This is a genomic window from Ancylobacter oerskovii, assembly GCF_018390555.1.
GTDB classification, from domain to species: domain Bacteria; phylum Pseudomonadota; class Alphaproteobacteria; order Rhizobiales; family Xanthobacteraceae; genus Ancylobacter; species Ancylobacter oerskovii.
Genome location: NZ_JAHBGB010000033.1, coordinates 1 through 111,900, shown reverse-complemented (window position 1 = coordinate 111,900; position 111,900 = coordinate 1). Strand labels below are relative to the sequence as shown.

107 protein-coding genes, 2 tRNA genes and 2 pseudogenes (1 of these 111 only partly in view) are annotated in these 111,900 nt (G+C 67.5%); 52 read left to right on the top strand and 59 right to left on the bottom strand.

The features are described from left to right. The 5 genes in view from hutU to hutI are tightly spaced (at most 10 nt apart) and all read right to left on the bottom strand, a layout consistent with a single transcriptional unit that may run on beyond the window. Window positions 1-598, bottom strand: the 5' end (the start) of a protein-coding gene (gene hutU / locus KHC19_RS15085; RefSeq protein WP_213353203.1) for a urocanate hydratase. It extends 1,070 nt beyond the left edge of the window; only the first 598 of its 1,668 coding nucleotides appear in the window; its start codon is at window positions 596-598; the stop codon falls past the left edge of the window. Window positions 599-608: 10 nt separating this feature from the next. After that, on the bottom strand, window positions 609-1,436 hold the full coding sequence (gene hutG, locus KHC19_RS15080) for an N-formylglutamate deformylase (RefSeq protein WP_213353202.1): 828 nt from the start codon (window positions 1,434-1,436) through the stop codon (window positions 609-611). After that, window positions 1,433-1,582: a hypothetical protein gene (locus tag KHC19_RS15075; RefSeq protein WP_213353201.1), complete on the bottom strand. Its 150-nt coding sequence runs from the start codon at window positions 1,580-1,582 to the stop codon at window positions 1,433-1,435. The genes hutG and KHC19_RS15075 overlap by 4 nt, the downstream gene beginning before the upstream one ends. Before the next feature lie 4 nt (window positions 1,583-1,586). Next, entirely contained in the window at window positions 1,587-3,122 is a 1,536-nt protein-coding gene (gene hutH / locus KHC19_RS15070; RefSeq protein WP_213353200.1) for a histidine ammonia-lyase, read from the bottom strand. Continuing rightward, entirely contained in the window at window positions 3,119-4,321 is a 1,203-nt protein-coding gene (gene hutI, locus KHC19_RS15065; RefSeq protein ID WP_213353199.1) for an imidazolonepropionase, read from the bottom strand. The genes hutH and hutI overlap by 4 nt, the downstream gene beginning before the upstream one ends. A gap of 101 nt (window positions 4,322-4,422) precedes the next feature. On the opposite strand from hutI, the gene KHC19_RS15060 reads away from it, so the two are divergent. From KHC19_RS15060 to KHC19_RS15005, 12 genes are all read left to right on the top strand, one after another. Beyond that, window positions 4,423-5,775 carry a formimidoylglutamate deiminase gene (locus KHC19_RS15060; RefSeq protein ID WP_213353198.1) on the top strand — a complete coding sequence of 451 codons (1,353 nt, stop codon included), beginning with the start codon at window positions 4,423-4,425 and terminating at the stop codon, window positions 5,773-5,775. A gap of 83 nt (window positions 5,776-5,858) precedes the next feature. Beyond that, the gene (locus KHC19_RS26365) at window positions 5,859-7,154 is read left to right on the top strand and encodes a PAS domain S-box protein (RefSeq protein ID WP_213353197.1); all 1,296 of its coding nucleotides are present in this window, start codon (window positions 5,859-5,861) and stop codon (window positions 7,152-7,154) included. 108 nt (window positions 7,155-7,262) lie between these two features. Continuing rightward, window positions 7,263-7,853, top strand: coding sequence for an ANTAR domain-containing response regulator (locus KHC19_RS15050; RefSeq protein WP_213353196.1), 591 nt, complete (start codon window positions 7,263-7,265; stop codon window positions 7,851-7,853). Between the two features lie 10 nt (window positions 7,854-7,863). Further along, window positions 7,864-9,030 (top strand): CmpA/NrtA family ABC transporter substrate-binding protein, encoded by a 1,167-nt coding sequence (locus KHC19_RS15045; protein WP_213353195.1) that lies wholly within the window; start codon window positions 7,864-7,866, stop codon window positions 9,028-9,030. 378 nt (window positions 9,031-9,408) lie between these two features. Then, a complete protein-coding gene (locus KHC19_RS15040) occupies window positions 9,409-10,746 on the top strand; it encodes a CmpA/NrtA family ABC transporter substrate-binding protein (protein ID WP_213353194.1) in 1,338 nt (445 codons plus the stop codon). Between the two features lie 71 nt (window positions 10,747-10,817). Continuing rightward, window positions 10,818-11,720, top strand: a complete 903-nt coding sequence (gene ntrB, locus KHC19_RS15035; RefSeq protein WP_213353193.1) for a nitrate ABC transporter permease — start codon at window positions 10,818-10,820, stop codon at window positions 11,718-11,720. Window positions 11,721-11,731: 11 nt separating this feature from the next. Beyond that, complete coding sequence (locus tag KHC19_RS15030; RefSeq protein ID WP_213353192.1) at window positions 11,732-12,526, top strand: ABC transporter ATP-binding protein; 795 nt, start codon at window positions 11,732-11,734, stop codon at window positions 12,524-12,526. 10 nt (window positions 12,527-12,536) lie between these two features. Continuing rightward, window positions 12,537-12,995: a globin family protein gene (locus tag KHC19_RS15025; RefSeq protein ID WP_213353191.1), complete on the top strand. Its 459-nt coding sequence runs from the start codon at window positions 12,537-12,539 to the stop codon at window positions 12,993-12,995. After that, complete coding sequence (locus tag KHC19_RS15020) at window positions 12,992-14,257, top strand: NAD(P)/FAD-dependent oxidoreductase (protein WP_213353190.1); 1,266 nt, start codon at window positions 12,992-12,994, stop codon at window positions 14,255-14,257. The genes KHC19_RS15025 and KHC19_RS15020 overlap by 4 nt, the downstream gene beginning before the upstream one ends. Next, window positions 14,257-16,029: a NirA family protein gene (locus tag KHC19_RS15015; protein ID WP_213353189.1), complete on the top strand. Its 1,773-nt coding sequence runs from the start codon at window positions 14,257-14,259 to the stop codon at window positions 16,027-16,029. The genes KHC19_RS15020 and KHC19_RS15015 overlap by 1 nt, the downstream gene beginning before the upstream one ends. Then, window positions 16,029-17,657: a sulfite reductase subunit alpha gene (locus tag KHC19_RS15010; RefSeq protein ID WP_213353188.1), complete on the top strand. Its 1,629-nt coding sequence runs from the start codon at window positions 16,029-16,031 to the stop codon at window positions 17,655-17,657. Before KHC19_RS15015 ends, KHC19_RS15010 begins: the two co-directional genes overlap by 1 nt. Further along, a complete protein-coding gene (locus tag KHC19_RS15005; protein WP_213353187.1) occupies window positions 17,657-20,374 on the top strand; it encodes a nitrate reductase in 2,718 nt (905 codons plus the stop codon). The genes KHC19_RS15010 and KHC19_RS15005 overlap by 1 nt, the downstream gene beginning before the upstream one ends. Window positions 20,375-20,385: 11 nt before the next feature. Here the strand turns inward: KHC19_RS15005 and KHC19_RS15000 are convergent, their stop codons facing one another. Further along, on the bottom strand, window positions 20,386-21,315 hold the full coding sequence (locus KHC19_RS15000; protein ID WP_213353186.1) for a glutaminase: 930 nt from the start codon (window positions 21,313-21,315) through the stop codon (window positions 20,386-20,388). A 24-nt stretch (window positions 21,316-21,339) separates the two neighbouring features. Continuing rightward, a complete protein-coding gene (locus tag KHC19_RS14995; RefSeq protein ID WP_213353185.1) occupies window positions 21,340-21,966 on the bottom strand; it encodes a 2-dehydro-3-deoxy-6-phosphogalactonate aldolase in 627 nt (208 codons plus the stop codon). Window positions 21,967-22,108: 142 nt separating this feature from the next. Here KHC19_RS14995 and KHC19_RS14990 point away from each other — a divergent pair, with 142 nt between their 5' ends. Further along, the gene (locus KHC19_RS14990) at window positions 22,109-22,423 is read left to right on the top strand and encodes a plasmid stabilization protein (RefSeq protein WP_213353184.1); all 315 of its coding nucleotides are present in this window, start codon (window positions 22,109-22,111) and stop codon (window positions 22,421-22,423) included. 32 nt (window positions 22,424-22,455) lie between these two features. Next, window positions 22,456-22,890: a CBS domain-containing protein gene (locus tag KHC19_RS14985; RefSeq protein WP_213353183.1), complete on the top strand. Its 435-nt coding sequence runs from the start codon at window positions 22,456-22,458 to the stop codon at window positions 22,888-22,890. Between the two features lie 7 nt (window positions 22,891-22,897). Here the strand turns inward: KHC19_RS14985 and KHC19_RS14980 are convergent, their stop codons facing one another. After that, window positions 22,898-23,854 carry an Lnb N-terminal periplasmic domain-containing protein gene (locus KHC19_RS14980; protein ID WP_213353182.1) on the bottom strand — a complete coding sequence of 319 codons (957 nt, stop codon included), beginning with the start codon at window positions 23,852-23,854 and terminating at the stop codon, window positions 22,898-22,900. Between the two features lie 222 nt (window positions 23,855-24,076). Here KHC19_RS14980 and KHC19_RS14975 point away from each other — a divergent pair, with 222 nt between their 5' ends. The 11 genes from KHC19_RS14975 (at window position 24,077) to glpK (ending at window position 36,992) form a co-directional block, all read left to right on the top strand. Continuing rightward, entirely contained in the window at window positions 24,077-24,691 is a 615-nt protein-coding gene (locus KHC19_RS14975) for a LemA family protein (RefSeq protein WP_378295890.1), read from the top strand. Between the two features lie 25 nt (window positions 24,692-24,716). Then, window positions 24,717-25,523 carry a TPM domain-containing protein gene (locus tag KHC19_RS14970; RefSeq protein ID WP_213353181.1) on the top strand — a complete coding sequence of 269 codons (807 nt, stop codon included), beginning with the start codon at window positions 24,717-24,719 and terminating at the stop codon, window positions 25,521-25,523. Next, entirely contained in the window at window positions 25,523-26,155 is a 633-nt protein-coding gene (locus KHC19_RS14965) for a TPM domain-containing protein (protein ID WP_213353180.1), read from the top strand. Before KHC19_RS14970 ends, KHC19_RS14965 begins: the two co-directional genes overlap by 1 nt. A 225-nt stretch (window positions 26,156-26,380) precedes the next feature. Then, window positions 26,381-27,928 carry a glycerol-3-phosphate dehydrogenase gene (glpD, locus tag KHC19_RS14960; protein WP_213353179.1) on the top strand — a complete coding sequence of 516 codons (1,548 nt, stop codon included), beginning with the start codon at window positions 26,381-26,383 and terminating at the stop codon, window positions 27,926-27,928. Beyond that, on the top strand, window positions 27,925-29,034 hold the full coding sequence (locus KHC19_RS14955) for an ABC transporter ATP-binding protein (protein ID WP_213353178.1): 1,110 nt from the start codon (window positions 27,925-27,927) through the stop codon (window positions 29,032-29,034). Before glpD ends, KHC19_RS14955 begins: the two co-directional genes overlap by 4 nt. A gap of 11 nt (window positions 29,035-29,045) precedes the next feature. Further along, entirely contained in the window at window positions 29,046-30,137 is a 1,092-nt protein-coding gene (locus tag KHC19_RS14950) for an ABC transporter ATP-binding protein (RefSeq protein ID WP_213353177.1), read from the top strand. Between the two features lie 244 nt (window positions 30,138-30,381). Continuing rightward, complete coding sequence (locus tag KHC19_RS14945; RefSeq protein WP_213353176.1) at window positions 30,382-31,284, top strand: carbohydrate ABC transporter permease; 903 nt, start codon at window positions 30,382-30,384, stop codon at window positions 31,282-31,284. Window positions 31,285-32,232: 948 nt separating this feature from the next. Continuing rightward, entirely contained in the window at window positions 32,233-33,054 is an 822-nt protein-coding gene (locus KHC19_RS14940; protein ID WP_213353175.1) for a carbohydrate ABC transporter permease, read from the top strand. Window positions 33,055-33,064: 10 nt separating this feature from the next. Then, the gene (locus KHC19_RS14935; RefSeq protein ID WP_213353174.1) at window positions 33,065-33,370 is read left to right on the top strand and encodes a DUF2160 domain-containing protein; all 306 of its coding nucleotides are present in this window, start codon (window positions 33,065-33,067) and stop codon (window positions 33,368-33,370) included. 60 nt (window positions 33,371-33,430) lie between these two features. Further along, window positions 33,431-35,185, top strand: coding sequence for an ABC transporter substrate-binding protein (locus KHC19_RS14930; RefSeq protein ID WP_213353173.1), 1,755 nt, complete (start codon window positions 33,431-33,433; stop codon window positions 35,183-35,185). A 307-nt stretch (window positions 35,186-35,492) separates the two neighbouring features. Next, window positions 35,493-36,992 carry a glycerol kinase GlpK gene (gene glpK / locus KHC19_RS14925; protein WP_213353172.1) on the top strand — a complete coding sequence of 500 codons (1,500 nt, stop codon included), beginning with the start codon at window positions 35,493-35,495 and terminating at the stop codon, window positions 36,990-36,992. A gap of 1,129 nt (window positions 36,993-38,121) precedes the next feature. Here the strand turns inward: glpK and KHC19_RS14920 are convergent. Together KHC19_RS14920 and KHC19_RS14915 are read right to left on the bottom strand one after the other, a co-directional pair. After that, a complete protein-coding gene (locus KHC19_RS14920) occupies window positions 38,122-39,003 on the bottom strand; it encodes a methylated-DNA--[protein]-cysteine S-methyltransferase (RefSeq protein ID WP_343207731.1) in 882 nt (293 codons plus the stop codon). A 74-nt stretch (window positions 39,004-39,077) separates the two neighbouring features. Next, a complete protein-coding gene (locus tag KHC19_RS14915) occupies window positions 39,078-39,608 on the bottom strand; it encodes a DUF2244 domain-containing protein (RefSeq protein ID WP_213353171.1) in 531 nt (176 codons plus the stop codon). Here KHC19_RS14915 and nth point away from each other — a divergent pair. Then, window positions 39,607-40,503 carry an endonuclease III gene (gene nth / locus KHC19_RS14910; RefSeq protein ID WP_246548929.1) on the top strand — a complete coding sequence of 299 codons (897 nt, stop codon included), beginning with the start codon at window positions 39,607-39,609 and terminating at the stop codon, window positions 40,501-40,503. The genes KHC19_RS14915 and nth overlap by 2 nt on opposite strands. On the opposite strand, the gene KHC19_RS14905 is transcribed toward nth, so the two are convergent. Next, the gene (locus tag KHC19_RS14905) at window positions 40,478-41,149 is read right to left on the bottom strand and encodes a sulfate transporter family protein (RefSeq protein WP_213353170.1); all 672 of its coding nucleotides are present in this window, start codon (window positions 41,147-41,149) and stop codon (window positions 40,478-40,480) included. The two genes, nth and KHC19_RS14905, sit on opposite strands and share 26 nt — an antisense overlap. A 250-nt stretch (window positions 41,150-41,399) precedes the next feature. Here KHC19_RS14905 and KHC19_RS14900 point away from each other — a divergent pair, with 250 nt between their 5' ends. Then, window positions 41,400-42,722 (top strand): flavin monoamine oxidase family protein, encoded by a 1,323-nt coding sequence (locus KHC19_RS14900; protein WP_213353169.1) that lies wholly within the window; start codon window positions 41,400-41,402, stop codon window positions 42,720-42,722. 484 nt (window positions 42,723-43,206) lie between these two features. Here KHC19_RS14900 and pheT read toward each other — a convergent pair whose 3' ends face one another. The 5 genes from pheT to KHC19_RS14875 all read right to left on the bottom strand — a co-directional run bounded on the left by pheT (window position 43,207) and on the right by KHC19_RS14875 (window position 48,733). Further along, the gene (gene pheT, locus KHC19_RS14895; RefSeq protein ID WP_213353168.1) at window positions 43,207-45,612 is read right to left on the bottom strand and encodes a phenylalanine--tRNA ligase subunit beta; all 2,406 of its coding nucleotides are present in this window, start codon (window positions 45,610-45,612) and stop codon (window positions 43,207-43,209) included. Window positions 45,613-45,631: 19 nt separating this feature from the next. Further along, window positions 45,632-46,732, bottom strand: a complete 1,101-nt coding sequence (gene pheS, locus KHC19_RS14890) for a phenylalanine--tRNA ligase subunit alpha (protein WP_213353167.1) — start codon at window positions 46,730-46,732, stop codon at window positions 45,632-45,634. Between the two features lie 274 nt (window positions 46,733-47,006). Next, on the bottom strand, window positions 47,007-47,375 hold the full coding sequence (gene rplT, locus KHC19_RS14885) for a 50S ribosomal protein L20 (protein WP_213353166.1): 369 nt from the start codon (window positions 47,373-47,375) through the stop codon (window positions 47,007-47,009). Window positions 47,376-47,409: 34 nt separating this feature from the next. After that, the gene (gene rpmI / locus KHC19_RS14880; RefSeq protein WP_213353165.1) at window positions 47,410-47,610 is read right to left on the bottom strand and encodes a 50S ribosomal protein L35; all 201 of its coding nucleotides are present in this window, start codon (window positions 47,608-47,610) and stop codon (window positions 47,410-47,412) included. A gap of 286 nt (window positions 47,611-47,896) precedes the next feature. Beyond that, window positions 47,897-48,733, bottom strand: a complete 837-nt coding sequence (locus KHC19_RS14875) for an SH3 domain-containing protein (protein ID WP_213353164.1) — start codon at window positions 48,731-48,733, stop codon at window positions 47,897-47,899. A gap of 236 nt (window positions 48,734-48,969) precedes the next feature. On the opposite strand from KHC19_RS14875, the gene KHC19_RS14870 reads away from it, so the two are divergent. Continuing rightward, complete coding sequence (locus KHC19_RS14870; protein WP_213353163.1) at window positions 48,970-49,776, top strand: undecaprenyl-diphosphate phosphatase; 807 nt, start codon at window positions 48,970-48,972, stop codon at window positions 49,774-49,776. A gap of 65 nt (window positions 49,777-49,841) precedes the next feature. On the opposite strand, the gene KHC19_RS14865 is transcribed toward KHC19_RS14870, so the two are convergent. Further along, the gene (locus KHC19_RS14865; protein ID WP_213353162.1) at window positions 49,842-50,864 is read right to left on the bottom strand and encodes a complex I NDUFA9 subunit family protein; all 1,023 of its coding nucleotides are present in this window, start codon (window positions 50,862-50,864) and stop codon (window positions 49,842-49,844) included. Window positions 50,865-51,147: 283 nt separating this feature from the next. Between KHC19_RS14865 and KHC19_RS14860 the strand changes: the two genes are divergently transcribed. Next, window positions 51,148-51,232 (top strand) — tRNA-Leu (locus tag KHC19_RS14860). A 142-nt stretch (window positions 51,233-51,374) separates the two neighbouring features. Here the strand turns inward: KHC19_RS14860 and KHC19_RS25960 are convergent. The 10 genes and pseudogenes from KHC19_RS25960 to KHC19_RS14810 all read right to left on the bottom strand — a co-directional run. Continuing rightward, window positions 51,375-51,962, bottom strand: a pseudogene (locus KHC19_RS25960) (tyrosine-type recombinase/integrase); the annotation flags it as partial. A 433-nt stretch (window positions 51,963-52,395) separates the two neighbouring features. Beyond that, window positions 52,396-52,596 (bottom strand): hypothetical protein, encoded by a 201-nt coding sequence (locus KHC19_RS14850; RefSeq protein ID WP_213353161.1) that lies wholly within the window; start codon window positions 52,594-52,596, stop codon window positions 52,396-52,398. Between the two features lie 4 nt (window positions 52,597-52,600). Continuing rightward, window positions 52,601-52,810: a phage head-tail joining protein gene (locus tag KHC19_RS14845; RefSeq protein ID WP_213353160.1), complete on the bottom strand. Its 210-nt coding sequence runs from the start codon at window positions 52,808-52,810 to the stop codon at window positions 52,601-52,603. Further along, entirely contained in the window at window positions 52,810-54,642 is a 1,833-nt protein-coding gene (locus KHC19_RS14840) for a prohead protease/major capsid protein fusion protein (RefSeq protein WP_213353159.1), read from the bottom strand. The genes KHC19_RS14845 and KHC19_RS14840 overlap by 1 nt, the downstream gene beginning before the upstream one ends. Continuing rightward, entirely contained in the window at window positions 54,639-54,824 is a 186-nt protein-coding gene (locus KHC19_RS14835) for a hypothetical protein (RefSeq protein ID WP_213353158.1), read from the bottom strand. The genes KHC19_RS14840 and KHC19_RS14835 overlap by 4 nt, the downstream gene beginning before the upstream one ends. Then, a complete protein-coding gene (locus KHC19_RS14830) occupies window positions 54,821-56,203 on the bottom strand; it encodes a phage portal protein (RefSeq protein WP_213353157.1) in 1,383 nt (460 codons plus the stop codon). Before KHC19_RS14830 ends, KHC19_RS14835 begins: the two co-directional genes overlap by 4 nt. Then, entirely contained in the window at window positions 56,203-56,715 is a 513-nt protein-coding gene (locus KHC19_RS14825) for a MerR family transcriptional regulator (RefSeq protein WP_213353156.1), read from the bottom strand. Before KHC19_RS14825 ends, KHC19_RS14830 begins: the two co-directional genes overlap by 1 nt. A gap of 105 nt (window positions 56,716-56,820) precedes the next feature. After that, window positions 56,821-57,006: a hypothetical protein gene (locus KHC19_RS14820; RefSeq protein WP_213353155.1), complete on the bottom strand. Its 186-nt coding sequence runs from the start codon at window positions 57,004-57,006 to the stop codon at window positions 56,821-56,823. 140 nt (window positions 57,007-57,146) lie between these two features. Further along, entirely contained in the window at window positions 57,147-57,488 is a 342-nt protein-coding gene (locus KHC19_RS14815) for a hypothetical protein (protein ID WP_213353154.1), read from the bottom strand. Continuing rightward, window positions 57,485-57,907 (bottom strand): hypothetical protein, encoded by a 423-nt coding sequence (locus tag KHC19_RS14810; RefSeq protein WP_213353153.1) that lies wholly within the window; start codon window positions 57,905-57,907, stop codon window positions 57,485-57,487. Before KHC19_RS14810 ends, KHC19_RS14815 begins: the two co-directional genes overlap by 4 nt. Before the next feature lie 47 nt (window positions 57,908-57,954). Between KHC19_RS14810 and KHC19_RS14805 the strand changes: the two genes are divergently transcribed. Beyond that, complete coding sequence (locus KHC19_RS14805) at window positions 57,955-58,230, top strand: helix-turn-helix domain-containing protein (RefSeq protein ID WP_343207730.1); 276 nt, start codon at window positions 57,955-57,957, stop codon at window positions 58,228-58,230. 44 nt (window positions 58,231-58,274) lie between these two features. Here KHC19_RS14805 and KHC19_RS14800 read toward each other — a convergent pair whose 3' ends face one another. The 9 genes from KHC19_RS14800 to KHC19_RS14760 all read right to left on the bottom strand — a co-directional run bounded on the left by KHC19_RS14800 (window position 58,275) and on the right by KHC19_RS14760 (window position 72,295). Then, the gene (locus KHC19_RS14800; protein ID WP_213353151.1) at window positions 58,275-61,733 is read right to left on the bottom strand and encodes a class I SAM-dependent DNA methyltransferase; all 3,459 of its coding nucleotides are present in this window, start codon (window positions 61,731-61,733) and stop codon (window positions 58,275-58,277) included. A 297-nt stretch (window positions 61,734-62,030) separates the two neighbouring features. Continuing rightward, on the bottom strand, window positions 62,031-62,711 hold the full coding sequence (locus KHC19_RS14795) for a Fic family protein (RefSeq protein ID WP_343207729.1): 681 nt from the start codon (window positions 62,709-62,711) through the stop codon (window positions 62,031-62,033). Beyond that, window positions 62,698-62,883 carry a hypothetical protein gene (locus KHC19_RS14790; protein ID WP_213353149.1) on the bottom strand — a complete coding sequence of 62 codons (186 nt, stop codon included), beginning with the start codon at window positions 62,881-62,883 and terminating at the stop codon, window positions 62,698-62,700. Before KHC19_RS14790 ends, KHC19_RS14795 begins: the two co-directional genes overlap by 14 nt. 166 nt (window positions 62,884-63,049) lie before the next feature. Beyond that, window positions 63,050-64,936: a phage terminase large subunit family protein gene (locus KHC19_RS14785; RefSeq protein WP_246548927.1), complete on the bottom strand. Its 1,887-nt coding sequence runs from the start codon at window positions 64,934-64,936 to the stop codon at window positions 63,050-63,052. Next, window positions 64,929-65,534, bottom strand: a complete 606-nt coding sequence (locus KHC19_RS14780; protein WP_213353148.1) for a hypothetical protein — start codon at window positions 65,532-65,534, stop codon at window positions 64,929-64,931. Before KHC19_RS14780 ends, KHC19_RS14785 begins: the two co-directional genes overlap by 8 nt. A gap of 331 nt (window positions 65,535-65,865) precedes the next feature. After that, window positions 65,866-67,734 carry an AAA family ATPase gene (locus KHC19_RS14775; RefSeq protein WP_213353147.1) on the bottom strand — a complete coding sequence of 623 codons (1,869 nt, stop codon included), beginning with the start codon at window positions 67,732-67,734 and terminating at the stop codon, window positions 65,866-65,868. A 292-nt stretch (window positions 67,735-68,026) separates the two neighbouring features. Next, window positions 68,027-68,809 carry a Bax inhibitor-1/YccA family protein gene (locus tag KHC19_RS14770; RefSeq protein ID WP_213353146.1) on the bottom strand — a complete coding sequence of 261 codons (783 nt, stop codon included), beginning with the start codon at window positions 68,807-68,809 and terminating at the stop codon, window positions 68,027-68,029. A 148-nt stretch (window positions 68,810-68,957) separates the two neighbouring features. Further along, on the bottom strand, window positions 68,958-71,576 hold the full coding sequence (locus KHC19_RS14765; protein WP_213353145.1) for an ABC transporter permease: 2,619 nt from the start codon (window positions 71,574-71,576) through the stop codon (window positions 68,958-68,960). Further along, window positions 71,573-72,295 (bottom strand): ABC transporter ATP-binding protein, encoded by a 723-nt coding sequence (locus KHC19_RS14760; RefSeq protein WP_213353144.1) that lies wholly within the window; start codon window positions 72,293-72,295, stop codon window positions 71,573-71,575. Before KHC19_RS14760 ends, KHC19_RS14765 begins: the two co-directional genes overlap by 4 nt. Before the next feature lie 64 nt (window positions 72,296-72,359). On the opposite strand from KHC19_RS14760, the gene KHC19_RS14755 reads away from it, so the two are divergent. Together KHC19_RS14755 and KHC19_RS14750 are read left to right on the top strand one after the other, a co-directional pair. Beyond that, complete coding sequence (locus KHC19_RS14755) at window positions 72,360-73,043, top strand: arylesterase (RefSeq protein ID WP_378295908.1); 684 nt, start codon at window positions 72,360-72,362, stop codon at window positions 73,041-73,043. A gap of 118 nt (window positions 73,044-73,161) precedes the next feature. Next, on the top strand, window positions 73,162-74,220 hold the full coding sequence (locus KHC19_RS14750; protein WP_213353142.1) for an NADP(H)-dependent aldo-keto reductase: 1,059 nt from the start codon (window positions 73,162-73,164) through the stop codon (window positions 74,218-74,220). A gap of 249 nt (window positions 74,221-74,469) precedes the next feature. Here KHC19_RS14750 and KHC19_RS14745 read toward each other — a convergent pair whose 3' ends face one another. The 4 genes and pseudogenes from KHC19_RS14745 to dapF all read right to left on the bottom strand — a co-directional run bounded on the left by KHC19_RS14745 (window position 74,470) and on the right by dapF (window position 78,362). Next, a complete protein-coding gene (locus KHC19_RS14745) occupies window positions 74,470-75,072 on the bottom strand; it encodes a septation protein A (protein WP_213353141.1) in 603 nt (200 codons plus the stop codon). Window positions 75,073-75,209: 137 nt separating this feature from the next. Continuing rightward, a pseudogene (gene ftsY / locus KHC19_RS14740) lies at window positions 75,210-76,124 on the bottom strand (signal recognition particle-docking protein FtsY); the annotation flags it as partial. A gap of 40 nt (window positions 76,125-76,164) precedes the next feature. Next, window positions 76,165-77,472 (bottom strand): tRNA (N(6)-L-threonylcarbamoyladenosine(37)-C(2))-methylthiotransferase MtaB, encoded by a 1,308-nt coding sequence (gene mtaB, locus KHC19_RS14735; RefSeq protein ID WP_213353139.1) that lies wholly within the window; start codon window positions 77,470-77,472, stop codon window positions 76,165-76,167. Between the two features lie 23 nt (window positions 77,473-77,495). Next, a complete protein-coding gene (gene dapF / locus KHC19_RS14730; RefSeq protein ID WP_213353138.1) occupies window positions 77,496-78,362 on the bottom strand; it encodes a diaminopimelate epimerase in 867 nt (288 codons plus the stop codon). A 638-nt stretch (window positions 78,363-79,000) separates the two neighbouring features. Here dapF and KHC19_RS14725 point away from each other — a divergent pair. The 5 genes from KHC19_RS14725 (at window position 79,001) to KHC19_RS14705 (ending at window position 83,768) form a co-directional block, all read left to right on the top strand. Then, on the top strand, window positions 79,001-79,783 hold the full coding sequence (locus KHC19_RS14725; RefSeq protein WP_213353137.1) for a GyrI-like domain-containing protein: 783 nt from the start codon (window positions 79,001-79,003) through the stop codon (window positions 79,781-79,783). 73 nt (window positions 79,784-79,856) lie between these two features. Then, complete coding sequence (locus KHC19_RS14720; RefSeq protein ID WP_213353136.1) at window positions 79,857-80,534, top strand: methyltransferase family protein; 678 nt, start codon at window positions 79,857-79,859, stop codon at window positions 80,532-80,534. A 96-nt stretch (window positions 80,535-80,630) separates the two neighbouring features. Next, window positions 80,631-81,860, top strand: coding sequence for a dual-specificity RNA methyltransferase RlmN (gene rlmN / locus KHC19_RS14715; RefSeq protein ID WP_213353135.1), 1,230 nt, complete (start codon window positions 80,631-80,633; stop codon window positions 81,858-81,860). A 4-nt stretch (window positions 81,861-81,864) separates the two neighbouring features. Continuing rightward, entirely contained in the window at window positions 81,865-82,443 is a 579-nt protein-coding gene (locus KHC19_RS14710) for a hypothetical protein (RefSeq protein WP_213353134.1), read from the top strand. A 98-nt stretch (window positions 82,444-82,541) separates the two neighbouring features. After that, window positions 82,542-83,768, top strand: coding sequence for an argininosuccinate synthase (locus tag KHC19_RS14705; protein WP_213353133.1), 1,227 nt, complete (start codon window positions 82,542-82,544; stop codon window positions 83,766-83,768). Window positions 83,769-84,518: 750 nt separating this feature from the next. Here KHC19_RS14705 and KHC19_RS14700 read toward each other — a convergent pair. Continuing rightward, window positions 84,519-85,022 carry a pyridoxamine 5'-phosphate oxidase family protein gene (locus KHC19_RS14700; protein WP_213353132.1) on the bottom strand — a complete coding sequence of 168 codons (504 nt, stop codon included), beginning with the start codon at window positions 85,020-85,022 and terminating at the stop codon, window positions 84,519-84,521. Between the two features lie 204 nt (window positions 85,023-85,226). Between KHC19_RS14700 and KHC19_RS14695 the strand changes: the two genes are divergently transcribed. After that, window positions 85,227-86,369 (top strand): site-2 protease family protein, encoded by a 1,143-nt coding sequence (locus KHC19_RS14695; RefSeq protein WP_213353131.1) that lies wholly within the window; start codon window positions 85,227-85,229, stop codon window positions 86,367-86,369. 123 nt (window positions 86,370-86,492) lie between these two features. Then, window positions 86,493-86,783: a hypothetical protein gene (locus tag KHC19_RS14690; RefSeq protein WP_213353130.1), complete on the top strand. Its 291-nt coding sequence runs from the start codon at window positions 86,493-86,495 to the stop codon at window positions 86,781-86,783. Window positions 86,784-86,804: 21 nt separating this feature from the next. Here KHC19_RS14690 and KHC19_RS14685 read toward each other — a convergent pair whose 3' ends face one another. Further along, window positions 86,805-87,047: a hypothetical protein gene (locus tag KHC19_RS14685; protein WP_246548925.1), complete on the bottom strand. Its 243-nt coding sequence runs from the start codon at window positions 87,045-87,047 to the stop codon at window positions 86,805-86,807. 230 nt (window positions 87,048-87,277) lie between these two features. Between KHC19_RS14685 and KHC19_RS14680 the strand changes: the two genes are divergently transcribed. From KHC19_RS14680 to KHC19_RS14670, 3 genes are all read left to right on the top strand, one after another. After that, on the top strand, window positions 87,278-87,532 hold the full coding sequence (locus KHC19_RS14680) for a hypothetical protein (protein WP_213353128.1): 255 nt from the start codon (window positions 87,278-87,280) through the stop codon (window positions 87,530-87,532). Between the two features lie 149 nt (window positions 87,533-87,681). Then, window positions 87,682-89,508 (top strand): translational GTPase TypA, encoded by a 1,827-nt coding sequence (gene typA, locus KHC19_RS14675; RefSeq protein ID WP_213353127.1) that lies wholly within the window; start codon window positions 87,682-87,684, stop codon window positions 89,506-89,508. Window positions 89,509-89,667: 159 nt separating this feature from the next. Continuing rightward, window positions 89,668-90,177, top strand: a complete 510-nt coding sequence (locus KHC19_RS14670; RefSeq protein ID WP_213353126.1) for a GNAT family N-acetyltransferase — start codon at window positions 89,668-89,670, stop codon at window positions 90,175-90,177. Window positions 90,178-90,219: 42 nt separating this feature from the next. Here the strand turns inward: KHC19_RS14670 and KHC19_RS14665 are convergent, their stop codons facing one another. Together KHC19_RS14665 and KHC19_RS14660 are read right to left on the bottom strand one after the other, a co-directional pair. Beyond that, on the bottom strand, window positions 90,220-90,534 hold the full coding sequence (locus KHC19_RS14665) for a DUF167 family protein (protein WP_213353125.1): 315 nt from the start codon (window positions 90,532-90,534) through the stop codon (window positions 90,220-90,222). Window positions 90,535-90,544: 10 nt separating this feature from the next. Beyond that, window positions 90,545-90,823: a YggT family protein gene (locus tag KHC19_RS14660; protein WP_213353124.1), complete on the bottom strand. Its 279-nt coding sequence runs from the start codon at window positions 90,821-90,823 to the stop codon at window positions 90,545-90,547. A 264-nt stretch (window positions 90,824-91,087) separates the two neighbouring features. Between KHC19_RS14660 and KHC19_RS14655 the strand changes: the two genes are divergently transcribed. Together KHC19_RS14655 and KHC19_RS14650 are read left to right on the top strand one after the other, a co-directional pair. Continuing rightward, window positions 91,088-91,163, top strand: a tRNA-Ala gene (locus tag KHC19_RS14655). 204 nt (window positions 91,164-91,367) lie between these two features. Beyond that, a complete protein-coding gene (locus KHC19_RS14650; protein ID WP_213353123.1) occupies window positions 91,368-91,934 on the top strand; it encodes a hypothetical protein in 567 nt (188 codons plus the stop codon). A 36-nt stretch (window positions 91,935-91,970) separates the two neighbouring features. Here the strand turns inward: KHC19_RS14650 and KHC19_RS14645 are convergent, their stop codons facing one another. Next, window positions 91,971-92,255 carry a hypothetical protein gene (locus KHC19_RS14645; RefSeq protein WP_213353122.1) on the bottom strand — a complete coding sequence of 95 codons (285 nt, stop codon included), beginning with the start codon at window positions 92,253-92,255 and terminating at the stop codon, window positions 91,971-91,973. A gap of 296 nt (window positions 92,256-92,551) precedes the next feature. Between KHC19_RS14645 and KHC19_RS14640 the strand changes: the two genes are divergently transcribed. Both KHC19_RS14640 and KHC19_RS14635 read left to right on the top strand, forming a co-directional pair. Beyond that, window positions 92,552-92,800: a BrnA antitoxin family protein gene (locus KHC19_RS14640; protein WP_213353121.1), complete on the top strand. Its 249-nt coding sequence runs from the start codon at window positions 92,552-92,554 to the stop codon at window positions 92,798-92,800. 365 nt (window positions 92,801-93,165) lie between these two features. Then, on the top strand, window positions 93,166-93,441 hold the full coding sequence (locus tag KHC19_RS14635) for an HNH endonuclease (protein ID WP_213353120.1): 276 nt from the start codon (window positions 93,166-93,168) through the stop codon (window positions 93,439-93,441). A gap of 105 nt (window positions 93,442-93,546) precedes the next feature. Here the strand turns inward: KHC19_RS14635 and KHC19_RS14630 are convergent, their stop codons facing one another. Beyond that, a complete protein-coding gene (locus KHC19_RS14630) occupies window positions 93,547-94,461 on the bottom strand; it encodes an MBL fold metallo-hydrolase (RefSeq protein WP_246548923.1) in 915 nt (304 codons plus the stop codon). 238 nt (window positions 94,462-94,699) lie between these two features. Here KHC19_RS14630 and KHC19_RS14625 point away from each other — a divergent pair, with 238 nt between their 5' ends. The 4 genes from KHC19_RS14625 (at window position 94,700) to KHC19_RS14610 (ending at window position 97,045) form a co-directional block, all read left to right on the top strand. Beyond that, window positions 94,700-94,945, top strand: coding sequence for a hypothetical protein (locus KHC19_RS14625; protein ID WP_213353118.1), 246 nt, complete (start codon window positions 94,700-94,702; stop codon window positions 94,943-94,945). 380 nt (window positions 94,946-95,325) lie between these two features. Next, window positions 95,326-95,814, top strand: a complete 489-nt coding sequence (locus KHC19_RS14620; protein ID WP_213353117.1) for an Hsp20 family protein — start codon at window positions 95,326-95,328, stop codon at window positions 95,812-95,814. Window positions 95,815-96,563: 749 nt separating this feature from the next. Next, window positions 96,564-96,767, top strand: coding sequence for a hypothetical protein (locus tag KHC19_RS14615; RefSeq protein ID WP_213353116.1), 204 nt, complete (start codon window positions 96,564-96,566; stop codon window positions 96,765-96,767). A 62-nt stretch (window positions 96,768-96,829) separates the two neighbouring features. Continuing rightward, window positions 96,830-97,045 (top strand): hypothetical protein, encoded by a 216-nt coding sequence (locus KHC19_RS14610; protein ID WP_213353115.1) that lies wholly within the window; start codon window positions 96,830-96,832, stop codon window positions 97,043-97,045. A 55-nt stretch (window positions 97,046-97,100) separates the two neighbouring features. Here the strand turns inward: KHC19_RS14610 and KHC19_RS14605 are convergent, their stop codons facing one another. After that, window positions 97,101-97,397 carry a hypothetical protein gene (locus KHC19_RS14605; RefSeq protein ID WP_213353114.1) on the bottom strand — a complete coding sequence of 99 codons (297 nt, stop codon included), beginning with the start codon at window positions 97,395-97,397 and terminating at the stop codon, window positions 97,101-97,103. Between the two features lie 245 nt (window positions 97,398-97,642). Here KHC19_RS14605 and KHC19_RS14600 point away from each other — a divergent pair, with 245 nt between their 5' ends. Together KHC19_RS14600 and KHC19_RS14595 are read left to right on the top strand one after the other, a co-directional pair. Continuing rightward, complete coding sequence (locus KHC19_RS14600) at window positions 97,643-97,918, top strand: hypothetical protein (RefSeq protein ID WP_213353113.1); 276 nt, start codon at window positions 97,643-97,645, stop codon at window positions 97,916-97,918. Between the two features lie 276 nt (window positions 97,919-98,194). Continuing rightward, a complete protein-coding gene (locus KHC19_RS14595; RefSeq protein ID WP_213353112.1) occupies window positions 98,195-98,425 on the top strand; it encodes a hypothetical protein in 231 nt (76 codons plus the stop codon). 103 nt (window positions 98,426-98,528) lie between these two features. On the opposite strand, the gene KHC19_RS14590 is transcribed toward KHC19_RS14595, so the two are convergent. From KHC19_RS14590 to KHC19_RS14540, 12 genes are all read right to left on the bottom strand, one after another. Continuing rightward, entirely contained in the window at window positions 98,529-98,717 is a 189-nt protein-coding gene (locus KHC19_RS14590) for a hypothetical protein (RefSeq protein ID WP_213353111.1), read from the bottom strand. Window positions 98,718-98,981: 264 nt separating this feature from the next. After that, a complete protein-coding gene (locus KHC19_RS14585) occupies window positions 98,982-99,179 on the bottom strand; it encodes a hypothetical protein (RefSeq protein WP_213353110.1) in 198 nt (65 codons plus the stop codon). A gap of 253 nt (window positions 99,180-99,432) precedes the next feature. Then, on the bottom strand, window positions 99,433-101,655 hold the full coding sequence (locus KHC19_RS14580) for an amylo-alpha-1,6-glucosidase (protein ID WP_213353109.1): 2,223 nt from the start codon (window positions 101,653-101,655) through the stop codon (window positions 99,433-99,435). Window positions 101,656-101,669: 14 nt separating this feature from the next. Beyond that, a complete protein-coding gene (locus KHC19_RS14575; RefSeq protein WP_213353108.1) occupies window positions 101,670-102,767 on the bottom strand; it encodes a glycosyltransferase family 4 protein in 1,098 nt (365 codons plus the stop codon). An 898-nt stretch (window positions 102,768-103,665) separates the two neighbouring features. Beyond that, on the bottom strand, window positions 103,666-104,529 hold the full coding sequence (locus KHC19_RS14570) for a Hint domain-containing protein (protein WP_246548920.1): 864 nt from the start codon (window positions 104,527-104,529) through the stop codon (window positions 103,666-103,668). Window positions 104,530-104,961: 432 nt separating this feature from the next. Further along, entirely contained in the window at window positions 104,962-106,221 is a 1,260-nt protein-coding gene (locus KHC19_RS14565; RefSeq protein ID WP_246548919.1) for an ABC transporter substrate-binding protein, read from the bottom strand. A 202-nt stretch (window positions 106,222-106,423) separates the two neighbouring features. After that, window positions 106,424-106,555 (bottom strand): hypothetical protein, encoded by a 132-nt coding sequence (locus tag KHC19_RS26230; RefSeq protein ID WP_281418574.1) that lies wholly within the window; start codon window positions 106,553-106,555, stop codon window positions 106,424-106,426. A 478-nt stretch (window positions 106,556-107,033) separates the two neighbouring features. Further along, complete coding sequence (locus tag KHC19_RS14560; protein WP_213353106.1) at window positions 107,034-107,456, bottom strand: hypothetical protein; 423 nt, start codon at window positions 107,454-107,456, stop codon at window positions 107,034-107,036. Between the two features lie 318 nt (window positions 107,457-107,774). Beyond that, entirely contained in the window at window positions 107,775-107,987 is a 213-nt protein-coding gene (locus tag KHC19_RS14555; protein ID WP_213353105.1) for a hypothetical protein, read from the bottom strand. Window positions 107,988-108,051: 64 nt separating this feature from the next. Beyond that, window positions 108,052-108,498 (bottom strand): DUF5681 domain-containing protein, encoded by a 447-nt coding sequence (locus tag KHC19_RS14550; RefSeq protein WP_213353104.1) that lies wholly within the window; start codon window positions 108,496-108,498, stop codon window positions 108,052-108,054. Beyond that, window positions 108,495-108,815 (bottom strand): hypothetical protein, encoded by a 321-nt coding sequence (locus KHC19_RS14545; protein WP_213353103.1) that lies wholly within the window; start codon window positions 108,813-108,815, stop codon window positions 108,495-108,497. The genes KHC19_RS14550 and KHC19_RS14545 overlap by 4 nt, the downstream gene beginning before the upstream one ends. Next, entirely contained in the window at window positions 108,812-111,826 is a 3,015-nt protein-coding gene (locus KHC19_RS14540) for a hypothetical protein (protein WP_213353102.1), read from the bottom strand. Before KHC19_RS14540 ends, KHC19_RS14545 begins: the two co-directional genes overlap by 4 nt. Between the last annotated feature and the right edge of the window lie 74 nt (window positions 111,827-111,900).

The window sequence follows — 111,900 nt, the reverse complement described above, 5'->3', positions numbered from 1 at the left end:
AGGAGGGGCGGCACTCGATGGCGAGGCAGCTCGCTCCGGCCATGGTGGCGGCGAGCGGCTGGGCGCCGCCCATCCCGCCGAGGCCGCCGGTGAGGATCCACTTGCCCTTCAGCGAGCCACCGAAATGCTGGCGGCCCATCTCGACGAAGGTCTCGTAGGTGCCCTGCACGATGCCCTGGGCGCCGATATAGATCCAGGAGCCGGCCGTCATCTGGCCGTACATCATGAGCCCCTTCCTATCGAGCTCGTTGAAGTGCTCCCAGGTGGCCCAGCGCGGCACCAGGTTGGAATTGGCGATCAGCACCCGCGGCGCGTCCTTGTGGGTGCGGAACACCCCGACCGGCTTGCCGGACTGCACCAGCAGCGTTTGATCCGCGTCGAGCTTCCTCAGCGAGGCGACGATGCGGTCGAAGCTCTCCCAATCGCGGGCGGCGCGGCCGATGCCGCCATAGACCACCAGCTCGCCGGGCTTTTCGGCGACGTCGGGGTCGAGATTGTTCATCAGCATGCGCAGCGGCGCCTCGGTGAGCCAGCTTTTCGCCGTGAGCTCGGTGCCGTGGGCGGCGCGGATGGTGCGGTTATTGTCGATACGGGTCATGGATGGCTCCTCAGGCGCGCGAGCGGGCGAAGGCGAGGCACGCCTCGAAAATGGCAGCGAGAGCGGAACGGACGGAGGCGGCATGGGCGGGATCATAGGGCGCCGGCCAGTTGTCCGGGCCGACGGGTCCGGCCGGGTCCGGCATGTAGGTGCGGCAGGCGAGCTCCATCTGCACCGCATGCACGCCGCGTTCCGGTGTGCCGTAGTGCCGGGTGATGTAGCCGCCCTTGAAGCGGCCATTGCTGACGCGCGAGAAGGCGGTGGCGTCGCAGATCGCCTCGACGGCGGCCTGCAGTTCGGGTGCGCAGCTGGCGCCGGAATTGGTGCCGATGTTGAAGTTCGGCAGTGTGCCCTCGAACAGGCGCGGGATCACCGAGCGGATCGAGTGGCAGTCATACAGCACCACGGTGCCGTGGGCGGCGCGGGCATGCTCGATCTCCGCCGCCAGGGCGGCGTGATAGGGGTCGAAATAGGCCGCGCGGCGGGTGGCGACGTCCGGGCCCTTGCCGGGCTGGTAGAGCGGCTCGCCGTCGAAGCTGGTGGTCGGGCACAGTTCGGTGGTCGCCTGCCCCGGATAGAGCGAGACGCCGGAGGGATCGCGGTTGACGTCGATGGCGGTGCGGGAGACCGACGTGCGCACCACGCTGGCGCCCATGCCGGCGGCGAAGTCGTAGAGACGCTCGATCCACCAGTCGCAATCCTTGCGGGCGAGCCAGGGCGAGACGAGGTTGCCGGCGATGTCGTCCGGGATGTCGGTGCCGGTGTGCGGCAGCGAGACGACGAGCGGGGCGGTGCCGCGGATAACGGTGAGGAAGGCTGGGTGCGCATTGTGGGTCACGGGACTTCTCCCGCACTCACGCCGTCATGCCCGGCCTTGGGCCGGGCATCCACGACTTTGCAGCCGATGAAGGCGTGGATGGCCGGGCCAAGCCCGGCCATGACGTCGTATGGCTGGTTGCCGAGGCGGAAGAACTGGGAGTGCATTCCCTCACGCCTCCGAGATCGCCGGAAGCATCCCGCTCGCCAGCGCGGCGATGGCGCCGGAGCGGATGAGCGCGTTTGCTGCCTCCATGTCGGGGGCGAAATAGCGGTCGTCGTCGAGATGCGGCACCTGTGCCCGCAGCGTCGACCGCACCGTCTCCAGCACCGGCGAGGAGGCGAGCGGTTGATGGAAATCGCAGCCCTGCGCGCCGGCCAGCAACTCGATGCCGATCACCGCCACCGCGTTCTCCACCATGGTGAGGAGCCGGCGGGCGCCGTGCGCGGCCATGGAGACATGGTCCTCCTGGTTCGCCGAGGTGGGGATGGAATCGACGCTGGCTGGATAGGCCTTCTGCTTGTTCTCCGAGACCAGGGCGGCCGCCGTCACCTGCGGGATCATGAAGCCGGAGTTGAGGCCGGGCTTGGGCGTCAGGAAGGCCGGCATGCCCGACAGCGCCGGGTCGACCAGCATGGCGATGCGCCGCTCGGCGAGCGAGCCGATCTCGCACACGGCCAGCGCGATCATGTCGGCGGTGAAGGCCACCGGCTCGGCGTGGAAATTGCCGCCGGAGAGCGCCACGCCGTCCTCGGCGAAGATCAGCGGGTTGTCGGAGACGCCGTTGGCCTCGGTCTCCAGCGTGGTGGCCGCCTGCCTGAGCACGTCGAGCGCCGCGCCCATCACCTGCGGCTGGCAGCGCAGGCAATAGGGGTCCTGCACCCGCTCGTCGCCGACGAGATGCGAGGCGCGGATCGCCGAGCCGGCCATCAGGCGGCGCAGCGCCTCGGCGGTCTCGATCTGGCCCCTGTGCCGGCGCAGCGCGTGGATGCGCGGATCGAACGGTGCGTCGGAGCCGCGCGCGGCATCGGTGGAGAGCGCGCCGGTGACCAGCGCCGAGCGGTAAAGGTTCTCTGCCTCGAACAGGCCGGCCAGCGCGTTGGCGGTGGAGAACTGCGTGCCGTTGAGGAGGGCGAGGCCTTCCTTCGGCCCGAGCTCGACCGGCACGAGGCCGGCATCGGCCAGCGCGACGGCGGCCGGCAGACGGGTGCCGTCGACGAAGATCTCGCCGACGCCGATCAGCGTGGTGGTCATGTGCGACAGCGGGGCGAGATCGCCGGAGGCGCCGACCGAACCCTGGCAGGGCACAACCGGGGTGAGGCCCTTCGCCAGCATGGCTTCCAGCAGCTTGAGCGTCGCCGGCTGGATGCCGGAGGCGCCCTGGGCGAGGCTGGCGAGCTTCAGCGCCATCATCAGCCGGGCGACCGGCACCGGCATCGGCTCGCCGACGCCGGCGGCGTGCGAGAGCACGATGTTGCGCTGGAGGGTGGCGAGGTCGGCATCGCCGATGCGCACGGTGGCGAGCTTTCCGAAGCCGGTATTGATGCCGTAGACCGGCTCGCCCTTGGCCAGGATGTCGGCCACCGCCTTGGCGGAACGCCCCACTGCCGGCAGGCAGGCGGCATCGAGCCGGGCGCTGGCGCCGCGATAGATGGCGCGCCATTCGGCCAGCGACACGGCGCCGGGTTTCAGGACGATCTCGCTCATTTTCCCCTCCACACCCGCGCATGCAGCGGGTTGAAACCCATGCGGTAGACCAGTTCGGCCGGCCGCTCGATGTCCCAGATCGCGAGATCGCAGGACTTGCCGGCCTCCAGCGTGCCGATGCTGTCGAGCCGCCCCAGCGCGCGGGCGGCCTCGCGCGTCACCCCGGCGAGGCACTCGTCCACGGTGAGGCGAAACAGCGTCGCCCCCATGTTCATCGTCAGCAGCAGCGAGGTGAGCGGCGAGGTGCCGGGATTGCAGTCGGTGGCCAGTGCGATCTTGGTGCCGTGCGCGCGGAAGAGATCGACCGGCGGCAGCTTGGTCTCGCGGATGAAGTAGAAGGCGCCGGGCAGCAGCACCGCCACCGTGCCGGCCTTCGCCATGGCGGCCGCGCCGTCGGCGTCGGTATGTTCGAGATGGTCGGCGGAGAGGGCGCCGAACTCGGCGGCCAATTTGGCGCCGTGCAGGTTAGACAGCTGGTCGGCGTGCAGCTTCACCGGCAGGCCGAGATCGCGGGCGGCCGCGAACAGCCGGGCCACCTCGTCGGGCGAGAAGGCGATGCCCTCGCAGAAGGCGTCGACCGCGTCGGCGAGCTTTTCCGCGGCGATGCGCGGCAGGAGGGCGATGACCTGATCGATATAGGCGGCCTTGTCGCCCCCGGCTTCCGGCGGCAGCGCGTGGGCACCGAGATAGGTGGTCGTCACCGAAACCGGGCGGGCCCGCCCGAGCGCGCGGGCGGCCCGCAGGCTCTTCAGCTCGGCCTCGTCGGACAGGCCATAGCCGGACTTCACCTCGACGGTGGTGACGCCCTCGGCGATCAGCGCGTCCAGCCGGCGAAGCGCGGAGGTGACAAGTTCGGTTTCGCTCGCGTCCCGCGTGGCCTTCATGGTGGAGACGATGCCGCCGCCGGCGCGGGCGATCTCCTCATAGGAGGCGCCGGCGAGGCGCAGCTCGAATTCATGCGCACGGTCGCCACCGAAGACGAGATGGGTGTGGCAGTCGATCAGCCCCGGCGTGATCCAGCGGCCTTCGACGTCGATCGTCTCTTCCGCCTCGAAGGCCGGGGCCTCGGCGGCCGGGCCGGCATAGAGGATGCGGCCGTCCTGCGCCGCCACGATGCCGTCATCGACAATGCCGAGGCCGGGGCGGGCCTCGTCGAGGGTGGCGAGGCGGGCGCCGCGCCAGATACGCTCGCATCTCATGTCCGGGTCCTCGCAAACTCGTTGGCAAGGGCGTTAATATGTATATACATAAATGCAGCAAGGGCGGCTTGTCCATATCGAATCGGCGAAAGGCGACGGCAATGACGGTGTTGTGGTGCGCAAACGTGCTTCTCCCCGGCGGCTGGGAGAGAAATGTCCGCCTCACCCTCGCCGGCGGGCGCATTGCGGGCATCGCCGTCGGGGAGGCGCCGCAGGCGGGCGACGAGCGCCATGCGGTGGTGGTTCCCGGCCTGCCGAACCTGCACAGCCACGCCTTCCAGCGGGCGATGGCCGGGCTCACCGAGGTGCGCGGCCCGGCGGGCGACAGCTTCTGGACCTGGCGCGAGCAGATGTACCGCGCCGTCGACCGCCTCGATCCCGAGGACGTGGAGGCCATCGCCGCCCTCGCCTATGTCGAGATGCTGGAGGCCGGCTTCACGCGGGTAGGCGAGTTCCACTATCTGCATCACGGCCTCGACGGGCATGCCTATGACGACATCGGCGAGCTTTCCGCCCGCATCGCCGCCGCGGCGTCGTCGACCGGCATCGCCCTGACCCTGCTGCCGGTCTTCTATGCCCATGGCGGCTTCGGCGGCGCGGCGCCGGGGCATGGGCAGCGGCGCTTCATCAATGATGTCGACGGCTTCGCCCGGCTGATGCAATCCGCCGGCCGGGCGATCCGCGACCTGCCCGACGCGGTGCTGGGCCTGGCGCCGCACAGCCTGCGCGCCGCGACGGCACCGGAGATCGCCGCCATCCTGCCGCTCACCGGCGGGCCGGTCCATATCCATGTGGCGGAGCAGGTGAAGGAAGTGGAGGATTGCCTCGCCTTCGCCGGCGCGCGGCCGGTCGATTATCTCTACGACCATGCCCCGGTGGATGAGCGCTGGTGCCTGATCCACGCCACCCACATGACCGAGGCCGAGACCGCGCGGCTGGCGGGAAGCGGCGCCGTGGCCGGGCTCTGCCCGATCACCGAGGCCAATCTCGGCGACGGCATATTCCCCGGCAGGCGCTTCGCCGAATTGGGCGGGCGCTACGGCGTCGGCTCGGATTCCAATGTGCGGATCGACGCGGCGGAAGAGCTGCGGCTCTTGGAATATTCGCAGCGGCTGGGCGGGCGGGCGCGCAACGTCATGGCGCTGGAAGCCGGCGTCTCGACCGGGCGCCGGCTGTTCGACGCGGCGCTGGCCGGCGGCGCGCAGGCGCTGGGCGCCGAGGCGGGGATCGCTGTCGGCCGGCCGGCCGATCTGGTCGGTCTCGATGCCGGCACGCCCTCGCTTCACGGCAAGAGCGGGGATGCGCTGATCGACGGCTGGGTGTTCGCCGGCGGGCGCGCCCCGGTGGAGGCGGTGTGGCGGGGCGGCGAGAAGCTGGTCGAGGCGGGGCGCCACCGGGCGCGCGCGGCGGTGGAGCGGGGCTACCGGCGGGTGCTCGACAAGCTGGCGGGATAATTCGCCGGCCGGGGTCGTCTAAACCCTGTATTTAGTATACATCAATTCGGAGTGCCCGCTTCCTTCGCGACGAGGACGCCCCGATGAGTGACAGCCGACCGGCGGCAAGCGCCGCCTCCCCCACCGAAGCCGGCGGCACGCGCGCCTATCGCATCAGCGCGCGCCATCCCGAAAGCGAGGTCATCACCTCCTTCGAGCTGACGCCGCTGGACGGCGCGCCGCCGCCCGCCCATGTCGCCGGGCAGTATCTGACGCTGTTCGCCGATATTCCCGGCCTCGGCGAGGCCAAGCGCAACTACACCATCTCCACGGCGCCGAACGGCGATCACCTGCGCATCTCGGTCAAGCGCGAGCCGCAGGGGCAGGTCTCGCGCTGGCTGCATGACGCCGCGCCGCTCGGCACGGCGCTGACGATCGCCCCGCCGGCCGGCGCCTTCGTGCTGCCGGCGGACCGGACGCGGCCGATCGTGATGGTGAGCGGCGGCGTCGGGCTGACGCCGATGGTCGCCATGCTGGAGGCGCTGGCGGCGGAAAAGGCGGGCCTGCCGGTGCAGTTCGTCCATTGCACCCGCGACGGGGCGGTGCACGCCTTCGCCGCGCATGTCCGCGAGCTGGTGGCGGCGCTGCCGAAGGCCCGTGCCACCTTCTTCTACAGCCAGCCGCGGCCGCAGGACCGGCAGGGCGCCGATTTCGACCTTGCCGGCCGGCCGACCGTGGATTGGCTGAAGGCGGAGACCCCGCTCGCCGACGCCGATTATTATGTGTGCGGCCCCGTGGGCTTCCTGCGGGCGCTGGTGCCGGCGCTCGCCAAGGCCGGCGTGCCGGCGGAGCGGCTGCATTACGAGTTCTTCGGTCCGGTGGAGGACCTGTTCGACGAGGAAGGCGGCGCCTCCGCGCCGGTCCCGGCGGCAGGCGGGGCGGCGAGTGACTACGAGGCGAAGGCGCAAGGCGGCTTCACCCGCGAGGAGATCGGCGACGGGCTGATCGACAGCGCCGCCGACGCGGTGGTGGCGAGCGACCGCGACGGGCGGATCATCATGTGGAACGCCGGGGCGGCGCGCATCTTCGGCTTTGCCGAGGACGAGGCGCTCGGCCAGTCGCTCGACATCATCATCCCCGAGCCGTTCCGCGCCCGCCACTGGGAGGGCTATGCCGAGACGGTGGCGAGCGGCAAGAGCCGCTACGGCGCCGGCGACCTGCTCGCCGTGCCCGGCCTGACCAAAGACGGGCGGCGCATCTCGCTCGAATTCACCATCGTGCTGCTCAAGGATGCGGCAGGCCGGGTGCGCGGCATGGCCTCGATCCTGCGCGACGTGACCCGCCGATTCGAGGAAACGCGGGCGCTCAAGAAGGAACTGGCGGCGCTGAAGGGCGGCTGAGCGCCGCACCTTCCGGCTTCGGCCCGCGGCTTGCTTTCGGGCATGGCATGTTCCAGTGCGTAGGTCCGATGCCCCAGAGCCGCCCGCCTCATCCGATGACGCCTCGCCATGCCGGCTGATCCCGGCCTGAAGATCGTCATCGTCGACGAGAGCCCGCTGCGCGCCGCCATCCTCGACGAGGGGCTGCGCGAGGCGGGCTATGTCAACGTGATCTGCCTGAAGGAGCGGCACAACCTGCTGGCGCGGCTGCACGCCATCGACCCGGACGTGATCGTGATCGATCTGGAGACCCCCTCGCGCGACGTGGTGGAGCAGATGTTCCAGGTCAGCCGCGAGGTGAAGCGGCCGGTGGCCATGTTCGTCGACCAGTCGGACAGTTCCACCATCGAGGCGGCCATCGAGGCCGGCGTATCCGCCTATATCGTCGACGGGCTGAAGAAGGAGCGGGTGAAGCCGATCCTCGACATGACCATCAGCCGCTTCCGCGCCTTCGCCAGATTGCGGGCCGAGCTGGAGCAGACCCGCACCCAGCTCGAGGAGCGCAAGACCATCGACCGCGCCAAGGGCCTGCTGATGCGGCTCAAGGATCTCGACGAGGCCACCGCCTATGCGCTGATGCGGCGCACCGCCATGAACGAGAAGAAGCGGCTCGTCGACATCGCCCAGTCCATCATCACCGCGGCGGAGCTGCTGAAATGAGACGGCGATCATGAGACGACTCGCGATAGGCTTCATCCCGCTGACCGACGCCGCGACGCTGATCGCCTGTGCCGAGCGCGGCTTCGCCACCGCCGAGGGGCTGGAGATCGACCTGCACAAGGAAGTCTCCTGGGCGAACATCCGCGACCGGCTGAATGTCGGCCTGCTCGACGGCGCCCACATGCTGGCGCCGCTCGCCATCGCTTCCTCGCTCGGGCTCGGTCATGTGCGGGTGCCGCTGGTGGCGGCCTTCGCGCTCAACCTCAATGGCGGCGCCATCACTGTGGCGCCGGAGCTGCACGCCGCCATGGCGGCGACCGGCGAGGACCTGTCGACCGGCGCAGGCACCGCCCGCGCCCTCGGCACGGTGGTGCGGGCGCGGGCGAGCGCGGGGCAGGAGCAGCTGACCTTCTCCTCGGTCTATTCGTTCTCCACCCACACCTATGCGCTACGCCACTTGATGGAGGCGGGCGGCCTCGATCCCGACCGCGACGTGCGCCTCGTGGTGGTGCCGCCGTCCTACACGGTGGAGAATCTCCGCTCCGGCCTCATCCACGGCTTCTGCGTCGGCTCGCCGTGGAACAGCGTCGCGGTGGAGGCCGGGGTGGGGCGCATCGCCCTGCTCGGCACCGAGCTCTTCGCCCGCGCACCGGAAAAGGTGCTCGGCGTGCATGCGCGCTTCGCCAATGCCGAGCCGGACGTGCTGCGCCGGCTGATCCGCGCCCTGGAAGCCGCGGCCCGCTGGTGCGAGGCGGAGGAAAATCGCGCCGATCTCGTGCGTCTGCTGGCCGAGCCGCGTTTCCTCGGCGTGCGCGCCGACCTCATCGAGCGCACGCTGACCGGCCGGCCGGATGTTGGGCCGGGCGGCGCCGCCCGCTCGGACGCGGACTTCCTGGTGCTGCACCGCGGCGGCGCGACCCGGCCGGACCCGCGCCATGCCCTGTGGATCTATGCCCAGATGGTGCGGGCCGGGCAGGCCGGCTACACGGCGGATGCCGCGCGGGAGGCCCAGGCGGTCTACCGGCCGGATCTCTACGATGTCGCGCTCGACGCTCCGGCACCGGGAAATCCCCCGCCCGCGCCGGCCATGGAGGCCGATCCGGTCGGCACCCGTTTCGGCGCGCCTTTCGACGCCGAGGATCTCGAGGCCTATCTCGCCGGCCTGGGCCGCCGCTGAGGCGGCGCGACGCTTTCTTGCGCGAATGCGAGAAATATCCTCACGAAATGGCGCCTCCTGCTTACAATTTGAGCGCGTAAAAATCAGCGGAAAAGGGCCTCTGCCGGCGCGATTTCATGCCGTAACCATTTGAAATAATTCCAGATTACTCGTGCCTATCCCGGCTTTTGCGAAATTGGCACGATTTGTGTATGTTTAGTGTCGCCGTTCGGTCAACGATGATCGCGGCTCCCCGATTTCCGCCCAGCGATGGGCTGCAGCAAAGCCGCTGCCTGCAAGACGGATCGTCTCCGTCACTGCCGTGGCTTGCCTGCGTTTCATCGCCGCGCTCGGAAATGGGCGCGGCTTCTCAGAAAAAGCTTTCCGAGGGGCTCGTTCATGACCGATCGCATTGTTTCCGGCCGTCCGGCTTCGCCCGTTGCGGGCGTTTCCCGCCGGTCGTTTCTCAAATCCGGCGCCGCCGTGCTCGGCACCGCCGCGCTTCTCGACAGCGTGCGGCTGGCCTTTCCCGGCGGCGTGCCCTTCGCCCATGCCGCCGCGCCCGAGACCACCAAGGCGGTGCTCGGCTATATTGCGCTCACCGACGCCGCGCCGCTGATCATCGCCAGGGAAAAGGGCCTGTTCGCCAAATACGGCATGCCCGATGTCGAGGTGGCGAAGCAGGCCTCCTGGGGCGCCACCCGCGACAATCTGGTGCTCGGCGGCGAGGCCAACGGCATCGACGGCGCGCACATCCTCACCCCGATGCCGTATCTGATCTCCACCGGCAAGGTGACGCAGAACAACGTGCCGACGCCGATGTACATCCTGGCGCGGCTCAATCTCGACAGCCAGGGCATCTCGGTCGCGCAGGAATATGCCGGGCTGAAGGTGACCGCCGACGCCGCGCCGCTCAAGGAGGCGTTCGCCGCCAAGAAGGCGGCCGGCAAGGAAGTGAAGGTCGCCATGACCTTCCCGGGCGGCACCCACGATCTGTGGATCCGCTATTGGCTGGCCTCCGCCGGCATCGATCCCGACAAGGACGTCTCCACCATCGTGGTGCCGCCGCCGCAGATGGTGGCGAACATGAAGGTCGGCAACATGGACGCCTTCTGCGTCGGCGAGCCGTGGAACGAGCAGCTGGTCAACCAGGGCATCGGCTTCACCGCCTGCACCACCGGCGAGATCTGGAAGCACCACCCGGAAAAGGCGCTCGGCATGCGCGCCGCCTTCGTCGACAAGAACCCCAATGCCGCGCAGGCGATCCTGATGGCGGTGATGGAAGCCCAGCAATGGTGCGACGCCATGGCCAACAAGGAGGAGATGGCGCAGATCCTCGGCCGCCGGCAATGGTTCAACGTGCCGCCCAAGGACGTGCTCGGCCGGCTGAAGGGCGACATCAATTACGGCGACGGCCGCGTCGTCACCGGCAGCGACCTCTACATGAAGTTCTGGCAGGACCACGCTTCCTACCCCTTCAAGAGCCATGACGCCTGGTTCCTCACCGAGGACATACGCTGGGGCAAGTTCGAGCCCGGCCTCGACGTCAAGGCGCTGGTCGACAAGGTGAACCGCGAGGACATCTGGCGCGCGGCGGCCAAGCAGCTCGGCGTGGCGGCGGCGGATATCCCGGCCTCGACCTCGCGCGGCAAGGAGACCTTCTTCGACGGCAAGGTCTTCGATCCCGACAACCCGTCGGCCTATCTCGCCAGCCTCGGCATCAAGCGCATCGCCTGAGCCCTTCCGCCACGGCGGAGGCCCCGCCAGATCCCATCCGGCGCCACGCCCTCTCGATCCGGGAGCTTCGCATGTCCCTTACCGCCTTGAAGAACGAGGCCATCGCCTCGCCCGTCGCTGCAAAGACCCGGAGCGCCGAGATCGTTAGGCTGGCGCCGGCCCGGCCGGCGGTTCGGTCCAACCGTTTCGCCGGCTATGCGCATCGCGCCGCGGTGGTGGTGGTGCCGCCCTTCATCGTGCTGGTGGCGCTGCTCGGCCTGTGGGAGCTCCTGTGCTCCGGCCCCGGCGCCACCCTGCCGCCGCCCTCCACCATCTGGCAGGACTCCTACGACCTGATCGTCAGCCCGTTCTTCGAGAACGGCTCGCAGGATATCGGGCTGGGCTGGCGGGTGCTGGTGTCGCTGCAGCGCGTCGCCATCGGCTTCGGCCTCGCGGCGGTGGCCGGCATCCTGCTCGGGGTGATCGTCGGCCAGTCGGTCTGGGCGATGCGCGGGCTCGACCCGATCTTCCAGGTGCTGCGCACCGTGCCGCCGCTGGCCTGGCTGCCGATCGCGCTGGCCGCCTTCCGGGATTCCAACCCCTCGGCGATCTTCGTCATCTTCATCACCGCCATCTGGCCGGTGATCATCAACACCGCGGTCGGCGTGCGCAACATCCCGCAGGACTATCGCAACGTCGCCCAGGTGCTGCGGCTCAACCCGCTGGAATTCTTCGCCAAGATCATGCTGCCCTCGGCGGCGCCCTACATCTTCACCGGCCTGCGCATCGGCGTCGGCCTCTCCTGGCTCGCCATCGTGGCGGCGGAGATGCTGACCGGCGGGGTGGGCATCGGCTTCTTCATCTGGGACGCGTGGAACTCCTCGCGCCTGTCCGACATCATCGTGGCGCTGGTCTATATCGGCGTGGTCGGCTTCGTGCTCGACCGCCTCGTCGCCGGCATCGGCGCCTTCGTCACCCGCGGCACTGCGGCCTGAAGGAGGATCCGATGACCGCCTATCTCAAGCTCGATCACATCGACAAGTCCTTCGCCCGCGGCGGCGCCGTCACCGAGGTGCTGAAGGAGGTCTCGCTCGACATCGCCAAGGGCGAGTACATCTCGATCATCGGCCATTCCGGCTGCGGCAAGTCCACCCTGCTCAACATCGTGGCCGGCCTCACCCAGGCCTCCACCGGCGGGGTGATCCTCGAAGGGCGGGAGGTGAACGCCCCCGGGCCCGATCGTGCGGTGGTGTTTCAGAACCATTCGCTGCTGCCCTGGCTGTCGGTCTACGACAATGTGCGCCTGGCGGTGGACAAGGTGTTCGCCGGCGTGAAGAGCCGCGCCGAGCGGCACGACTGGACGCTGCACAATCTCGACCTGGTGCAGATGGGCCATGCGCGGAGCCGGCGGCCCTCGGAGATTTCCGGCGGCATGAAGCAGCGCGTCGGCATCGCCCGCGCGCTCGCCATGGAGCCGAAGGTGCTGCTGCTCGACGAGCCCTTCGGCGCGCTCGACGCACTGACCCGCGCGCATCTGCAGGACAGCGTGATGCAGATCCACGCCGCGCTCGGCAACACGGTGATCATGATCACCCATGACGTCGACGAGGCGGTGCTGCTCTCCGACCGCATCGTGATGATGACCAACGGCCCCTCCGCCCGCATCGGCGAGGTGCTCGAGGTGCGGCTGCCGCGCCCGCGCCGGCGGCTGGAGCTGGTCACAGACCCCTCTTATCTCGCCTGCCGCGAGGCGGTGCTGAAGTTCCTCTACGAGCGCCACCGCTTCGTCGAAGCCGCGTGAGGAGGCGAGCATGACCCCCGATCGCATCGCGCTGCTGCGCGACAGCTTCGCCAAGGTGCGCCCGATCTCGGAAGCGGCCGCCGCGCTGTTCTATGGCCGGCTGTTCGAGATCGCCCCCGAGGTGCGCCCGCTGTTCACGGGCGACATGGCCGAGCAGGGCCGCAAGCTGATGACCACGCTCGGCGTGGTGGTGAACGGCATGCATGATCTGCCGGCGCTGCTGCCGGCGGTGCAGCGGCTCGGCGCCGGCCATGCCGGCATGGGCGTGACCGCCGCGCATTTCGCGCCGGTCGGCGCGGCGCTGCTCTGGACGCTGGAACAGGGCCTCGGCGCGGATTTCACCCCGCCGGTCCGCGAAGCCTGGACCGAGGCCTATGGGCTGCTGTCCGGGGTGATGATCGAGGCGCTGGAAGCGGCGCCGGCGGCGGAAGCCCCGTTCGGCCGCGGCGTCGGGGTGGCCGCATCATGAGCACGAGCCCGCTTTGCGAACAGGTGGTGATTGTCGGCAACGGCATGGCGGCGGCGAAGTTCTGCGAGGAGCTTGCCGCGCAGGCGCCGGACCGCTTCGCCCTCACCGTGATCGGCGCCGAGCCGCACCTCGCCTATAACCGGGTGCTGCTCTCCTCCCTGCTGGCCGGCGAGGTGGGTGCCGACGATCTGGTGCTGAAGGACGCCGGCTGGTGGGCGTCGCGCGGCATCGAGCTGAAGCTCGGCACGCCGGTCGCCGCCATCGACACCGCGGCGCGGCAGGTGCGCCTCGCCGATGGATCGGTGCTGCCCTATGGCAAGCTGGTGCTGGCCACCGGCTCCAGCGCCATCCGCCTGCCGCTGCCGGGCATGGAATTGCCCGGCGTCATGACCTTCCGCGACATGGCGGATGTCGAGGCTCTGCTCGCGGCAGCCCGCCCGGGCACCCGCGCCGTCGTCATCGGCGGCGGGCTGCTCGGGCTGGAGGCCGCCACCGGCCTTGCCGGCGCCGGGGCGCAGACCGCCATCATCCATCTTGCCGACCGGCTGATGGAGCGCCAGCTCGATGCGCCGGCCGCCGCTCTGCTGCGCCAGGCGGTGGAAGCGCGCGGCATCGCCGTGCATCTCGAGGCCGCGACGCTGGCGATCGAGGGCGACGGGCGGGTCGAGGGGCTGCGCCTTGCCGACGGGCGGCTGCTGCCGGCCGACCTCGTGGTCGTCGCCTGCGGCGTGCGGCCCAATGCCGAGCTCGCCCGCGCCGCCGGCATCGGCTGCGGCCGCGGCATCCTGATCGACGATCATCTCGCCACCGACGCGCCCGACATCTTCGCCATCGGCGAATGTGCCGAGCATCGCGGCCAGGTCTACGGCCTCGTCGAGCCGGCCTATGAGCAGGCGCGGGTGCTGGCCCGCCGCCTCGCGGGCAAGGGCGCCGCCTATGCCGGCAGCGTGCTCGCCACCAATCTCAAGGTGTCCGGCGTGCATGTGTTTTCGGCCGGCGATTTTCTCGGTGCCGAGGGCACGCAGGAAATGGTGCTCGCCGATCCCGGCCTCGGCCTCTACCGGCGGCTGGTGCTGCGCAGGGATGGCGACGCGACCCGTCTCGTCGGCGCGGTGCTGTTCGGGGATACCGCCGACGGGCTGTTCTATCTCGACCTGATGCGGTCCGGCCGCGACATCGGCGCCACCCGCGCCGCGCTCGCCTTCGGGCGGGCCTATCTGGCGCCGGACGCCTTCCTCGATTCCCTGCCGGAGGCCGCGTGATGGGCACCGATTTCGCTCCCGAACAGAAACGCTATCTGGAAGGCTTCGTCGCCGGCCTCGCCGCGACCCGCGCCGCCGGCGCCGGTGCCGCGCCCGCCGCCGCGAAGCCTGCGGCTGCCGAGCCGACCGGGCCGGACGCCGCCGCGCATCGCGCCATGGCCCGCTTCGAGGCCGAGGGCCGCAAGCTCGCCAATGAGGAGAAGGCCAAGCGCGAGGAATTCGGCCTCGACAGCTATGGCCGCATGAAGCAGCACGCGCGCGAGGGGGCCTTCCCCAAGGGCGTCGACGTGTTCCGCTGGAAGTTCCACGGCCTGTTCTATGTCGCGCCGACGCAGGACAGCTATATGTGCCGGCTGCGCATCCCCAACGGCATCCTGAAATACTGGCAGTTCGCCGGCGTCGCCGACCTCGCGGAAAGGCATGGCGGCGGCTATTCGCACATCACCACCCGCGCCAATCTGCAGATCCGCGAGATCCCGGCCAGCGACGGGCCGGCGCTGCTGGAGGGGCTGATCGGCCTCGGCCTGACCGCGCGCGGCTCGGGGGCGGACAACATCCGCAACGTCACCGGCGGCCCGACCGCCGGCATCGACCCGCAGGAGCTGGTCGACACCCGCCCCTATGCGCTCGACTGGCACTACCACATCCTCGCCGACCGCTCGCTCTACGGCCTGCCGCGCAAGTTCAACGTCGCCTTCGACGGCGGCGGGCGCATCGGCGCGCTGGAGGACACCAACGATATCGGCTTTCAGGCGGTGGAGGTGGCTGACGGCCACGGCATCGCGCCGGGCGTATGGTTCCGCGTCGTGCTCGGCGGCATCACCGGCCATATGGACTTCGCCCGCGACACCGGCGTGGTGGTGAAGCCGGATCAGGCCAGCGACGTCGCCGACGCCATGGTGCGGGTGTTCATCGACCATGGCGACCGCACCGACCGCAAGAAGGCGCGGCTGAAATACGTGCTCGACGCCTTCGGCTTCGAGAAGTTCCTGGCGCTGACCGAGGAGAAGCTCGGCTGGAGCCTGCCGCGCGTGCCCGCGATCGCCGTGGCTGCGCGTCCCGAGCCGGACCGGCTCGCCCATATCGGCGTGCACAAGCAGAAGCAGGCCGGCCTCAACTGGGTCGGCGTGGTGCTGCCGACGGGCAAGATGACCGCCCCGCAAATGCACGGTCTCGCCCGGCTCGCCCGCGACCTCGGCGATGGCGAGATCCGTCTCACCGTCTGGCAGAACCTGATCCTGTCCGGCGTGCCGGACGACAAGGTGGCGCTGGTCGAGGCCGCCGTCGAGGTGCTCGGCCTCTCCACCCGCGCGACCAATATCCGCGCCGGCCTCGTCGCCTGCACCGGCTCGATCGGCTGCCGCTTCGCCAATGCCGACACCAAGGGCGCGGCGGAAGCGATCGCCCGCCATTGCGAGGAGCGGGTCACTCTCGATCTGCCGGTCAACATCCACGTCACCGGCTGCCCGCACAGCTGCGCCCAGCATTATATCGGCGATATCGGCCTCGTCGGCGCCCGCGTGCCGGTGAACGAGGACGGCGACACGGTGGATGGCTTCCATCTCGTGGTCGGCGGCGGCTTCGGCTCCGACGCCGCCATCGCCCGCGAGCTCTATCGCGACGTGAAGGCGACCGAGGCGCCGGTGGTGGTGGAAAGCCTGTTGCGCGCCTGGCTCGCCCACCGCGCCGATGCCGCCGAGACGCTCGCCCGCTTCACCCGCCGCCATGAGCCGGACGCCCTCAGGGCGCTGGTCGAGGAGGAGACGCGCTGATGAACGCCGCCACCCCGCTTTCCACGGCCGGCTCGGCGCCGCCGGTGCCGGTGCCGCCGGTCATCGCCTTCTTCCCGGAAACCGCGCCGTTCAGCGAAGAGCAGCGCGCCTGGCTGAACGGCTTCTTCGCGGCAGTGCTGTCGCCGCAGGGGCTGGCGAGCGGGGCGCCCGCGTCGCCGGCCGAGGGTGCCGCCCCGGCGCCCGCCACTGAAGCGGATGACGGCGCTCCCTGGCACGACGCCTCCATGCCGCTCGACGAACGCATGAAGCTCGCCGAGGGCCGTCCGCTGCCCCGCCGCATGATGGCGGCGATGGCGCAGCAGGATTGCGGCCAGTGCGGCTATCTCTGCGAGAGCTACGGCGCCGCGCTCGCCTCGGGCAAGGAGACTAAGCTCAATCTCTGCGCTCCCGGCGGCAAGGAGACAATGCGCATGCTGAAGAGCCTCGCCGCCGAGCTGGGCGAGGCGCCGGCCGCGGCTCCGGCCGAGACGGTGCCCGCGGCTCCGGTGGGCGCGCCCGGCTCCTCGCGCGACAACCCGGCTTCCGTCACCTTCCTCTCCCGCCGGCGGCTCAACAAGGGCGCCTCGGAGAAGGAGACCTGGCATGTGGAGTTCGACCTCGCGGCGGCCGGCCTCGACTACACGGTCGGCGACAGCTTCGGCATCTTCCCGACCAACGATCCCGCCTTGGTCGACGCCGTGCTCGAGGCCATCGGTGCCAGCTGCGAGGAGATGATCGGCGACAGGCTCGCCCGCGACGTGCTCGGCGAAGCGGTCTCGCTCGGCGCCGCGCCGGACGGGCTGTTCCAGCTGCTCACCTATCATTCGGGCGGCGAGATGCGCCGCAAGGCCCGCGCGCTCGCCGCCGGCGAGGACCCGGACGGCGATGCCGCCTCGCTCGACGTGCTGGCCGCGCTGGAGAAGTTCGGCCGCCCGCGCCTCGCGCCGGAGGTGCTGGCGGAGGCGCTGGAGCCCTTGCAGCCGCGCCTCTACTCGATCTCCTCCAGCCCCGCGGCGACGCCGGGCAAGCTGTCGCTCACCGTCGACGCGGTGCGCTACCGGGTCGGCGCCCGCACGCGGCTCGGCGTCGGCTCGACCTTCCTCGCCGCGCGGGTGCCGGAGGGCGGCAGCTTCCGCGCCTATGTGCAGAAGGCGCACGGCTTCGCCCTGCCGGCCGATCCGGCGGTGCCGGTGATCATGGTCGGGCCCGGCACCGGCATCGCGCCGTTCCGCGCCTTCCTGTGGGAGCGCATGGCGGTGAAGGCGCCCGGCCGCAACTGGCTGTTCTTCGGCCACCAGCGCAGCGACTGCGACTTCTTCTACGAGGACGAGCTCGCCGGCATGAAGGCCAATGGCCACCTGTCCCGCCTGACGCTGGCCTGGTCGCGCGACGGGTCGGAGAAGGTCTATGTGCAGGACCGCATGCGGCAGGTCGGCGAGGAGCTCTATCGCTGGCTGGAGGAGGGCGCGCATTTCTACATCTGCGGCGACGCCAAGCGCATGGCGCGGGATGTCGAGCATGCGCTGGTCGACGTCATCGCCGCGCATGGCGGCAAATCCACCGACGCGGCGCTCGCCTATGTCGCGGCGCTGAAGAAGGCCGGCCGCTACCAGGCGGACGTCTACTGATGAACGCGCCGGTGCCGCATCCCCTCGCCGATGCCGCAGCGCTGCCGGCGACGCCAGCGCCGGTGAAGACGACCTGCCCCTATTGCGGGGTCGGTTGCGGCGTGCTGGCGCGCCCGGACGGCACCGGCGGCGCCGGCATTGCGGGGGATCCCGCGCATCCGGCCAATCGCGGCCGGCTATGCTCCAAGGGCTCGGCGCTGGGCGAGACGCTGGGCCTGTCGACCCGGCTGCTCGAACCGATGCTGCGCCTTGATGGCGAGCTGGTGCCGGCCAGCTGGGATGCGGCGCTCGGCGCTATCGCCGATGCCTTCCGGCGGACCATCGAGGCGCATGGGCCGGATTCGGTGGCGCTCTACCTCTCCGGCCAATTGCTGACCGAAGATTATTACGCGGCTAACAAGCTCGCCAAGGGCTTCCTCGGCACCGCCAATGTCGACACCAATTCGCGGCTGTGCATGGCCTCCTCGGTGGCCGGCCACAAGCGCGCCTTCGGCTCCGATACCGTGCCGGGCGTCTATGCCGATCTCGATGAGGCCGACCTCGTGGTGCTGGTCGGCTCCAATGCCGCCTGGTGCCATCCCATCCTGTTCCGTCACCTGGAGGCGGCGCGGGAACGGCGGGGCACGAAGCTCGTGGTCATCGACCCGCGCCGCACCGCCAGCGCCGAGGAGGCGGACCTGTTCCTGCCGGTGGCGCCGGGCATGGACAGCGTGCTGTTCGCCGGGCTGCTGGCGCATCTCGCCGAGGCCGGCGCGCTGGACGAGGGATATGTCGCCGCCCACACCTCCGGCTTCGAGGCGGCGCTGGCCGGCGCCCGGGCGCTGGCGCCCGATGTCGCGACGGTGGCGGCGAGGACCGGCGTGCCCGCGGCCGACATCGCCCGCTTCTACGCGCTGTTCGCCGCGACCGAGCGCAGCGTCACCTGCTATTCGCAAGGGGTGAACCAGTCGGCGCAGGGCACCGACAAGGTCGGCGCCATCATCAACTGCCACCTCGCCACCGGCCGCATCGGCCGGCCCGGCATGGGGCCGTTCTCGCTCACCGGCCAGCCCAACGCCATGGGCGGGCGCGAGGTCGGCGGCCTCGCCAACCAGCTCGCCGCCCATATGGGATTCTCGCCCGAGGAGGTCGATCGCGTCCGCCGCTTCTGGGGCGCGCCGAACATGGCGACGCGGGAGGGCCTGAAGGCCGTCGACATGATGGCGGCGGTGGGCGAGGGGCGCATCAAGGCGCTGTGGGTGCTGGGCACCAATCCGGCGGTGAGCCTGCCGCGGGCGGACGAGGTGCGCGAGGCGCTCTCCCGGCTCGATTTCCTCGCCGTCTCCGATAATGTGCGGGCCAACGACACGCTGGCCTGCCGTCCGCATGTACTGCTCCCGGCGCTCGCCTGGGGCGAGAAGGACGGCACGGTGACCAATTCCGAGCGTCGCATCTCCCGCCAGCGCGCCTTCCTCGATCCGCCCGGCGAGGCGAGGCCGGACTGGTGGGCGCTGGCGCAGCTGGGGCGGCGGCTCGGCCATGCGGACGCTTTCCATTGGCGCTCCGCCGCCGAGATCTTCCGCGAGCATGCCGCGCTTTCCGCCTTCGAGAATGACGGCACCCGCGATTTCGACATTGGCGGCCTCGCCGGGCTGGACGATGCCGCCTTCGATGCCATGGCGCCGCAGCAATGGCCGGTGCGGATGCCGGGCGACGGCGGCGAGACGCGCTTCTTCGCCGAGGGCGGCTTCTTCACGCCGGACCGGCGCGCCCGTTTCATCGTCCCGGCCGACCCGGCGCCGGCGGCTGGCGTGGATGACGCGTTCCCGCTCGTCCTCAATACCGGCCGCATCCGCGACCAGTGGCACACCATGACCCGCACCGGCCTGTCGCCGCGCCTCGGCGGGCACCTGCCGGCGCCGTTCGTGGAGATGCATCCCGCGGATGCGCGGGCGCTCGGCATTGCGGCGGGCGATCTGGTGCGCCTCGCCTCGCCGCAGGGCGCCGCCGTGCTGGAGGCGCGGATCGGCGACGGCCCGCGGCCGGGGGAGGTGTTCGCCCCGATCCACTGGTCCGATGCCAATGCCGCCGGGGCGCGCGTGAATGCGCTGGTCGCCGGTGCGACCGATCCCTTTTCCGGCCAGCCGGAATCGAAGGCGACGCCGGTGCGGGCGGAAAAGGTCGCGGCGCGGTTCCGCGGCTTCCTGCTGGCGCGGGAGAGCCAGTCGCCGCCGGCCGCCCTGTGGTGGGCGCGGGTCGCCGTCGAGGGCGGCGAAGGCTGGCTGATCGCCGACGATGCCGGCCCGCTGGCCTGGCGCGCGCGGATGGCGTCGCTGTTCGCGCCGTTCGAGCGGTCGGAGTTCCTCGATGTCGAGGGCGGCACCTACCGCGCCGCCGCCTATGACGGCGAGGGCCGGCTCGCGGCGCTGCTCTCCATCGGTCCGGCGGCAAGCGCGCCGGACTGGGCGGCGGTGAAGGATCTCCTCAATGCCGGCGGGCTGGGTGCCGCCGAGCGCCGGGCCGTGCTGGCCGGGCGCATGGCGGGCGCCGCTTCCGGCTGCGGCGCGCTGGTGTGTTCCTGCTTCGGCGTGCCGGCGGATCCCATCCGCGCGCTGATCGAGGCCGAGCCGGGCGCGGATGTCGCCCGCATCGGCGCGGTGCTGAAGGCGGGCACCAATTGCGGCTCCTGCGTGCCGGAGCTGAAGCGGCTGCTGGCCGCGGCGCCGCTGCCGGCCTGAGCGCCCGCCGGTTAGTCGCCGAAGATCGACCAGCCCATGCGCTTGGTCAGCCTCTCCAGCGCGATGCGGCCGAGATGCGAGTTGCCGACCGAATCGAGGCCGGGCGCCCACACGGCGATCGAGGCGATCCCCGGCGCGATGGCGAGGATGCCGCCGCCCACCCCGCTCTTGCCCGGCAGGCCGACGCGATAGGCGAACTCTCCCGAGCCGTCATAATGGCCGCAGGTGAGCATGATGGCGTTGATGCGCCGCGCCCGTTCCGGGCTCACCACCGAATGGCCGGTGGTCGGGTTCTTGCCGCGCCAGGCGAGGAAACGCCCGGCCATGGCGAGCTGGCGGCAGCTCATGGCGATGGAGCAATGGTGGAAATAGACGCCGAGCGTGTAGTCGACCGGGTTCTGCAGCACGCCGAACGACTTCATGTAGTTGGCGAGCGCCACGTTGCGGAAGCCGGTGCGCCGTTCGGAGGCCGCCACCTTCTCGTCGATGGTGATCGACGGGTCGTCGGCGATGAAATGCATGAAGCGCAGGATCTCGCCCAGCGCCTCGCGCGGCTCGTGGCCGGCGAGGATCTGGTCGGTCACCGCGATGGCGCCGGCATTGATGAACGGGTTGCGCGGTATGCCCTGCTCATATTCCAGCTGCACGATGGAATTGAAGGCGCTGCCGGACGGCTCGCGCCCGACATGGCGCCACAGCCGGTCGCCGATCTTGCCGAGGGCCAGGGTCAGCGTGAACACCTTCGACACGCTCTGGATGGAGAAGGGCACGTCGGCGTCGCCGCCGGCCGTCACCGCGCCGTCGGCATCGATCACCGCGATGCCGAACTGGCCGGCATCGACGCCGGCGAGCTCGGGAATATAGGTCGCCACCTCGCCGCGGTCGGTGCGCTGGCGCATCTCCTCGGCGATCTCGGCGACGACGGCGTTCAGGTCGGGCAAGGCGTGTTCCTCGGTAGGAGACGGTCAGGCGGCCTTGAGCCCGGCCACGGCGGCGAGGAAGCCTTGCGCGTTTCGTGCCACCTCGGCCGCCGCCAGCCCCGGCGCGTAGAGCGCCGAGCCGAGGCCGAAGCCGCGCGCGCCGGCGTCCCAATAGGGCTTCAGCCGCTCCGGCGTCACTCCGCCCACCGGCATCAGCACGGTGGAAGCCGGGATGACCGCGCGCCACGCCTTCACCACCGGCGGCGGCAGCATCTCGGCCGGGAACATCTTCAGCGCGTCGGCGCCGGCCTTCAGCGCCGCGAAGGCCTCGGTCGGCGTCGTCACCCCCGGCACGCAGCTCATGCCCAGCGTCTTGGCGCGGGCGATCACGGCGGGATCGCTGTGCGGCATCAGCACCAGCTCGCCGCCGGCTTCCTTCACCCGGTCGGCGTCGGCGGGGTCGAGCACGGTGCCGGCGCCGATCAGCGCATCGGGAAACGCCCGGGCCAGCGCCTCGATGCTCTTCATCGGCTGCGGCGAATTCAGCGGCACCTCGATGATGCGGAAGCCGGCCTCCACCAGCGCCCCGCCAATGGCGACCGCCTCGTCGGGCGTCACCCCGCGCAGGATGGCGATGAGGGGAAAGTCGGCGAGCCGGGCGAGCACGGTCATGGGCGGTACCTTTCTGATGTCCCGCGCAAGGCATGCCGGCGGCGCGCTTCTGTCAAGCCCGAAACGCCGGACGGGGGGAACGCTTCCGGCCGCTTGTCGTTGGCTAGGCGGGGCGGGGGGCCGGATGCAGGAGGAGAAGGCCATGCCCCGTGGCGACAAGTCGGCCTACACCGACAAGCAGAAGCGCAAGGCCGAGCATATCGAGGAAGGCTACGAGGAACGCGGCGTCTCGCATGAGGAGGCGGAGCGCCGTGCCTGGGCGACGGTGAACAAGGACGATGGCGGCGGCAAGAAGTCCGGTTCCGGCCGCGGCAAGCAGACCGACCATCCCGCCTCGCACCGCGGCGGCAAGATCGGCGGCCGTGCCGCCGCCGAGCGTCCCAAGGCCGATCGTTCCGCGGCGGCGCGCAAGGCCGCCGCCACCCGCAAGCGCAATGCCGAGAAGCGCGCCGGCTGAGCCGGCCGCCTGAAGCTGACAGGAGGACACTGATGAAGGTAAGCGATGTGATGACCCGCGAAGTGCAGGTGGTCGCCCCCGACGAGACGCTGGAGCAGGCGGCGCGGGCCATGGCGCTGCTCGATGCCGGCATCCTGCCGGTGGGCGACGACAACCGGCTGGTCGGCATGATCAGCGACCGCGACATCGCCGTGCGCGGCGTCGCCTTCGGCAAGGGGCCGACGACGCCGGTGCGCGAGATCATGAGCAGCGAGGTGAAATACTGCTTCGAGGACCAGGAGCTCGACGAGATCGGCCGCAACATGGCCGAGCAGCAGCTGCGGCGCCTGCCGGTAGTGGATCGCGGCAAGCGGCTGGTCGGCATCCTGTCGCTGGGCGACATCGCCCTGGCCGGCCGCGAGGCGATCGCCGGCGACGCGCTGGGCGGCATTTCCCGGCCCGGCGGCGCCCACACCCAGGCGATGTAGGCCGTCGTCAGCGGCGGCGGATGCGCTCGGAATAGTCGGGCGCGTCGCCGGCCGCCTGCCCGAGCGGCGTGATCGCCGCCCGGCGCTCCACCTCGGCGAGCGGCGCATCGGTCGCGATCAGCTCCTGCTCGTAGAGATAGCCGGGCAGGTAGCCGGACAGCAGGATGCGCCAGTCGAAGGCGACGCCCGGCTCGATGAGGCGGGCGAGCCGGAAGATGACGGTCGTGCAATTGGTGGTGACGGTCTGGTAGAAGCGCGGCGCGCGCGCCAGCTCGTTGCCGAGCCCGGCGAAGGACAGGAACAGCGCCCGTCGCTGTTCCGGCGTCAGCTCCAGCGGGAACAGCGAGACGCTCTCGCGCCGCTCATTGGTGCGCAGGCGGATGATGTCGCGCTCGTCGGCGGCGATCAGCACCAGCTCGAACTGCTTGAAGAAGCCGCCGATCTCGGAGAAGGCCTCGCCCTTCTCGCGGCGGATCTCGGCGGAGAACACCACGCGCTGCCCGTCGGCGAAGCTGAAGCCGATCAGCGTGTGGGCGATGGCCGGGTTGCTCCAGACCGAGGAGAACAGGTCGACGCCGGTGATCTGGTCGAGCCGGTAGCGCCGGTCCTCCCAGCGCTCGGTCGCCTCGTCTTCCGAATGCCAGTCGAAATTGCGCACATGGTGCAGCGTGACGTCGTCGCCGGCGATCGTCGCGGTGACGCCATGGGCGACGTCCGCCGCCCAGATGCGCTCGTTGGACGGCCGGATGGTGGCCCACCAGGCGGCCACCAGGCCGATGGTGGCGAGGGCGACCAGCCAGCCGGCGCCCGGCTGGCCGCGCAGGACGAGGGTGAGCGTGGCCAGCACGGCGGCGGCCAGTGCCGCCAGCGCGACGACGCGGACGAGGCCGGTCGTCTGGAACCAGACCGCCAGCGCCGCGAGCGGCATCGCCAGCACGAGCGTCGCGAGCAGAAGGACGAGCATGGATCTCCGGGCGGCGAAGGAAGCGGACACGGTCAACCTCGCGGTATCGCCGCGACTTTGCACGCCGCCGCACGGCTTGTCGCGTGGGTTCCCGGTTTCATCCACGCTTGTCGGAAACGCAGCGGCACGCGGCGAAACTCCCTCTTCGAGACTGGAGGGACCGGCCGTCTGCCCTATAATGACCGGGGCGGTATCATGCCGCGCGTTGCAGGGGGCTGTTCCATGCCGATGATCCTCGCCGTCGCCCGCCGCCGGCTGCTGTTGCCGTTCGCGCTTCTCGCGCTCGCGTTCGGCCTCGCCGGCTGCGGGGTGAACAACATCCCGACCAATGAGGAGAAGGCCAAGGCCGCCTGGAGCGACGTGCTGAACCAGTACCAGCGCCGCGCCGAGCTGATCCCCAACCTCGTGGAGACGGTGAAGGGCTACGCCCAGCAGGAAAAGGACGTGCTGACGCAGGTGACGGAAGCGCGCGCCAACGCCACCTCGATCAAGGTCGACGCGTCCACCGTCACCGATCCCGAGGCCTTCCAGAAATTCCAGAACGCCCAGGCGCAGCTTTCCGGCGCGCTCGGCCGGCTGATCGCGGTGTCGGAAGCCTATCCCGACCTCAAGTCGAACCAGAACTTCCTCGCCCTGCAGGCGCAGATCGAGGGCACGGAAAACCGCATCGCCGTGGCGCGGCGCGATTATATCGAGGCGGTCCGGGTCTATAACACCGAGCTGCGGACCTTCCCCGGCGTGCTCTGGGCCTCGACGCTCTATCGCGGCAACCAGCCGATGCAGACCTTCACCATCTCCGAGGAGCAGATGAAGGTGCCGCAGGTGAAGTTCAACTGATCACGCGCATACGGGACCGGCCGCCATGCTGCGCCGAGCCGCCTTCCTCCCCGTCCTCGCCTTGGTCGCGCTCGCGGCCGTCATGCTTGCCGCCGTCGCGGCGCGGGCCGAGCTCTCCTTCCCGCCGCTTTCCGGGCGGGTGGTGGATGCCGCCGGCATCCTGTCGCCGCAGATGCGCGCGGCGCTGGAGGCCAGGCTCGCCGCGCAGGAGGCGAAGACCAGCGACCAGTTCGTGGTCGCCACCGTGCCCTCGCTGCAGGGCACCTCGGTGGAGGATTACGCCAACCGGCTGTTCCGCGCGTGGAAGCTCGGCCAGGCCGACAAGGACAATGGCGTGCTGCTCATGGTGGCGCCCGCCGAGCGGCGGGTGCGCATCGAGGTCGGCTACGGGCTCGAAGGGGTGCTGCCCGACGCCGTGGCCTCCACCATCATCCAGACCGCCATCCTGCCGGCCTTCCGCGCCGGCGATTTTCCCGACGGTATCGAGAAGGGCACCGAGGCGGTGATCGAGATCCTCAATCTCGATCCCGCCGAGGCGGAGGCGCGGGCCAGGCGCGCGGCCGAGCCGGCGATGACGGTGGACGATCTGGTGCCGTTGCTCATCTTCGCCGCCATGGTCGCGTTCTGGATCTTCCTGCTCTACCAGCAGGCGCGGCGACGCCAATATGCCCGCCGGCACGGCGGCGTGGTGCTGCCGGGCGGGATTTCCGGCTGGGAATGGTCGCGCGGGTCCTCGCGCGGCGGCTGGTCGGGCGGGGGATCGTCGGGCGGCGGCGGCTTCTCTGGCGGCGGCGGATCATCGGGTGGCGGCGGCGCCTCGGGGAGCTGGTGATGGACAGGCAGGCTGACGCCCCCCTCACGGCCGACGAGCATGCGGCGCTCGCCGAGGCGGTCCGCCACGCCGAGGCCGGCACCCGCGGCGAGATCCGGCTCATCGTGGTCACGCATCCGCTGGTGCACCCGTCGTTCCATTCCCTGATGTGGGCGGCGCTGCTGGCGCTGGTGCTGCCCTGGCCGCTGGCCTTTTTCACCACGCTGGACACGCCGGTGCTGCTGGCGGCGCAGGCCGCGAGCTTCGCGCTGGCCGGCCTGCTGACGCTGGCGACCCCGCTCGGGCGCCGGCTGGTGCCGCGCGCGGCGGTGGAGGAGGCGGCGCGCGCCGCCGCGCTCGACCATTTCCTCGCGCTCGGCATGCACGGCACCCGCGGGCGCACCGGGGTGCTGATCCTGGTGGCGCCGGCCGACCGCATCGTCGAGGTGGTGGCCGACGAGGCGATCCATGCCCGGGTCGGCGTCGAGGCCTGGGGCGGCGTCTGCGCGGCGGTGCTGGAAGGTGCGCGGGAAGGCCGGCTGGCGGCGGGTCTGGCCGCTGGCATCGACGTCGCAGGGCGGTTGCTGGGCGCGCATCTGCCGGCAACCGGCGAGCCCGTCAACGAATTGCCGGACCGCGTGCTCGTCATTTGACCCTGCCGTTCCGGCAGGCACGACGCGCTGCAGCACGACCCAACCTCGCCAGATCTCAGGCACGGAAACGGCAAAGTGGTGCGATTTTATTGCATTGCACCGTATCGAAAGTTAGAATCTTTCGTTTTTGGCCGAGTTGCGCGCGATTTCGGTTTCATATAGCGTCAATACGAAGATAATAACGAAATCGCCTCCACGTCGGGGCGGTTCATCGGGAGGCTGTGAGTGACCACGCGCGCACTCGATTCGATCTACGACCTCGCCGTCATCGGCGGCGGCGTGAACGGCTGCGGCATCGCCCGCGATGCCGCCGGGCGCGGTGCCTCCGTGGTGCTGTTCGAGCAGGGCGATTTTGCCGGCGCCACCTCTTCCGCCTCCACCAAGCTGATCCATGGCGGGCTGCGCTATCTCGAGCATTACGAGTTCCGGCTGGTGCGCGAGGCGCTGATGGAGCGCGAGGTGCTGTGGGCGATGGCGCCGCACATCATCCGCCCGCTGCGTTTCGTGCTGCCGCATCACGACGGCCTGCGCCCCGCCTGGCTCCTGCGCCTCGGCCTGTTCCTCTACGACCATCTCGGCGGCCGCAAGCTGCTGCCGGCGACGCGGACGCTCGACCTCACCCGCGACGAGACCGGCAAGCCGCTGCGCGCCGGCTATACGCGCGGCTTCGAATATTCCGATTGCTGGGTCGAGGATTCCCGCCTCGTGGTGCTGAACGCGCTCGATGCCGCCGAGCGCGGCGCCGATATCCGCCCGCGCTGCCGGGTGGTCTCCGCCGAGCGCGCCGGCGACCACTGGCGCATCGAGGTGGAGGAGGACGGCGCCCGCGAGACCATCCGCGCCCGCGTGCTGGTGAACGCCGCCGGCCCCTGGGTGCACGAGGTGCTGGCCAAGGTGGTGCGGGTGAACTCGCCGGCCAATGTCCGCCTCGTGCAGGGCAGCCACATCGTGGTGAAGAAGCTCTATGACCACGACCGCGCCTATATCTTCCAGAACGCCGACGGCCGCATCATCTTCGCCATCCCCTACGAGCACGACTTCACGCTGATCGGCACCACCGACCGCGACTACAAGGGCGCGCCGCATGCGGTGAAGGCGAGCGAGGAGGAGATCGCCTATCTCTGCGCCGCCGCCAGCGAGTATTTCAAGGCGCCGGTGACGCCCGAGCAGGTGGTGTGGACCTATTCCGGCGTGCGACCGCTCTATGACGACGGCGCCTCCAAGGCGCAGGAAGCCACCCGCGATTACGTGCTGGAGCTGGAGGACCGCGAGGGCGACCGGGCGAATCTGCCGCCGCTGCTCTCGGTGTTCGGCGGCAAGATCACCACCTATCGCCGCCTCGCCGAGCACGCGATGGAGAAGCTCGCCCCGCATCTCGCCACCCTGGCCAAGCCGGGCTGGACCCGCGGCGCACCGCTGCCGGGCGGCGATTTCGGCGTGAAGGACCAGCCACGGGTGGTGGCGCAGCTCAAGCGCGCCCATCCCTGGATCGACGACGCGCTGGCCCGCCGGCTGGTGGTGGCCTACGGCACCCGCGCCCTGCGGCTGCTCGACGGGCTGCGCAGCCGCGCCGATCTCGGCCGGGTGTTCGGCGCCGATCTCACCGAGGCGGAGGTCCGCTACCTGATGCGCGAGGAATGGGCGCGCTCGGCCGACGACGTGCTGTGGCGCCGCTCCAAGCTCGGCCTGCGGCTGAGCGCCGGCGAGGCCGCCGCGCTCGATGCCTTCATGGCCGAGGCGCAGCGGCCGGTAACCCGGAGGGCGGCGCAATGACGCTGGAGCTGCAGAACGTCCGCCGCGAGGTGAAGGGCGCGGTGCACATCCGGGACGTCTCGCTCACGCTGGAGCGCGGCAGCCTCAACGTGCTGCTCGGGGCGACGCTGGCGGGCAAGACCAGCCTGATGCGGCTGATGGCCGGGCTGGATGCGCCGACTTCCGGCCGGGTGATCGCCAACGGGCAGGACGTCACCGGCCTGTCGGTAAAGAAGCGCTCGGTGGCGATGGTCTACCAGCAATTCATCAACTACCCGGCGCTGAGCGTCTACGAGAATATCGCCTCGCCCTTGCGCGTGCAGGGTCTGCCGAAGGCGGAGATCGACGCCCGCGTCGCCTCCGCCGCCAGGCTGCTGAAGCTGGAGCCCTATCTCCAGCGCACGCCGCTCGCCTTGTCCGGCGGCCAGCAGCAGCGCACCGCCATCGCGCGGGCGCTGGTGAAGCAGGCCGATCTGGTGCTGCTCGACGAGCCGCTCGCCAATCTCGACTACAAGCTGCGCGAGGAACTGCGTGAGGAACTGCCGCGCATCTTCGCCTCCACCGGCGCCGTGTTCGTCTATGCGACCACCGAGCCGACCGAGGCGCTGCTGCTCGGCGGCAGCACCGCGACGCTGATGGAAGGCGCCGTCACCCAGTTCGGCCCCACCGCCGCCGTCTATCGTCGTCCGGCGGACCTCGCCACCGCGAAGGTGTTCTCCGATCCGCCGCTCAACACGCTGCGCGTCACCAAGTCCGGCGGCACGGTGCAACTGGCGAACGGCACCACGGTGGCCGCTACCGGCGCCTTCGCCGGGGTGGCGGACGGCGCCTACACCGTCGGCGTCAGGGCGCACCATCTCGCGGTGGAGGACCGCATCCATGGCGAGGCGTCGCGCCCGGATGGCGGCCTCATCCGCCTCGCCGCCAGCGTCGCCGTCACCGAGGTGACCGGCTCGGAGAGCTTCCTGCACATGGACATGGGCAAGGAGAGGCTGACCGCGCTGGTGCCCGGCGTGCGGCGGCTGGAGCCGGAAGCGGCGGTCGAGGTGGTGATCGACCCGCGCCACATCCTGTTGTTCGACGCCGGCGGGGCCAGTACCGGCACCGCGCTCGACGCGGCGGCCTGAGGGAGGGCGCGATGGCCAGCATCACACTCGATCATCTCGCCCATGCCTACCGGCCCGATCCGCAGGGTCCGCAGGATTATGCGCTGAAGGAGATCAACCATGTCTGGCGGCAGGGCGGCGCCTATGCGCTGCTCGGCCCCTCGGGCTGCGGCAAGACCACGCTGCTCAACATCATCTCCGGCCTCGTCACCCCGACCCGGGGGCGCATCCTGTTCGACGGCAAGGATGTGACCAACCTGCCCACCGAGGCGCGCAACATCGCGCAGGTGTTCCAGTTCCCGGTGGTCTACGACACCATGACGGTGCGGGAGAACCTCGCCTTCCCGCTGAAGAACCGGCATCTGCCGCGCGAGACGATCGCCAAGCGGGTGGAGGAGATCGCCTCCCGGCTCGACATGACGCGGGTGCTCGACCGCAAGGCCTCGAACCTCACCGCCGATGCCAAGCAGAAGATCTCGCTGGGGCGCGGCCTGGTGCGGGCGGATGTCGCCGCCATCCTGTTCGACGAGCCGCTGACCGTCATCGACCCGCATCTGAAATGGCAGCTGCGCTCGACGCTGAAGGAGCTGCACCGCGCGCTCGACCTCACCATGATCTACGTCACCCACGACCAGACCGAGGCGCTGACCTTCGCCGACACGGTGGTGGTGATGCATGACGGCGCGGTGGTGCAGACCGGCACGCCGGAGGAGCTGTTCGAGCGGCCGGCGCACACGTTCGTCGGCCACTTCATCGGCTCGCCGGGCATGAACGTGCTGCCCGCGCGAGTGGAGGGGCGCCTCGCCCATATCGGCAATGTCGCGGTGGCGCTCGCCCGCGCCTATCCGGCGCTGCCGGCAGGCGAGAGGATCGAGCTCGGGGTGCGGCCGGAATTCGCCACGCTCGCCCGTGCCGGCACCGGCCTGCCGGTGAAGGTGAAGCGCATCGACGATATCGGCCGTGCCCGCATCGCCCGCGTCGAGATCGCCGGCCATCCCGCCGCCGCCCTGGTGCCGGAGGGGCTGGCGCTCGACGGCGACACCGCCGGGCTGAACCTGGAGACGCGGCAGATCCACATCTATGCCGGCGGCGTGCTGGTTGCCGGCGAGGGAGGCGTGGGATGATGTTTTGCCTCTCTCTCCCGCTTTCCTTCACCTCTCCCCGCACCCAATGCGGCTATAGCCGCATTGGGCATCGGCAAGGGCTGAAGTCGGATACATCCGACTTCAGCGGAGAGGTCGGATGGCGCAGCCATCCGGGTGAGGGGGCGCACGGCCGATCGCCCGTGCTGAACCTCGCCGCCGCCTTCCCCCTCACCCCATCCCTCTCCCCGACGGGGAGAGGGAGTAGCGTCCGGGGACCCTGCTGATGGACAAGCCCGTCAACAACCGCGCCTGGTGGCTGGTCGCCCCGGTCTTCGCCATCGTCGCCTTCTCGGCGATCCTGCCGATCATGACGGTGGTGAACTATTCGGTTCAGGACACCTTCGGCAACAACCAGTTCTTCTGGAACGGCCTCGGCTGGTTCCAGGAACTGCTCGATCCCTCCACCGAGCTCGGCGGCCGCTTCTTCGACGCGCTGTGGCGCAACCTGCTGTTTTCGGCGATCATCCTCGCCATCGAGGTGCCGCTCGGCATCCTCGTCGCGCTGTCCATGCCGCGCGAGGGCTGGCGGGTGGCGGCGACGCTGGTCATCATGGCGCTGCCGCTGCTGATTCCGTGGAACGTGGTCGGCACCATCTGGCAGGTATTCGCCCGCGCCGATATCGGCCTGCTCGGCTATGGGCTGAACGCGCTCGGCATCGACTACAACTACACCGGCGACACGCTGTCGGCGTGGATCACCATCGTGGTGATGGATGTCTGGCACTGGACCAGCCTCGTCGCGCTGCTCTGCTATGCCGGCCTCAAGTCGATCCCCGACGCCTATTACCAGGCGGCGCGCATCGACGGCGCCTCGCGCTGGGCGGTGTTCACCACCATCCAGCTGCCGAAGATGAAGCGGGTGCTGCTGATCGCGGTGCTGCTGCGCTTCATGGACAGCTTCATGATCTACACCGAGCCCTTCGTGCTTACCGGCGGCGGGCCCGGCAACGCCACCACCTTCCTGTCCATCGATCTCGTGAAGCTTGCGCTGGGCCAGTTCGACCTCGGCAAGGCGGCGGCGATGTCGCTGGTCTACAACCTCATCGTGCTTGCGCTGTGCTGGGTTTTCTACACGGTGATGACCCATGCCGGCAGCGAGCGGCCCGACCAGGGGAGCGCGGCATGAACGGGCTTGCGATGCAGCCCCACGCTCCACGCCCGTCATCCCCGGGCTTGACCCGGGGATCCACGCGTCGAGCGCGGTGCTCCTGGAAGACGTGGATAGCCGGGACAAGCTCGGCCATGACGTCGCGGCGGTGTGCAGGTTTCATGTGCCCTACTCCGGCGACGCGCGGTTTGAACAGACGGAGCGCGGCATGAACGGGCTTGCGATGCAGCCCCACGCTCCACGTCCGTCATCCCCGGGCTTGACCCGGGGATCCACGACGTCGAGCGCGGCGCTCCCGGAAGACGGGACTGGCCGGGACAAGCCCGTCCATGACGTCGCGGCGGTGCGCCGGTTTCATGTGCCCCACTCCGGCGACGCGCGGTTTGAACAGACGGAGCGCGGCATGAACGGGCTTGCGATGCAGCCCCACGCTTCACGCCCGTCATCCCCGGGCTCAACCCGGGGATCCACGACATCGAGCGCGGTGCTCCCGGAAGACGTGGATGGCCGGGACAAGCCCGGCCATGACGTCGCGGCGGAGTGCCGGTCTCATGTGCTCCACTCCGGCGACGCGCGGTTTGAACAGACCGAGCGCGGCATGAACGGGCTTGCGATGCTGCCCCATGCTCCACGCCCGTCATCCCCGGGCTTGACCCGGGGATCCACGACGTCGAGCGCGGCGCTCCCGGAAGACGTGGCTGGCCGGGACAGGCCCGGCCATGACGTCGCGGCGGAGTGCCGGTCTCATGTGCTCCACTCCGGCGACGCGCGGTTTGAACAGACGGAGCGCGGCATGAGCGGGCTTGCGATGCTGCCCCACGCTCCACGCCCGTCATCCCCGGGCTTGACCCGGGGATCCACGACGTCGAGCGCGGTGCTCCCGGAAGACGTGGCTGGCCGGGGCAAGCCCGGCCATGGCGTCGCGCGGAGGGGAGAGGTCGAGATGATCATCGGAGGGAATGCGGCATGAGCGCCTCGGCCAGCCACAACACCCGCGGCAGCGTCTTCATCATGGCGCTGTACCTGGTCTTCCTGATCCTGCCGATCTACTGGCTCGTGAACATGAGCCTGAAGACCAATTTCGAGATCAATACCACGGTGTCGCTGTGGCCGCGCGATCTCACCTTCGAGCACTACATAAAGATCTTCACCGATTCGAGCTGGTATTCGGGCTACATCAACTCGCTGACCTATGTGGTGCTGAACACCATCATCTCGATCAGCCTCGCCTTGCCGGCGGCCTATGCCTTCTCGCGCTATTCCTTCGTCGGCGACAAGCACCTGTTCTTCTGGCTGTTGTCGAACCGCATGGCGCCGCCGGCGGTGTTCGCGCTGCCTTTCTTCAATCTCTACTCCGCCATCGGCCTGTTCGACACGCCCTGGGCGGTGGCCTTGGCGCACTGCCTGTTCAACGTGCCGCTGGCGGTGTGGATCCTCGAAGGCTTCATGTCCGGCGTGCCGCGCGAGATCGACGAGACGGCGGCGATCGACGGCTATTCCTTCCCGCGCTTCTTCGTGCGGATCTTCATGCCGCTGATCGCGAGCGGCATCGGCGTCGCCGCGTTCTTCTGCTTCATGTTCTCCTGGGTCGAGCTGCTGCTCGCCCGCACGCTGACCGCCGTCAACGCCAAGCCGATCGCCGTGACCATGACCCGCACCGTGTCGGCGGCCGGCATGGACTGGGGCCTGCTCGCCGCCGCCGGCGTGCTGACCATCATTCCCGGCGCCCTGGTGATCTGGTTCGTGCGCAACTACATCGCCAAGGGCTTCGCCCTCGGGCGGGTGTGAGGAGGGGGAGATGGAGAGTTTCACCACCACCCTTGCCGAGAACACCGCCTGGATGGCGTGGACCTGGCAGACCGGGCTGTTCTTCGCCTGCATCGCCAGCCTGCTGATCGTGTTCACCGTGCTGGCGCTGTGGCGGCCGGAGCGGGCGCGGGTCGGCATCTTGCGCATCCCCACCACGCGGGGCGACCGGCTGTTCATCACGCTGCTCGGCAGCGCCTTCATCAATCTCGCCTGGCTTGGCCTGGTGGGACCCGATCTCGGCTGGGCGCTGGCGCTCTGCCTTGTCTACGCGCTGGCGGTGTTCCGCCTCGTGTGAATTCGCCCGAAGCGGCGGCAGGCCGCGCGGGCTCTGGGAGTGAAACGGGAGGAAAGACCCATGTCGACGTCTAAGAGCCGCACCCGGCTCCTGCTTGCCGCCAGCGCCGTCGCGCTGGTCGCCCTCGCCGCGCCGGTGCGCGCCGACGAGGCAGCCGCCAAGAAGTGGATCGACAGCGAGTTCCAGCCTTCGACCCTGTCGAAGGAGGACCAGCTGAAGGAGATGCAGTGGTTCATCAATGCCGCGAAGCCCTTCGCCGGCATGGAGATCAACGTCGTCTCCGAGACCATCACCACGCATGAATACGAGGCGAAGACCCTCGCCAAGGCGTTCTCGGAAATCACCGGGATCAAGCTCACCCACGACCTCATCCAGGAGGGCGACGTGGTGGAGAAGATCCAGACGCAGATGCAGTCGGGCAAGAACATCTACGACGCGTGGGTGAACGATTCGGACCTGATCGGCACGCATTTCCGCTACAAGCAGGCGGTGCCGCTCACCGACTGGATGGCGGGCGAGGGCAAGGACGTCACCTCGCCGACGCTGGATCTGCCGGATTTCATCGGTACCTCCTTCACCACCGCGCCCGACGGCAAGCTCTACCAGCTGCCGGACCAGCAGTTCGCCAACCTCTACTGGTTCCGCTACGACTGGTTCACCAACCCGGACTACAAGGCCAAGTTCAAGGCCAAGTATGGCTACGAGCTCGGCGTGCCGGTGAACTGGTCCGCCTATGAGGACATCGCCGAGTTCTTCTCCAACGACATCGGCACCGTCGACGGCGTCAAGGTCTATGGCAACATGGACTACGGCAAGAAGGACCCCTCGCTCGGCTGGCGCTTCACCGATGCCTGGCTGTCCATGGCCGGCAATGGCGACCGCGGCCTGCCCAACGGCAAGCCGGTGGACGAATGGGGCATCCGCATGGAGGGCTGCCGCCCGGTCGGCTCGACCGTGGAGCGCGGCGGCGACACCAACGGCCCGGCGGCGGTGTACTCGATCGTCAAGTACATCGAGTGGCTGAAGAAATACACGCCGCCACAGGCGCTCGGCATGACCTTCTCCGAGGCCGGCCCGGTGCCGGCGCAGGGCAACATCGCCCAGCAGATGTTCTGGTACACCGCCTTCACCGCCGACATGGTGAAGCCCGGCCTGCCGGTGATGAACGCCGACGGTACTCCGAAGTGGCGCATGGCGCCCTCGCCGAAGGGCGCCTACTGGAAGGACGGCATGAAGCTCGGCTACCAGGATGTGGGTTCCTGGACGCTGCTCAAGTCCACCCCGGTGGATCGCCGCAAGGCGGCTTGGCTCTACGCCCAGTTCGTCACCTCCAAGACCGTGTCGCTGAAGAAGAGCCATGTCGGCCTCACCTTCATCCGCGAAAGCGACATCTGGGCGCCGTCGATGACCGAGCGGGCCCCCAAGCTCGGCGGCCTCGTCGAGTTCTACCGCTCGCCGGCCCGCGTGCAGTGGTCCCCCACCGGCTCCAACGTGCCGGACTACCCGAAGCTCGCCCAGCTCTGGTGGCAGAACATCGGCGACGCCTCCTCCGGCGCCAAGACGCCGCAGGCGGCGATGGACAGCCTCGCCGAGGCGCAGGAATCGGTGATGGCGCGCCTCGAGAAGTCCGGCGTGCAGGGTGAGTGCGGTCCCAAGCTGAACGAGAAGCACCCGATGGAATACTGGGTGGAGCTCGCCAAGAAGGAAGGCAATCTCGCGCCGCAGCCCAAGCTCGCCAATGAGAAGCCGAAGGGCGAGACCGTCGACTATGACGCGCTGATCAAGAGCTGGCCGGCGACCCCGCCGAAGAAGTAAGGCCGGCCGCGCGTCAGGCCGGATCAACCGGCCGGCGCCAAAGTGGATAGGAACCCCGACACGACCGGGCGGACGCCGTTCTGGCGCCCGCCCGGCTCTCTCGCTCCCGCTCGCCGGAAACCGTCCGCCGCCTTCCCATAGGCGGCATCGGGCCTCCGTGGTGGATGCCGCCGCCGGACCCCTCGCGGCCCGGCCCGCGGCGGGTTAGATCTCGGATCCGACGATCAGGCGCGACGATCAGGCGGCCGGCGGATGATCGGCGAAATGGGCCGGCGACGGCCGGGCGACCTCCCGACGTGGATTGCGCATGACCAGCTATCTTCTCGCCATCGACCAGGGCACCACCTCCTCGCGTGCCATCCTGTTCCGCCCGGACACCTCGATCGCGGCGCAGGCGCAGCAGGAATTCCCGCAGCATTTCCCGTCTTCCGGCTGGGTGGAGCACGAGGCCCAGGACCTGTGGGCGACGACGCTCGCCACCTGCCGGGCGGCCATCGAGCAGGCGGGGGCGAAGACCGCCGCCATCGCCGCCATCGGCATCACCAACCAGCGCGAGACCACGGTGGTGTGGGACCGCAAGACCGGGGCCGCCATCTACCGCGCCATCGTCTGGCAGGACAGGCGCACCGCCGAGCTTTGCGCCCGGCTGAAGGCCGAGGGGCACGAGCCCATGGTCAGCGCCCGCACCGGGCTGATCCTCGATCCCTATTTCTCCGGCACCAAGATCGGCTGGATCCTCGATCATGTGCCGGGCGCCCGGGCGCGTGCCGAGCGGGGCGAGCTTGCCTTCGGCACGGTGGATTCATGGCTGCTCTGGCAGCTGACCGGCGGCGCCGTCCATGCCACCGATGCCACCAACGCCGCGCGCACGCTGCTGTTCAACATCCACAGTGGCGAATGGGACGAGGATCTGCTCGCCCTGCTGCGGGTGCCGCGCTCCATGCTGCCGGAGGTGAAGGATTCCTCCGCCGATTTCGGCACCACCCTGCCGGAGCTGTTCGGCGGGCCGATCCGCATCTGCGGCATCGCCGGCGACCAGCAGGCGGCCACCGTCGGGCAGGCCTGCTTCCAGCCGGGCATGATCAAGTCCACCTACGGCACCGGCTGTTTCGCGCTGCTGAACACCGGCGCCACGGCGGTCACCTCGAAGAACAAGCTGCTGACCACCATCGCCTACCAGCTGGACGGCAAGCGCACCTATGCGCTGGAGGGCTCGATCTTCGTCGCCGGCGCGGCGGTGCAGTGGCTGCGCGACGGGCTCGGCATCATCAAGGCCTCGGCCGAGAGCGAGGCGCTGGCCGAGGCGGCCGATCCCGCCCAGCACGTCTATCTGGTGCCGGCCTTCGTGGGGCTGGGCGCGCCGCACTGGAACCCGGATGTCCGCGGGGCGCTGTTCGGCCTCACCCGGGCGACCTCCCGCGCGGAACTCGCTCTCGCGGCGCTGGAAAGCGTCTGCTACCAGACCGCCGACCTGCTCGACGCCATGCGCGCCGACTGGGCGCAGGCCGGCGGCAACGGCGCCAGGACGGTGCTGCGGGTCGATGGCGGCATGGTCGCCTCGAACTTCGCCATGCAGCGGCTGTCGGACCTCCTGGCGGCGCCGGTCGACCGGCCGGTGGTGCGCGAGACCACGGCGCTGGGCGCGGCCTATCTCGCCGGCCTGCATGCCGGCGTGCTGCCCAAGCCGCAGCGCTTCGCCGACCATTGGCGGCTGGACCGGCGCTTCATGCCCTCGATGGAGCAGGCCCTGCGCGAGACCAAGCTCGCCGGCTGGCGCGACGCGGTGCGGCGGCTGACGATGCCGTAGGGGTAGGGAAGCATTCGCCGAGAGTGGTCGACGCACGCGCGACCGCTTGCCGGCCGAGGATGACGGGTACGAACGCCGAGCGCTCGTTCCCGCCTTCTCCTCTCAGGGAGGGGAGGGCCCGCCAATCCCGTTCATCACGTTCTTTCTATCCCTCTCTCCGTTGGGGAGAGGGGGACCGGCCCACCTCGCATCGAGGTCCCACAAAGGCTGAAGCCTCAGGGCATGGGGAATGTGCCGGCGGACGTGGCCGGCCCGGCTGGAGGAAAACCCATTCGAAAAACCCTCCCGGCCCGGATCGGCGTTCCGACTGCGGGCGTCACGGGTCTGGAGCGCGAGGGTGGTGGACGGCGATTTTCCAACCCAGCGGACATCACGCCAGAACGCGATGCTCCGCGAATGAAACCGGATAGCCCAGCTCCCTCTCTCCCCGTGAGGCTCGATTGGCGCAGTTCTGCACCTCATTTTGTGAGGGGTGGGAGAGAGGCTCTCTGCTCCGCGGCGTTGTCACCCCTCACCGACCCGCCACGCGGGCCACCTCTCTCGGGGAGAGGGAGGGTAAGGAGCCGTTGGGGGTTGCAGCGTTCAGCTTTCGGCCGCGCGCGGCGGGAGATGGTTCTTCTGCCTGTCGGGAGGGGAGTCGAGGGACACGCGGAGTTGCGGCGTTGAGCTTCCGGCGCTGAAACGGCTTGGAGACTCCCTCTCCCCGTCGGGGAGAGGGGTGGGGTGAGGGGTCTGCAGCCGCCCCGCAACCGTGTCACCCCTCACCGACCCGCTACGCCGGCCACCTCTCCCCAATGGGGAGAGGGAGGGTAAGGAGCTGTTGGGGGTGCAGCGTTCAGCTTTCGGCCGCGCGCGGCGGGAGATGGTTCCTCTGCCTGTCGGGAGGGGAACCGAGGGCCGCGCGGCGTTGCCACGTTGAGCTTCTGGCGCTGAAACGGCTTGGAGGCTCCCGCTCCCCGTCGGGGAGAGGGTTGGGGTGAGGGGTCTTTTCCGCCTCCCGATCGCCGCCACCGCCCTGCCGCGTGGGCCACCTCTCCGTCGAAGCCGGATGTTTCCGGCTTCGATCCTGCCATGTCCGAACCCGGCAACAGCCAGGGTCGGGCGGGAGAGGAAAAGGGAGAGCCCCGCCCTACTTGCCGCCGACCTGCCCGGCTTCCCAGCCGAGTATGGCGCGCTTGCGGGTCAGGCCCCAGTGATAGCCGGTGAGGTCGCCGCTTTTGCCGAGCACGCGATGGCAGGGCACCACGAAGGACATCGGGTTCTTGCCCACCGCCGCGCCGATGGCGCGGGCCGCCTTGGGCCGGTCGATATGGCCGGCGATGGCGGAATAGGTGGTGGCGCGGCCCATGGGGATGCGCATCAGCGTCTCCCACACCCGCACCTCGAAATCGGTGCCGATGAACACGATGCGCAGCGGGTCGTCCGGCCGCCAGCAGGTCTGGTCGAAGATGCGCGCCGCATAGGGCGCGGTCGCCAGCGGGTCCTCGACATAGATGGCGTTCGGCCAGCGCCGGCGCATGTCGGCCAGCGCCTCCTCCTCGCCGCCCTCGTCGGCGAAGGCGAGGCCGCACAGGCCGCGCGGCGTCGCCATGGCGAGCGCGCGGCCGAACGGCGAAGGATGGAATCCCCAGCGGATGATCAGCCCGGCGGCGCCGGTCTTCCACTCGCCCGGCGACAGCGATTCATGCACCACGAACAGGTCGTGCAGCCGGCCGGGGCCGGAGAAGCCGAGCTCATAGGCGGCTTCCAGCACATTGTCGGACTGCGACAGCACCTGCCGGGCGGCGTCGAGCGTCACCGCCTGCAGGAACGATTTGGGGCTGAGGCCGCACCAGCGGCGGAACAGGTCGGTGAGGGCGCGCGGCGAGACGCCGGCGGCGCGGGCGATCTCCTCGACCTCGGGCTGGTCGCGGAAGCGGCGGTTCACGAACTCGACGGCGCGTCGGACGGTCTCATAGTCGTTCGCGGCGATTTCGAGCGGACGGGCATTCTCCAGAGTTGGCGCGAGCACGGCGGTGTCCTCCTGTTCTGCCCATTTGGACATGCCGGCGGCGAGAGGGCCACCCGATTTCGACGCGCCGTCCATCAGAGTTCCGACCGCACCACCCCGCGCTTGGCCTGCGCCAGCGCGAGATCCAGACCCTGCGCCAGTTCCTCGCGCTGCTGCGTGTGCAGGAAGCCGCCCACCACCACCGGCGCGCCGCGCGAGGTGAGGCTGAGTCGCTGCAGGCCGTAATCCTCGTGGAACTCCTTGTCGAGCCGCGTCCAGAGCGGGTTCAGCCGCGCCTCGTCGGCGGCGCCGCGCGGGTCGATCTTGCGCACCTCGATCAGGCTCGGCGTCACCGTGATCTCCTCGCGGGCGCGGGCCGAGCGGAAGCTCATGCGGAAGGCGATGTAGAGGACGAGCACGTCGAGGCCGAACACGCCGAAGACTGGCCAGGCGCCCATCAGCAGGAAGGCGGTGCCGCAGACGAGGCTCACCCCGCCGACGATCAGCATCACCATGCGGAAACCCCGCTCGTCGAGCGAGCGGTGCGGCGCGAGGCGGACCCGGTAGAGGGTCGGCTCCTCGCCCGCGACGTCGTGGGCGGCAAAGTCGCTCTTGGCAGGGCTCATGGGGCCGCATTATAGCTCGCAAATGGCCCGCAACGACAAGAAATCCCCGCCCGACACATCCTCGCGCAAACCCACCCCGAAGCCTGCTCCCAAGCGGGCCGCGGCGGCGGCTGAATCCGGCCGTAAGGCCGAACAGGCTGCCGGCAAGAAGGGTGCCCGCGAGGCGGTCCCGGCGGTGCCCGAGGCGGCCCGCCGCCGCCGCGCGGTGGCCAATGCCGCCGCGGCGCTGGCCGGCCGCGACATCGCGCCGTGGACTCCGGCCGAGGTGGCGGAGGCCTTCTCGCGCTTCGAGGCCGCCGATCCCGAGCCGAAGGGCGAGCTGGATTACGTCGATCCCTTCACGCTCCTGGTCGCGGTGGTGCTGTCGGCGCAGGCCACCGATGTCGGCGTGAACAAGGCGACCCGCACCCTGTTCGCCGCCGCGCCCACTCCCGAGGCGATGGTGGCGCTCGGCGAGGAGGGCGTTGCCGGCCATATCCGCACCCTCGGCCTCTATCGCGGCAAGGCGCGGAACGTCGTCGAGCTGTCGCGCCGGCTGGTCGCGGAGTTCGGCGGCGCGGTGCCGGCCGACCGCGCGGTGCTGGAGACCCTGCCCGGCGTCGGCCGCAAGACCGCCAATGTGGTGCTCAACATCGCCTTCGGCCATCCGACCATCGCGGTGGACACGCATCTGTTCCGCGTCGCCAACCGCACCGGATTGTCGGCGGGCAAGACGCCGCTGGAGGTCGAGCTCGGCCTCGAGCGCGTCATCCCCGACCGCTTCAAGCTGCACGCGCATCACTGGCTGATCCTGCACGGGCGCTATGTCTGCAAGGCGCGGGTGCCGGAATGCTGGCGCTGCCTGATCGCCGATCTGTGCCGCTGGCCCGCTAAGACGCCGGCGCCCGCCGGCTGAGCCTTTTGTGCAGCCGCACCATGAAGAGGGTGGCGAAGACCGGCGTGGCGAGGTTGAGGATCGGCACCGACACCATGGCGGCGATGATCAGCCCGGCGAGGAAGATGGACAATCCGTGCCGGCGCCGCATCTCCGCCGCCTCCGCCTCGCCGCGGAAGCGCATGGCGGCGAGCTGGAAATATTCGCGCCCCAGCAGGTAGCCATTGGCGATGTAGAACACCACGAGGTTGACGCCCGGCACCAGCAGCAGCGCCAGCGCGATCAGGTTCACCACCAGCATCACGCCGAAGAATTTCAGCGTCATCGCCAGCGAGCGGGCGAAGGGCAGCGCCCGGCCGGGCGGATCGGCGGGGAAGTCCTCCACCTCCGCCCGTTCGGCCACCTCGTCGAGGAACAGGCCGGCGACCAGCGACGTCACCGGCGGCACCAGGAAGATGGCGCCGATGAGGATGCCGACCGCGGCGAGGATGTCGAGGGTGAGCTCCGCCCAGCCCCATTGCAGCGTCACGAAATAGGTCAGCGCCCAGTGCGCACCGATGCCCAGCGCCGCCAGCAGGCCGAGGGCGATGAGCACCGAGCGGATGAGCACCCGGCGATAGCCGGGGGAGAAGGTGCGCCCGAAGGCGGCGACGGCGTCCTGGAGCATGGCGTCTCGCGCGAAGAGGGTCGCCTCTACCTAATGGCGGCACACGCCGCGTTCAAAGGGGCGATGCGGTTTCCGTGGCGTCGGGGCGATGATTTTCCGCTTGCGGAATCACGTTTCCCGAGTCGGTCCTCGATTCGTTCCCTCGAACAAACCATGATTCCCGTCCGCCGATTCCCGCCCACATGCCGATGCGTTCCGGCGCGCGGCGCCTCGTGCTAGCGTGGCGGGCGATGCCGGAGCCCTTCGTCGCATGATCCGATTCCCCCGCCCCTCGCGCCGCGAAGTCCTTGCCGGCCTGTCCGCGACGGTGCTGGCGGCGCCGGCGCTGGCGCAGAATGCCGGTACCGGCGTCGATGTCGCCATTGTCGGCGCCGGAGCGGCCGGTATCGCCGCGGCCCGCAAGCTCGCCGCTTCCGGGCGCTCCTATGTGCTGCTGGAGGCGGCGTCGCGCGTCGGCGGGCGGGCGCGCAGCGATACCGGGCTCGGCCCGGTGGTGGATCTCGGGGCGGCGACCTTCTCGCGCATGGACGGCACCCTGGCCGATGCCGCCGGCGAGGCGGGGCTGCCGCTGGTCGCGGTGCCGTCGGCCGCGCGCCTGTTCGTCGACGGCCATGAGGTGGCGGAGAGCGGCTATGACGCCTTCGCGCTGGCGCTGGGCCGGACGCGGCGCGACATGCTCGCGGCCGCCGATGCCGGCAAGGACGGGCCGGCCGCGGCGTTTCTCGGCAGTCGCGGGCCCTGGACGGCGACGGTGGAGGCGATGCTCGGCCCGCTCGGTTGCGGGCGGGCCCTCGCGGCGGTGTCGACGCTCGATCTCGCCCGCCGGCAGGCGCCGCCGGACGACGTCACCTGCCCGCTCGGCCTCGGGGTCATGCTGGAGCGGCTGGCCGCCTGGACCAATCTGCGCACCGATGCGGCGGTCACGCAGATCACCAATGCCGGCCGCTTCTACGCGCTGGCGCTGCGCGGCGAGCGCAGCGTGATCCGGGCGCGCACCGTCATCCTCGCGGTGCCGGCGGCGGTGCTGGTTTCCGATGCCATCCGCTTCAATCCGGTGCTGCCGGCCCGCGTCATGCTCGCCCTGCGCGGCTGCCCGTCGGGCGCCATCGAGCAGGTCGCCTTCACGCTGCCGGGCAATCCGCTGCATCTCGCCGATAACGAAACCGTGCTGGCGCGGGCGGGGGAGGGCGCGCCGACGCTGCTGCGCGGCCGCGTCGGCGGCAGCGACGTGCATGTGCTGCGCTTCGGTGCCGCGCCGGCGCAGGCGCTGTCCGGCAAGGGCGAAGCGGCGCGGCAGGCCGCGCGCACGGTCATGCGCGGGGCGTTCGGCCTGGACATGCCGGAGAAGCTGCTGGTGTCGAACTGGGGCGGCGATCCGCTGATCCGTGGCGCCATGGCGGTGGCGAGCCCGGGGCAGGGCGCGCAGCGCGCCCTGTTCGCCTCGCCATTGGGCCGGCTCGTCTTCGCCGGCGAATACACCACGCCTGTCGGCTGGGGGACCCTGACCGGCGCCTGGAATTCCGGCGAGATCGCCGCCGAGCGCGCCATTCGCCTCACCGGCGGGCCCGCCTAGGCCGGACCTGCCGTGAGCCGGTCGCCTTCTCCCGGGCGAAAGCATCCTCGTGTGAGGCACTTTCGACGCCCCGCGGCAGGATCACCCAGACGGAAGAGCGCTTCCACGCTTGGTACGTTCCCGCCGGGACGACAGGAAACAGCCGGGCTGCTCCCTCTCCCCGCGCAGGTCTCGGCTATAGCCGACTTCTGCACCTCATAGAGTCATCACTGGATGCATCCGATGGCGACGCGGAGGGATGGGGTGCGGGACTTGCGACATCCCGCGGCAGGATCACCCAGACCGGCAAGGCGCACCCCGCGCTTGGTTCGTTCCCGCCGGGACGACGGAGAATAGCCGGGCTGCTCCCTCTCCCCGTCGGGGAGAGGGTGGGGTGAGGGGTCTTCTTGGCTTCCCAATGTCGTCCCCCCTCACCGACCCGCTACGCGGGCCACCTCTCCCCAATGGGGAGAGGGAGGAGGCGCGGCGATTGCCGGTGGGAGCATCACCCGCGCAGCGTCGCCCCGGTCTTCTTCGCCACGTCGGCGACGATCTTGCCCGCCACCGCTTCGATCTCGGCGTCGGTGAGCGTCTTCTCGCGCGGCTGCAGGGTGACGGACAGCGCCACCGACTTCTTGTCGGCGTCGATGCCGGGCCCTTCATAGACGTCGAACACGTTCACCGCGACGATCAGCTTGCGGTCGACGCCGGCCACCGCCTTGACGATGTCGCCGGCCGCCACCGAGCGCGCCACCACGAAGGCGAAGTCGCGCTCCACCGGCTGGAAGGGCGAGAGATCCAGCAACGGCTTCACCCGCGTCGCCTTGGCCTTGGGCTCGGGGATCCTGTCGAGCACGATCTCGAAGCCGACCAGCGGCCCCTCGACGTCGAGCGCCTCCAGGAGCGCCGGGTGCAGCTCGCCGAAATGCCCCATCACATTGGCGCCGAGCCGGAAGCTGCCGGAACGGCCGGGATGGAACCAGGACGGCGCATCGGTGGAGATCTGCAGGTTCGCCACCGGCGCGCCGCAGGCGGCGAGCACGGCGAGCGCATCGGCCTTGGCGTCGAAGGCATCGACCGGTGCCGCCTTGGCCGACCAGTGGCGCCCCGTGCCGGCCGGCTTCGCGAAGGCGCGGCGAAGGCCGGTGGCGCAGATGAACTGGTCCTGCGGCCGGTCGCCCTTGAACACCTGCCCGACCTCGAACAGCGCGACGTCGCCAGTGCCGCGGTCCGCATTGGCCTGGGCCGAGCGGATCAGGCCCGGCAGCAGGCTGGGACGCATGTCGGAGAGGTCGGAGGCGATCGGGTTGGCGAGCGCCAGCTCGGGCTGGCCGCCGCCGAACAGTTCGGCCGAGGCCTTCGCCACGAAGGACCAGGTGACCGCCTCGACCATGCCGCGCGTGGCCAGCATACGCTTGGCCTTGCGGGTGCGGATCTGCAGCGTGGTCAGCACCGGCTGGCGGGCGGTCTCGTCGCGCGGGAACGGGGTGGCCGGCACGCGGTCGAGGCCGATGATGCGCACCACTTCCTCGACGAGGTCAGCCTTGCCCTCGATATCGCCGCGCCAGGACGGCGGCACGACCTCGACGGTGCCGCTGCTGCCGGCGACCTTGAAGCCGAGCTTGCCCAGCACCTCGATCTGCTCGGCATCGTCAGCGACGAGGCCGGCGAGCTTCTCGGTCAGCGACAGCGGGAAGGGAATCGTGCGGGTGGTGTCGGGGATCGCCCCGGCCAGCACCACCTCGGAGGGCTCGCCGCCGCAGAGGTCGAGGATGAGCTTCGTTGCCAGCTCCAGCCCTGGCAGGGTGAAGGCCGGGTCGATGCCGCGCTCGAAGCGGAAGCGGGCGTCGGAGTTCAGCCCCAGCTTGCGGCCGGTCTGGGCGATGTTGATCGGCTCCCACAGCGCCGATTCCACCAGCACGTCGGTGGTCGCCTCGTCGCAGCCGCTCTCCTCGCCGCCCATCACGCCGGCGAGCGATTCCACCGCCTTGTCGTCGGCGATCACGCACATGGAGGCGTCGAGCGTGTAGCTCTTGCCGTCGAGCGCCAGCAGCGTCTCGCCGTCGCGGGCGCGGCGCACCACCAGGTCGCCATGCACCTTGCTGGCGTCGAAGACGTGCAGCGGCCGGTTCTGGTCAAAGGTGAGGAGGTTGGTGACGTCGACCAGCGCGTTGATCGGGCGCAGGCCGATGGCGCGCAGCTTGGCCTGCAGCCAGTCCGGCGAGGGGCCGTTCTTCACCCCGCGAATGAGGCGCAGCGCGAAGGCGGGGCAGGGCGCATCGTCGGCGATCGTCACCTTCACCGGGCAGGGGAAGGCGCCGGCCACCGGCAGGATCGCCTTGTCGATCAGCGTGCCCACCCCGGCGGCGGCGAGGTCGCGGGCGAGGCCGTGAATGCCGAGCCCGTCGGCACGGTTCGGCGTCACCGCGATCTCGACCACCGGGTCGTCGAGGCCGATCCAGTCGACGTAAGTGGCGCCCACGGGAGCGTCCGCCGGCAGGTCGATGATGCCGTCATGGTCCTCGGAGAGCTGCAATTCGGCGGCCGAGCACAGCATGCCCCGGCTCTCCACCCCGCGGATCGAGCCGATGCCGAGCGTGATGTCCTTGCCGGGGATGTAGGTGCCGGGCGGCGAGAACACGCTCTTCATGCCGGTGCGGGCGTTGGGCGCGCCGCACACCACCTGCACCGGCTCGCCGGCGCCGGTATCGACCATGCAGACCCGCAGCTTGTCGGCATTGGGGTGCTTCTCGGCGGAGACCACATAGGCGATGGTGAAGCCCTTGAGCTTGCCCGCCTTGTCCTCGACGCCCTCGACCTCGAAGCCGATGCGGTTGAGGGCGCCGGTGACGTCGTCCAGCGTGTAGTCGCCGGCCAGATGCTCGCGCAGCCAGGAGAGGGTGAATTTCATCGTCTTTTCTCCTTGGCGCTCAGTTCGACAGGCCGCCGGCCAGCGTCGGGAAGTCGAGCGGGCGGAAGCCGTAATGCTGCAGCCAGCGCACATCGGCCTCGAAGAAGGCGCGCAGGTCCGGCATGCCGTATTTCAGCATGGCGATGCGGTCGATCCCCATGCCCCAGGCGAAGCCCTGGTACTCGTCCGGGTCGAGGCCGCAATTGCGGATGACGTTCGGGTGCACCATGCCGCAGCCGAGGATCTCCAGCCAGTCATTGCCCTCGCCGAAGCGGATCTCGCCCGGGCGCGAGCGGTCGCACTGGATGTCCACTTCCATGGACGGCTCGGTGAAGGGGAAGAAGGACGGGCGGAACCGCATCGTCACGTTCTCCACCTCGAAGAACGCCTTGCAGAACTCCTGCAGGATCCATTTCAGGTGGCCGAGATGCGAGCCCTTGTCGATGACGAGGCCTTCCACCTGGTGGAACATCGGCGTGTGGGTCTGGTCGCTGTCCGAGCGATAGGTGCGGCCGGGGCAGATGACGCGGATCGGCGGCTTGTTCGCCAGCATGGTGCGCACCTGCACCGGCGAGGTGTGGGTGCGCAGCACGAGGCGCGAGCCGTCTTCCCGGGTCGGCAGGTAGAAGGTGTCGTGCATCTCGCGCGCCGGATGCCCCTCGGGGAAGTTCAGCGCGGTGAAGTTGTGGAAGTCGTCCTCGATGTCCGGCCCCTCGGCCACCGCGAAGCCCATATCGGCGAAGATGGCGGTAAGCTCGTCGATCACCTGGCTGATCGGGTGCACGCGCCCGGTCTCGGCCGGCGCCTCGCGCACGGGCAGGGTGACGTCGACCCGTTCGGTCTCCAGGCGCCTCGCAAGCGCCGCGGCCTTCAGCGCGGTGCGGCGCTCGGCGAGCGCCGCGTTGAGGCGGTCGCGCAGGCCGTTGATGGCCGGGCCGGCGGTCTTGCGCTCCTCCGGGCTCATGCCGCCGAGGCTCTTGAGCAGCTCGGAGACCGAGCCCTTCTTGCCCAGCGCCGCGACGCGCAGGGCTTCGAGGGCGGCCTCGTCGCCGGCGGCGGCGATGTCGGCGGTCAGCGCGGCTTCCAGCGCGGCGAGATCGGGAAGGGCGGCGACGGACATGATCGGACTTCTCGACTAGAGGCTTCGGGCGGGTTCAGGCCTGTCCGTCATCCCCGGGCCTGTCCCGGGGATCCACGTCGTCGTCACCGGGCGGCGCAAGACGTGGATGGCCGGGTCAAGCCCGGCCATGACGTTGTTCGGCGGGCAGCTTTCGGCGGCTTATAGCGGGCCGGACGGGGCGCGCAAAGCCGTGAACGCAAAAAGCCCCGGCGCTTGCGCGCGGGGCTTCTGGCATTTTCGGTCCCGGCGGATGCGGGCAGGTCGGACGGCCGGATCAGGCCGCCTTGGGCTCCAGAGCGGCCTTGGCCTGCTCCACCAGCGCCTTGAACGCCTCGGGCTCATGGATGGCGATATCCGAGAGCACCTTGCGGTCGACCTCGATCCCGGCCTTGCCGAGACCGTCGATAAATCGGCCATAGGTGAAGCCGAGCTCGCGGGTCGCCGCGTTGATGCGCTGGATCCACAGGGCGCGGAAATTGCGCTTCTTCGCCTTGCGGTCGCGATAGGCGTATTGCTGCGCCTTCTCGACGGCCTGCTTGGCAACGCGGATGGTATTCTTGCGGCGGCCGAAATAACCCTTCGCCGCCTTCAGCACCTTCTTGTGCTTGGCGTGGGAGGTTACGCCGCGCTTGACACGGGCCATGGGAAATTCTCCTGGTACGGGCTAAGGGCTGGCGTCAGCCGTTGGGCAGAAAATACTTGCGGACGACCACCGCATCCGGCTCCGCCATGACGGAGGTGCCGCGCTGGTTCCGAATCTGCTTGTTGGTGCGCTTGATCATGCCATGGCGCTTGTTTGCCTGGGCCATGATCACCTTGCCGGTGCCGGAGAGCTTGAAGCGCTTCTTCGCTCCGGACTTGGTCTTCATCTTGGGCATTTGGCTCGGTCTCCGCGGCCGGATGCGCGCCTTGCGGCACGCGCGGCCATTTTGTTGATGGTTGAGCATCCGAACCGCCACGGCAGCCCTGATTGGCCGGGCGGTTCAACAAGGCCGCACCCCATACAGGAGTGGCCCGGTCATTGCAAGGCCCGCGCCGCTCGCCGTCGTGCCGTTCGCCCGGGCGTGTCCGCCGCCACGGCAGGAGCGGCATGCCCGGATCCGCGTCGCCGGGCCGGCCGGCGACGCAGGCGGGGGAAGCGGATGGGCGCCGCCCGGCCGGGCGTCAGCACTGCCCCTTGCGCATCGCCACATCCGGGCAGCCGTCATTCTGCCGCTGCGGGCCGGGGCGCTGCCCCATCTGCGGCGGCGGTCCGGGAGGCAAGGCCTGCTGCGGCGGGCGTTCCTGCTGCGGCGGGCGCCCCTGCTGCGGGGGAGGGCCGCCATTGCCGCGCGGGGGCGGGCCGCCGCCACCGCCGTTCCAGCCGCCGCCACCACCGTTCCAGCCGCCATTGCCGCCCCCGCGCGGCGGGGCGTCGTTCCATCCCCCGCGGGGAGGCGGGCCGTCGTTCCACCCCCCGCGAGGCGGCGGGGCGTCGTTCCACCCGCCACGGGGCGGCGGTCCACCATTCCAGCCGCCACGCGGCGGGCCGTTGTTCCAGCCACCCCCCGGAGGCGGGCCGCCATACCAGCCTCCGCCCGGGGGCGGGGGCGGGGGCGGCCGGCGGCCGGGAGGCGCTCCCCAGCGATAGCGGTCGCCGTACCAGGGTCGGTCGCGATAATAGCGGCCCCAGTAATTGTCGATGCTGAAGCCGATGATCGGCACGCCGATCATCGGGGCGTAGTCGGGCAGCTCCACGCGCCGGCCGCGATAATCATATTCGAGGTAGCGCGCGGAGACCCAGCCGCGATAGCCGCGCCAGTCGACGTCGCACCAGCTGTAGCTTTCCAGGCAGCCGAAGATGGCGAGCGGCGTCCCGGCGCCCAGCACCGCCACCGCCGGATAGTCGGTGCCCGGCCCGGCACGCAGGTTCACATCGGTGGTGACGAAGCCGTCCGTCTGCGCGGACGCCACGCCGGTGAGGGCGACGAGGCCCGCCGCCGCGGCCAAAAGACGTTTCATGCGTGTTCTCCAGAACGTTGCATCGCCTTTGCAACGCCGACCCGGCGACAGTGGATTACCTTCGTGAGGCGGAATCGTGATGGCATGGTGTCGGCGTGGCGTCGAGGGCCGCTTTCCCACCGCTACGTCACGTTGATCCCCGGCCGCGAAGCAGACAGGATGGGCGCCATGCATCCTTCGCCCGCCCCCGGCGGTCGCGGGGCGTTTCGCCCGCCGTCATTCACCGGATCGCCTTCATGTCATTCGGCACCCTGCTCGAAGCCCTGCTGCTCGGCCTTCTCGAAGGCTTCACCGAGTTCCTGCCCGTCTCCTCCACCGGCCATATCCTGCTCGCCGGCCATTTCCTCGGCTTCGAAAGCCAGGGCAAGGTCTTCGAGGTGCTGATCCAGCTGGGCGCCATCCTCGCCATCGTCACCGTCTATTTCGGGCGCTTCTGGCAGGTGCTGGTGACGCTGCCTTCCAGTCCGCGCTCGCGCAACTTCGTCATCGGCATCCTCGTCGCCTTCCTGCCGGCGGCGGTGATCGGCGCCTTCGCGCACGGCTTCATCAAGCAGGTGCTGTTCGAATCGCCGGCGCTCATCTGCGTAACGCTGATTCTCGGCGGCATCGTGCTGCTCTGGGTCGATACGCTGAAGATCCGCCCGCGCCACACCGATCCCATGGCGCTGCCGCCGCTTCTCACGCTGAAGATCGGCTTCATCCAGTGCCTGGCCATGATCCCCGGTGTGTCGCGCTCCGGCTCCACCATCGTCGGTGGGCTGCTATTGGGGGTGAGCAAGCCGGCGGCGGCGGAATTCTCCTTCTTCCTCGCCCTGCCGACCATGGCCGGGGCCTTCGCCTACGACCTCTACAAGAACCGCGACGCCCTCTCCATGGATGACGGCATCCTCATCCTCGTCGGCTTCGTGGCCGCCTTCGTCGCGGCGCTGGCGGTGGTGCGCACGCTGATCGCCTTCGTCTCCCGGCACGGCTTCACGCCGTTCGGCTGGTGGCGCATCGCCGTCGGCGGCATCGGGCTGATCGCCCTGGCGCTGGTGGGCTGAGGACCGCATGAAAAAAGCCGCCGGGGAGCGATCCCCGGCGGCTTTTTTGCGTCAGGCGGCGAAGCTCAGGCGGCGATGCGGGTGAACTGGCCGGCCTTGCGGTAGCGCCAGAGATAGCCCGGCAGCACCGCGCCGAGGGCGGTCGGCCGGATGCCGAGGCCCTCGAGCGTGCGTCCCTCGGCGATCGCCTGGGCGGAGACGACATTGTCATGGCGGAGCAGCTTCACCTGGTCGCGGGTGAGCAGCGGCTTGGGCAGCAGCTCCAGCAGCGCCGCCTGCAGCGAGGCGACGCCGAACGGCATCGGCACCAGCAGGCGCTTGCGGTCGATCTCCTTCAGCATGATCTCCATCAGCTGCTTGAAGGTGAGGATCTCGGGGCCGCCGAGCTCATAGACCGTGCCGGGACGGGCGAGCTCGTCCACCGCCTTGGCGACCGCCGCCGCCACGTCGCCGACGAAGACCGGCTGGAAGCGGGTGGTGCCGCCGCCGATCAGCGGCAGCGCCGGCGCGAGGCGCGACATCGCGGCGAAGCGGTTGAAGAAGTCGTCTTCCGGCCCGAACACGATGGAGGGGCGGAACACCACCGCCTCCGGCACCGCCTCGCGGGCCGCGGTCTCGCCGGCGGCCTTGGTGCGGGCATAGGAAGATTCGGATTGCGGGTCGGCGCCGATGGCCGAGACATGGATCAGCCGCGCCCCCACCTCGCGGGCGGCCAGCGCCACCTGCTTGGCGCCGAAGCCGTGCACCGCCTCGAAGCTCTGGCGGCCGCCCTCGTGCAGCACGCCGACGAGGTTGATCACCGCCTCCGCGCCCTCGGCGGCACGCAGCACCGAGGCCGGGTAGCGCAGATTGGCCTGCACCGGGTTGATCTGGCCGACCGCGCCCAGCGGCTGGAGATGGCCGGCGAGGTCCGGCCGGCGCACCGCGACGCGCACCCGCCAGCCCATGCGGGCGAGCGAGCGCACCACATGGCGGCCGACGAAGCCCGAGCCGCCATACACGGTGACGAGGCGTTCCATCGGGGCGGAACGCGCCTCGAGCTCCGCCTCGTCGGGGAGCGGCATCTCGTCGGAGGTGGCGTCGACCATCATTTTCTCCCGGCCCGGATAATCCTGTATGCCAGACGATTAGCGCGCCGCCGCGCCAGCGTCCAGCGCCGAGCGGCGGGGAACGGGGCGTCCGGTGGCCGGACCGGACGGTTCGGCCGCATCGTACGCCGCACCGGCCTGGGCCCGCCCGCCGCGCGAAGAACCGCGACGGGGGAGGGCGGGTGAAAAAATTCCCCACAGGAGAAGCGCTTTTGATGCGATTGCCTCGTTGACAAGCGGGAGGTCGCCCGACTATGTGTCGCCGCCGTGCCGCAAGGCATGTGCCCAGGTGGCGGAATTGGTAGACGCGCTGGTTTCAGGTACCAGTGGGTAACACCGTGGAGGTTCGAGTCCTCTCCTGGGCACCAACTCGCTAGAAAAAGCTTTTTCTGGCAGAGACTTAGCTGCATTTTTCGTCCCACTTTCCGACGTCGCCGAAAACGGTGGGACAATCTCGATCGCCGACAGCTTCAACCGTGCGGCCTTCGCGAGATGCTTCTGGCTCGCGGAACGGGTATAGCGATCCACCTCTTTTGACGTCCGGTGACCGGTCATCGACATGATCTCGCGGTCGCTCGCACCATGCTCGGCGAGCTTGGCGGCGAAATATTTGCGCAGGCCATGAGCCGAGCGGCCGGACAGGCCCGCCTCGTCGCACCAGTCACGGAACTTGTTGCCGAAGGTCTTGGTCGATTTGAACGGCCGGTCCCATTCGCTCACCAGGAACGTTTCCCGCCCGGTCGGCAGTATGCCCAGCACGGCCTGCAACTCGGCACTGATCGGTAGCGTCAGCTGTACCGGCTTGCGCCGGCGGTTCTTCCACTGCGTGAAGGTGATGGCCCCGTCCTTCACCATTGCCGGCCCCAGCCGGTGAATATCGGAAATCCGCTGGCCGAATTCGAGGAACAGCATCAGCGCCAGACGTGCCATGGTGCCGGGCGGGTGCGCTTCCTCAAACGCCTGAACGTCTTCATCCGACCAGGCGGGAATGCCATCGGCTCGCACCGCCGGGAAGTAGGGCACCTCCTTCGCCGGATTGGTGTCCGCCAGATCGTTGGCGATCGCGAAGGCGAAGATCTGCCGCAGCGCTTTCACCATGGAGTTGGCCGCACCCGGCGTTTCCGCGCGCTTGTCCCGCATGGCGCGGATGTGCCGCGGCAGCATCGGCGCATAGGGGAGGTCGCCGCAGGGCTTGCCCGAAGGGGTCGTCTCCTGGCACAGGCGCTCAAGGATGCCGCGACGTACCCGCTGGGTCGTCGGGTCGAGGCCCTTATATTCAGCACTGCGATAGTAGGCCTCGCAAAGCGCGCGCAGCGAGCCGGAAACCGCTGGCGCCTTCTCCACACGTTGCCCCACCTTCTTCGCGATCGGCCGGCCAGCCAGCACATTGCTATAGGCGGTCCAGAACGCCGGTGTCCCATACTCTGCCCGGATACGGACCTTCAGCTTTCCCGGCATGCGCACATACCAGCGCACATTGCCGTGCCGGTCCATATCGCGGGACAAATGGGGCGGGTTCGGGCGAGCCATGTCAGGACAGTGCCTCGTCCCAGGGGTTCGGGGCGGGTTCGTCCGTCGCGACAACCGCCGGCGGAACGATCTTTTCGGTGACGACGACAATGCGGCCGTCGGGTTCGATCTCCAGGCGCGGAAAGGCGATGCCCGCCGCCTGCGCGCCTTTCAGCGCGCGGGTGACGTCGGATGCCTTGAAGCGGATCTTGGTGCGTGCCATCGCCTCACAATCCCTTGCTTGAGACGAGGTAGGCGACCTTCGGCGCTGCGCCGGCGGAGAGCTGGCGCTCGATATCGGCGATGGCGGAGGCGAGCTCCGCATCGGAGCGATATTCATGCTCGCGCCCATCCGAGTAGCGCACGCGTCGGACACCCGACGCGCGCGCCTCGCGGAGCTTCTCCAGACGCTGCTGAAGCGTGACCGCGTCGGCCATCACACCCCCTCATTCTGGTAGAGGCCGCGGAAGTCGATGACGCCGCAGCCGAAGTCGAGCCCGGCCGCGACCTTGACGGCGCGGGTGTCGAAGTCGATCTCGGTGCGGATCTGCGGCCCCTCGGCGCCGGAGACGTAGCCATAGACCACGCTGGGCGCCGCCGCCGGGTCGGCGACGACGTACCAGCCATTGCCGGCAATGTTGGCGTCGACCACCAGCTCCATGGTGCCCGCCCATGGGTTGACGTCGCCCGCCTTGGTGGCAGTGACGGCGGCGAGCACCTGGCGGCCTTCCAGCTCCTTTTCCGGCCCGACCACGAGGAAGCGCGGCGCGAGGTTGAGCGGCACACTGTCGAGGCTCTTCTGCTTGCGCAGCGCCGCCACCGCGAGGCTGAGCGAGGAGACGGTGATCGCCGCGCCGGCCGCTGCCTTGTTGCCATGGCTGGCATGGAAGAGCGCGATGCCGTCCGACAGGGCGGCATTGGCGGCGAGCAGCGCATAGACCCGGGCATTCTCGTCGGCGGCGGCGCGGATGGCGATCATCGACGAGAAGTCGGCCAGTGCCGACAGGTCGTCATTGATCAGCGCCCGCCGGCCGATGGCGATGCCGGCATTCAGCTCCTTCGCCCGCACCTTCTCGCGGTTCTCGCTGATGGTGCCGTATTTGAGCTCGCCATTCTCCGCGGTCTCCTGGAACTGCGGGAAGTCGCCGATGCGCAGGAAGGAATGGTCGCGGAAGTCGGTGAAGGAGCGTCGGCCAGCCCAGCGGCGATAGGTCGGCTCGGCGGCGGCGTAGTTGGCGAGCAGGCTCTTATTGGCGGCGTCGGCCAGCAACAGCGGGAAGTCGCTGGTCGAGTGAGCGCCGACGGCGCGCTCCATCAGTGCGTTCTGGTCGCGCAGATTGATACGCTCGCCGCGTGCCTCGGCAAGGCCGCCGATCATGTCGAGCATGCGGTAACCGGAGAAGTCGCGGGCGCGACCTTCCAGCTTGACCCGGCCCGGCGCCAGGCGGTGCGCCAGTGCGTCGCCCATCGCTGAGCGGATCGACGCCGGGTCGGTGTGATCCACCGTCACCATCGGCGCGACGGTGCGGATCGTCTGCAGCGGCGCAGTGCGGGTCTGCATCGCCTGGAAGGCGGCGGCACGGGCAGCGTCGGCGCGAGCACCGGCGTCGATCTGGCCGTCGATCCAGCCCTGGTCGAGCCCGGCGACGGCACCGATGGAGCGGATCTCCGCATTGACGGCGGCCCGGTCCGCGGACGCCGTGGGGGTGGGGACCGCCGCGGCGGGCAGGGTCGTGACCGGAGCGGACTCCGGCTGGGCAGATGCCGTCATTGTCTCATTCCCTCGAATGATGGCCTGACGGTCGGCGGGAATCGGGACGATGGAGAGTTCCACCGGGGTCCAGCGCGTGGCGGTCTTCACCCGCCGGCCGCCTTCGGTGGTCTCGGCCCAGTCGTGAACGGCGTAGCCGACGGACACACCGCGCAGGTGCCCGTCGAGAATGTCCTGAATGATCGGCTCGACATCGTCCCGCCGGGACATCCCGATGATCGCGCGGGCCTCTCGGTTCCCGCCGACCGTCCATGCTGTGAGGACGGAGCCCAGCACATCGGTCAGGATGCCCCGGCGGTGGCTGTTCAGGACCGGTGCGCCGATGAAGGCGCTCCAGTCCTGAGCCAACGAGAGCCGCTCGAGGAAGTGGCCGCGCTCGTCCTGGCGCTCGACCCCGACCCCGGTCGAGAACACCACCTCGAAGGTGCGCTCGTCGGGGTTCCAGCTGGTCGCGGCCAGAGGCGCGCGGCGGATGATGATGTCGGAGGGCGCGTTCATGCCGGCTTCCTCCCGTAGCGGGCCTGCCGCTGGTCGAGCGCCCGCTTGAGATCGGCGTGCCACATGGCGGCGGCGGTCTCCATCCGGCGCAGCTCGTCGAGCGAGAGAGCCTTCGGATCCAGCAGCGGGAAGGCGGCACGCCAGAACTGGCGCCACAGCGGCTGCAGCTTGTCGCCCATCATGCTGCGCCCCCGATGTTGGCGAGGGCGGGCGCCTTGGCTGGAGCGGCGAAGCTGAGGCCGAGGCTGGCCTCGCGGGCCTTGTCGGCGGCGATCTCCGCGTCGAGCGCGGCGACGTCCATGCCGCGGGCGGCCACCGCCTCGCGCCGGCTCATCAGCCCGGCATTGATGGCGTCGATCTCCGCCTGCACGTCCTTGCCCGGATCGACCCATTGCTGTTTCGGGGTGATCCAGCGCACGGGGAGCAGATCCTCGATCCGGCCCTCGATGCGGCCGGCGAGGCTCTCCAGCATCACCCAGCGGCGCCAGATCGGCCGCAGCGCCTGGAAGACGATGACATTATGCTGCAGCATCTCGATCCGCCGGCGCCACTCGACGAGGCCGGCGCGGATCGAGGAATAGTTCACGGCAGAGAGGTCGCCGGTCAGCACCTCATAGGGCAAGCCGAGCGCGGCGGCGATCTCATGCAGGGTGATGCGGGCGAAGTCGTTGGCCTCCTGGGCGATCGCCGGCGGATTGGAGAAGCTCACGTCCTTGCCCGGCGGCAAGACTACCATGGCGCCGGGCTCCAGTGAGCCGATGATCGCTTCGCCCTGCGCCTCGCCGCCGAACGGCACCGCGCCATCATTGGTGGTGATGACACCGGCGAGCAGCGCGCCGATCTTCTGGCGGGTGAGCTGGGCGCCGTGCCATTCGTCAATCTCACCAAGCCGCAGGATCGCCGGGGCGAACCACGACACGCCGCGCACCTGGCCGGGGAAGTCGGGGCGGAACAGATGGATCACGTCCTCGGCCGGGACGCGCACCGGCTGGAGGTTGAGGCCGAGGCCGATCTCCGGCCGCTCCTTGATGATCCAGTAGGCGACGCGGGTGCCGAACATGTCGAACTCGACGCCGTTGACGATGCGCCCGCCGGCGGCCAGCGGCCGGGTCAGCGAGGCGTCGAGCTGGTCGGGATGCAGCACGCGGATCCGTAGGCCGGCCGGGGTGGCGATCATCAGCGCCAACGCCTCGCCGTCGACGATCATGCCGCCGACCATCAGCGCGGTCAGGCCGTAGAAATCGCACATGCCATCAGCGTCCGCCTCGTCGGTCCAAGCCGTCCAGCGCTCCGCCAGTTTGCCGGTGATCGCCGGCACGATGCCGGTGCCGACCAGGGCCGTCGTCCAGGCTGACCTGATCGCGGCGTGCGGGTTGTTGGCGACCAGGTAGCGGGCACGCTGGGCGAGCGGCGCACGGGCCGCCTGCGCCGCGCCGTGCTGGTTCGCCATCTTGCCCCAGCCCGACGCACGACGGCTGGCGGACGCGCCCTCATAGGAGCGCTGCGACGGACGGAGCGCATTGATGGCCCGGTCAAAAAAGGAAGCGAGGAAGCCGTTCATCACGCGCCCTCGTGCTCGACGGAAACCACCGGACGCGGGGCTTTTTGGACGATCTGCTCGCCGAGTGCTTTGCAGTCGATGAAAAAGGCGGAAGCGGGCTTGCCCTGCTCGTCACGCATTCTCACCCAGTCATCGACAGCCCCCGCGCGAACGATATCGCCGTCCTGCGCAACGATCAGGAAGCGAGCGATGCGCCTACCGTGGAAGCCAACGAAGGCCGCATCCTCCGCCGCGACGCTGATGACCTCGGCGAAATGTTCGATCATCGGCCCGGCCAATCTGGCCGCCATAGCCGCGGTCCCGACAGCGACACCTTGGGAGGTAAGTGCTTGGAGAGCCATCAGGTAGCCGAGGTCGTAGACATAATAGATTGCGCGGTTGCTCACGCTCTTGGTCTTGAGGATCTTGCGGCGCCGCCAATCACGCAGCGCGACCTGGGAAATGCCGGTAATGGCCTCGACCTCGGCGGCACTGAACGTCTCCCGGATGATGGAAATGCGCTGGCCGTTCATGTGATATCTCCCACGTTATCGTGGTTAGTAACACGATACGCCCAGCGTGGGAAGTGCCACGTTCCGTTTTTCGGCGAGCCTGCTTTCAGGCTGGCAAGCCACGCCTCACATCTCGAACAGGATGCGTTTGAGATGCTCAGTCATCCCAAACCGCGCCTCCACATCCTCGACGAGATTGATCCGGTTGATATTGAGCCACCGGCTATCCTTCTGCCGAAAATGATCGAAGGCTCGGCGATGTCCGGCTCCCATGATGAGCCAACCATGGGCATCGGCCGTCATCTCGTCCATCGCCTCCGAGAAGTCCGATCAGGCACGGCGGGCGCGTTCCATGGGATCGGCGGGCGGCGTCACAGGTGCAAGGCATAGAGCCGCGGCAGGTGTGGCAACGAGCGCCGGGCCAGCGCTGATCAACAGGCGGCGACGGGTGATCATATGCCCGCCTCCTGTTCCTCGTCGTCCGGCGACGGGCTGCAGAAGCTCATGCCGTGGCGCTCTATCGAGGTGTATTCCCGGTCGTGCTCGTCTTCGCCCGGATCGTCCTCCTCGGCATCCTCGTCGTAACCCTCGAGCAATTCGACCTCGTCGCCCTCGATGTCGACCAGCCGCGGGTCAGCGTCGAGATAGGGAAGATTGCCTCCAAGGCTCGGTTCGAGATCGGGATCGCCGTCGAGCTGGTCGAGCAGCGAAAGCATGCTCTCGATGACCGCCTCGATCCGCTGCCGCAGGGCGCCTTCCTCCACCATGGTGAAATGACGAACATGCGCGTTCATGCCCGGCCCTCCGCAACGAGGCGGCCGAGCGCCACGGTGAGCGTGTCGAGAAACAGCTCTTCGAAGGTGGTGCCGTCCGTATCTTCCTGCGTACCGAGCGGGAGGTCGGGATTGGCGACGCCAACATAGCGGACAAGGGCTAACAGCCCCGGCAGTGTGGTCGGCACCGTGCCGAGCAGCTCGGCGAACTGCTCGTCGGCGGTGTCCACCAGCTCGGCGAGCCGGTCCTCGCCGTCTGTCGTGCAGGCGTGGACCGGCTCCATGAGCCGCCGGTGCTCGGCGATGAGGGCGAAGATGGGATCGGGCACCGACGCAAAGGCGACGACGCCGGCCGGCACGGCGATGACAGCCGCGCCGAGGCAAAGCGCCTGGCGTCGGCTGGGGACATGGCTTTCCCGTTCGCGAACATGGGTGCCCATGCGCGTGCTCCTGTGGTAACGGTGTTAGACGTTACGCACCATGCTCAATGTTGGTGCTAATGGCAACATCATGCGCAACGTTGGGCATCATGACCATTGGATCAGCACAGTGCCGGGCGGCTCGGGCCTTGGTCGAATTGGATCAAGCGGCACTCGCTGAGGCCGCCGGAGTTTCCCGGAACGTGATCGTTGATTTCGAGAAGGGGCGCAGAACGCCAACGAGGAACAACCTCGCCGCCATACAGGCTGCTCTCGAAGCCGCCGGCGTCATCTTCGTCGCCGAAAATGGCGAAGGGCCTGGTGTGCGGTTGAGGAAGAGGTAAAAGGCTCAATTGGCAGCGAAGCGGCTACTATTGAATAGCATAACCTACGCCGCTCGAAAGAAGCTGCGTCCTTTGTCGTAGCTTTCAGCTTGGCCTAGCCGGACCAGGGATTGAAGCACGTCGCATACCTCCGCGACGGTTTTATCCGACGATGTGAACGTGGCCGCGATTTCCTCTGCTGACAAAGGCGCTTTTGCACGGGCGATCAGGTCTAGGACCACCCGCGCTTGGTCCAACCTCGCGGTCGGGAACGGTGTCTTCTTTGCCTTGACCTTGGTCGCTAGGATCGTTTGGATACGGTCGCCGCGATGCGCCAGCGGGCCGATCTTGTCGATCTGATACTCGGGCCGCAGCCATTTGATGAAACCCCGGCGCTCTTCGGCAGCCCGGACTTCGTTCAGGCGGACAAGACTGTCAAGGATCTGCTCAGCGTTTATACCCGCGTGCCACCCGTAGGATTCTGCTACGGCGGCGTCGAGACGATCATGAAGCTCCCGCAGGATCAGAATGCGACCTCGACTTCGGATGTCCTGATCTTTCCGGGAAAGCACGCTGCCAGTCCGGACGGTCTCGAGAACATTGTAGAGCGTGGTCAGATTCAGGTCGGGATGTTCGACAAGAACTTGTTTTCTCGTCTCATCGAGTTCTTCGGCAATGGCACCGATTCTCGCGCGAGCCGACGAGGTGGCGTCGGGGAATGGGAAGGGATCGAAGCACCGAGACTTCGAATATCTTGGATCGTTGCCGACACCTTGCCGGCCTCCAGTACGTAAAGCCCAAGTCACATGCACTTTTGAGGATAGTACGCCGAGGTGAAATGCTTCGCCTGACGCTATAACAACCAGCATGTTGTCTGGAAGTACTTCTAATTCCATGAACTGAAATAGGCGGTGCTTCATGGTTTCAACGGTGGCGATATAACGGGGCAGGCCTTCCAACGCCGGGCGGAGCTCAATTCTTGGCTTTCCGAAAATCCACCATTGATCCAAATAGTCCTGCGCGTCCTTGGTCGGCGATTTCGCGAACGTTTCAGCTCGCTGATTTCGAACTGTTTCAAGAAGATGCTGATAGACTTCGGGGAAGTCGCGCCGAGCTTCCGCTGCGGTAGATCCAAACAGGTCGATAACCATCACTCCACGGGGTCGTGATGTCAGATCCCTGCCGTTTCGGTACTCCCGAATATGCTGATTAAGGCCCGGTCGCTTTCCAAGGCCGAGCTCAATGGCTTTTTCTCGCGAGATGATGAAGCCATCACCGTGGAGCTTCACGCCGGGGGAGCAGATCGCATCGTTGGCCACCAGGGCCTTCGCTTTAGTCACATCCACGCCGATCGTAAGATCAGGATTGATCTTACCCTCACGTTCCGCAAACTCGATCAAGGGCTCATCGGTGTCGAGATTTTCCTCTCTGATCGCAATGCGCACAACGCCATCCCGGTCGCCAGCCTCAGCTACCGTAATCGCAATTCTGACTGCAGCTGCATCCTTGGAGGCCTTGGTCCATGGATGGTCCGGAACGGCGAGCACCAACGAAACGGGGGATGTTCCCGCTAGATGTCGCTCAAGGACACGCCGCTGGAATACCTGCGTTATTGAGTTCGTCGTGACGAAGCCAAAGCGACGCAGTCGAGTTCCCTTCCGGACGAGCAGTTGGGCAGCATGGTCCCACCAGTACATCACGAAATCCGCCGCAGGATTCATTTGCGGCTTGGCGCTCCGCAATGCTTCGGCGTAACCGGCGCCCAGTCGCCCGCGAATATCCTTCCCGCCGATGAACGGAGGGTTGCCGACAATGAAGTCAGCTTCCGGCCAATCGGCGCTGACTGCGTTCGGGTAGGCGTAGGTTTCGTTACCTTGCCCATCGATCACTGGCTTGCCCAATGCATCGCGCTTAAGTTGCGGATGGGGATAGCCCGACCACGTGATGAGGGCATCTTTGCCATGAACATGGTCGCTGCTGCCCAGAACCGGCTCCGGGGGCACAGTGGACCGGGTCCTCATATGCCACTGAATGTAGCCGATCCATAGGACCAGTTCGGCAATCTCGACAGCTCGCCTATTGAGTTCCATGCCGAAGAATTGGTCCGGCTTTACCGAGATGCCGGTGACGCGTGCGACCGCCTCGTCGCCGCCGATATCCTGCAGTTGCTTGAGAGCCTCGCCTTCTAGCTGTTTCATCCGACGGAGAGCGACGTAGAGAAAATTTCCTGTCCCGCATGCCGGATCGAGTACCCGCATCGATGCCAGGTGCCTCAGGAAATCTTCTACCTCGCGAATGGCGGCCGCCGTTGATCCGTTGCGGATCGCACGCTCGGCGGCTGATTGATGGCTGATCCAATCCTCGGTGAGGGGCGTGACGATTGTGGCATCCACCACCCGCTCGACATAAGCGCGCGGTGTGTAGTGTGCACCGAGACGCTTTCGCTCGATTGGGTCCAGAGCCTGTTCGAATAGGGTGCCGAATATCGCAGGCTCCAGATCACGCCAGTCGGCATCCGAAGCATCGCGGAGAAGGCGTATCTCGTCTTTCGTTAGAGGGAGCGCCGCGGCGTTTTTAAAGAGTTTGCCATTAAAACGTAGTAGTCTCTCGCCGATGCCGGGCGAGTAGTCACCGCGGTCCATGTGACGCCAGAGGTCTTCGATCTCGAAGGTAAATCGCATGGAATCGTCGAGGCACCTCGTCAGAAGTTCCGTGAAACCTTTCTTCCGCATCAGCCCCACGTCCTCGACGAACATCGTGAACAGGCACCTCATAAGGAAAATTGCTACGCTGCGGGCCTCGAAGCCACGTCCCTCAAGCGCTTTGGAGATTTCCGCCAACCGCCCGGCAATCTCTCTGGTTACCTTGGCCGTCTTCTGTGCTGGATCTAGGGATTGAGGCTTTTCCCATACCGAACGTAGCAGTTCGAGGGTTTCTGGGCTCTCCAGTTGACCAAGTTCGATACGAAACTGCCGAGCATCAGGAAATTGGGCATAGTGGCGTCCATGACCGGAAAAATCGGCGTAGAGCTCAATAGCGCGCCCCACGTCGCACGCGATGATGAACGGTGGATATGGATGGTCGGCGGGCAACGAAGCTGCATATCGCTCGGCTTGTCGGCGCGCCTGGACCATGACGTGATCGAGGCCGTACGCTGCCGTGTTCGCCGGCCCCGTTTCCGTCGTGGCGAATAGGTCTGCTTGACCTTCGATCACTGCCTTCTTGCCGCCGCGGAGCCGGCTCTGCTTTGCCTCCAGGATAAAGCACCCGCGCTTGTATAGATCGATGCGCCCTGTTTCGTTTGTCCCGTCTGGACGTTTTCTCTCTACACGCCGTTCAAATACATAGTCGTTGAAGTCATGGGCCGCTCGTGCAGGATCGGGACGTTTGACGCCAATCACATCGCATAGTTCGGATAAAAAAAGAGAATAGTTCGCTCGCTCTTGACCGCCATCAAGATTGGACCATCGCTTGATAAAATCAGCGATTGGTAATTTTTTATTAATTTCTTGCCCATTCCCCATGCATCAAATTGGCACCACAAAATTACCAACTAATAAATGAAGTAAAGTGGGGTCGCGGCGTGGGTGATCGCCCCAAATGCGCCGGTTGAGTCGCTCGGCCGCCATCGCATCACCATATCGATGCGATGGTGGCCGGAAGGCCACCCGCCACCGGCAGATCGGGGGCGGCCTTGGCATCAAGGAAGCTGCGCGGCAGTAATCGATCAAGCCCACAGTTCCGACCAAGTGGTGTCGCAATGCAGGAGCTTATCATGGAGCGACCAGTTCGGCTCGCTGCGGCTCTGGTTGTAAAGAAGACTACTCTGTGCTGTCTGGAGGCACGCCGCCAGCCTGCTCGTAAGCGCCATGCAGTTGCTTGGCGAGCATACCGGACAACAGCTCTTCCATCTTCGTGAGGTCAAGGTGACCATCCCGCCACGCTGCATCAGCCGCGTCGAGCGCGTCGAAATATGGCTTGCGATTGTAGGTGATCTGGTCCGGGATCGTCGGCAGGCCCGGTAAATCCGCCCCGAGCTTGATGCAGAGAACGACGTAGGACGTGATGCGCGAGGTGCGGCCGTTACCGTCGGCGAAGGGGTGGATCCAGTTGAGCCGCCACATGATGTAGGCGGCGAGATGGATCGCGCTTTTCTCCGTCCAGCTTTCATTCACATAGTCGCACAGCTCTTCCACCAGTTCGGGCACCAGATGTGCGCCAGGCGGCTCGTGCTTGCTGCCTTCGATCGCGACGCCAGCCGGCCGAAAATTGCCGGCATAGCTGCTGATGCCAGCCAACGCTTCACGCTGAAGGCCGAGAACATGCGACAGGCGGAGCTTGAAAGAACCGCGATCAAGCGCGGCATGGATCATTGCTCGCCCGGCATCAAATTGGCGGAGGCCGTTGAGAGCCTCCGCCTCCGCCTTGAGTATCGGATCGGTGATCAGTTCAGCTTCATTCGCCCGGCTGTGACGCTGGGCGGGACCATCAGTGTCCGTCACGCTCCTGCCTCGCCAGCTTCTCAGCCTGTTCATTCACCATTTCTCGCGTGATGCGCGAATTCTCGAAATGGGTATTCCCATAGGCGAAGCTGCGCCGCTGCTCTTCGCGGTGCTCGGGGGACGGTTCCACACGCTTGGCCGCCTCGATCAGCTTCTTGAGTTCATTCGTCATTCCGGCCTCCCGCTCGCAGCTCGGTCCTACAACGCGCTGACCATGCGCATTCAGGATTCGGACTGTTCTTGAGTTTGGTATATGGCGCCTTTCCGGGACGTTGCCAATTTGGCAATTCAGCCACAGCCCGGCCCCCTGAAGGTCCGCGCGTTGCCTGGTATGATCGTCATGCTCCTGATAACCACTTGGAGCGGACGACGCCGGACGGCGTCGCCGATGAGGCTGGAAGCGCGGAAGTGGGTGCAGAGGTGTCGGTGCTGGGGCCGGCGGCGTCCAGCCTGGCAACCGCCTCCGCCAGCGACATCCCCGCCGCATAAAGCCCATGCAGCGCCGCCGTGGCGTACACCCGACAGTCGAGCGGCTCGTTGCGCACGCCGGGATCGGGCACCCACTCGATGGGGGCGACGCCTTTGGTGTAGCGGCGCACCGGCCGCTCGGCGACGAGACCGGTAAACCACAGATAATCGCGATCCGATGGCCATTGGCAGGCGCCGTGCCCGCCGTCCTCGATGCGCAGGCGCGAGAGCAGGCCGTGCTTGAGCGTATCGACGCCGACGATGTGCACCGGAGCGAGGTTGGCGATGCGCAGCTTGGGCGGACGCTTGGGCCAGGGCGGCACGCCCGGGCCGCCGCGGCCCTTGATCGCCCAAACGCGGCGGTTGAGCCGCTCGGCCGAGAACTTCATCACCATGTCGGTGCGATGCCCGCCGGAATCGATGGCCGCCGCCAGCACCGGCAGATCGGGGATGGCCTTGGAGTGGCGGAAGCGGCGCAGCAGCAGGCCATCGAGCGCGCCCCACACCTCCGGCCGCGAGGTGTCGCCGTGCAGGATCTCATAGTCGAGCGACCAGCTGGCTTCGCCACGGCCCCAGCCGACGAACTCCACCTCGATGCGATCATCCTGAGTGTCGACGCCGGCGGTGACGACGGCGACGCCCTCCGGCAGCAGCTCCGTCCATGGGGTGTCGCAGGAGATCCCGCGCGCCTGCAGGCTGTCCGGCGCCAGCGGCGCCATGTCGCGATCCTCATAGGGTTCGCCCAGCTTCAGATTGGTCCAGGTCTTCAGCCGGGCGGGATCGCGCTTGGAGGCGACGAAGTCGGCGGCGATCTCGCCCCAGCTCTCGAAGGGCGAGTAGAGCGCCGAGAGGTGGAAGCCGACCGTGAGCCCGTCGCCCTCCACCGTCGCCCGCCATTCGCCCTTGGCCAGCAGCGCCGGTTTGTCGGCTTCCTCGATCACCCCGCCACAGGTCTCACAGGCGTAGAACGCCTTGCGCGGCTCGCCCTCCGGCCAGGTGACGCCGCGCCAGACGAGCACCTGATGCGTGCCGCAATGCTGACAGGGCACGAAGTAGCGCCGCTGGTCGCTCTCGGCATAGGCCTTCTCGATCCTCGACACCCCGGCCTCGGTCGGGGTGGAGATCAGGAAGATCTTGCGCCGGCCGCGGAAGGTGACGGTGCGCTGCACGGCGAGCGCGACGGGATCGCCTTCTCCATCGGCATCGGCCGGGAAGGCGTCGACTTCGTCGAGCACCAGGTAGCGCGCCGGCGTCGAGCGCAGGCCGGTCGCCGAGTTGGCGCCGGTCATCACCAGCGCGCCGCCGGGAAACTCTTTCAGCCCGACGGTGTTGCCGGGATCCTTGGCGCGGGCCGGCGCCATGCGGCTCCTCAGCGCCGGCGTGCCATCGATCAACGGATCGATGCGGGTACGCGAGTTCCGCCGCACCATGTCGATCGACGGCCACACCGCCAGCACCAGGCCGGGCGCATGGGCGATCCAGTAGCCGATGGCGTTCAGCCCCGCCTCGGTGCCGCCGGTCTGCGCGCCCTTCATCAGCACGACGCGCTCGATCGGCGAGGAGGTGGAGAGGCAGTCCTGTATCGCCTTGAGGTACGGCACCCGCGACGTCCGCCACGGCCCCGGCTCGGCATTGGTGCCGGGCAGGATGCGGTTGGCGTCCGCCCATTCCGTCACGGTCAGCTGCAGCTCCGGCCGTAGGCCACGCCGCCAGGCCGCGTCGACCAGCTCGGCGGTGAGGTCGGCAAGGTCAGTCATGCGGGATATCCTCCAGCGGCATGTCGGCGAGGGTGACGAGCTGGGCGCGCACCAGCCGGTCGAGCACGCCGACCACGACGGCGAGGTCGGCGCCGGCGGTGCTGGCGATCTCCGGCGCGGCGCGGTTCACCCAGCCGAGCCAGGCGTCGCGCTCGAAGCGGGCGCGGGCCTCGATGGTGCGCAGGGTGGCGGCGCGGTTCACCCAGCCGAGCCAGGCGTCGCGCTCGAAGCGGGCGCGGGCCTCGATGGTGCGCAGGGTGGCGGCGCGGTCGATCAGCTGGCGGCCCATGCGCTCGGCCTTCAGCCGCGCGATCTCGGCCTCGGCGGCATCGCGCATGGCCCGCGGCGACAGGTGTGCCGGAGATGGTGCGTCGAGCGAGGCGCGGCGGCGGTTCGGATCGACATTCTCCGCCACCCAGGCCTTGCCGCGGGCGATGTGGATGCGCCCGTTCGGCTCGACCGGCAGCCCGGCGGCGATCAGCTGCGAGACGCGGCCCGGCGACACGCCGATCAGCTCGGCGAAGCCCTTCTTGGAGAGGGTCTCCGCCGGCGGAGCGGGATGGTCGCCGAACAGGCTGAAGCCATGCAAATCCTGCATCCTCAACCCTTTCTCAAGCGCCGGAGTTTAGCGCTCAAATCCGGCTCATCTAGCGCGGTCATGCGCTGTCGCCGCCCGCATACATCAGGCCCGGGGAGGACCCGTGCCAGCTGCCGGAGTTCGGCCTCGATCTCGGACTTGGCCTCGTGGAAAGCCTCCGGATCCCGATGGCTCGGCACCAGTCACCGCACCCGCCCTGCCAGGTCGAGCAGGGCGGCGGCGGTGGTCGGGGTGTTGGGACACGGGACATCCCCTCCAAGGGGATGTCCCGTGTCCCGCTGCCACCGGGACAACCGGGACTGTCCCGCCGGGACATTCATGTCCCGCTTCATCAGATGATCCATGCCCATGGCTCCCTGATCGCGATGATCTGTTTGCTCGACAGGTTCTCGCGGGCGCGCTGGAAAGCTTTCTTCTTCGCCTCCGGTGTGTCGCCGATCCCGCGCCGGTAGGCATAGTCTCGCCACCGGTCGACATCGACGACGCGCACGCTGTTGGGGATCTGCCCGCCGGGCGAGGGTTCGCCCTCCTCGGCGATGGCCTGCCTCAGTGCATCGAGCGCGATGCGCGCCTGGTCGGAGAGCCGCGGTGTACCCCTGGTCTCGCCGGTGCTCGCATCCGTGGGCATGACGACGCAGGAGGTGACGTCGTCACCGTCCTCGTCGGTCCCGAGGACCGATTGCAGCAGCTCGTACTTGAGGGGCGAGATCTCGCCGCCGTCCTTCACCTTCGCGATCTTGCCTTCGCACACACCCGTCTCGTGGCGGGTGATCTCGATCGCCGCGTCCACCGCGCCGAGCAGGGCATTGGAGCCCCGTGCGCCGCGGTCGCGGTCCTTGCCGGAGTGGTGCACGACGAGGACATGACAGCCCAGCTCGCGCTGCATCCGCTCCGCCTTGTTCACCACGACATTGATGTCGCGGGCCTTGTCCTCGTCGCCGGAGCCGATCATGCGCGACAGTGTGTCGAGCACCACCAGCTGCAGCGGCGCGGTCATTGCCGCCCGATGCTCCTTCACATCGGCGATCAGCGTCTCGACGCCCTCCTCATCGTCGAACAGGTTCACCGAGGACGGGATCAGCACGAAGGGCTTGCCCGGCTCGCCACCCTTCTCCTGCCGCCACGCCTTCATGCGCATGCGCATGCCGGAGCCGCCCTCGCCGGAGACATAGACAACCCCACCCTCGGCGACGCGCCGGCCGAACCAGTCGCGTCCATGGGCGATATGCAGGGCGAGGTCGAGCACCAGGAAGCTCTTGGAGGTGCCGGGCGGGCCGTACACCGTCGACAGCCCGCCCTCGACCAGCAGCCCCTTCACCAGCCAGGCGAGCGGCGGCTGCTTGTCCTCCTCGCCCCACCACACCGCCGGCAGGCGGGTGACGGCGGCCGGGCGCCAGTTCGCCGTCGCGTCCGCGAGCTGATGCAGCCGCTCCACCGTGCCGCCGGCGGCGAGCCAGTCCGACACGTCGCCCTTGCGCGGCAGCTCGGGCAGCGCCAGCACGCGGATGCGGGCGGCGACGGGGGCGAGCGCCCGCGCCACCTTCTCGGCATGCTCGCGGCCGGCCTCGTCATTGTCGGGCAGGATGACGACGTCGGCACCAAGGAAGTGCTCGACATAGTCGAGCCGCCATTTGCCGGCGCCGCCGGCATTGCAGGTCGCGGGGATGTTTAGCGCCCGCAGGCGGTCGACGTCCTTCTCGCCCTCCACGATGTAGACGGTGTGCCCGGACCCGATCGCCTCGATCAGCTCCGGCAGATGGTAGGGCACCTGCCGGACATCCTTGACGTTATACACATACCCGCCGGCGCCATCCGGCCGCCGCTGGCGGAAGCTCTTCGGCTCCAGGCGCACCACCTCGAACAGCAGCTCTCCGGCCTCGTCGAGATAGGGATAGGTCGCAACCGTGCGGGTCTTGTTCGGCGAGATCTCCGGCTGCCCGGCGAAGTCGGGAAACTCCTGCTTCAGCCAGGTGATCGCGTCATGGTGCCCGCCGCCGTTGACGCGGGCGATCAGGTCGAGCACGCCCCCGCCTTCGCCGGCTTCATGGTCGCGCCAGGTGCCCTTATGTGGCCCGCCGATGCGCACCGACAGGCTGCCATTGGACCCGTACCGCCACTCGTCATGCTTCGAGTGTGCCCGGTTCGGTTCCCCAAGCAGCCGCCGCGCGACAGCCTCCATGAGGTCGGGAAAGTCGCTCATTCCTCGGGTTCTTCCGGTGGGACGTCCCCGCCGAAAAAGCCTTTTGGATCAATGGGCGATTTTTCGTCCCACTTGTCCGTAAGTTCCTCTATCGATGGTGCCTTCTGGCCCTCTCTCCTAGGCACCATCATTTTTCGACACGTTTCGAAAAGCCGCTGGAAACAAGGGTTTCGGCGGCTTTTTCGTTTTTGGCGGTCAGATGGGCGTGCCCGTTGTTCGAGGGCTGTATAGCTTCTGGAACGACAAAGGCCCCGGCGATGCCGGGGCCTTGATGGGTGGGGTGCCGGATTCGTCAGTTGTTGCGGTTGCCGAACAGCTGCAGCAGCATCACGAACAGGTTGATGAAGTCGAGATACAGCGTCAGCGCGCCCATGATCGCTTTGCGGCCGGCCACCACGTCGTCGTCGCCGGCGAAGTACATCTCCTTGATGCGCTGGGTGTCGTAGGCGGTGAGGCCGGCGAACACCAGCACGCCCACCACCGAGATGATGAACTGCAGCATCGACGAGCCGAGGAAGATGTTCACCAGGCTCGCGATGATGATGCCGAACAGGCCCATGATCAGGAACGAGCCCATCGCCGACAGGCTGCGCGAGGTGGTGTAGCCGTAGAGGCTCAGCGCGCCGAAGGTGGCGGCGGTGATGAAGAACACCCGCACGATGCTGTCATGGGTATAGACGAGGAAAATGGTCGACAGCGAGACGCCGACCAGGCCCGCATAGACCCAGAATACCGTCTGTGCCGCCGCCACGCTCATGCGGTCGACGCGGAAGGAAAGGAAGAACACCGCGGCGAGCGGGGCGAACACCACCACCCATTTCAGCGGGCTGACGAACAGCGCGTAGCCGAAATCGGTGAGATAGACGTTGGCGCCGAGCGCGTAGGCGGTCGGTTCCGCCGAGACGGCAAGCATGTAGATGCCCAGCGCGGCGGCGCCGGTGATGGCGAGACCGAGCGTCATGTAGTTGTAGACGCGCAGCATGTAGGAGCGCAGGCCCTGATCGATCTCGGCCTGCGTCCGCGTCGCCGTCGTGCCGTAGCGCGGGGCCGTGATGTTGCGATCGTAGTCGGACATGATGAAGGGTCCCTTTCAGACGCCCGCTGCCGCGATCCCTGAACGGACCACGGCTAAGCTCATGCGAAATATGAGCAAGGCCGCGGTCTCCCGCAAGTGAAGTTTCGGCAAGAAATGCCGCAGCGGTACATATCGTTAAGGCCGATCGTCACAGGCTGCGCAGGATGCGCGCCGGCTTCTGGCCGAGCGCCCACCAGATGCCGATCAGGCCGAAGGCGACGGTGAGCAGCAGTGCGGCGCCGACCGCGCCGAGTGCCGCCGGCAGCGAGAAGGCGAAGCCGATCTTCATCACCCCGACCGTCACGGCGTAGGCGGCTATCGAGCCGGCCAGCACCGCCACCAGCGCGGTGGCAAGGCCGAGAGCGGCATATTCCAGCGCATAGGCGAGAAGCAGGCGGGCCCGGGTGGCGCCGAGCGTCTTCAGGATGACCGCGTCATACACGCGATGGTGCTGTCCGGCGGCAAGCGCCCCGGCGAGGACGAGGATGCTCGCCACCAGCGTCACCAGGCTGGCGGCGCGTATCGCCAGGAGCAGATTGGCGACGAGGACGCCGATTTCCGCCAGCGCCTCCTTCACCCGCACCGCCGTGATGCCGGGATAAGAGCTTGCGACAGCTCGCGAAATGGCACGCTCCGTCGCGTCGCCGGCGCCATTCGGGAAGGCGAGGGTGGCGAGCGAGGTGTGCGGCGCGCCACGAAAGCTGTTCGGCGAGAACACCATGACGAAATTGATGGCGAGGCGTTCCCATTCGACCTTGCGCAGATTGGCGATGCGCGCGGTGATGGGGCGACCCAGCACGTTCACGGTGACGCTGTCGCCGATCTTCAGCCCGAACGCATCGGCGATTTCTTTCTCCAGTGAAACCAAGGGGTTGCCGGAGTAGTTCTCCGGCCACCACTCGCCCTCGGTGAGCGTCGAGCCTTCCGGTACCTGCGCCGAATAGGTGATGCCGCGATCGGAGGAGAGCACCCAGGCAAATTCCGCCGGCGGGGTGATCGTCTCGACCGGGCGGTCGCCGAGGCGGATCAACCGACCGCGCAGCATCGGCACGATCTCGACGTCGCCGCCTGGCGCCTGCTTGGCGAGGAAGTCGGAAAACTGTTGTGTTTCAGTGCTTTGGATGTCGAGGAAGAAGAAGCTCGGCGCCTGGTCCGGCAGGCGCGCCGTCAGCTCGCGGGTGAGGGAGCGGTCGATGAGGGAGAGCGTCACCAGTAGGGTGAGGCCGAGTCCGAGCGACAGGACCACGGTCGGGGTGAGGGCGGCGGGGCGGTGGATATTGGCGAGCGCCAGCCGCGCGCCGGTGGAGCGTGGGCGCGGCAGCCGGCGGGCGATCGCCATGATGCCGGTGGCCACCAGCCGCAGCGTGACCAGCACGGCGGCGGAAGCGCCGAGATAATAGAGCGCGATCCGGCGTTCCTCGCTGGCCGCGACCGCAAGCGCACCGAGCGCCAGAATCGCCAGCAATGTCAATGCGATATAGATCTTGCGCGGGCGGCTGGGCGCGCCCTCGTCCCACTCGCGGAACAGCGCGGAGACCGGCACGTCATGGGCGAGGCCGAGCGGCCACAGCGCGAAGGCGAGGGCGATCAGGAGGCCATAGCCGGCGGCGAGGGCGAGCGCTGCAGGCTGCACGCTTGGTTCGATCGGAAGCGGCAGCAGATGGCCGAAGGCGGCGTTGAGCGCAAAGGGCAGAAGCGTGCCGGCGACGAGGCCGATGAGAAGACCGATGAGTGCGATCAGCACGACTTCGAGAACATAAATCGCGAAGATCATCCGGCCGGGCGCGCCGAGCGACTTGAAGGTGGCGATCACCCCCCGCTTGGCGTCGAGATGGCTCTTCACCGCATTCGCCACCCCGACGCCGCCGACCAGCAGCGCCGTCAGCCCCACCAGGGTGAGGTACTGGGTGAAGCGGCGGACATTGTCTTCCAGCCGGGGGGCGGCGGCCTCGCGGGTGCGCACCTCGAAGCCGGCCTGCGGCGCCTTCGCCTTCACCTCGTCGAGGAAGGGGGCGAGGCGGGCGGGGGCGTTGAGCTGCACCCGGTAGTGCCAGCGGGCGAGGCTGCCGGGCTGGATGAGCTCCGAGGCCTTCAGCGCGTCGAGCGAGATCAGCAGGCGAGGCCCGAAGCCGAGGCCGGTGGCCAGCAGGTCCGGTTCGCCGGAGATGAGGGCGGCGACGCGCAGCCGGGCGGCGCCGAGCTGCAGGTCGTCGCCGATCTTCAGCCCCAGCCGCTCGGCGAGCACGGGATCCAGCACGGCGCCGAAACGCCCCTCGGTCTCGGCGAGCGCCTGCGCCGCCGGCAGGGGCGGATCGAGCGCCAGCGTGCCGGTGAGCGGATAGGCGCCGTCGACCGCCTTCACCTCGGCGAGGGTGGCGTTGAGGCCGGCGCCCTCGCCGGCGCGGGCCATGGCGCGCAGGGTGGCGATGGTGGAGACCCGCCCGGCGCCGGTGAAGAGCTGCATCTCCTCCGGCGTCGCCTGCCGCTGCACCAGCGTGAAGGCGGCGTCGCCGCCGAGCAGCGTGGTGCCCTGCCGTTCCAGCCCGTCGGTCAGCGCGCGGGAGAAGGAGCCGACCCCGGCGATGGCGGCGACCCCGAGCGCCAGGCAGGCGAGGAACACACCGAAGCCGCGCAGGCCGCCGCGCAGCTCGCGCAGGGCGAAGCGCAGGGCGAGGGCGAGCGAGAAGCCGCCCCGCCCGGCACCGGGCGCCCGTGCGCCGGCGCGTGCCTCGTCGCTGGTCGTCACGCTGCTCGACGTCACGCTCATGCCGCGTCTCCGCCGATGAGCGCGCTTTCCTCGATCTGCCCCGAGCGCAGCCGCACCGTGCGGTCGCAGCGGCGGGCGAGGGCGAGGTCGTGGGTGACGATGACCAGCGTCGCGCCGCGCCGTGCCTGGGCGGCGAAGATCAGCTCCATGATGCCGAGCCCGGTCGCCTCGTCGAGATTGCCGGTGGGCTCGTCGGCGACGAGGATCGCCGGTTCCGGGGCGAGGGCGCGGGCGACCGCCACGCGCTGCTGCTCGCCGCCGGAAAGCTGCGAGGGGTAGTGATCCAGCCGGTGGCCGAGCCCGACCAGCTCCAGCTCGGCGCGGGCGCGCGCGAAGGCATCGGCGCGGCCGGCGAGCTCCAGCGGCACCGCGACATTCTCCAGCGCCGTCATGGTGGGGATGAGGTGGAAGGCCTGGAAGACGATGCCGACATGCCGGCCGCGAAAGCGGGCGAGCGAATCCTCGTCGAGGCCGGCAAGCTGCTGGCCGGCGACGACGACGCTGCCGGCATCGGCCCGCTCCAGCCCCGCCAGCACCATGAGCAGGCTCGACTTGCCGGAACCGGAGGGGCCGACGAGGCCGACCGCCTCGCCTTGCCCTATATTCAGCGAAATGCCCTTGAGGATATGGACACGCGCCGCGCCCGATCCCAGAGACAGCTCGACCTTGTCGAGCGCGATGGCGGGAGCGGCGGCACTGAAACGGGAGTCCGGCTGCATGTTTTCCTGTCGTTTTCGCGGTGCTGGTCAGAAGTCGGCTCAGCTTGTGCCAGCATATGGGCCGGTGTGCATCGCGGGAAAGGGCCGGGCGGAACACCTTGTCGTCAATTGGCTGCTGGCATTGCTGCTGGTGCTGGCGGCACCGCTGGCGCTGCGGGCTGTCGCGGCGGCGGAGCCGCTGCGGCTCGTCGTGCTCGGCGACAGCCTGACCGCCGGATACGGGCTGCCGGCCGCCGAGGCGTTTCCGGTGAAGCTTCAGGCCGCGCTCAAGGCGCGCGGACACGATGTCGTGATCGACAATGCCGGCGTTTCCGGCGACACGGCCAGCGCCGGTGCGGCGCGGCTCGACTGGTCGGTGCCGGACGGCACGCAGGGGGTGATCCTCGAACTCGGCGCCAATGACGCGCTGCGCGGGGTCGATCCCGCCGTCACCGAGAAGGCGCTCGACGCCGCGCTGGCGCGGCTGAAGGAGCGCGGCATCCCGGTGCTGCTGGCGGGCATGCTGGCGCCGCCGAACATGGGTGCCGACTACAAGGCGCGCTTCGATGCGCTCTACCCGGCGCTCGCGGCGAAATATGGCGTGCCGCTCTATCCCTTCTTCCTCGACGGGGTGGCGGGGCAGGGCTCCAGGCTGAACCAGGCCGACGGCATGCACCCCACCGCCGAAGGGGTCGACGTGATGGTGGCGGGCATCCTGCCGGCGGTCGAGGCCTGGCTGGGCACTCTCAAGGCCGGCACGCCGGGCTAGCCGGCACGCCTTGCGGCGGGCACCGAGGGGCGAGGTTCGGGGCACGACTTGCGGCGCGGTCGAGGGAGGGCGTATTACAAATGCAACCCTCCCTCTTCCCGGCATCCCGGAAATTCCCATGCAATACCGTCCGCTCGGCCGTACCGGCCTCGAGGTGAGCGAGCTTTGCCTCGGCACCATGACCTATGGCCAGCAGAACACAGAAGCCGAAGGCCACGCCCAGCTCGATTACGCGTTCGACCACGGCATCAACTTCCTCGACACCGCCGAGCTCTATTCGATTCCGCCCAAGCCCGAGACGCAGGGCTCCACCGAGCGGATCATCGGCACCTGGCTCAAGGCGCGCGGCAATCGCGACAAGGTGATCCTCGCCACCAAGGTGGTCGGCCTTTCCGAGATGACCTGGTTCCGCGACGACGGCGCGCGGGGCAAGCCGAACCGCGCCCAGATCCGCGAGGCGGTGGAGAAGAGCCTGACGCGGCTGCAGACCGACTATATCGACCTCTACCAGCTGCACTGGCCGGGCCGCGAAATGCCCTGGGGCTCCAACCCCAGCCGCTGGCCGAACGACGCCGACGGCCGCCCGACGCCGGACGAGACGCCGATCCTCGAGACGCTTCAGGCCTTGGGCGAGCTGGTCGAAGAGGGCAAGGTGCGCCATATCGGCCTCTCCAACGAGAGCGCCTGGGGCACGATGCGCTTCCTCGCCGAGGCCGAGACGCATGGCCTGCCGCGCGTGGCCTCGGTGCAGAACGCCTACAACCTCGTCAACCGCACCTATGAGACCGCGCTCGCCGAGGTGAGCCTGCGCGAGGACGTGGCGCTGCTCGCCTATTCGGCGCTGGGGCAGGGCTTCCTGACCGGCAAATACCAGAAGGGCGCGCGGCCGGCGGGGGCGCGGACCACGCTGTTCGACCGCGGCCAGCGCTACCAGAAGCCGGGCAGCGAGGCGGCGATCGATGCCTATCTCGCCATCGCCGCCGAGCATGGGCTCGACCCGGCGCAGATGGCGCTCGCCTTCGCGCTGTCGCGCCGCTTCATGACCTCGGTGATCCTTGGGGCGACGACGATGGCGCAGCTGAAGACCGACATCGGCGCCAAGGACGTGACGCTGGCGCCGGAGGTGATCGCGAAGATCGACGCCGTGCACCAGCTGACGGGAAATCCGGCGCCGTGAGAGCTACGGCCTTCTGCCCTCTCTTCCCGTGAGGGCGTCGGCTTCGTCCCGACGACCAAGACCTTCTTCTCCCTCTCCCCGTGGGGGAGAGGGGTGGGTGAGGGGGCGGCAACGCTTCCCGATGCGGTTCCCCCTCACCGACCCGCTACGCGGGCCACCTCTCCCCACCGGGGAGAGGATAAGAAAGAGGGAGAGGGCCAGGGGCGCGCGAGGTGACTTCTCCGGGCCCCGGCGCTTCGGCCGTGGCTGCTACTCGCCCGCTTCCGGTGCGCGGGCGCCGGCCGGGGCGCCGTGGCGGGTCATCAGCGGTACCTGCGCCATGGCGAAGATGAGGGTGAGCGGCAGATAGCCGAAGGTCTTGAACGCCACCCACGTATCGGTCGTCACCGAGCGCCAGACGATCTCGTTCAGCGCCGCCATCAGCAGGAAGAACACTCCCCAGCGTATGGTGAGGACGCGCCAGCCTTCCGGCGTCAGCTCGAACACGTCGCCGAGCACATAGGGCAGCAGCGGCTTCCTGAACATGAGCCCGCCGAGCAGGGCGACGCCGAACAGCGCGTTGACGAGGGTCGGCTTCATCTTGATGAAGTGGTCGTCCTGCAGGACGATGGTGAGCGTGCCGAACACCAGTACCACCGCGGCGGAGATCAGCGGCATCACCGCGATCTTGCGGGCGATGATCCACATCAGCGCCAGCGCCACGAAGGTGGCGACCATGAAGGCGCCGGTAGCCGCATAGATGCCGGCGCGGCCATTGGCGATGAAGAAGATCACCAGAGGCCCGAGCTCCAGCGCGATCTTGACGAGCGGGCTCATGGAGCGGGGCGCGGCCGGGGGGCGGTTGTCGTTCATCGCGGGGGAAGGATCCTCTGTGTCCGCCCGTTGTCGCCCGGCAATGCGGCACGATCAAGGGGCGGGCGGTCACGGATCGGTTTTCGCGCCTGCGCCGTCGCGACGCGGACCCGCCGCCCGCCGCCCGGAGGACGTCGTCAGTCGTCGAGGCCGACCACGGCGCGGGCGAAATCGCGCGCGGCGAAGGGCTGGAGGTCGTCAATGCCCTCGCCGACGCCGATGAGATGCACCGGCAGGCCGTATTTGGCGGCCAGCGCCACCAATATGCCGCCGCGCGCGGTGCCGTCGAGCTTGGTCATGACGAGGCCGGTGACGCCGGCGACCCGCTGGAACGCCTCCACCTGCGACAGCGCGTTCTGGCCGACCGTGGCGTCGAGGGTGAGCACCACCGCGTGCGGGGCGGCGGGATCCTGCTTCCTGACGACGCGGACGATCTTCTCCAGCTCGGCCATCAGCTCGGCGCGGTTCTGCAGCCGGCCGGCGGTGTCGATGATCAGCACGTCGGCGCCCTCGGCCTTGGCCTGCGCCAGCGCGTCGAAGGCGACGCCGGCGGCGTCGGCGCCCGGCGGGCGGGAAACCAGGGCGGCGCCGGTGCGCTCGGCCCACACCTTGAGCTGCTCGGTGGCGGCGGCGCGGAAGGTGTCGCCGGCGGCGAGCACCACGCGCTTGCCCTGCGCCCGCAGCACCGAGGCGAGCTTGCCGATGGTGGTGGTCTTGCCGGAGCCGTTCACCCCGACCATCAGCAGCACGAAGGGCCTGGCGCCGGTCTCGAAGGCGAGCGGCCTGGCGACCGGGGCCAGTACCTTCTCGATCTCGGCGGCGACGAGGCCGCGCACCTCGTCCGGCTCGATCTGCTTGTCGTAGCGGCCCTTGCCGACCACCTCGGCGATGCGGGCGGCGGTCTCCACGCCGAGATCGGCGCGGATCAGCACGTCCTCGAGGTCCTCCAGCGTGTCGGCGTCGAGCTTGCGCTTGGTGAACAGGTCGGTGATGCCGGTCGACAGGTTCGACGCGGTGCGCGTCAGCCCTTGCGTCAGGCGCTTCCAGAAGCCGGGGCGGGGAGTGTCGTCGCTCATGTCGCTTCCGAAGGTTTCAGGCGGCGATCGGCCGGGCATCGGCCAGGCGCATGCCGAGGAGATGCGTGCCGTCATGCCCGGCGATGCGCACCTCGCCGAGGCTGCCGCGCGGCATGGGGGTGCCGAGCCGCACCGGGGTGAAGGCGCGGGTACGGGCGAGGCCGCCGGCCTCGGCGAGCACCTCGGCGCGGGTGCCGATGGCGGCGGCGAGGTGGCGCAGCAGCGCGGTGGCGCCCTTCTCGCGCAGCCGGCGGGCGCGTTCCTTGACGGCGTCGCCCGGCAGCTGCGGCATGCGCGCCGCCGGGGTGCCGCGCCGCGGCGAGAACGGGAAGACGTGCAGATGCGTCAGCCCGCAGTCGTCGACGAGGGCGAGCGAATTGCGGAAATGCGCCTCGGTCTCGGTGGGGAAGCCGGCGATGATGTCGGCGCCGAATACCATGTCCGGCCGCACGCGGCGGATGCCGGCGCAGAAATCGATGGCATCGCGGCGCGAATGGCGGCGCTTCATCCGCTTGAGGACGAGGTCGTCGCCGGCCTGCAGCGAGAGATGCAGATGCGGCATCAGCCGCTCTTCCTCGGCGATGGCGCGCAGGAGTTCGTCGTCCGCTTCGACGGAATCGATGGAGGAGAGGCGCAGGCGGCGCAGTTCCGGCACATGGCGCAGGATCGACCGCACCAGCGTGCCGAGCCTTGGCGTCCCCGGCAGGCCGGCGCCCCAGGAGGTGAGGTCGACGCCGGTGAGCACGACCTCGGCGTAGCCGTTCTCGACCAGGCGGCGCACCTGCGCCACCACCTCGCCGGCCGGTACCGAGCGGGAATTGCCGCGGCCATAGGGGATGATGCAGAAGGTGCAGCGATGGTCGCAGCCGTTCTGCACCTGCACGAAGGCGCGGGTGTGGCCCTCGATACCGTCGACCTGAAGCCCGTCGATCAGGTGCAGCGCGGTTTCGCGCACGCTCATGATGTCGCCGACGACGGCCTTTTCTTCGGCGCCGATGCCGAAGTCGAGCGCCTGCCGCGTGGCGGCCCAGGTTTCCGGCCGCGCCTTCTCGGCATTGCCGACCACGCGCTCGACCTCTTCCATGCCGGCGAAGGTCTCGGGCTCCGTCTGGGCGGCGCAGCCGGTGACGACGATGCGCTTGCCCGGCTGCTCGCGCTTCAGCCGGCGGATCGCCTGCCTGGCCTGCCGCACCGCCTCGGCCGTCACCGCGCAGGTGTTGACCACGACGAGATCGTCGAGCCCGGCGGCGCCGGCGGCGTTCTTCACCGCCTCGGATTCGAGCGTGTTGAGGCGGCAGCCGAAGGTGACGACGTCGACGGACATGGCGTGCGCTCCCCCGCCGTGCTTCAGGCCGTCACGCCGAGCATGTCGGCGGTGAGGCGGCCGGAATATTCCAGCTCCGCCGGGCCGGTCATGAGGATGTGGTCGTCCGCCTCGCGCCAGTCGATGACGAGGTCGCCGCCCGGCAGGGTGACGGTGACGCGGCGCCCGGTGAGGCCGAGGCGGGCGGCGCAGACGGCGGTCGCGCAGGCGGCTGAGCCGCAGGCGCGGGTGAGGCCGGCGCCGCGCTCCCACACCTTCAGCAGGATGCGGTCCGGCGCCAGCACCTGCGCGACCGAGATATTGGCGCGGTCGGGGAAGGCGGGGTGATGCTCCAGCTCCGGCCCGTAGCGGCCGAGATCGACGGCGCCCGCATCCGGCACGAAGAACACCGCATGCGGGTTGCCGACATTGGCGACGGCCGGGCCAGCCAGCACCGGCGCTTCCGCCGGGCCGGCCTGGATGTCGACGGCGCGGGTGTCGGCCACCGGACCGGCGAGCGGGATATCCGCCCAGCCGAAGCGCGGCGCACCCATGTCGACGGTGATGCCGCCGGAGGAGATGTTGCAATCCAGAAGGCCGGCGACGGATTCGAAGCGGATATGCGCGCGGCCGGTGCGGCCATATTCATAGAGCGCGATGCAGCGCGTGCCGTTGCCGCAGGCGCCGGCCTCCGAGCCGTCGGCGTTGATGATGCGCACATAGGCGTCGATGCCCGGCACCGCGGCGGGGTAGAGCGCCATGATCTGATCGAAGGGCAGCACCTCCGGGCGGGCGAGCGCGCGCGCCTCCGCCGGCGGCACCGGCACCGGCTCGTCGCGCAGGTCGAGCACGACGATCTCGTTGCCGAGGCCGTTCATCTTCACGAAGGGGCGGTCTGCCAGCGAAGCCATGACGATCCAGAACGGGGCGGGTTCGCGCCCTTATATGGCGAAGCCGGGCGCGAAGGCCAGTAGCTTTGCCGCATGCGGCGGCGTTCCGCCGTGCGCGTGACGGGTGGACGAGGGGACGCCGCACGCCGGCATTCGGGAGCGCGGCCGTATCGGGAAGCCAGGAAGGCCCCTCACCCCACCCCTCTCCCCGGCGGGGAGAGGGAGAAGAAGGGCTTCGGCTTCGGATACAGCCGAGTTCCCGGCGGGCAGGAGAGGGAGCGGAGCGCATCGGAATTCGGGGTATGGCATGGGGCCGCCGTGCGAGAGTTCTCGGGCTTGCCTCTCTTGCCCGAGCCCGGCTGTCGCCGGGCCCGGTTCCGACGAGGTCTGCGCCGGAGGCAGCTGGCCCCGGGCGGAGGCAGCTGGCGAAGCGAGTAGGCGAGGGTGATGACAGGGCGCGCGAAGACCGCTCATCCCACCCCTCTCCCCGAGGGGGAGAGGGGGCAGGGCGCGCGCCGGGTGGAACTTGCCCTGTTGCGAGGGAGGTACAAGAAGCCTGTGCGGCGGATTTCGAATTCGGCCGCGCGCGACTTTCCTGCCATCGTCGCGCCCCGGGCGCGGTGCTAAGGATGGGGCGTTGCGTCGTGCGCGGGTGAACCATGCGGCTTGTCTTCCGGCTCCTGAACCTTTCCCTGCGGTGCGGCCTCGTGCCGGCACTGGCGCTGCTCCTCGCCGTGCCGCCGCTGCACGCGCAGGCGCCGGCCGAGCCGCCCGCCGCCACTCCGTCGGCCCCCGCTGCCCCCGCTGCCCCCGCTGCTCCCGCCACGCCGGCTCCGGCAACGCCCGCGCCGTCGGAGCCCGCACCCGCCGGGAAGGCGCCCGAGGCCGGCAACGGCGACATGGTGGCGCCGCCGGTGATCGACCCCAAGGGCGTCGACACCACCGCGGTGCCGCCCGCCGGCGATCCGCTGCAGCGGCCGGACGGCTTCGGCGATCCCGCCGAGATGGTGCCGGTGCCGGTGCTGCAGAAAAGCGCCAAGAGCAACTGGGACGACGGCTATGCCACCATCGTCGCGACGCTGAAGGAGGTCTATGCCGAGCTCGACCGGCTGAAGCTGAAGCGGGTCGGCGCGCCGTTCATCGTCTACACCATGACCGACGATAACGGCTTCGAGTTCGAGGCGGCGGTGCCGTTTGCCGGCGCCACCACCGAGAAGCCGCCGGAAGGCTTCGAATTCTCCGCCTCGCCGGCCGGCAAGGCGCTACGCTTCACCCATCGCGGGCCCTACGACGCCATGGACCCGACCTACGAGCAGATCGCCAACCTGCTCGACGCCAAGGACCTCGAGGCGCAGGACCTCTATGTCGAGGAATACCGCGCCGATCCGGCGACGACGCCGGAGGACGACCTCGTCATCGACATCTGGGTGCCACTGAAGTGAGAATGACCGGCCGGGAACCCCGCGCCGCTGCCGTGGGTTGAAGCAGCGTCCGGCTCGTGCCGGGAGGGCCGCCATGACCGCCACCCCCTCGTCTCCGCGCTCGCCGCGCCTCCTCGCCCTGTCGCTGGCGGGAACGCTCGCCTATCTCGGCCTCGCCGTGCTCGGCTGGGGCGGCGTGGGCGCGTTCTTCGCCGATCCGGCGCGGCTGGCGGCGGCGCTGGTGCTGGTGGCGCTCACGGTGGCGGCGCTGTTCACGGAAGGCAATCTGAGCGGCGGCGAGCGCGAGGACCGCGGCAATCGCTGGGTGCTCGCGGTGTTCGCCGTGCTCGGCATCCTCGCGGCCTGGCTGCCGGCCTATACCGACCGGCTCGATCTGTGGACCTTCGGCGGCACGGGCGTGCGCTGGCTCGGCGTGCTGCTGTTCGCCGCCGGCGGCGCCCTGCGGCTGTGGCCGGTCTTCGTGCTCGGGCGCCGGTTCAGCGGGCTGGTGGCGATCCAGCCCGGCCACACGCTGGTGACGGACGGCGTCTACGGCGTCATCCGCCATCCCAGCTATGCCGGGCTGCTGGTCTCTTCGCTCGGCTGGGCGCTGGTGTTCCGCTCCATGGCCGGGGTGGTGCTGGCGCTGCTGCTCGTTCCCCCGCTGATCGCCCGCATGAACGCGGAGGAGGCGCTGCTGCGCGCGACCTTCGGCGCGGACTACGACGCCTATCGCGCCCGCACCGCCCGGCTGATTCCGGGCCTTTACTGACCGGTCGGCCGCAATAGTCGCGCCGCCGCCGCTTCTGTGCTATGAGGCGCGAAAGCCGTTATTTGCGCACCCTTTGCTGGGCCCATATATCCGACCATGAACACGCTGATCGAAACCGCGCCGCGTCCGGTGGCCGGCGCTCCCATTCCCATCGCCGCGGCACCGGCCAAGCGCTCGCTCGCCGGCCTCGACCGCGAGGGCCTTTCCGCCGCGCTCGCCGAGATCGGCCTGCCGGAGAAGGAGCGGCGCATGCGCGTCGCCCAGCTCTGGCACTGGATCTATCTGCGCGGCGTCACCTCCTTCGACGCCATGACCAATGTCGGCAAGGGGCTGCGCGAGAAGCTCGGCGCCGCCTTCACCCTCGACCGGCCCGAGGTGGTGGTCGAGCAGGTGTCGGCCGACGGCACCCGCAAATGGCTGCTGCGCCTGCCGCCCGACATCGCCGGCGACAAGCCGCACGATGTCGAGATGGTCTACATCCCCGAGAGCGACCGCGGCACGCTGTGCGTCTCCTCGCAGGTGGGCTGCACGCTGAACTGCTCGTTCTGCCACACCGGCACCCAGCGGCTGGTGCGCAACCTGACCGCCGCCGAGATCGTCGCGCAGGTGATGGTCGCGCGGGATCGCCTCGGCGATTATCCCGGGCAGGAGCGGGCGGTCGGGCCGGGCCTGCCGACCGAGGGCGACCGCCTCGTCACCAACATCGTGTTCATGGGCATGGGCGAGCCGCTCTATGCCTATGACTCGGTCGCGAAAGCCATCGAGGTGCTGGCGGATGGCGAGGGGCTCGGCATCGGCAAGCGTCGCATCACCGTCTCCACCTCCGGCGTGGTGCCGGAGATCGAGAAGCTGGGCGCCGAGGTCGGGCCGATGCTCGCCATCTCTCTGCATGCGGTGCGCGACGAGCTGCGCGACGTGCTGGTGCCGATCAACAAGAAGTACCCGCTGCGCGAGCTGCTCGACGCCTGCCGCAATTATCCCGCGGCCTCGAACGCCAAGCGCATCACCTTCGAATACGTCATGCTCAAGGGCGTGAACGATTCACCGGCCGACGCCAAGGCGCTGGTGAAGCTGCTGGCCGGCATTCCGGCCAAGATCAACCTGATCCCGTTCAACCCGTGGCCGGGCACCAAATATGAGTGCTCGGACTGGGAGACCATCGAGCAGTTCTCCGACATCGTGTTCCGCGCCGGCTATTCCAGCCCGGTGCGCACGCCGCGCGGGCGCGACATCCTCGCCGCCTGCGGGCAGCTGAAGAGCGAGACCGAGAAGCTCTCCGCCCGGGAGCGGCTGGCGCTGCGGGCGATGGCGGCCTCGGCGGAATAGCGGCGTGGACAGCCTGCTGCGCCTGTTGCTGCGCTTCGTGCTGGTGCCGTTCGGGCTGGTCTGCGCGCTGATCGTCTCGGTGATGGTGATGATCGCCGGCTCCTGGCGGGTCGGCGACCTCCTCGCCGGCACCGGCGACTTCGACGCGATCCGGCTGTTCGACGCGGCGATGATCTCCGGCCTCGCTCTCTCGGGCGCGGCGCTGATGATGTGGGCGGTGGCGCTGATCGGCGTCCTGTTCGCCGAGATGTTCGGCGTGCGCTCCTGGCTGTTCCATACGGCGAACGGGGCGATTTCCGCCTGGCTCGGGGCGCAGCTGTTCCCGCCCTTCCCGGAAGGCGCGGCGCTGGCCAGCTTCGACGTCGATCTCTATATCCTCGGCGCCGGCCTCGCCGGCGGGCTGGCCTACTGGCTGGTGGCGGGCTGGAGCGCCGGCTTCTGGAAGCCGGTCTTCGCCGAGCGCACCCCGGCGCCGCCCGTTCCGCCTTCGCAGCCCTTGCCGCAGCCCTTGCCCATACCTGAGGCGACCACATCGCCGCCTGCCGCGCCGGGTGCCGGGCCCCCTGCGCCGCCCACCCCCTGAGCGTCGCATTTTCGCGTCGCACTTGCGCAAGCGCGCGCCATGCCTATAGTCCGCGCGCTTTCGGCTCCCCTTGCTTACTTCTCGCGGAATCCTTCGACATGGCTGACGTCAAGCGCGTGGTCCTCGCCTATTCGGGCGGTCTCGACACTTCGGTGATCCTCAAATGGCTGCAGACCACCTATGGCTGCGAGGTGGTGACCTTCACCGCCGATCTCGGCCAGGGCGAGGAGCTGGAGCCGGCGCGCAAGAAGGCCGAGCTGCTGGGCATCAAGCCCGAGCACATCTTCATCGAGGACGTGCGCGAGGAATTCGTGCGCGACTACGTGTTCCCGATGTTCCGCGCCAACGCGCTCTATGAGGGCCAGTACCTGCTCGGCACCTCGATCGCCCGGCCGCTGATCGCCAAGAAGCAGATCGAGATCGCCCGCAAGGTCGGCGCGGACGCCGTCTCGCACGGCGCCACCGGCAAGGGCAACGACCAGGTGCGCTTCGAGCTGAGCTATTACGCGCTCGAGCCGGAGATCAAGATCATCGCGCCGTGGCGCGAATGGGACCTGCGCTCGCGCGAGATGCTGATCGCCTTCGCCGAGAGCCACCAGATCCCGATCGCCAAGGACAAGCGCGGCGAAGCCCCGTTCTCCGTCGACGCCAACCTCTTGCACTCCTCCTCCGAGGGCAAGGTGCTGGAGGACCCGGCGGTCGAGGCGCCGGAGATGGTGTATATGCGCACCATCGCCCCCGAGGACGCGCCGGACAAGGCGACCTACATCACCATCGATTTCGAGCAGGGCGACGCGGTCGCCATCGACGGCGAGACGCTGTCGCCGGCCGCGCTGCTGACGCGCCTCAATGCGCTCGGCAAGGAAAACGGCATCGGCCGGCTCGACCTCGTCGAGAACCGCTTCGTCGGCATGAAATCGCGCGGCGTTTACGAGACACCCGGCGGCACCATCCTGATCGCGGCGCATCGCGGCATCGAGAGCATCACGCTGGACCGCGGCGCGGCGCATCTCAAGGACGAGCTGATGCCGCGCTATGCCGAGCTGATCTATAACGGCTTCTGGTTCTCGCCCGAGCGCGAGATGCTGCAGGTGCTGATCGACAAGAGCCAGGAATTCGTCACCGGCCAGGTGCGGGTGAAGCTCTACAAGGGCAATGTCGACGTGGTCGGCCGCTCCTCGCCCTATTCGCTGTACAACCAGGACCTCGTCACCTTCGAGGAAGGCGCGGTCGCCTATGACCACCGCGACGCCGCCGGCTTCATCAAGCTGAACGCGCTGCGCCTGCGCACGCTGGCCAACCGCGACCGCAAGGTCGGCGGCTGAGCGGCGCTTTCGGGCCGCCCATGCGAGGCTTCACGCGACGCTATCCGGGATGACGTCCCGCCTCCGCGCAACGTCATCCCCCGGCTTGGCCCGGGGATCCATGCCTTTGGAAGGGATGGGTCGGCCGGACCAAAGGCGTGGATGCCCGGGCCAGGCCCGGGCATGACGGCCGGTGTCATTTCCCGCCAGGGTTTTCAACGACGCCCGCAAACGATCCGTGGCGGTGGGGGGCTCTCTCGCCTCCTCAGCCTGCGGATCGTCCGGGAGGGTGGTGTCCCGTGGAGGCAGCTCCCTCTCCCCGTGGGGAGAGGGGTGGGGTGAGGGGGCTCTTCGCTTCCCAGCCGCGTCGCCCCTCACCGACCCGCTTCGCGGGCCACCTCTCCCCAACGGGGAGAGGATAGGAAAGGTTGGGCATCATCCGTTCGCGTGGGTGCCCGGGCCAAGCGCAGGGTGGATGCCCGGGCCAGGCCCGGCATGACGGCCGGTGTCATTTCCCGCCAGGGTTTTCGACGAGGCGTACAAGGCGATCCGGGCGGTGGGGGGCTCTCTCGCCTTCCTTAACCAGCGGATCGTCCGGGATGGTGGTGTCCCGTGGAGGTAGCTCCCTCTCCCCGTGGGGGAGAGGGGTGGGGTGAGGGGGCTCGACGCTTCCCAGCCGCTTCCCCCTCACCGACCCGCTTCGCGGGCCACCTCTCCCCATCGGGGAGAGGATAGGAAAGGTTGGGCATCATCCGCTCGCATGGCCCCCGCTCAGCCCAGCGGCACCTTGCGGTTCTCGCCGAGGTCGGGCGTCTCGCCGGTCATGCGCGACGTCGCCATCTTGAGGGCGATGAGCACCGAGCTCGACGGGCCGTCCCAATATTCCGCGTCCTCCGGCAGGAAGCGCAGCACGCAGATATTGGGATCGTCCTTGCCCGCCGGCCAGAAGACGCGGGCGGCCTCGTTCCACAAGGCGTCGATCCGGGCCCGGTCCAGGCTGACCTCGGTCTCGCCGGACACCGAAAGATAGTCGTTGCGGCCGGGATGGGCGAAGATGAGCGCCCCCTGCGGATCGCGCTCCAGTTCCTCGTCCTTGTGGCCGCGCCGGTCGGAGAGGAACCAGACGCAGCCCTCCTCGCGCGAGGGCATGGCGTGCATCGGGCGTCCGCGAAGGGCGAGGCCCTGCTTGGTCACCAGCATGCAGGTGCGGATGTCCTCCATCATCTTCCAGACGTGATCGACGGCTTCCGTCGTCGTGCGCAGCTTGCGGTCCATGGCGAGGGCTCCCTTCCGGTTCATCCGGCGACTGCCAAGCCAATGCCGGGCAGGGGCGCTCGGTTCCCTCCGGGGCCGATTTGCCGAAAGAGCTGTGCAACAGGCCTGTTACCGAGGTTTCGCACGCCGCATGCTACCGGTTAAGCTTGCGCTGCGGCATCATGCGCCGCGGTCCCTCGACAGACGCCGCATCGGAGACGTCGCATGCCCTGGTCGCTGACCGTCGGCCATATCTACGGCACCGCCGTGCGTATCCACGTCACCTTCCTGCTGTTCCTGGTCTGGATCTGGGTCGCCTATTACCAGCGGGGCGGCGCCGGCGCCGCCTGGGAAGGTGTCGCCTTCGTGGCGCTGCTGTTCCTGTGCGTGCTGCTGCACGAGTTCGGCCACATCTTCGCGGCCCGCCGCTATGGCGTGAAGACGCCGGAAGTGACGCTGTGGCCATTCGGCGGCATCGCCCGGCTGGAGCGCATTCCCGAGAAGCCCTCCGAGGAACTGGTGGTGGCGCTGGCCGGGCCGGCGGTGAACGTGGTCATCGCGCTGGTGCTGATCCTGGCGCTGGGCGGCACCACCGGCGTCGAGCATCTGGAGAACATCGAGAATCCGCAGATCGGCCTCATCGCCAAGCTGGCGGGCGCCAACATCTTCCTGGTGGTGTTCAACCTGATCCCCGCCTTCCCGATGGATGGCGGGCGGGTGCTGCGCGCGGTGCTCGCCATGCGGATGAGCCACGCCCAGGCGACGCAGACGGCGGCCTCGATCGGCCAGGCGCTGGCCATCGGCCTCGGCTTCCTCGGCATCTTCGGCAATCCCATGCTGATCATCATCGCCGTGTTCGTCTTCCTCGCCGCCTCCGGCGAGGCCGGCACGGTGCAGATGCGGCAGGCGGCGCAGGGCGTGCTCATCCAGGACGCGATGATCACCCATTTCGAGACGCTGGGGCCGCAATCGAGCGTCGGCGACGCCGCCGAGGCGCTGATCCGCACCACCCAGAAGGAGTTTCCCATCGTCGACGGCGCCGGCCATCTGCGCGGGGTGCTGACCCGCGACGCCATGATCCGGGCGCTGCAGGCCAGCGGGCCGCAGGCGCCGGTGCTGGAGGCGATGCAGGTCGACATTCCGACGCTGCCGGTGCGGGCGCCGCTCGACAAGGCGCTGAAGCTGCTCACCGAAAGCGGCGCGCCGGTGCTCGGCGCCCTCGATGCCGAGGGGCGGCTGGCAGGCCTGCTGTCGCCGGAGAATGTCGGCGAGATGATGATGCTGCGGGCCGCCCGGCCCGAGGCCAGCTTCGGGCCGTGGGCCCGCCGGCCGGCCGGCTCCGCCGGGCCGGGAAACGGGACCGGCTAGGCCGCGCGCGGCATTCCCGGACGCCTCGACCCTCGCCCACGCCTCCCTTGCCCACGCCTCCCTTGCCCCGCAGGGCCGCCCGGCCGGCGGGGATCTCGCCACGACGCAGCAACGGAACGACACATGGCCATTCCTCCCCCTCTGCCGTGGACCACCCAGGACCTGCTGGAAGGCCCGGTCATCGCCACGCTGGGCGTCGTGCTGGCCGCGATATTCGGGTTCTACGGCGCCGGGCCCATCTCGCCGGCTCCGCTCGCCGTGGTGACGGCCCTGTGCTGGTGGGGCCAGCGCCGGCGCCGCAACGCCCAGCGCGGCCAGGGGCATCCCATGCTCCTGACCTACCTGATCCAGTTCGCGCTGATGGTCTATGTCGCCTATGGCGTGGGCAGCGCCCTGGCCGACCAGTTCTCCTGAACGCGGCGCGGGCCGCGCGGGCTACTTGCCTTCCTTCACGCCGGTGATGCCGGTGAAGGCCGGCGGGTCGCTGGCGGGAAAGCTCTCGTCGAGCGCCTCGTCTATGTCTTCCTCGCTCGGTTCCGGGCTCGGCTGGCTTTCCGGGACCGGCACCGCGCCGGTGACGCCGGTGAAGGCCGGCGGATCGCTGGCGGGGAAGCTGTCGTCGAGCGCCTTGTCGACCTTGTCCTCGGCCGGCCGGCCAGCCTCGGGGCGTCCATTCATCGCTCGTCCCTCCATGATCCGCGCGAAGACCGCGCCTCGTCTCCCTTCACAACTGGGACGAGCGCGCCGCGGTTCAAGATGCGCGTGCCGCCCGCCGCCGGGCGGAAAATCAATTTTTCCGAAGGAACCGTTTGCCGCTTCCGGCGTTTCTATAATCCGCCGTGCGCCGACGCACGGCGTCGCCGGCGTGCCGGCTCGCGGCGCGCCATCCGACGAGGAGGAGCTTCGCCATGGAGAAACGACCCGATCAGCCCGGTGCGGACCATGCCACGGCCCGCCTGCAATACTGGCCGGCCTCGCACGACGTGCATGCCCCCGACCATTGGCCCGACAGCTATGAATTCGACACGGTGGAGGACGCGGTGGCCTTCGCCATGACGCAATCCCCGTCCGGCCGCGACCTCGCCTGGCTGCGCACGCCGGAGGGCGAGATCCTCAAGGCCGGGCAGATCCGGCGCCTGTGGGAGCTGCGCCAGTCGCACTGAGCGGGCCTGCGCGTCGCCTTTCCCGGGCGGCGCCGGCGTTTTACGGCTCGCCGGCGTTGCCTTTGCGGGCTTTGTGAGTATAGTGCGCCGCAAAATTTCCCATGCGGGTCCGAATGCCCTTCGGACCCGCTTTTTGGTGTTTGACCCTTATGAAGCTGCGCAACATCGCCATCATCGCCCACGTCGACCACGGCAAGACCACGCTGGTGGACGAACTGCTCAAGCAGTCCGGCTCCTACCGCGAGAACCAGCGCGTCGCCGAGCGTGTGATGGATTCGAACGACCTCGAAAAGGAGCGCGGCATCACCATCCTCGCCAAGGCCACCTCGGTGGTGTGGAAGGATACCCGCATCAACATCGTCGACACCCCCGGCCACGCCGATTTCGGCGGCGAGGTGGAGCGAATCCTCAACATGGTGGACGGCGCCATCGTGCTGGTCGACGCCGCCGAGGGCCCGATGCCGCAGACCAAGTTCGTGGTCGGCAAGGCGCTGAAGGTCGGGCTGCGCCCGATCGTCGCCATCAACAAGGTCGACCGCCAGGACGCCCGCGCCCAGGAAGTGATCAACGAGGTGTTCGACCTGTTCGCGGCGCTCGACGCCACCGACGAGCAGCTCGACTTCCCGATCCTCTACGGCTCCGGCCGCAACGGCTGGATGGCCGCGTCGCCGGAAGGCCCGCAGGACCAGGGCATGGCGCCGCTGTTCGACCTGGTGCTGGACCATGTGCCGGAGCCGACCGTCGAGGACGCGCCGTTCAAGATGATCGGCACGCTGCTCGAGGCCAACCCCTTCCTCGGCCGCATGCTCACCGGCCGCATCACCTCCGGCACCATCAAGCCGAACCAGGCGGTGAAGGTGCTGGCGCAGGACGGCTCGCTGGTCGAGCAGGGCCGCGTCTCCAAGATCCTCGCCTTCCGCGGCATCGAGCGCCAGCCGATCGAGGAAGGCGTCGCCGGCGACATCGTCGCCATTGCCGGCCTGTCCAAGGGCACGGTGGCCGATACCTTCTGCGACCTCTCGGTCGACACCCCGCTGAAGGCGCAGCCGATCGACCCGCCGACCGTCACCATGACCTTCATCGTCAACGATTCGCCGCTCGCCGGCACCGAGGGCGACAAGGTGACCAGCCGCGTCATCCGCGACCGCCTGCTGCGCGAGGCGGAGGGCAATGTCGCGCTGAAGATCGAGGAATCCACCGAGAAGGACTCGTTCTACGTGTCCGGCCGCGGCGAATTGCAGCTGGCGGTGCTGATCGAGACCATGCGCCGCGAGGGCTTCGAGATCGCCGTGTCGCGCCCGCGCGTGGTGTTCACCAAGAACGAGGCCGGCGAGACGCTGGAGCCGATCGAGGAAGTGCTGATCGACGTCGACGAGGAATTCTCCGGCGTCGTCGTGCAGAAGATGTCGGAACGCCGGGCGGAAATGGTCGAGATGAAGCCGTCGGGCGGCAATCGCGTCCGCCTCGTCTTCTACGCCCCGACCCGCGGCCTGATCGGCTACCAGTCGGAGCTGCTGACCGACACCCGCGGCACCGCCATCATGAACCGGCTGTTCCACGAATACGCCCCCTATAAGGGCGAGATCGCCGGCCGCACCAATGGCGTGCTTATCGCCAACGAGGCGGGCGAGGCGGTGGCCTATGCGCTGTGGAACCTCGAGGATCGCGGCCCGATGATGATCGAGCCGGGCTGGAAGGTGTATCAGGGCATGCTGATCGGCGTGCACACCCGCGACAACGACCTCGAAGTGAACGTGCTGAAGGGCAAGAAGCTCACCAATATCCGCACGACCTCCAAGGACGAGGCGGTGCGCCTCACCCCGCCGATCCGCATGACGCTGGAGCGCGCTCTGGCCTGGATCCAGGACGACGAGCTGGTCGAGGTGACGCCGAAGTCGATCCGCCTGCGCAAGCGCCTGCTCGACCCGAACGAGCGCAAGCGCGAGGAGCGCCGCAAGGAAGCCGAGGGCGTCTGAGCGCCCTCCGCTTCGCTGCCGATGCATGAGCGGCCGCTCCTCCCGGGGCGGCCGTTTCGTTTGCGCGGCCGGGCCGGCCCGGCGGCTCTGGTGGACCGCTGCGCGATTTCGCCACAAAGCTACTTGATCCGGCGCCCGGCTTTTGCTCCCATATGGGTCATGGGCACGCTTCTTTTCGAAACTCGCCGGGCCCGCCCGGCTGATGCGGCCGACGTCGCCGAGATCCACGATTCGGCGTGGCGTGCGGCCTATCGCGGTTTGATCCCGGGTGTCGAGCTCGAGAAGATGATCGAGCGGCGCGGGCCGGGATGGTGGGAGACCGCCTTGCGGCGCGGCTCGCGGGTGCTGGTGCTCACCCATGCCGACCGTATCGCCGGCTATGCCAATCTCGGCCGCAACCGCGCCCGGGGCCTGCCCTATGAGGGCGAGATCTACGAGCTCTACCTCCGGCCGGAATATCAGGGACTCGGCTTCGGTCGCCGGCTGTTCGCCGATTCCCGCAAGGAACTGGCCAATTCCGGCTTCGAGGGCGTGACGGTGTGGGCGCTGGCCGCCAACGAGCCGGCGCTCGGCTTCTACCGCGCGCTCGGCGGCGCCAATATCGCCCGCTCCTCCGAGACCTTCGGCGGCCGTACGCTGGAAAAGCTGGCCTTCGGCTGGACCGCCTGACGCAGGGCTCCATCTTCTCGGCGCGGCTTCAGCGCACCGGCGTCACAGAAGCTCGGCGAGCCGCCGCAAAAGGGTCGGGACGTCGCCGCTGACGCGGAAGCTCTTCAGGCGGGCCGACCCGCCCGCCGCCAGCTCCACCTGCGCGACCGGCACATCGAGACGATCCGCCAGCAGCCGGATGACGGCGGCATTGGCCTTGCCGTCCTCCGGCACGGCGCGCACCCGCACCTTCAGCGCCTGCCGGCCATCCGCCAGCGCGATGAGCCCTTCCAGGGCGTCGCGCCCGCCGCGCGGTGTCACCCGCACGCTGATCGTCACGCCGTCGCCGGCGGGCGTCCATGCGGGCTTGCCCGACATGGGCCGGGACTCAGGAGACGAGCTCGAACACCAGGTTGCGGATGAAATAGAGGCCGATGATCAGGATGATCGGCGAGACGTCGATGCCGCCGAGATTGGGCAGCAGCCGGCGGATCGGCGCCAGTACCGGCTCGGTGACGCGCCAGAGGAACTCGCCGACGCTGCGCACCACTTGATTGTGCGGATTGACCACGTTGAACGCCACCAGCCAGGACAGGATGGCCGAGGCGATGAGAATCCAGACATAGAGCGAGATGAGCGTGTCGAACAACCAGAGCAGCGAATACATCGCGAACCTCGAAGGGGGAGCGGGCAGCGCAAGGCCAAGCTGAGGAATGCTTAAAGGCGCGGCCGCATTGCGGCAACCCCGATCACGCGAAGCAGGGCGCTTCCCCGCCGCGGGCGCGCCGGCGGTCCGGTGCGGGGCGATTTCCCGCCTTCTCCGGCAGGTTCGGTCTCGCCCGGCAGGAAAATGCGCGCAGCTGTGCGTGATGCGACGAGCCTGCTTGACAGGGCGCGGGAGGCAAACGTACAAGGCGCGGCCTGATGGTGAGGGGCCGTAGCTCAGTTGGGAGAGCGCTGCAATCGCACTGCAGAGGTCAGGGGTTCAAATCCCCTCGGCTCCACCATCGGAACGGCGTAGCGATTTGATTTCCTGTGATAAAATTTCAGTCGCTCAGGCCGCACCCCAACAATCACCCCAACAGCTGACACCGGCAGGGCCATTGGCGACGATTTCTGCGCCGCGCTTTTCCTCGTTTGATGCAACCCTTCCGCTTAACTAGATCGTCGCTCGCGCGCTGATGTAGGCTTCCCTCGTGCAGGAGGCTTTCATGGTTGACTTACGAGTGATCGATGGTGGCGGGGGCGAAGGAAGCGACAAGCAAGCGCAATGGGCGGAGGAGATGGCCGCCCAGGCATTGGAGCGTCTTGCGGTGGAGATTCTTCGCGGCGTAGCTCGTGGGCCGGAGAACTCGTACCGCGTGGGCACCGCCGTTCGGGACCTCTATGAGCATCTTACGCCCGAATCGATAAGAGTACGCCTCTATGCCACCATGGATGCCGGTCTTCGAAGCGCGAACAGTCGGCTGCTGCCAGAGAACCCTTATAAGTGGGACGACGAATTCCCCTGGCTGTTGAAGAGCGCTCTTCGACTAGCGGCAGAGACCATCGCGACGGACGGGTTTGCTCGCGGTCGCGCCTCTCAGCGCCGGAGCGACTTCGATCACTCAATCGAGCAATACGTCCTTCAAAAGGAGGAACGCTCGCGCGAGGGTGGTCGAAGTTATCTAAAGCGTCTGCTCGAGCAGTTGCCTCCCCTGCCATCGTCGCCGTCACCCACGCGAGTCAAACGAGCCAAGAAGCGGAAGCCCGCTACAACGTCGAAGAAGCCTGCCTAGCCGCGCACGGGGATGGGGACCCCGTTCCGCGGTACGTCATTGGTAATGGTTCCGTCGGGACTTGGCCTTCTGCCACAGGGCAACATGCGAGCGGTAGGCGCTTGGCGGACTTACAATTTCGTATTTTACCCCGCTCCGCTCGGAGAGTGCCGTCTTCATCAGCGGCAGCGCTCGGACTGACAGGAAGGTCTCTGAGATTCCCCGTGCCCAATGCTGCCAAGACACGCCATCTTGATTATCTTGATTGTTTTCAAGCATGGGAACGGCCAGCCGTTGATTTCCTTTGATTGGTTTCAACCGGCACAGGGCATGCCCGTCCATCAGTCGCTTGCCTAGCTACAAACTTGAATCTTTGATTTTAAATCAAGCAGGGAGCACGGTTGGACCTATCGACTTTGATTCAATTGATTACTGATCAAAGCGCCCTTGCCGGCCTTTAGGGCCTGACAAAACTCCTCATGTGCCGTCTTCCACCTCGCGATGGTGCTTGCCAGATTCTTAGTGGTCGAGCCTGGCTGCCGCTGGCAGCAGGGGCTAGTAAAGGAGGGGGCGCGGTCGCAAAGGCGCCCACTTCCCCGAGCAGCTGTATTCAATCGATTCGATTGATCGGAGTCCCCATGGTAAGTACGCCTGCTCGCCGCTCATTTGGCTCCGCCCGCGATGCCGCAGAGGCGGCCTTCAAAAGCGCCACATCCAAACCCGTCGCTATAGCCGACAACTCCCCAGCCAAGCCCCCCTCTTTGCCTCAGGCCAAGGAGCAGGTTTCTATCCGTCTTGACCGGGAAGTGCTGGAGCGGTTTCAGGAAGACGGGCCTGGTTGGCAAGACCGGATCAATGCGGCGTTGCGGAAGGCGTTAGGGCTGTAGCGGTCTGGCCTGGTTGGGGTGGGACATGTTGCGCCGCCGTGTCAGTGCACTGGCCGTGAAACTGCTCTCGGTGTGTCTATTCCCACCTACTTTAGATGCATCTCGCACCTACGCCCGCCCTCATTTCATTCTCGTCTACATTCATTTCAAGGGGAACGTTGGGGAACAAGGGGAACAGTCTACGGGACATAGTAAAATCAATAGCTTGAGGCGTTCCCCCGCTGTTCCCCAACTCGGAAGGGCGTGGGGAACAAGGGGAACAGGGCTGGTGCACGTGGGGCACCTTTCGCCGAGAGTGGCTTGCCCTCGCAGTTCTGGAAACCGGCAATCCCGCGCACGCCTCATGAGGAGCAGGGGAAGGTTGGATGAGGCGAAGCAACGGAGCGAAGATCCGGGAGATAATGCGTGAGCGCGGCAATGCCTGCGTCTATTGCGGTATTGGAATGTGGATCGCCTACGACGGCTGCAAGCGCAACGACCGGATGGCTACGCTCGATCACGTCATCCCGAAGGCCATCGGCGGCAGCAACCACAACAGCAATCTCGTGCTCGCCTGCTACCGCTGCAACTACGAGCGGGGATCAATGGCGCAAGCCGAGTTCATAGATCGCCGCCTCGCTCTCGGGGAGAAGGAGGGGTAATCACTCCTCCTTCACAATCTTCAGGCTGATAGACCGAAAGAACGTCGCAAGGCTCCGCTATGCGTCGGCTCTATCAGCCTGGGGGGAAGCCGCCCGATCGGTCGTTCAATAATCCCACCAGGCGGGTACCCAGCGAAAGAGCTGGCCGTCAGCCGCAACGCGACCGACGGATGGGAATGGCATGTGCGTCGAAACCAGCCACGAGCCGGTCGTCGCCAATTCCTGCATCAGTCGCAACCGAACTCGGGTCGCCTCGTCGGGATCATGTTCGAAACCGTTATGCCATTCGGGGTGGTCGAACGAGACCGGGAATATGGCGTCGCCGCCGAACATCAACCGGTCGGCGCCGGACGCAATGCGGACGACGCTATGGCCAGGGGTATGACCTCCGGTGCGAGTGACGACCACCCCTGGCGCAACCTGCTGGCTCTGCTCGAACGTACGCAGCTCTGCATGGTACATCTTCAAAAGGCGCTTCGACGCATGTCTGGCAATCTCCGCAAGATCCGGTGGCATGCCGGTTCGGGAGAAATCAGGCGCTTCCCAGAACTTGGCCTCGGCAGCGGATACATGGACCCGTAGGTCTGGACGCATTTGCTCCTTCACCCCTTCGACGAGGAGCCCCCCGACATGATCGAAGTGCATGTGAGTCAGCACCACGTCGGTCACGGAAGCCAGATCGACGCCGGCTGCCGCCAGCCGATCGCCGAACAGCCCGGCGCGTGTGAAATCCGGGACCTCGCCACCAATTCCGCTGTCGATGAGAATGGTCTGGTTCCCGTTGCGCACCACAACCGCGTTCAGCGCCCAATCGAAGGTATCGTGCGCGAGGAACGAACGGTCCAGCCAGGCGTTTCGGGTCGCCGGGTCGGCATTTGTCGCCATTGACTCGGCGGGAGGCTCCAGAACTCCGTCGCTGATCACAAGGACATCGATCTCACCGACGCGTATCGGGTAGCGCGACGGAACCAAATCTTCGCGCCGCTGCCCGTCGTCGGGCGTGGTATCGATCGTCTTCATTGATTGTGGCTGTCCCATGGGAGCCTCCTGCAGATCCTGTCAACTTGGCCTTATCGGCCGCCTCCGTCAGTGACGGCGGCGCTGGCAAGTAGGCTTGGATCGGACGCCCAGCGAAATCAGACGCGGGTCTAGGTGATCTGGACCAAGGTCCAGGGGGTATCCCCTCACCGGATAGCATTGCCTCGACGTAGTCCCTCAGCCGTGATTAGCTCCCGGCACCTGAAGAGGAGACGGTTCGATGAAGTCGCTCATCACTCTCGCCGTTCTGGTTGCCTTCGCCGGCCCCGCCCTCGCCGATAGCTGTGTCGCGAATGCGGATGCGAAGAAGCTCGCCGGCGCTGCCCGCACCAGCTTCCTCGGGAAGTGCGAGCGCGACGCCCAGGCCGCCTGTGACGCTCAGGCCGCGACCAAGAAGCTGGCCGGCGCGGCCAAGACCAGCTTCACGACCAAATGCGTCAAGGATAGTGTCGGCGCGGCTCCCTGATGCAGTGGGCATATTGGGCCGGCATTGGTATTGGCCTGGCCTATTCGGCGGCAGTGATCTTATGGATTCGCCACCGCTTGCTCCATCCGCGGGTTGACGACTAGCCGCTATGTGCAACCTCTACAGCCACAAGTTCAACCTCAGCGCCATCGCCGATCTCGTCGGGACACTCCGCAACGGCGGCTTGGTATGCGTTCCCGTCGACAGATTAGTTCCCGGCAGCGACTGCGCGTATCCGAAAATTTTCGCTTGGAAGGTCTTGAAGCGTTTTTTGGCGGTTCCCAAATCGCCCTCCGTCGAGGCTTCGGCTCGACGTCAAAGCGTCGCAGGGACGCTGCGTCGCGGCTTGTAACCCATGTTGCTTTTCGGAGGATATGGCTATGAGAAGCACTGAATTTGCTCCCCTTTTCCGCTCGACGGTCGGTTTCGACCGCTTGTTCGACATGCTCGAGAACAGCGTGCGACCCGAGTGGCCTCCCTACAATATCGAGAAGCAGGGCGAAAACGCCTACCGCATCACCATGGCAATCGCTGGCTTCCGGCCCGATGAGGTCGAGCTGACCCAGCACGGTGCCGAACTGATTGTAATCGGACGGAATAATCCCGAGGAGAATGCGACGCAGGTGCTCCACCGGGGTCTTGGAGTCGGCAGCTTCAAGCAGGCTTTCCGGCTGGCCGACTATGTGAAAGTCGAAAATGCCTCGCTGGAGAACGGCCTGCTGATCATCGACCTCGTGCGGGAACTTCCAGAGGAACTGAAGCCCCGGCGCATTGCGATAACATCGGGCGATCATACGCCACGTATCGAAGCTGCCGGCCAGCACAAACAGATCAGCCAGGACACCCAGAAGGACCGTGAAGCGGCCTGATTCGATACACACACGATGCTGCGGTCTGCCTCCCGGCTCGCGCCGGGAGGCAAGAGATTGCGGAGAATGGAGATGACAGATCTACAGAACATCCAAAACGTAAGCAGATCCGCCGGGCTTCCAGATCCGGCCTCCGTGTTCGGGCGTCCAGACGACATCGTTGACGATTCGGCGATGACTACTCAGGAAAAGCGCGCCGTGCTTGCATCTTGGGCGTCTGACGTCAACGCCGTGCCGGATGTCCCTTCACTGCGCCAGTTGCCCGACGGCTCCATCGTCAAGCTCGAGGATATACTACGCGCCCTGCAATCGCTGGATGCGACAGATGGCCTTCTGTCCTCTGCCAAGCGCATTGACCGGGCGGGGGCCAGGACCATCCCGCGGCGCCGTGGACAGTGGATAAAGTGGAGGCCCGGCAGAGGCCGCAGCGATGACGACGACCCGCCTCCGTGCCCAGCGACAGCCGCTCCGCGGCCAGGATCGAGTGGAGGCGGTGCGTTTGCAAGCGCGAGGCCGGTAGCTGCGTAGCGGCACATTTAACTTCGTCCTAGTGGAAGGCGTCCGTCGTGCGGACGCCTTCGATCCCGGTTTCATAATCTTCGGCAGCGCCGGGGACGGGCCTGACGGGAGAGCCTATGGCGGACAGCCCAATCGGCTGGCTCCGGCGGCGAGGAAACGCCCATGAAGTGCCTCATGGAACCCTACGCGTTTGTTCAGAGCCGCGTGATCAAAGACGGCGATAAATGGCCATGGCGCCCGAAAACCCACCCGAGGACATGCGGACGTGGTCAGGCTGGTCCGCCTTCATCCCGGCTCCGGTCGACATCGTGAAGAAGAGGGGCGACGCCATCCGCATCAACTTCAAAGCCGACTATATCCCGGTCGAGAATGGCACCGTCAGCATGGCGGGCTATAACGACCTCGAGAAGATCGTTACGGCGCTGCGGGGGTAGAAAGCCACCTTGAACGCCAAGTCGAATGCGCTAAAATCTAGCAGCGATCCGGCCATAAGAAGATGAAAACACTCGAACAAACCGCTCGCCGCATGTGCGGATTGGACCTCCATCAGCGCGGCTTCCCCCTCGATGAGGCAGAGTCCCTCGCAGACCGCTTCTGGCCGGTCGTGGCGAACGAGATCCGGCAGGGTGTGACGCTCGTCGGGGAATGGCCGTTCACGGTCGAGGAGATCAACGTGTTGACCGCCGAGTATCAGGCGCTCAATCCGCAATAGTGGTCCGCGCCCGCACGAATGCCCGCTTCACCCCTGACGATGGCATGAGCGAGCCCTATGCCGAACTTAATAGAGCAAGGGGCGTATCGAACGACACGTCCACGCCCCGCGCTGAAATGCCGGTGATCTTGCCTCGGTGTGAACTGCCGTCTTGAAGCGTGACCAGCGCTGATGTCAGCTTGGCACCCATCATCGAGGGCATCTCGGTAGTGATGAACCCCGTGGCAAACAGGTCGCGGGCCTGCCCGACAATCTCACGACGCATCACCTTGATGTCATAGCTGGCAGTCGTCGCTGCGAGCCCTGAGATCCGCAGCCAGCCTTCGCCGTTGAAGGCCTTGATAACTTCCATAGCGGAAGGTCCCACTCCATTGGATCATCAGCAACTCGCCTTCAGGCGTGGGGGTTCCGGAGGCTGGCGAAAATTCAGCAAGCGACCTCGGCCGGCGTCTGTGCTATGATCTCTCGGCTTCCCAGTGAAGCCCGTGCCGGGGGTAATCGGCCCCAACGGTTGAAATGGCACCGTCCGAAGACGCGCCGTCAAATCTTCCGCCACATCTCTCATTCGCCGTCATTCTCGACGGCAGCGTGGCTGTCATGGAAAAGCTGGAGGAACGCGCGCGCATGATCTGCGCGCAAGATCTGTTGGCCGCCGGGTGCTGGCCGACCGAGATCGAAGAAAAAGTCGAGCGGCTGTGGCCGGTGGTCGCTCATGAGATAATGGGCGGCGCGGTCGATCCAAGTTTTGCCCATGTGAACGATCTGGCCCGCCGCCGGCACGAATATGATGTCGCGACCGGACGAGCATCCAAAAGTTCCAACGGCAGCAGCTTCCAACTTCTGGGCGCTGACCAATCCAAGCCGGACCGGTGACATCGAGGCGTATGAGCCTTGCTAGAATTTGTCGGTGCTGGAGTATTGTTTCGTTTTGGTGCGCCTGCGCATCTGCTTGCAAGCAAACATCAATTCAATAGAACGAATTCGTAATAAAAGCAGTACACATTGACCGGAGTTCAAGCCGTTTAATTTAAAGATGTACAATTCTGCATCTTGCAGGCATGCTGTGAAATTATCGAACTGACGGCTGAACGATTTCGGAGAGTCATGGCTCGCCGCGCTTTCGCTCAACCTGTGGCGGGAGCAATACGCATGGCCGAATACCGGATGTATGAGCTTTGCAACCAGGGGCGGATCCGATCCGCATCTGAATTCGAAGCCACCGATGACGCCGTGATATTAGAGCACGCCCGTCAGCTGCATCGCGGCAATCCCCTCGAAATATGGCACGGCGTTCGGATCGTGGCAGCGCTCGATCCATCAGGGCGCTCCGTCGACCCTGGCTTCTTCGCCCTTGGCCGCAAGCACCATCATCACCCTTAAGATCGTGGGAGTACGCGCCAGATGAAACAAGAACTTGGAAACGGTGTGGCGAGCTCCGATTGGGAGCGCTGGCTAGACCGGGATGGAGCGTAAACGCACTCGCTCACGATTGCCGCGGCACCTCGCCATAGGCGTGTACAACCCGGCGGGGCTCAATATCCATCTCGCCATCCTTTCCAACGACGAGCCGGCCGTTGTTGATGGCGTCGTTGAACTCAAGTTCCAGAAGTTCGGCCAGATACAAGGCCTGTTCGAACCGGCCCGCGCGGACCTCGGCGCGGATTTCGCTCAACCTTTTCGCCATAACACTCAATGGATTCCCCTTACGGCCCGCTCGCCTCAAAAAACCCACGGTTGTGCGCGATTCCGCCACGATCTCAGACGGAGAGGGTGACGGGTGTTGTACAAATGGGATCGCTCAATTAGTTCACAAATTGAAAGTACCCAAGTATATTTTTCGGCGGAAGATATCGTCGGCCGCTGCATAAAGCACACCGAAACCCTCCGTACTCAGGATTCGTGGTCGCCCTCAATAGCGAGGGAGGTCCTGCTCCGCCTACGATCGAGGATAATCGGGCGGACGAGTGACGCCGACATCGCTCGGCTTGACGCATACATCGACAGCCTGGGCATTGGCGCGAATGGCGTCGATGATCTCTAGCTCCAGCATTTTCGCGAGATGGCTCGCGGTATGCCATTGGCGTCGGTCAACTTCATCTTTGATATCAGAGATTTTTTGAAGCAAGCGATGCACGGCCAACCCCTCCTTACCCAGAGACAGTCTATCCTGAGCATCGAACGCGCCTATAGGTAAAAGTGCTAGGGTAGAGATGTCCTCAATCAACAACCGTTGATTGCGAAATTTATTGACAATTTGGATGCATTATGCCAGATGGCCGCGCGAGAAAAGAATGCCGGCCTCTTGTGCCAAAGGCTCTCGGAGCGCGCGCTCTGTCCTTGCTATGAACGCCGTCTTGAGCGACGTCATCGACACTCGCTCGGCGATGCTAGGCGCGCGTGATAACGCTCAACTCAGCGCTGCCTTTGATCGCGCTAACGGCGGCTTCGCCTGCCGATCGTCTCAAAACGACGTCGATGACGGCATTGCCGCAGCGCAAGTCGCGCAAGGCGACCTCATCAAGAAAATCGGGTAGGCAGGGCCGGTCGAATATGATCTCGCACGCATCGGGCTTGAAGGACAGGCCGATGCAGGATTGCAGTAGCGACAGTGGCGTCGCCGCCGCCCAAGCCTGCGGCGAGCAGGCGACGGGATAGAAGGTCGGTCCGGTGCTGCGCTGGCGCGGAAAGCCGCAGAACAGTTCGGGCAGCCGTCGCAACTCGATATGGGTCGACGCCGCGAACAGTCCGTTGAAAATGCGCGCTGCCTCGCGGCGAAAACCGTAACGGGCGAAGCCGGCGGCGATCAATGCATTGTCGTGCGGCCACACTGAGCCGTTGTGGTAGCTCATCGGATTGTAACGCGCCTCAGTGCTGGCAACGGTGCGCACGCCCCAGCCGGAAAACGAGGTGACATCCATAAGGGTAGCGACGACGCGCTCGGCTCGCGCGGAGAGGGCAAGGCCGGTATAGAGCGCGTGGCCGGCATTGGAAGCCCGGACTCGGCAAGGCCTTTTCTCGCCGTCGAGCGCCAGCACATAGGTCCCGAGCTTCGCGTCGAAGAACGCCTCGTCGAATGCCGTGCGCAGCCGCTCCGCCTTGTTGGCGAAGATAGCCATAAGCGCGCCTTCTCCCAGCGCCCCGGCGAGTTCCGCCCCCGCGCGCCAGGCACCATAGGCATAGGCCTGCACCTCGGCGAGCGCGATGGGCCCGCGCGCGAGCGTGCCATCTGCATGGAAGACCGAATCATGGCTGTCCTTCCAGCCCTGGTTGATCAGGCCTTCAGCTGTCCGGCGGCCATATTCGACGAAGCCGTCGCCGTCGCGGTCGCCTTCTTTGTCGAGCCAGTCGAGCGCGGCGCGCACATTGCGCCAGAGTGTGCGGATGGTGGCGACGTCCCCGGTTCGCTCGAGATAAGCGCCAGCCAGCATGACGAAGAGCGGTGTGGAATCGATACTGCCGTAATAGCGTCGGAACGGCACCTCTCGCAGTTCCGCCATTTCTCCATACCGCACTTCGTGCAGGATCTTTCCCGGCTCGGCATCGGCGGCGGCATCAAAGCTCGTTGCCTGGTTTGCCGCGAGGTGCCGTAGCACCCCCTGCGCAATTGTCGGATCAAGCCACAGTGTTTGAAGCGCGGTGATGATAGCATCCCGGCCGAACACGGTGCTGAACCATGGGATGCCAGCATAAGGATAAGGGCCCTCCGGCGTCTCCGTCACCAGCATGTAGAGATCGGAGACACTGCGCCGGAACGCCTCGTCGAAGATCTGATTGGAGGTCTCGACCGAGGCTGCCCGCGCCGTCGCATAGCGTAGCTCCCGCCGGGCATCGCGCAACGCCAAGAAAAAGCGCCGCCGCACTTCGGCGCCTTGGGGCACCTCCCCACAGGCGATCTCAACGAATATAAGCTGCCTCTCGCCCGGCAGCAGTTCGACGTCATAGATCGCCCGTGTCGCCGAGAGCTTCTGAGGTTGCGGATCGAAGCCGAGCGTCGTGGTTCGTACAACCCCATCGAGTCCGATGTAGGAGAGCGCGACGCTCCCGTCGCCGAGTTGCGGCGGGTTCAGCATGCCGCGCCGCGCCCGTTGCGTGCCGCGCACCTCGAAGAGATCGGCAAAATCGGCGGCGAAATCGAAGATCAGCCGGACGCGCCGGACCGTTGTGTCGAAATTGCGCACAACGATCCGCTCAAAGCACTTGCCTTGCCAGAGGAAGCGGAAGCGGCGCAGATGCAGGAGATCATGCACCAGAACCAACCGCTCCTCGGGATCGAACAGGTCGGGATTGGCGAGATCGCAGGTGAGTGCGGCATTGTCGTCACGCAACGTCGAGGAGAGCAGCATCGGCCGCGCGCCCTCAAGCGTCAGGAGGAAATGCGAAAGGTGCCGGGTGTCCCGGTGGAAGAGCCCTTCCGGACTGCCGGCACCCGTCACGATATCGCCGTTACGATCAAACACCCCGAAGGTGTCGCCATGTTTCAAAGTTAGCGCGCGCCGTTCCTGCAACGAAGCCGTGGCCGGTACGAGGAACGGATCGAGGGGCATCGCGTCAGCCCCGGCAGGTGCGGGGGCATGGGCGACTGCTTCTGCGCTGGTTCGCGCATTGGCCATGTTACCTCCCCAAATCAGGCGACGACGTGCAAACCCAACCCGGCATCATTGGCACGGTGCGCGTGAGCGGCTTCAGAACGTAGGCCCGCCAGTTGATGATAAAGCTGTACGTAGTTTGCGGCCATGCGTTCGGCGGTGAAACGAGCCTCGAACTCCAAGCGCACGGCACTGCGGTCTAACGTGAGTGCGGCCTGCACTCCAGCCTCGGCATCGTCCATGCTGTCGATAATCACGCCGCTCACACCGTCGCTCAGCACCTCTGGCACCGATCCGCAGCGAAACGCGACTACGGGAGTGCCGCAGGCCATCGCTTCGATCATGACCAAGCCGAACGGTTCGGGCCAGTCGATCGGAAAGAGCAACGCCTTGGCATTGCCAATTAATTCTGCCTTCCGCTGGTCGTCGACCTCACCGATGTACTCGACATGACGGCTCGCGCGCACCATCGGCGAAATTACCTGCTCCCAATAGGCTTGATCCACACGGTCGACTTTGGCGGCCATGATTAGCGGCATTCCTACCCGAGTGGCGATTTCGATCGCCCGATCCGGCCTCTTCTCTGGTGAGATGCGACCGATGAAAACCAGGTAGTCTCCTCGCGGCACCGCACTGAACGGCAGAAGGCCGCGCGGCAGGCCGTGATGGATGTTGCCCACCCAATTGACGCAGGCTGGCATCGGCGCACGCTGGGCGTGCGAGATCGAGCATAGTGGCACGTCAGCGAAGGTTTCGAACAGCGGGTGAATGTCGGGAAGGTCAAGTCGCCCGTGCAACGTGGTGATGGTACGGCTGACGAAATCGCGGCTCATCGGGAAATGCAAAAAGTCTATGTGAAAATGGAGGACGTCGAAGTCGTCTGTGCGCCGGCGTACCTCTTCCAGCATAGCGACATGGTAAGGAAGGTGATCCCGAACCGCAGGATCCAGTCGAAGTGCCTGCCGAGAACAGGGGACAAGATGTGCGGTGGTGCGAGTATCGCCGCTGGCAAACAGGGTGACGTCATGCCCCTGCGCCACAAGTTCTTCAGTCAGAAAGGAGACAATGCGCTCCGTTCCACCATACAGTCTGGGCGGGCAGCTCTCCGCAAGCGGGGCAATCTGGGCAATGCGCATATTGGAAGCTCCGGAATGACACCGGCTCGTTGCCGCGCAGCGTGCCGCGGCTCGGCGCCTCCTCCTAACGCCGAACCGAGAGTTCGGTTGCGCGGCTCTCGACGATCACCGGAGCGAATTAACCACCGGAACCTTTGCGATGCATGAGGGTTAGGAGCCAATCGACGCGTTAAGTTTGGGGCCGTACGCTGGTCGACGAAGGGCGTGATCTACCGCTGAATGACGAGGGGCGCTATCGCCAGCTTGTCGATGCAATCGCCGACTATGCCATCTACGTGTGTGACCCGACTGTGTCGTCACGAACTGGAAGTCCGATGCCATGGTCGGCGTGCGCCCGGAGCCGCCGCCGGCAGCAGTTTCCAGCTCATGGCGGACTGATCAGTAAGCGGCGGCAGCCGGAACCAATCTCACACCGAAACTTCTGTACCTGCCATGCGTTCGTGCTTCCAGGCGAGAGCAGGAGGCGCAAATGCCCGAAGGTGATTGGCTTCAGGAATTCGTTCCCCAGGCAGCGAAAAGGGCTCCCACGATTCTGGATGCGACGAATATCCAGCCACGGCCCGCCGGCTCCCCGATGCCGGCAAGCGAGATGGCAGCCGAGCCCCTCTCTCGCGGCCTCGCGCCCTTGGGAATGGTTGCGCTGGCGGGTCTCGCCGGGTTCGTGATGGGACGGATGCTCGACCGATAGGCCTGCTGCCGCTGACTGATCTGCAACGATGTGGGCCGCTGGTCATCCGGCCGGTGGGAGCCGACGCTCAAGAACCGCAGCCGGTGGTCCGGCTACCACCTGTCGTTTTGCGTATTGAGCATAGCATGGAAGCCTCAGCAAGCCGTAACGGCTCAGCCTGAAGGCCCCGCTTGCGGCGGGGCCTTGGCGTGAGGTGTGACGTCTGACTGATCAGGCGACGGCGACTTCGGGCGTCCGTGAGCTGATCCGCGTGCGGATACTCGCGGGAAGCTGGCGCGCCGACTTGACGCGTGGCCGATCCATCTCGGCCACGGCGGCTTCGGGTGCTTCTTGCCAGTTATCAAACCGGCGACGGGTGACATTGTCCACGAACGTCTCGGCCGGCACACCCTCGGCGAGGATCAGTGAATGGTCGTCGAGCTCAACGTGATAATAGACGAACGTCTGCGGCATGTCGGTGTGGCGTGCGATAGTGGTGCCGTTCACGAGTGCCCCGGCCTGCACCAAAAGTCCGTCGATCTCCAGCGCATGGTCGGGCGACACGTAGAGATCGCGAATTGGTAAGCCGTCGCCGAGCGCTCCCGCCTCAACGCGAATGGGCATAACCTTCATTGGATCAGCAAACATCGTCGAGATAGTCTGGAGCGCGAGCCAACGGACTGACGCTGCCCGTCCATCATGCGTGAGCACAAGGTCCCCGGCCTTGAGCTTCTCGATCGCCACTTCCCCCGTGGGGGTCGCGATCATCGTGCCAGCAAGGAAGCAGGCGACGAAGGTGCCAGTGGTCGTTATCACCACGGGATTCGTGTCGTAATTGTTGGTGAAATAGATCGTCCTTGGAACGCCGTTGGCATCCGCGGGTGTGTATCCGACCCACCCAAACTCTGTATATCCGATTAGCTCAAAATCCCCCAAGTCGTTAGGCCACGTATCTGAGACATCAATATTATCGCCAACATCATAAGATCCGTCGGCTACAACATAAGGCGGCACCCCACTATAAATAAATGATGGCTGAAATGTCTTTGTTCCGGCGTCGTAACTGCCTACCAACGCGTACTGATAATTAGCCATGATTTGCCCCATAAGTCAGACAAAAATGAAGGTAAATCAGAGAAAACTTTGGGGCAACATCCCATCGGGTGCATTTTTAACGCTGCCATTGAGTGAACAACTTTAGGGAGTTCCCAAGCTGAGGCGCGAGTTCGTCCTCGCGGGTAACAAGCCCTGCCAACATGCGAATATATGCTCGGGCATGGAAAACTTGCCCCGCCGGGACGAGAGGCCTGATGAACCCGCAATTCTGCGAACCCATAGGGGGTAGCCGATGCCAGCGGTTATGCGGCAGACATAGATGCGGCTGCCCTTCCTGGAGCACTCGCCGCAGTCGCGTCTCTTCCTCAACGGGGATCAATCTGCCTCGATTAGGCCGCTCCTCGCCGAATGAGCGCAATCTGCGGCGACCCAATTCACACGACCGATGGCCTTGCCCGTCCCGGGACGGAACTAGCGCAGCTTGCAATCTGATTCCGACAATGGCCGGAAAGCTTCCTTCGCCGGCACTGTCTCTACGAGCTCCAGAAAGTCTTCCTTCTCAGTGACTTCAGCCGGCGTCTTAACCTCGACGAGATACATGTCGTGGATCATGCGGCCATTTGGATAGAGATCGCCATTATTGATAAAGAAATCGGAGACGTTCAGCGCGTCCAGCGCTGCCAGTACCTCTACGGAATCGTCGGTGCCGGCCTTGTCGATCGCGTTCAGATAGTTGGTCACTGCGGAATAGGTGCCAGCGGCGATCCAGCCCGGCGCGTGGCCAGTGATCGCCATCATACGCCGCCCCCATTGCCGCGAAGCCTCGTCCTTTCCCCAGAACCAAGGAACCACGAAGCGCACGCCTTGCAACGCCCCCACCCCGATAGAGCGCACATCGGCTTGATGCATGAAGGTGACGGCAATCTTCATGCCTTTGTCGTGCAGGCCGGCGGTCTGCACCTGCTTCATCGCATCGACGAGCTCGGCGCCTGAAATGTTCATGATCACGATTTCGGCGCCGGAGGCCACAGCCTCGGCCAACTGCGACGAGAAATCCGTTGTGCCGAGCGGAACACGCTGCTTTCCCTTAACCGTGCCGCCGTGCGCTGCTACCGCAGTCGCTACCACGTCCTCTTGGATAGTGCCGGCTTCGGTGTCGGGCGACAGAAGAAAGAACGATGTCTGTCCATGCGCCAACAGTGCCTTGACAGTAGAACGGATAGTCGAATCCGCGTCATAGGCCCAGGCCACGACATGCCCGTTGCAGTCTTCCTCGGTCGGACGGTCCGTAAGTGGCGAAACGAACAGGCCGACTTTTCTCTGGAGGCCAATAAGCTTGTTGACCGGTTGCGCGATCGCGGAATTGGTCATATCAGCGATGACGTCGACCCGGTCCCGCTTTAGCCATTCGCCGGCGATGGCGAGGCCAACTTCCGGCTTGTTCTGATGGTCGCCGATGACCAGTTCAACCCGCATCCCTGCGGCCTGTGCACCATGATCCTCAATGGCAAGCTCGACGGCACGCACGACTTCGGTGCCGCCGATCGCCGAAAAAGACGAGCTCTGGTCGTTGAGCACTCCAATGCGGACGGTGTTCTCCTGTGCTTGCCCCGCAAAAATCGTCGCGGCAAGCATGGTCGTACCGAGCAGAAAATGTTTCATCATGGTCTCGTTATCGCCCGGATAGGCCATTTTATACAAAAGTGTACTGTCGCAATGCCGCTTGGACAACTCCCCCCCCCTGAGTACAGGGTATTTGCGTCAGACGCGCTCACATGCTGAGGGCGCTAGCACTCGAATGGCGTGTTCCACCGTGTCGGGCACGCGGCGTTCGCAGCGGTGGGACGGCTGACGGAAGCGCGAGTTCGGATGCTTCGGCGATGTTCATCGCGTCGATTGGCCGATGGATGAGTATGCACCTTCCGCGTCAAAGCTATAGCGGGCTCTTGCGGTCAACCTTTTCCTCCGGCAGCTCTTTGCCGCCCCGTGCCTTTCGAGACTGATGCATGCCATAGGCGATGGCCACTAGGATCACCAAGGCGCCAATGCCGAACATGATTTCCATTTCACATCTCCGCCTCTGTGTTGGATCGCCTGAGATAGACGTGTGGTTGATCAACGTGACGTGTTGTTACTCGTTCCCGCCCAGCAGAAACTTGTGAGGCCGCCGCGCGTTTGAGCTTCCAAGCATTTGGTGGAGGCAAAGATGACCGCAGGCGATTGGCTTGACGAGTTCGTCCCTCAGACAGGCAAAAGAGTGGTCACGGTCCTCGACGCGAGCAACATCAGGCCGAGGGACGCTTATGCTCCGAGATTGTCGGCGGGAGAGAGCAGCGCCCAGCCAATGGCCCGCGGGCTCTCGCCAATGGGCGTCGTGGCACTGGCCGGTGTCGCCGGGTTTGTGCTCGGGCGAATGCTCGGTCGTTAAGCTCACGTCGAAGGTGCCGCTCGAAATCGACCGCCGTGTGGTTCCAGCGCGATGATCGAGGCCGCAGGGCGATTGATTGGTGGGGGCGAAAGCGCCATTGCGTACAGCCAACTCTCTAGGGCGGCGACTGCAGCGCGGCACCAAGTCGCTCAAGTTCGAGGGAATAGCAAAAAAGAACGAACAGGATCGAAATCAACAGCGACACCCGCCCCAAGAAGCCAATGTCGAAGGCCAATAGCTGCATGGCCGGCACGTGCCGCATGAAAAAGAAAGAGAATAGGGCGGTGCCGAAGATGAAACTGAGCCGGCCTGCAAAGCTAATTAGATGGCCGAGAAAAACATGGCGACAGGTGATCGGCAGCGGCGTACGCAGCACCCGTGCCCAGTAGCAGACTTGACTGACAACTGCCGCGAAGGCCACCTGCCCAAGGGGGGCCGAAAATGCTTCCTGCCTCACTCCGGTATTTTCCACTAAAACACCGAATGTGAGCTTGATGTGGTAGAGGATTAGCAGTGCGCATCCCGTCTGGATCAGCATTAGCGCAGCGTATCGAAACACAGGGCGGTCCATAGTCTTGGATCGACTCCTCCTCCGCGGCGCCCTGGTTGCCTGTCCCCGCAAGGCAGGCGTCATAGGCATCCAGTCAGATTTGAAACGCAACATTCCGAAGGTCAACTTCCGCTTGGGTCCTGCGATAGCGTTCGCGCGATTCTATGCGGAGGACAGTGGCCCTCGATAGCTGGAGTGGGCAGTAGGCGGAGAGGCGCCGTAGGGGTGGCGACCTGATCCGCCTCGGTAGCGAGAGAGAGGGCGGTCGCATCCCTCCACACCAGGAAGGCGGCCGAAGGTCCGCGATCAGCGAAACGTGACTTCGCTGAACCTCCGCAGAATGATTACCGGCGTTCGCTCCGTAATTCGCTTTCCATCGCGCTCAAGCCGGGCCACTTCCGTCGCATAGTCCTCCTCACGGTGACGATCACGCACTTCAACAACGACCATCGCCCCAACGTCCTTATCCTCTTCTGCCTGCGTCATCTTCCGCAGCCGGTTCAGCATGTGCTGGTTCAATACTGCCTCCGCCTTGCGTGCCCACGCGCTGTCTCGAAACTCACCCCTGTGCCCCCAAGCATAATTACTTGCCTTTCTGTTCGAGCCGCGACAGACGTTCCTCGAATTCCGACGCTTCCAAAGCTCGGACATAGCCCTCCACCAGCTTGCCGAGTTCGCCCGCTTCAGACGGCGTGATATCGCCGGCACTGACGGCGTCGAGCAAAGCGCCAGCCGCCTTGGCCGCGTCAGCTGCACATGTCAGCTTCGGCATCGCGAAGGTGACCGCACGATCCTTCCGCGGCGGGATGAGGCGGTCCATGCAGAGCCGAAGGGCGGGGCCGTCTCCCGCGAGGGCCATCTCGATAGCTTTCCGGGTGAGCGCTTCGCTTTCTCCGTCCAGCAGTTCTTCAACGGCACGCGTAGCCCTGTTGCGGGTACCGGGAGGCTTGCCGGCGGGATTGCCGCTCTTGCCCTTTTCGAACGGCCTACCGCGCACCTTTTGCGGTGAATTTGCAGCCGGCTCCGTCACTGTGTCTTCCCCGGGAAAGGCGGGCCATGCAATACGCCGAGCTCGTCTGCTACCCGGAAGAGGGCATTGCGCGACAGGTAGAGAGCGCGCTGTCTGACGCCTATGTCGGCCGTCTCGTCACTCGCCAGCTGCATCTGGCAATGGGCGATCCAGGCGAGGGCCTTGATATCGTCGAAGCCTTTCACCGGGGCAGAGACAAGCGCCAGGATCTGAGGATCGAGAGAGTCCGCGGTACCACCATGCCCATCGTAGCGTGCGGCGCGTTCAGCGCTGGCGAGGAGGTCCAAGGCGACCTCGGATGCGCTCAATATCGTCATGCAACCATCCTCCGATCCATGAGGGCTTTCACCAGCTGTTGCACCACCGGGCTGGTTTGCTGGGGGCTTCCAGCTTTTGCCACCGCCGCTGCTAAAGCCTGTGTGAGCTGATTGCGCGAGGCGCCAACATCCGAGCGGGAAGGGAGGCGCATCATGTTCCAGGGCGGTTGCTCATCCCCTTCGAGCTCCTTCCATGCTGGAAGGGTCGTCGCACGACGGTAGCTGCCCGACAGAGCTCGGCCGATGGCCGCTGCGTCGCGTGGATTACCGGCCTGCATGAGCAATAGCCGTGCCCGCTCGGGATTGAGCATGGCGTCGGCAATGATGTCGTCCACCTTCTGCAAGCCAGCCTTGCGGGCGTTCATCAGCACATTGCCACCCACGGCCGCGGCGAGGCCGGTCCATGGTCCGACGACTGCCGCGCCTGCCAGGCCGGGGCCGGCGGAAGCGAGGAGCCGGGTGAACCACGTGGCGTTGCGGTCGTTCGCCACCATCGCCGCCACGTCCTGGGCGGTGTTCGACTGTCCGGGTATGCGCACCGCGTTCAGGGACCGCTGCGAGCGCATGATGTCGGCGGCGATGCCGTGCAGGGTGTCCATCTCCTCCGGGCCGAATACCTCGCGAAGAGCGGCCTGGTTCTGATTGACGAACCGCTGGAAGCCGTCAGCCTGCAAGCGACGCTGCCCGGTGGTCGCGGCTTCCACATAGGAAGTGACGCGGCGGGATAGGTGGTCGGCGACCGCCTTCCGCAATCCGGCCATCGCCTCCGGCGTGCGGCGTGCCTCCTGCACCAGACGGTGCATGGTTTCTACCGGCGCCTGTGAGGTGAAGACACTGCCGATGGCGCGGGATACGTCGGCAGGATCCGAAACCCCGATCAACCTGCCGACCAATCCTGCCTGATAGGCGTCGAGAGCCTGTTTGCGCTCAGCAGCAAGGCGGACGACGGTTTCCGCAGCTTCGACCGGACCCGCCAGCATGCGGTCCATCTCAGGCAGAGCACGCAGGGCATCGGCATGCTGCCGGCGCCACGTGGCGACCTTCGACGGGTTCAGCGTGCCGTCCGCTTCTTCTTCCGCAGCACGGCGAAGGGTCGACACCGCATAGTCGCGGATCGACACCATGGCCTCGGGATTGTTCCCGGCAATACGCAGGGCCTGCACGTCTTCGAAGCCGCGCGCGCCGGGCCGGAAGAACCGGGAGGGTACGACGGCGGCCGGCATGTTGTAGGGGCCTTGCTGGCCGGACCGACGCAGGGCTTCTGCGACCGCCCCGCTTCCGTACGTCTGCGCCCGTGCCTTGGTGGCGTCGTTCGCCTCCCTCAGTCGTCCGAGGGCGGCGGCGTCGAAGTTGGGGGTGAGGCCAGCATTGCCTTGTATGCCCGGACCTCCCGCAGCATCTCGAAATTCGCCTCCGCGCGGTACTTTCCTTCCAGATACTGAAGCAGGGCCGCTCGATCCGGCAAAGGCATTGCCTCCACTAGCCGTTCCAGCGTTTTGCCCCATTCCCGCTTCGGCGGCGCGTCGTTCATTCCATTCTCGGATGTCGCGGGCTAGAGCTGCGGCCATCGTAGCATCGGGGCTCATAGCACCCGCCGCCACGGCTTCCGCCTCCTGCGCGGCCTTGCCTGCCACCACACCCTCGAGGGCGCTCTCGATGGCACCGCGAAGCCGCGCAAGTCGAGCATATACCGGAGTCTGACCGTTCTGCGAGAGCTCGCGCCGCATCTCGGTGGAAACCCGGGAACGCAGCGCCGTCACCTCGCTGAACGGCATCACATCGCGATAGTTGCTCGCGGCACCGATGATGCCAGCCTCCTCGCCCTCCATCGGTTTGGCCGAGCGTGGCAGGCCGGTGCTGATCTTCCGGGCCTCATCCCGGATCGTCGTGGCTTCTAGAGCCAGCATGCCATCGGGATCGACGGCAGCCCACAAGGCGCGTTCCCGCGCTCGCGTCGTGTTCTCCGCATCGGTCAGCATCTGGCGCAGAGTGGAGCCGTAGCCCTCCGGAGTGCCTACACCCCCAAGTGCCGCCGTCTGATCGCGGGCGCTGGTTCGTGCGGCGCTCAGGGCATCCCCTGTCGTGGTGTCGATGTCGGCCAGGTGCTGGCGGAGCACATTCACCACAGCCTCGGGGCTGCCATCCGGCTGAATGCTCCCCAACGCCGACTGTCGCGCGGCATTCTGTTCGGCAGAGCGCCGCATGAAGGCCTCGGGATTGCGGGTCATGGCAATCCGCTCCAACCCGCCCAGCCCCATGTCGCCCGTCTGCTGGAAGGTCGTCGGCTGCGAGCCAGGAACCAGCGGAGAGGGAGGGGCATCGAGGGCGCCGCGCACGGCGGACGGATCGGAGGCAGCATCGCGAAGCGACTGGGCCGCAATCCGCTCCTGTCCGGCTGCCGATAGCGGGGCGGCATAGTCCCGCCCAATCCGGCCGGCTTCCGCCGCCATGCGAGGGGTATTCACCGCCAGCGCACCGAGGCCTCCGCCCAGCAGATTACCGCCGAACTCAGCAATTGGGCGATACGGTTCCGGGGTGAGCTGTGCCGCGATGGACCCGCCCCCGCCGGCAAGAGCGCCTACAGTGGCATTGCCGAGCGCATCGGCGGCATTGGTGGAGGAACCGGCAAGGGCGCTCACCAGCGCGTTGACACCGGTTCCCGCCGCCTGGGCCGCACCCCTCACGGCAAGCTCTGGGGCGAGCATGTAGCCCGCTCCCTGTCCCATGGCGCGGGCAATCTTCTCACCCGAGCTGTTCGCGTGGATCGACTGGGGATCGGGGACACCGAGAAGGCCGAAGCCTCGCGATATGGATTGGGAGCCGCCGAACGGATCGGTGATCGGCTGGATGCCCGTTCCCGCAACGCTGTTGAGGCTGCCAATGCCCTTGTTGAGCGCCCATGTCACCGCGTCCACCGGGGCGCCCAGCGTGTTGTAGATGGCTTCATTGGCGCCAGCGGTGAGGTTCATGCCGATGCCGGAAGGCTGCTCGGCGAACGGGTCGTGATCCACTGGCACCAGATGTCAAACGGCCTGCAAAGTTGCCCCCCGATCGGCGTCCAATGTTGACCCCTTGAGTATGCTTC

Excerpts from the sequence above, each read along its gene's own strand:
- KHC19_RS14750 (WP_213353142.1), top strand. The coding sequence starts at position 73,162 with ATGCAATACCGTCCGCTCGGCCGTACCGGCCTCGAGGTGAGCGAGCTT.
- KHC19_RS14940 (WP_213353175.1), top strand. The coding sequence starts at position 32,233 with ATGAGCGCCTCGGCCAGCCACAACACCCGCGGCAGCGTCTTCATCATG.
- KHC19_RS14810 (WP_213353153.1), bottom strand. The coding sequence starts at position 57,907 with ATGGGCACCCATGTTCGCGAACGGGAAAGCCATGTCCCCAGCCGACGC.
- KHC19_RS14930 (WP_213353173.1), top strand. The coding sequence starts at position 33,431 with ATGTCGACGTCTAAGAGCCGCACCCGGCTCCTGCTTGCCGCCAGCGCC.
- hutH (WP_213353200.1), bottom strand. The coding sequence starts at position 3,122 with ATGAGCGAGATCGTCCTGAAACCCGGCGCCGTGTCGCTGGCCGAATGG.
- KHC19_RS15015 (WP_213353189.1), top strand. The coding sequence starts at position 14,257 with ATGGGCACCGATTTCGCTCCCGAACAGAAACGCTATCTGGAAGGCTTC.
- KHC19_RS14765 (WP_213353145.1), bottom strand. The coding sequence starts at position 71,576 with ATGAGCGTGACGTCGAGCAGCGTGACGACCAGCGACGAGGCACGCGCC.
- KHC19_RS14575 (WP_213353108.1), bottom strand. The coding sequence starts at position 102,767 with ATGCGCATTGCCCAGATTGCCCCGCTTGCGGAGAGCTGCCCGCCCAGA.
- KHC19_RS15060 (WP_213353198.1), top strand. The coding sequence starts at position 4,423 with ATGACGGTGTTGTGGTGCGCAAACGTGCTTCTCCCCGGCGGCTGGGAG.
- KHC19_RS14980 (WP_213353182.1), bottom strand. The coding sequence starts at position 23,854 with ATGCTCGTCCTTCTGCTCGCGACGCTCGTGCTGGCGATGCCGCTCGCG.
- KHC19_RS14820 (WP_213353155.1), bottom strand. The coding sequence starts at position 57,006 with ATGGACGAGATGACGGCCGATGCCCATGGTTGGCTCATCATGGGAGCC.
- KHC19_RS14600 (WP_213353113.1), top strand. The coding sequence starts at position 97,643 with ATGGAAAAGCTGGAGGAACGCGCGCGCATGATCTGCGCGCAAGATCTG.
- KHC19_RS14950 (WP_213353177.1), top strand. The coding sequence starts at position 29,046 with ATGGCCAGCATCACACTCGATCATCTCGCCCATGCCTACCGGCCCGAT.
- KHC19_RS14560 (WP_213353106.1), bottom strand. The coding sequence starts at position 107,456 with ATGCTGATCCAGACGGGATGCGCACTGCTAATCCTCTACCACATCAAG.
- KHC19_RS14965 (WP_213353180.1), top strand. The coding sequence starts at position 25,523 with ATGGACAGGCAGGCTGACGCCCCCCTCACGGCCGACGAGCATGCGGCG.
- KHC19_RS14685 (WP_246548925.1), bottom strand. The coding sequence starts at position 87,047 with ATGAATGGACGCCCCGAGGCTGGCCGGCCGGCCGAGGACAAGGTCGAC.
- KHC19_RS14915 (WP_213353171.1), bottom strand. The coding sequence starts at position 39,608 with ATGAGCCCTGCCAAGAGCGACTTTGCCGCCCACGACGTCGCGGGCGAG.
- KHC19_RS26365 (WP_213353197.1), top strand. The coding sequence starts at position 5,859 with ATGAGTGACAGCCGACCGGCGGCAAGCGCCGCCTCCCCCACCGAAGCC.
- KHC19_RS14745 (WP_213353141.1), bottom strand. The coding sequence starts at position 75,072 with ATGAACGACAACCGCCCCCCGGCCGCGCCCCGCTCCATGAGCCCGCTC.
- KHC19_RS26230 (WP_281418574.1), bottom strand. The coding sequence starts at position 106,555 with ATGGAAATCATGTTCGGCATTGGCGCCTTGGTGATCCTAGTGGCCATC.
- KHC19_RS14825 (WP_213353156.1), bottom strand. The coding sequence starts at position 56,715 with ATGAACGGCCAGCGCATTTCCATCATCCGGGAGACGTTCAGTGCCGCC.
- KHC19_RS14900 (WP_213353169.1), top strand. The coding sequence starts at position 41,400 with ATGATCCGATTCCCCCGCCCCTCGCGCCGCGAAGTCCTTGCCGGCCTG.
- KHC19_RS14615 (WP_213353116.1), top strand. The coding sequence starts at position 96,564 with ATGGCGCCCGAAAACCCACCCGAGGACATGCGGACGTGGTCAGGCTGG.
- KHC19_RS14720 (WP_213353136.1), top strand. The coding sequence starts at position 79,857 with ATGACCGCCACCCCCTCGTCTCCGCGCTCGCCGCGCCTCCTCGCCCTG.
- KHC19_RS14805 (WP_343207730.1), top strand. The coding sequence starts at position 57,955 with ATGTTGGTGCTAATGGCAACATCATGCGCAACGTTGGGCATCATGACC.
- KHC19_RS15005 (WP_213353187.1), top strand. The coding sequence starts at position 17,657 with ATGAACGCGCCGGTGCCGCATCCCCTCGCCGATGCCGCAGCGCTGCCG.
- KHC19_RS14700 (WP_213353132.1), bottom strand. The coding sequence starts at position 85,022 with ATGGACCGCAAGCTGCGCACGACGACGGAAGCCGTCGATCACGTCTGG.
- KHC19_RS14865 (WP_213353162.1), bottom strand. The coding sequence starts at position 50,864 with ATGGTCGACGCCACCTCCGACGAGATGCCGCTCCCCGACGAGGCGGAG.
- KHC19_RS14625 (WP_213353118.1), top strand. The coding sequence starts at position 94,700 with ATGAAGTCGCTCATCACTCTCGCCGTTCTGGTTGCCTTCGCCGGCCCC.
- KHC19_RS14775 (WP_213353147.1), bottom strand. The coding sequence starts at position 67,734 with ATGAGCGACTTTCCCGACCTCATGGAGGCTGTCGCGCGGCGGCTGCTT.
- KHC19_RS14840 (WP_213353159.1), bottom strand. The coding sequence starts at position 54,642 with ATGAACGCGCCCTCCGACATCATCATCCGCCGCGCGCCTCTGGCCGCG.
- KHC19_RS14990 (WP_213353184.1), top strand. The coding sequence starts at position 22,109 with ATGCCCCGTGGCGACAAGTCGGCCTACACCGACAAGCAGAAGCGCAAG.
- KHC19_RS14725 (WP_213353137.1), top strand. The coding sequence starts at position 79,001 with ATGCGGCTTGTCTTCCGGCTCCTGAACCTTTCCCTGCGGTGCGGCCTC.
- KHC19_RS14975 (WP_378295890.1), top strand. The coding sequence starts at position 24,077 with ATGCCGATGATCCTCGCCGTCGCCCGCCGCCGGCTGCTGTTGCCGTTC.
- KHC19_RS14690 (WP_213353130.1), top strand. The coding sequence starts at position 86,493 with ATGGCCATTCCTCCCCCTCTGCCGTGGACCACCCAGGACCTGCTGGAA.
- KHC19_RS15010 (WP_213353188.1), top strand. The coding sequence starts at position 16,029 with ATGAACGCCGCCACCCCGCTTTCCACGGCCGGCTCGGCGCCGCCGGTG.
- rlmN (WP_213353135.1), top strand. The coding sequence starts at position 80,631 with ATGAACACGCTGATCGAAACCGCGCCGCGTCCGGTGGCCGGCGCTCCC.
- KHC19_RS15045 (WP_213353195.1), top strand. The coding sequence starts at position 7,864 with ATGAGACGACTCGCGATAGGCTTCATCCCGCTGACCGACGCCGCGACG.
- pheS (WP_213353167.1), bottom strand. The coding sequence starts at position 46,732 with ATGTCCGTCGCCGCCCTTCCCGATCTCGCCGCGCTGGAAGCCGCGCTG.
- KHC19_RS14580 (WP_213353109.1), bottom strand. The coding sequence starts at position 101,655 with ATGGCCAATGCGCGAACCAGCGCAGAAGCAGTCGCCCATGCCCCCGCA.
- KHC19_RS14605 (WP_213353114.1), bottom strand. The coding sequence starts at position 97,397 with ATGGAAGTTATCAAGGCCTTCAACGGCGAAGGCTGGCTGCGGATCTCA.
- KHC19_RS14800 (WP_213353151.1), bottom strand. The coding sequence starts at position 61,733 with ATGGGGAATGGGCAAGAAATTAATAAAAAATTACCAATCGCTGATTTT.
- KHC19_RS14660 (WP_213353124.1), bottom strand. The coding sequence starts at position 90,823 with ATGTATTCGCTGCTCTGGTTGTTCGACACGCTCATCTCGCTCTATGTC.
- KHC19_RS14905 (WP_213353170.1), bottom strand. The coding sequence starts at position 41,149 with ATGCTCCAGGACGCCGTCGCCGCCTTCGGGCGCACCTTCTCCCCCGGC.
- KHC19_RS14945 (WP_213353176.1), top strand. The coding sequence starts at position 30,382 with ATGGACAAGCCCGTCAACAACCGCGCCTGGTGGCTGGTCGCCCCGGTC.
- KHC19_RS15040 (WP_213353194.1), top strand. The coding sequence starts at position 9,409 with ATGACCGATCGCATTGTTTCCGGCCGTCCGGCTTCGCCCGTTGCGGGC.
- typA (WP_213353127.1), top strand. The coding sequence starts at position 87,682 with ATGAAGCTGCGCAACATCGCCATCATCGCCCACGTCGACCACGGCAAG.
- KHC19_RS14985 (WP_213353183.1), top strand. The coding sequence starts at position 22,456 with ATGAAGGTAAGCGATGTGATGACCCGCGAAGTGCAGGTGGTCGCCCCC.
- KHC19_RS14770 (WP_213353146.1), bottom strand. The coding sequence starts at position 68,809 with ATGTCCGACTACGATCGCAACATCACGGCCCCGCGCTACGGCACGACG.
- rpmI (WP_213353165.1), bottom strand. The coding sequence starts at position 47,610 with ATGCCCAAGATGAAGACCAAGTCCGGAGCGAAGAAGCGCTTCAAGCTC.
- KHC19_RS15075 (WP_213353201.1), bottom strand. The coding sequence starts at position 1,582 with ATGCACTCCCAGTTCTTCCGCCTCGGCAACCAGCCATACGACGTCATG.
- KHC19_RS14670 (WP_213353126.1), top strand. The coding sequence starts at position 89,668 with ATGGGCACGCTTCTTTTCGAAACTCGCCGGGCCCGCCCGGCTGATGCG.
- KHC19_RS14870 (WP_213353163.1), top strand. The coding sequence starts at position 48,970 with ATGTCATTCGGCACCCTGCTCGAAGCCCTGCTGCTCGGCCTTCTCGAA.
- KHC19_RS14845 (WP_213353160.1), bottom strand. The coding sequence starts at position 52,810 with ATGGCCGACGCGGTCACGCTTCAGCAGCGTCTGGAGAAGCTCCGCGAG.
- KHC19_RS14650 (WP_213353123.1), top strand. The coding sequence starts at position 91,368 with ATGGTTGACTTACGAGTGATCGATGGTGGCGGGGGCGAAGGAAGCGAC.
- KHC19_RS14790 (WP_213353149.1), bottom strand. The coding sequence starts at position 62,883 with ATGACGAATGAACTCAAGAAGCTGATCGAGGCGGCCAAGCGTGTGGAA.
- KHC19_RS15050 (WP_213353196.1), top strand. The coding sequence starts at position 7,263 with ATGCCGGCTGATCCCGGCCTGAAGATCGTCATCGTCGACGAGAGCCCG.
- KHC19_RS14610 (WP_213353115.1), top strand. The coding sequence starts at position 96,830 with ATGAAAACACTCGAACAAACCGCTCGCCGCATGTGCGGATTGGACCTC.
- KHC19_RS14780 (WP_213353148.1), bottom strand. The coding sequence starts at position 65,534 with ATGCAGGATTTGCATGGCTTCAGCCTGTTCGGCGACCATCCCGCTCCG.
- ntrB (WP_213353193.1), top strand. The coding sequence starts at position 10,818 with ATGTCCCTTACCGCCTTGAAGAACGAGGCCATCGCCTCGCCCGTCGCT.
- pheT (WP_213353168.1), bottom strand. The coding sequence starts at position 45,612 with ATGAAATTCACCCTCTCCTGGCTGCGCGAGCATCTGGCCGGCGACTAC.
- KHC19_RS14645 (WP_213353122.1), bottom strand. The coding sequence starts at position 92,255 with ATGGACGGGCATGCCCTGTGCCGGTTGAAACCAATCAAAGGAAATCAA.
- KHC19_RS14815 (WP_213353154.1), bottom strand. The coding sequence starts at position 57,488 with ATGAACGCGCATGTTCGTCATTTCACCATGGTGGAGGAAGGCGCCCTG.
- KHC19_RS14570 (WP_246548920.1), bottom strand. The coding sequence starts at position 104,529 with ATGGCTAATTATCAGTACGCGTTGGTAGGCAGTTACGACGCCGGAACA.
- KHC19_RS14545 (WP_213353103.1), bottom strand. The coding sequence starts at position 108,815 with ATGACGATATTGAGCGCATCCGAGGTCGCCTTGGACCTCCTCGCCAGC.
- KHC19_RS14595 (WP_213353112.1), top strand. The coding sequence starts at position 98,195 with ATGGCCGAATACCGGATGTATGAGCTTTGCAACCAGGGGCGGATCCGA.
- mtaB (WP_213353139.1), bottom strand. The coding sequence starts at position 77,472 with ATGTCCGTCGACGTCGTCACCTTCGGCTGCCGCCTCAACACGCTCGAA.
- KHC19_RS14875 (WP_213353164.1), bottom strand. The coding sequence starts at position 48,733 with ATGAAACGTCTTTTGGCCGCGGCGGCGGGCCTCGTCGCCCTCACCGGC.
- KHC19_RS14995 (WP_213353185.1), bottom strand. The coding sequence starts at position 21,966 with ATGACCGTGCTCGCCCGGCTCGCCGACTTTCCCCTCATCGCCATCCTG.
- KHC19_RS14835 (WP_213353158.1), bottom strand. The coding sequence starts at position 54,824 with ATGATGGGCGACAAGCTGCAGCCGCTGTGGCGCCAGTTCTGGCGTGCC.
- nth (WP_246548929.1), top strand. The coding sequence starts at position 39,607 with ATGGGGCCGCATTATAGCTCGCAAATGGCCCGCAACGACAAGAAATCC.
- glpK (WP_213353172.1), top strand. The coding sequence starts at position 35,493 with ATGACCAGCTATCTTCTCGCCATCGACCAGGGCACCACCTCCTCGCGT.
- dapF (WP_213353138.1), bottom strand. The coding sequence starts at position 78,362 with ATGGCTTCGCTGGCAGACCGCCCCTTCGTGAAGATGAACGGCCTCGGC.
- KHC19_RS14760 (WP_213353144.1), bottom strand. The coding sequence starts at position 72,295 with ATGCAGCCGGACTCCCGTTTCAGTGCCGCCGCTCCCGCCATCGCGCTC.
- KHC19_RS14850 (WP_213353161.1), bottom strand. The coding sequence starts at position 52,596 with ATGGCACGCACCAAGATCCGCTTCAAGGCATCCGACGTCACCCGCGCG.
- hutI (WP_213353199.1), bottom strand. The coding sequence starts at position 4,321 with ATGAGATGCGAGCGTATCTGGCGCGGCGCCCGCCTCGCCACCCTCGAC.
- KHC19_RS14705 (WP_213353133.1), top strand. The coding sequence starts at position 82,542 with ATGGCTGACGTCAAGCGCGTGGTCCTCGCCTATTCGGGCGGTCTCGAC.
- KHC19_RS14640 (WP_213353121.1), top strand. The coding sequence starts at position 92,552 with ATGGTAAGTACGCCTGCTCGCCGCTCATTTGGCTCCGCCCGCGATGCC.
- KHC19_RS14665 (WP_213353125.1), bottom strand. The coding sequence starts at position 90,534 with ATGTCGGGCAAGCCCGCATGGACGCCCGCCGGCGACGGCGTGACGATC.
- KHC19_RS14635 (WP_213353120.1), top strand. The coding sequence starts at position 93,166 with ATGAGGCGAAGCAACGGAGCGAAGATCCGGGAGATAATGCGTGAGCGC.
- KHC19_RS14695 (WP_213353131.1), top strand. The coding sequence starts at position 85,227 with ATGCCCTGGTCGCTGACCGTCGGCCATATCTACGGCACCGCCGTGCGT.
- KHC19_RS14830 (WP_213353157.1), bottom strand. The coding sequence starts at position 56,203 with ATGAACGGCTTCCTCGCTTCCTTTTTTGACCGGGCCATCAATGCGCTC.
- KHC19_RS15020 (WP_213353190.1), top strand. The coding sequence starts at position 12,992 with ATGAGCACGAGCCCGCTTTGCGAACAGGTGGTGATTGTCGGCAACGGC.
- KHC19_RS15030 (WP_213353192.1), top strand. The coding sequence starts at position 11,732 with ATGACCGCCTATCTCAAGCTCGATCACATCGACAAGTCCTTCGCCCGC.
- KHC19_RS14970 (WP_213353181.1), top strand. The coding sequence starts at position 24,717 with ATGCTGCGCCGAGCCGCCTTCCTCCCCGTCCTCGCCTTGGTCGCGCTC.
- KHC19_RS14785 (WP_246548927.1), bottom strand. The coding sequence starts at position 64,936 with ATGACTGACCTTGCCGACCTCACCGCCGAGCTGGTCGACGCGGCCTGG.
- KHC19_RS14680 (WP_213353128.1), top strand. The coding sequence starts at position 87,278 with ATGGAGAAACGACCCGATCAGCCCGGTGCGGACCATGCCACGGCCCGC.
- KHC19_RS14955 (WP_213353178.1), top strand. The coding sequence starts at position 27,925 with ATGACGCTGGAGCTGCAGAACGTCCGCCGCGAGGTGAAGGGCGCGGTG.
- KHC19_RS15025 (WP_213353191.1), top strand. The coding sequence starts at position 12,537 with ATGACCCCCGATCGCATCGCGCTGCTGCGCGACAGCTTCGCCAAGGTG.
- KHC19_RS14935 (WP_213353174.1), top strand. The coding sequence starts at position 33,065 with ATGGAGAGTTTCACCACCACCCTTGCCGAGAACACCGCCTGGATGGCG.
- KHC19_RS14620 (WP_213353117.1), top strand. The coding sequence starts at position 95,326 with ATGAGAAGCACTGAATTTGCTCCCCTTTTCCGCTCGACGGTCGGTTTC.
- KHC19_RS14630 (WP_246548923.1), bottom strand. The coding sequence starts at position 94,461 with ATGAAGACGATCGATACCACGCCCGACGACGGGCAGCGGCGCGAAGAT.
- rplT (WP_213353166.1), bottom strand. The coding sequence starts at position 47,375 with ATGGCCCGTGTCAAGCGCGGCGTAACCTCCCACGCCAAGCACAAGAAG.